Origin of the sequence: uncultured Shewanella sp. (assembly GCF_947497935.1) — a bacterium.
Classification (GTDB): Bacteria; Pseudomonadota; Gammaproteobacteria; order Enterobacterales; family Shewanellaceae; genus Shewanella.
On the sequence record NZ_CANMIO010000021.1, the window covers coordinates 1 to 81458 of the forward strand.

General features: G+C 44.2%; 76 protein-coding genes. 45 read left to right on the top strand and 31 right to left on the bottom strand.

What is annotated here, in order from left to right:
- The first annotated feature begins 206 nt into the window (after window positions 1-206).
- On the top strand, window positions 207-764 hold the full coding sequence (locus tag Q1A86_RS18085) for a gamma carbonic anhydrase family protein (protein ID WP_299809750.1): 558 nt from the start codon (window positions 207-209) through the stop codon (window positions 762-764).
- 35 nt (window positions 765-799) lie between these two features.
- On the opposite strand, the gene Q1A86_RS18090 is transcribed toward Q1A86_RS18085, so the two are convergent.
- Together Q1A86_RS18090 and aroE are read right to left on the bottom strand one after the other, a co-directional pair.
- The gene (locus tag Q1A86_RS18090) at window positions 800-1078 is read right to left on the bottom strand and encodes a DUF1488 domain-containing protein (protein WP_299809752.1); all 279 of its coding nucleotides are present in this window, start codon (window positions 1076-1078) and stop codon (window positions 800-802) included.
- Window positions 1079-1090: 12 nt separating this feature from the next.
- The gene (aroE, locus tag Q1A86_RS18095) at window positions 1091-1906 is read right to left on the bottom strand and encodes a shikimate dehydrogenase (RefSeq protein ID WP_299809754.1); all 816 of its coding nucleotides are present in this window, start codon (window positions 1904-1906) and stop codon (window positions 1091-1093) included.
- A gap of 184 nt (window positions 1907-2090) precedes the next feature.
- Between aroE and Q1A86_RS18100 the strand changes: the two genes are divergently transcribed.
- Window positions 2091-2525, top strand: a complete 435-nt coding sequence (locus Q1A86_RS18100) for a group II truncated hemoglobin (RefSeq protein ID WP_299809756.1) — start codon at window positions 2091-2093, stop codon at window positions 2523-2525.
- Between the two features lie 53 nt (window positions 2526-2578).
- On the opposite strand, the gene hemF is transcribed toward Q1A86_RS18100, so the two are convergent.
- From hemF to Q1A86_RS18115, 3 genes are all read right to left on the bottom strand, one after another.
- Window positions 2579-3493 (bottom strand): oxygen-dependent coproporphyrinogen oxidase, encoded by a 915-nt coding sequence (gene hemF, locus Q1A86_RS18105; RefSeq protein ID WP_299809758.1) that lies wholly within the window; start codon window positions 3491-3493, stop codon window positions 2579-2581.
- 24 nt (window positions 3494-3517) lie between these two features.
- Entirely contained in the window at window positions 3518-4081 is a 564-nt protein-coding gene (locus Q1A86_RS18110; protein ID WP_299809760.1) for an L-threonylcarbamoyladenylate synthase, read from the bottom strand.
- An 85-nt stretch (window positions 4082-4166) separates the two neighbouring features.
- Window positions 4167-4730, bottom strand: coding sequence for a topoisomerase DNA-binding C4 zinc finger domain-containing protein (locus tag Q1A86_RS18115; RefSeq protein ID WP_299809762.1), 564 nt, complete (start codon window positions 4728-4730; stop codon window positions 4167-4169).
- A 136-nt stretch (window positions 4731-4866) separates the two neighbouring features.
- On the opposite strand from Q1A86_RS18115, the gene Q1A86_RS18120 reads away from it, so the two are divergent.
- The gene (locus tag Q1A86_RS18120) at window positions 4867-6639 is read left to right on the top strand and encodes a collagenase (protein ID WP_299809764.1); all 1773 of its coding nucleotides are present in this window, start codon (window positions 4867-4869) and stop codon (window positions 6637-6639) included.
- Window positions 6640-6794: 155 nt separating this feature from the next.
- Here the strand turns inward: Q1A86_RS18120 and Q1A86_RS18125 are convergent, their stop codons facing one another.
- The 3 genes from Q1A86_RS18125 to Q1A86_RS18135 form a co-directional block, all read right to left on the bottom strand.
- The gene (locus Q1A86_RS18125; RefSeq protein WP_299809767.1) at window positions 6795-7268 is read right to left on the bottom strand and encodes a DUF494 family protein; all 474 of its coding nucleotides are present in this window, start codon (window positions 7266-7268) and stop codon (window positions 6795-6797) included.
- 2 nt (window positions 7269-7270) lie between these two features.
- Complete coding sequence (gene dprA, locus Q1A86_RS18130) at window positions 7271-8290, bottom strand: DNA-processing protein DprA (protein ID WP_299809769.1); 1020 nt, start codon at window positions 8288-8290, stop codon at window positions 7271-7273.
- 154 nt (window positions 8291-8444) lie between these two features.
- Window positions 8445-9545 (bottom strand): LysM peptidoglycan-binding domain-containing protein, encoded by a 1101-nt coding sequence (locus tag Q1A86_RS18135; protein WP_299809771.1) that lies wholly within the window; start codon window positions 9543-9545, stop codon window positions 8445-8447.
- A gap of 136 nt (window positions 9546-9681) precedes the next feature.
- On the opposite strand from Q1A86_RS18135, the gene def reads away from it, so the two are divergent.
- Genes def through Q1A86_RS18160 form a run of 5 tightly spaced genes read left to right on the top strand, consistent with a single transcriptional unit; the run spans window position 9682 to window position 15331 of the window.
- Window positions 9682-10194, top strand: a complete 513-nt coding sequence (def, locus tag Q1A86_RS18140) for a peptide deformylase (protein WP_299809773.1) — start codon at window positions 9682-9684, stop codon at window positions 10192-10194.
- Window positions 10195-10198: 4 nt separating this feature from the next.
- Window positions 10199-11164: a methionyl-tRNA formyltransferase gene (fmt, locus tag Q1A86_RS18145; protein WP_299809775.1), complete on the top strand. Its 966-nt coding sequence runs from the start codon at window positions 10199-10201 to the stop codon at window positions 11162-11164.
- 6 nt (window positions 11165-11170) lie between these two features.
- The gene (gene rsmB / locus Q1A86_RS18150) at window positions 11171-12451 is read left to right on the top strand and encodes a 16S rRNA (cytosine(967)-C(5))-methyltransferase RsmB (RefSeq protein WP_299809777.1); all 1281 of its coding nucleotides are present in this window, start codon (window positions 11171-11173) and stop codon (window positions 12449-12451) included.
- A 7-nt stretch (window positions 12452-12458) separates the two neighbouring features.
- Window positions 12459-13868: a Trk system potassium transporter TrkA gene (trkA, locus tag Q1A86_RS18155; RefSeq protein ID WP_299809779.1), complete on the top strand. Its 1410-nt coding sequence runs from the start codon at window positions 12459-12461 to the stop codon at window positions 13866-13868.
- Window positions 13869-13888: 20 nt separating this feature from the next.
- Window positions 13889-15331 (top strand): TrkH family potassium uptake protein, encoded by a 1443-nt coding sequence (locus Q1A86_RS18160; RefSeq protein WP_299809782.1) that lies wholly within the window; start codon window positions 13889-13891, stop codon window positions 15329-15331.
- A gap of 54 nt (window positions 15332-15385) precedes the next feature.
- Here Q1A86_RS18160 and hemG (Q1A86_RS18165) read toward each other — a convergent pair whose 3' ends face one another.
- Window positions 15386-15925, bottom strand: coding sequence for a menaquinone-dependent protoporphyrinogen IX dehydrogenase (gene hemG / locus Q1A86_RS18165; RefSeq protein WP_299809785.1), 540 nt, complete (start codon window positions 15923-15925; stop codon window positions 15386-15388).
- 199 nt (window positions 15926-16124) lie between these two features.
- On the opposite strand from hemG (Q1A86_RS18165), the gene Q1A86_RS18170 reads away from it, so the two are divergent.
- Window positions 16125-16430 carry a metalloregulator ArsR/SmtB family transcription factor gene (locus Q1A86_RS18170; RefSeq protein WP_299809788.1) on the top strand — a complete coding sequence of 102 codons (306 nt, stop codon included), beginning with the start codon at window positions 16125-16127 and terminating at the stop codon, window positions 16428-16430.
- A 97-nt stretch (window positions 16431-16527) separates the two neighbouring features.
- Here the strand turns inward: Q1A86_RS18170 and hemG (Q1A86_RS18175) are convergent, their stop codons facing one another.
- From hemG (Q1A86_RS18175) to pepQ, 4 genes are all read right to left on the bottom strand, one after another.
- Complete coding sequence (gene hemG / locus Q1A86_RS18175; protein WP_299809790.1) at window positions 16528-17055, bottom strand: menaquinone-dependent protoporphyrinogen IX dehydrogenase; 528 nt, start codon at window positions 17053-17055, stop codon at window positions 16528-16530.
- Window positions 17056-17198: 143 nt separating this feature from the next.
- A complete protein-coding gene (locus Q1A86_RS18180; protein WP_299809793.1) occupies window positions 17199-18656 on the bottom strand; it encodes a TrkH family potassium uptake protein in 1458 nt (485 codons plus the stop codon).
- 134 nt (window positions 18657-18790) lie between these two features.
- Entirely contained in the window at window positions 18791-19405 is a 615-nt protein-coding gene (locus Q1A86_RS18185) for a YigZ family protein (RefSeq protein ID WP_299809796.1), read from the bottom strand.
- An 18-nt stretch (window positions 19406-19423) separates the two neighbouring features.
- Window positions 19424-20746 carry a Xaa-Pro dipeptidase gene (pepQ, locus tag Q1A86_RS18190; protein WP_299809799.1) on the bottom strand — a complete coding sequence of 441 codons (1323 nt, stop codon included), beginning with the start codon at window positions 20744-20746 and terminating at the stop codon, window positions 19424-19426.
- A 354-nt stretch (window positions 20747-21100) separates the two neighbouring features.
- On the opposite strand from pepQ, the gene fadB reads away from it, so the two are divergent.
- The 7 genes from fadB to Q1A86_RS18225 all read left to right on the top strand — a co-directional run bounded on the left by fadB (window position 21101) and on the right by Q1A86_RS18225 (window position 29971).
- Entirely contained in the window at window positions 21101-23254 is a 2154-nt protein-coding gene (gene fadB, locus Q1A86_RS18195; protein WP_299809802.1) for a fatty acid oxidation complex subunit alpha FadB, read from the top strand.
- 18 nt (window positions 23255-23272) lie between these two features.
- Window positions 23273-24436 carry an acetyl-CoA C-acyltransferase FadA gene (fadA, locus tag Q1A86_RS18200; protein WP_299809804.1) on the top strand — a complete coding sequence of 388 codons (1164 nt, stop codon included), beginning with the start codon at window positions 23273-23275 and terminating at the stop codon, window positions 24434-24436.
- A gap of 164 nt (window positions 24437-24600) precedes the next feature.
- Entirely contained in the window at window positions 24601-25062 is a 462-nt protein-coding gene (locus Q1A86_RS18205) for a GNAT family N-acetyltransferase (RefSeq protein WP_299809807.1), read from the top strand.
- A gap of 48 nt (window positions 25063-25110) precedes the next feature.
- Window positions 25111-25581, top strand: a complete 471-nt coding sequence (gene ybaK / locus Q1A86_RS18210) for a Cys-tRNA(Pro) deacylase (RefSeq protein ID WP_299809810.1) — start codon at window positions 25111-25113, stop codon at window positions 25579-25581.
- Between the two features lie 144 nt (window positions 25582-25725).
- Complete coding sequence (tusA, locus tag Q1A86_RS18215) at window positions 25726-25971, top strand: sulfurtransferase TusA (protein ID WP_239892955.1); 246 nt, start codon at window positions 25726-25728, stop codon at window positions 25969-25971.
- A gap of 34 nt (window positions 25972-26005) precedes the next feature.
- The gene (locus Q1A86_RS18220; RefSeq protein WP_299809828.1) at window positions 26006-26443 is read left to right on the top strand and encodes an MOSC domain-containing protein; all 438 of its coding nucleotides are present in this window, start codon (window positions 26006-26008) and stop codon (window positions 26441-26443) included.
- Window positions 26444-26767: 324 nt separating this feature from the next.
- The gene (locus Q1A86_RS18225) at window positions 26768-29971 is read left to right on the top strand and encodes an amidohydrolase family protein (RefSeq protein ID WP_299809831.1); all 3204 of its coding nucleotides are present in this window, start codon (window positions 26768-26770) and stop codon (window positions 29969-29971) included.
- A gap of 409 nt (window positions 29972-30380) precedes the next feature.
- Here Q1A86_RS18225 and Q1A86_RS18230 read toward each other — a convergent pair whose 3' ends face one another.
- A complete protein-coding gene (locus tag Q1A86_RS18230) occupies window positions 30381-30956 on the bottom strand; it encodes a DNA-3-methyladenine glycosylase I (RefSeq protein WP_299809834.1) in 576 nt (191 codons plus the stop codon).
- Between the two features lie 117 nt (window positions 30957-31073).
- Between Q1A86_RS18230 and glyQ the strand changes: the two genes are divergently transcribed.
- Window positions 31074-31979, top strand: a complete 906-nt coding sequence (gene glyQ / locus Q1A86_RS18235) for a glycine--tRNA ligase subunit alpha (RefSeq protein WP_220764157.1) — start codon at window positions 31074-31076, stop codon at window positions 31977-31979.
- Between the two features lie 12 nt (window positions 31980-31991).
- Window positions 31992-34061, top strand: coding sequence for a glycine--tRNA ligase subunit beta (gene glyS, locus Q1A86_RS18240; RefSeq protein WP_299809840.1), 2070 nt, complete (start codon window positions 31992-31994; stop codon window positions 34059-34061).
- Window positions 34062-34135: 74 nt separating this feature from the next.
- Here the strand turns inward: glyS and Q1A86_RS18245 are convergent, their stop codons facing one another.
- The 5 genes from Q1A86_RS18245 to dnaA all read right to left on the bottom strand — a co-directional run bounded on the left by Q1A86_RS18245 (window position 34136) and on the right by dnaA (window position 41421).
- The gene (locus Q1A86_RS18245) at window positions 34136-35107 is read right to left on the bottom strand and encodes an HDOD domain-containing protein (protein WP_299809843.1); all 972 of its coding nucleotides are present in this window, start codon (window positions 35105-35107) and stop codon (window positions 34136-34138) included.
- 173 nt (window positions 35108-35280) lie between these two features.
- A complete protein-coding gene (gene gyrB / locus Q1A86_RS18250; protein WP_299809845.1) occupies window positions 35281-37698 on the bottom strand; it encodes a DNA topoisomerase (ATP-hydrolyzing) subunit B in 2418 nt (805 codons plus the stop codon).
- 16 nt (window positions 37699-37714) lie between these two features.
- Window positions 37715-38797: a DNA replication/repair protein RecF gene (gene recF, locus Q1A86_RS18255; RefSeq protein WP_299809847.1), complete on the bottom strand. Its 1083-nt coding sequence runs from the start codon at window positions 38795-38797 to the stop codon at window positions 37715-37717.
- A 118-nt stretch (window positions 38798-38915) separates the two neighbouring features.
- Window positions 38916-40016 (bottom strand): DNA polymerase III subunit beta, encoded by a 1101-nt coding sequence (dnaN, locus tag Q1A86_RS18260; protein ID WP_202723630.1) that lies wholly within the window; start codon window positions 40014-40016, stop codon window positions 38916-38918.
- Window positions 40017-40035: 19 nt separating this feature from the next.
- Complete coding sequence (dnaA, locus tag Q1A86_RS18265) at window positions 40036-41421, bottom strand: chromosomal replication initiator protein DnaA (RefSeq protein ID WP_299809856.1); 1386 nt, start codon at window positions 41419-41421, stop codon at window positions 40036-40038.
- Between the two features lie 444 nt (window positions 41422-41865).
- On the opposite strand from dnaA, the gene rpmH reads away from it, so the two are divergent.
- The 5 genes from rpmH to mnmE all read left to right on the top strand — a co-directional run bounded on the left by rpmH (window position 41866) and on the right by mnmE (window position 45721).
- Window positions 41866-42003 carry a 50S ribosomal protein L34 gene (rpmH, locus tag Q1A86_RS18270; RefSeq protein ID WP_011867659.1) on the top strand — a complete coding sequence of 46 codons (138 nt, stop codon included), beginning with the start codon at window positions 41866-41868 and terminating at the stop codon, window positions 42001-42003.
- 14 nt (window positions 42004-42017) lie between these two features.
- Window positions 42018-42374 (top strand): ribonuclease P protein component, encoded by a 357-nt coding sequence (gene rnpA, locus Q1A86_RS18275; RefSeq protein WP_086020069.1) that lies wholly within the window; start codon window positions 42018-42020, stop codon window positions 42372-42374.
- A complete protein-coding gene (gene yidD, locus Q1A86_RS18280; RefSeq protein WP_249000586.1) occupies window positions 42341-42595 on the top strand; it encodes a membrane protein insertion efficiency factor YidD in 255 nt (84 codons plus the stop codon). Before rnpA ends, yidD begins: the two co-directional genes overlap by 34 nt.
- Before the next feature lie 3 nt (window positions 42596-42598).
- Window positions 42599-44236 carry a membrane protein insertase YidC gene (gene yidC / locus Q1A86_RS18285; RefSeq protein WP_299809869.1) on the top strand — a complete coding sequence of 546 codons (1638 nt, stop codon included), beginning with the start codon at window positions 42599-42601 and terminating at the stop codon, window positions 44234-44236.
- Between the two features lie 123 nt (window positions 44237-44359).
- Window positions 44360-45721, top strand: coding sequence for a tRNA uridine-5-carboxymethylaminomethyl(34) synthesis GTPase MnmE (mnmE, locus tag Q1A86_RS18290; RefSeq protein ID WP_299809872.1), 1362 nt, complete (start codon window positions 44360-44362; stop codon window positions 45719-45721).
- Window positions 45722-47292: 1571 nt separating this feature from the next.
- Here the strand turns inward: mnmE and Q1A86_RS18295 are convergent.
- Both Q1A86_RS18295 and Q1A86_RS18300 read right to left on the bottom strand, forming a co-directional pair.
- Window positions 47293-47622 (bottom strand): hypothetical protein, encoded by a 330-nt coding sequence (locus Q1A86_RS18295; protein WP_299809875.1) that lies wholly within the window; start codon window positions 47620-47622, stop codon window positions 47293-47295.
- Between the two features lie 65 nt (window positions 47623-47687).
- The gene (locus Q1A86_RS18300; RefSeq protein ID WP_299809878.1) at window positions 47688-48209 is read right to left on the bottom strand and encodes a type II secretion system protein; all 522 of its coding nucleotides are present in this window, start codon (window positions 48207-48209) and stop codon (window positions 47688-47690) included.
- A gap of 313 nt (window positions 48210-48522) precedes the next feature.
- Here Q1A86_RS18300 and Q1A86_RS18305 point away from each other — a divergent pair, with 313 nt between their 5' ends.
- The gene (locus Q1A86_RS18305; RefSeq protein WP_299809880.1) at window positions 48523-49167 is read left to right on the top strand and encodes a LysE family translocator; all 645 of its coding nucleotides are present in this window, start codon (window positions 48523-48525) and stop codon (window positions 49165-49167) included.
- Between the two features lie 48 nt (window positions 49168-49215).
- Here Q1A86_RS18305 and Q1A86_RS18310 read toward each other — a convergent pair whose 3' ends face one another.
- Window positions 49216-50184, bottom strand: coding sequence for a nucleoside hydrolase (locus tag Q1A86_RS18310; RefSeq protein ID WP_299809883.1), 969 nt, complete (start codon window positions 50182-50184; stop codon window positions 49216-49218).
- Between the two features lie 378 nt (window positions 50185-50562).
- Between Q1A86_RS18310 and mioC the strand changes: the two genes are divergently transcribed.
- From mioC to glmS, 19 genes are all read left to right on the top strand, one after another.
- Complete coding sequence (gene mioC, locus Q1A86_RS18315) at window positions 50563-51003, top strand: FMN-binding protein MioC (protein WP_299809886.1); 441 nt, start codon at window positions 50563-50565, stop codon at window positions 51001-51003.
- A gap of 457 nt (window positions 51004-51460) precedes the next feature.
- Window positions 51461-53350 carry a tRNA uridine-5-carboxymethylaminomethyl(34) synthesis enzyme MnmG gene (gene mnmG / locus Q1A86_RS18320; protein ID WP_299809889.1) on the top strand — a complete coding sequence of 630 codons (1890 nt, stop codon included), beginning with the start codon at window positions 51461-51463 and terminating at the stop codon, window positions 53348-53350.
- A 118-nt stretch (window positions 53351-53468) separates the two neighbouring features.
- Entirely contained in the window at window positions 53469-54092 is a 624-nt protein-coding gene (gene rsmG / locus Q1A86_RS18325) for a 16S rRNA (guanine(527)-N(7))-methyltransferase RsmG (RefSeq protein WP_299809892.1), read from the top strand.
- Between the two features lie 226 nt (window positions 54093-54318).
- A complete protein-coding gene (locus Q1A86_RS18330; protein ID WP_299809895.1) occupies window positions 54319-55107 on the top strand; it encodes a ParA family protein in 789 nt (262 codons plus the stop codon).
- Window positions 55108-55116: 9 nt separating this feature from the next.
- The gene (locus Q1A86_RS18335; RefSeq protein ID WP_299809897.1) at window positions 55117-56001 is read left to right on the top strand and encodes a ParB/RepB/Spo0J family partition protein; all 885 of its coding nucleotides are present in this window, start codon (window positions 55117-55119) and stop codon (window positions 55999-56001) included.
- Window positions 56002-56224: 223 nt separating this feature from the next.
- Window positions 56225-56608, top strand: coding sequence for an ATP synthase subunit I (locus tag Q1A86_RS18340; protein WP_299809900.1), 384 nt, complete (start codon window positions 56225-56227; stop codon window positions 56606-56608).
- Window positions 56609-56620: 12 nt separating this feature from the next.
- A complete protein-coding gene (atpB, locus tag Q1A86_RS18345) occupies window positions 56621-57451 on the top strand; it encodes a F0F1 ATP synthase subunit A (protein WP_220764198.1) in 831 nt (276 codons plus the stop codon).
- A gap of 33 nt (window positions 57452-57484) precedes the next feature.
- Window positions 57485-57742 carry a F0F1 ATP synthase subunit C gene (gene atpE, locus Q1A86_RS18350; protein WP_012157432.1) on the top strand — a complete coding sequence of 86 codons (258 nt, stop codon included), beginning with the start codon at window positions 57485-57487 and terminating at the stop codon, window positions 57740-57742.
- 27 nt (window positions 57743-57769) lie between these two features.
- A complete protein-coding gene (atpF, locus tag Q1A86_RS18355) occupies window positions 57770-58240 on the top strand; it encodes a F0F1 ATP synthase subunit B (RefSeq protein WP_012279342.1) in 471 nt (156 codons plus the stop codon).
- A gap of 16 nt (window positions 58241-58256) precedes the next feature.
- Entirely contained in the window at window positions 58257-58790 is a 534-nt protein-coding gene (gene atpH, locus Q1A86_RS18360) for a F0F1 ATP synthase subunit delta (protein WP_239891874.1), read from the top strand.
- A 14-nt stretch (window positions 58791-58804) separates the two neighbouring features.
- Window positions 58805-60346, top strand: coding sequence for a F0F1 ATP synthase subunit alpha (gene atpA / locus Q1A86_RS18365; protein WP_299809921.1), 1542 nt, complete (start codon window positions 58805-58807; stop codon window positions 60344-60346).
- A gap of 48 nt (window positions 60347-60394) precedes the next feature.
- Entirely contained in the window at window positions 60395-61255 is an 861-nt protein-coding gene (gene atpG / locus Q1A86_RS18370; RefSeq protein WP_220782132.1) for a F0F1 ATP synthase subunit gamma, read from the top strand.
- A 35-nt stretch (window positions 61256-61290) separates the two neighbouring features.
- Window positions 61291-62667 (top strand): F0F1 ATP synthase subunit beta, encoded by a 1377-nt coding sequence (gene atpD, locus Q1A86_RS18375; RefSeq protein ID WP_012157427.1) that lies wholly within the window; start codon window positions 61291-61293, stop codon window positions 62665-62667.
- Between the two features lie 45 nt (window positions 62668-62712).
- Complete coding sequence (locus Q1A86_RS18380) at window positions 62713-63141, top strand: F0F1 ATP synthase subunit epsilon (protein ID WP_299809930.1); 429 nt, start codon at window positions 62713-62715, stop codon at window positions 63139-63141.
- A 561-nt stretch (window positions 63142-63702) separates the two neighbouring features.
- Window positions 63703-64059 carry a DsrE/DsrF/TusD sulfur relay family protein gene (locus Q1A86_RS18385; RefSeq protein WP_299809933.1) on the top strand — a complete coding sequence of 119 codons (357 nt, stop codon included), beginning with the start codon at window positions 63703-63705 and terminating at the stop codon, window positions 64057-64059.
- A gap of 122 nt (window positions 64060-64181) precedes the next feature.
- The gene (gene glmU / locus Q1A86_RS18390; RefSeq protein ID WP_299809936.1) at window positions 64182-65546 is read left to right on the top strand and encodes a bifunctional UDP-N-acetylglucosamine diphosphorylase/glucosamine-1-phosphate N-acetyltransferase GlmU; all 1365 of its coding nucleotides are present in this window, start codon (window positions 64182-64184) and stop codon (window positions 65544-65546) included.
- Between the two features lie 275 nt (window positions 65547-65821).
- Window positions 65822-67954 (top strand): TonB-dependent receptor, encoded by a 2133-nt coding sequence (locus Q1A86_RS18395; RefSeq protein WP_299809939.1) that lies wholly within the window; start codon window positions 65822-65824, stop codon window positions 67952-67954.
- A gap of 158 nt (window positions 67955-68112) precedes the next feature.
- On the top strand, window positions 68113-68883 hold the full coding sequence (locus Q1A86_RS18400; RefSeq protein ID WP_299809943.1) for a DeoR/GlpR family DNA-binding transcription regulator: 771 nt from the start codon (window positions 68113-68115) through the stop codon (window positions 68881-68883).
- A gap of 93 nt (window positions 68884-68976) precedes the next feature.
- Window positions 68977-70806 carry a glutamine--fructose-6-phosphate transaminase (isomerizing) gene (gene glmS / locus Q1A86_RS18405; RefSeq protein WP_299809946.1) on the top strand — a complete coding sequence of 610 codons (1830 nt, stop codon included), beginning with the start codon at window positions 68977-68979 and terminating at the stop codon, window positions 70804-70806.
- Window positions 70807-70978: 172 nt separating this feature from the next.
- Here glmS and Q1A86_RS18410 read toward each other — a convergent pair whose 3' ends face one another.
- From Q1A86_RS18410 to Q1A86_RS18435, 6 genes are all read right to left on the bottom strand, one after another.
- A complete protein-coding gene (locus tag Q1A86_RS18410) occupies window positions 70979-72022 on the bottom strand; it encodes a GMP reductase (protein WP_299809949.1) in 1044 nt (347 codons plus the stop codon).
- A 327-nt stretch (window positions 72023-72349) separates the two neighbouring features.
- Window positions 72350-72625 (bottom strand): hypothetical protein, encoded by a 276-nt coding sequence (locus tag Q1A86_RS18415; protein WP_299809952.1) that lies wholly within the window; start codon window positions 72623-72625, stop codon window positions 72350-72352.
- 179 nt (window positions 72626-72804) lie between these two features.
- Window positions 72805-73554, bottom strand: a complete 750-nt coding sequence (gene pstB / locus Q1A86_RS18420; RefSeq protein ID WP_299809955.1) for a phosphate ABC transporter ATP-binding protein PstB — start codon at window positions 73552-73554, stop codon at window positions 72805-72807.
- A 10-nt stretch (window positions 73555-73564) separates the two neighbouring features.
- A complete protein-coding gene (gene pstA / locus Q1A86_RS18425; protein ID WP_299809958.1) occupies window positions 73565-74416 on the bottom strand; it encodes a phosphate ABC transporter permease PstA in 852 nt (283 codons plus the stop codon).
- Complete coding sequence (gene pstC / locus Q1A86_RS18430) at window positions 74416-75321, bottom strand: phosphate ABC transporter permease subunit PstC (RefSeq protein ID WP_299809961.1); 906 nt, start codon at window positions 75319-75321, stop codon at window positions 74416-74418. The genes pstA and pstC overlap by 1 nt, the downstream gene beginning before the upstream one ends.
- A 77-nt stretch (window positions 75322-75398) precedes the next feature.
- Entirely contained in the window at window positions 75399-76214 is an 816-nt protein-coding gene (locus tag Q1A86_RS18435) for a phosphate ABC transporter substrate-binding protein (protein WP_299809964.1), read from the bottom strand.
- Between the two features lie 542 nt (window positions 76215-76756).
- Between Q1A86_RS18435 and Q1A86_RS18440 the strand changes: the two genes are divergently transcribed.
- A complete protein-coding gene (locus tag Q1A86_RS18440; RefSeq protein ID WP_299809967.1) occupies window positions 76757-77953 on the top strand; it encodes a potassium/proton antiporter in 1197 nt (398 codons plus the stop codon).
- An 8-nt stretch (window positions 77954-77961) separates the two neighbouring features.
- Here Q1A86_RS18440 and Q1A86_RS18445 read toward each other — a convergent pair whose 3' ends face one another.
- The 3 genes from Q1A86_RS18445 to Q1A86_RS18455 all read right to left on the bottom strand — a co-directional run bounded on the left by Q1A86_RS18445 (window position 77962) and on the right by Q1A86_RS18455 (window position 79744).
- Window positions 77962-78159, bottom strand: a complete 198-nt coding sequence (locus Q1A86_RS18445) for a DUF2061 domain-containing protein (protein ID WP_299809970.1) — start codon at window positions 78157-78159, stop codon at window positions 77962-77964.
- Between the two features lie 176 nt (window positions 78160-78335).
- A complete protein-coding gene (locus Q1A86_RS18450; RefSeq protein WP_299809973.1) occupies window positions 78336-79238 on the bottom strand; it encodes a 1,4-dihydroxy-2-naphthoyl-CoA synthase in 903 nt (300 codons plus the stop codon).
- A 152-nt stretch (window positions 79239-79390) separates the two neighbouring features.
- The gene (locus Q1A86_RS18455) at window positions 79391-79744 is read right to left on the bottom strand and encodes a hypothetical protein (RefSeq protein WP_299809976.1); all 354 of its coding nucleotides are present in this window, start codon (window positions 79742-79744) and stop codon (window positions 79391-79393) included.
- An 88-nt stretch (window positions 79745-79832) separates the two neighbouring features.
- On the opposite strand from Q1A86_RS18455, the gene ccoG reads away from it, so the two are divergent.
- Entirely contained in the window at window positions 79833-81254 is a 1422-nt protein-coding gene (ccoG, locus tag Q1A86_RS18460) for a cytochrome c oxidase accessory protein CcoG (protein WP_299809979.1), read from the top strand.
- Window positions 81255-81458 lie beyond the last annotated feature (204 nt).

An 81458-nucleotide genomic window follows, 5' to 3' on the forward strand; every position in this document is an offset into this window, starting at 1 on the left:
GTTTACGACTATTTCTAATCTCAAACATTAGTCTAGTTGGCCTGCTGTGCCGTGTCAGTGGATGCGCATTATAGGGATGTAAGACTAAAGCGCAAGGGCAAGTAGTAATAAAACGTTAGTTTTATTACTACTTGCCTACAAAACCCACTGACGAGCTACTTTTTAGGCTTTATAATGCAAAAAAATGCCATTTTAAGGACTTTTACATGACTAGCTCGAGAAACAATAAGTCACTGCGCTCATATAAGGGCATAGTTCCAGCGCTTAAGAACGATGTTTATGTCGATCAGGACTGTGTACTTGTTGGCGACATAACCTTAGATGATGACTCTAGTGTTTGGCCTTTAGTTGCCGCACGTGGTGATGTAAATCATATCTATATAGGTAAGCGTTCCAATATCCAAGACGGTACAGTTTTACATGTCACCCGAAAATCGCCGTCGTTGCCCGAAGGCCATCCTTTGATCATTGGTGATGATGTGACCATTGGACACAAGGCGATGCTACATGGGTGCAAAGTCGGTAATCGTATTTTAGTCGGTATGGGCGCAATCATTCTTGATGGAGCCATATTAGAAGATGATGTGATCTTGGGGGCGGGCTCATTAGTGCCACCAGGAAAAATCTTAAAGAGTGGCTACCTTTATGTAGGCAGCCCTGCTAAACAAGCGCGTCCGTTAACGGAAGCAGAACTTGCTTTCCTGCCTCAATCAGCTGATAACTATGTCAGACTTAAGAACGAGTATTTGCAAGAAGGACAATAGAAGCTCTTAGCAATATAGCTTTCTACCAGTAAAGCTTATAGAAGCACGACTCTTCCTTGCTCATCGAATTTCTCTTGTTCGATGAGCGCTTCTACCTCTTCTTCTATATCAAATCGATATTCATCAAATAAGGCGAGTGCTTTAATCCCGATACCTTGTTCGCCTGGATTGATTGTCGTCGATGATAAAGATGCTAGCTTTGACAAACTGATACAACATTCGATATTGGCACCTTGTACCTGAACAGGAAAAACCACTCTTTGTGTTTGTGAGTCCCAATCTTGTAGATCGGGAAATAAAATACTTTGATTCATTTCTATCTCAATTTAGAGTTCGGCCCGAAGCTGAATTAATACAGACTCAACACTTGGCTTTACCTTACGCCATATATTAAAGCTTTCTGCCGCTTGTCCCACCAGCATACCTAAACCATCTACGGTCTGGTTAGCCCCCTGCGCTTTGGCCCACACATTAAATGCCGTTGGCTGTTTGCCATACATCATATCGTAGCAAACAGTCTTACCATTAATAGTATCGCTGTTTATATTTGGGACTTCACCGCTTAGGCTAGAAGAGGTGGAGTTTATAATCATGTCGTAGCTTTTGCCCGAATGGCTTATCGCTAAAGAGTCTACATCACCGTAGCCAGCAAAGAGTTCAGCTAGAGCCTCAGCCTTAGCCTGCGTTCGGTTAACGATTGTCAGCTTAGCAATTCCTGCCTGCAATAATGGCAGTATACAGCCTCTTGCAGCGCCACCGGCTCCGACAAGGAGAACATTGAGCCCAGCAAGACACCCGAAGTTTCGCTGCAGATCGGCAACTAAACCTAAACCATCTGTGTTATCACCTCTAATCTTACCGTCAACCTGCACCGATAAGGTATTCACCGCCCCAGCAAGCTGCGCCAGCTCGCTAAGTTCGTCACACAGAGCAAATGCTTGTTCTTTAAAGGGCACGGTAACATTGGCTCCATAACCCTTATTAGCCACAAACTCTTTGAATGTCGCTTCAAATGCATCAATCGGCGCTAAGATAGCCTCATAACTTAAAGATTGAGCCGTTTCTTTGGCAAACATGGTATGTATCTTAGGGGATTTACTGTGTGCGATGGGGTTACCGAATACTGCGTATCGTTCAGTCATGTTTGCAACTCTATGCGGGTTAAAACCTTAGTGTAACGCGGATTAACTCTCAGGCAATCTATTCTACCCGAGTTATTTTCAGCTCCGTTTTCTATTGTGACTTACTCAAATTGCTAGATAAATTTACTCATAGGCTTGCTACACTGTTTGCCAAGTCATGATGAGAAGTCGTAGAAGAAGCGAAATGAACTGGTTAAACAAGCTTGTTGGCAAGGTCCAACCTAAGAAAGACAGAGATCCAAACCAATCCAATGCCTATGATCGTATCGGTGGAGAGAAGGTCATTCGCGCAATTGCCCATCAGTTTTATTTGCAAATGCAGAGCAATGAAGCGACACAAGCGTTATTGTCGATTCATAAAGCGCCAATTGAGGAATCTGAACAAAAGTTATTTGAATTTCTAAGTGGTTGGCTTGGTGGGCCGCAGTTATATCAACAAAAACATGGCCACCCGGCACTGCGGGCCAGACACATGCCATTTAAAGTCGATGAAACGATGCGTGATCAATGGTTGTTATGTATGAAGGCAGCGATAGAGATAGAAGTATCAGAGCCACAGCATCAACAAGCTATATATAGTGCAATCGCTTCGCTAGCGGATCATATGCGAAACCAATAACGTTTAAACACATTATTGGTCCCCTTATATGACTATGCTTGTAATGAAGAGCGTTAAAGGTTTAGCCAGTCTCTTGGCTTTAGAAAATCACTATAAAGCTGTGCCTCTGGGCTACCAGCTTCTGGTGTATAGGCATATTCCCAACGTACTAATGGTGGCATAGACATCAATATCGATTCTGTGCGGCCACCAGTTTGTAGGCCAAACAGTGTGCCACGGTCGTAAACCAAATTAAATTCAACATAGCGACCACGACGATACAACTGGAACTGGCGTTCATGTTCACTATATTCAGTCTCTTTACGACGCTCAACGATCGGTGCGTACGCCGTTAAGAAGCCATTAGCCACTGCTTGCATAAAGGCAAAACTCTGATCGAAGCCCTGCTTATTGAGATCATCGAAGAACAGCCCACCAACACCTCGCGTCTCATTACGATGCGGTAACCAGAAGTATTCATCACACCACTGCTTATACTTAGGGTAAACCTCTTCACCAAATGGCTCACATAAAGACTTAGCACTCTGGTGCCACTCAACTACATCTTCTAAATACGGATAGTATGGCGTTAAGTCAAAACCACCACCAAACCACCATACTGGATTGGCCCCCTCTTTATGAGCAATAAAGAAGCGTACATTGGCGTGTGTCGTTGGAACATGGGGGTTTTTAGGGTGAATCACTAAAGACACTCCCATGGCCTCGAAACTGCGGCCAGCAAGCTCTGGACGATGCGCCGTCGCCGATGCGGGCATTGAAGCGCCCATCACGTGGGAAAAATTTACTCCAGCTTGTTCAAATACAGCACCGCCCGTCAACACACGGCTTTGGCCACCGCCGCCTTCTTCGCGCTTCCAAGCATCTTCCGCAAATTGTGCAGCGCCATCCAATGCTTCGAGACCATTACAAATTCGATTTTGAAGATCGAGTAAAAAAGCTTTTACTAGTGTTGAATCTGGTGTGCTCATATTATTCCTTTTGATGTAGGCTGATTAACCTTCTCTTATAATTTTTCCACTTCTGGCATCGATAATCGTAGACGGTGATGCCTGACTACCCAGCTCCCCCGTCACCAATCCAGAAATAATACCTTCAAATTGCTGCTTCACTGCCAATGACGTCAAGGCAGGATCTTGTCCTGATAAATTTGCGCTAGTTGAAACTATGGGTTTATTGATTGCGGCACATAGTGCCTTTACGCCTTCATGAGCAGTGACTCGCACCGCTATCGAATCAAAGGTGCCACAGAGTAACTTAGACAGCCCTGGCTTAATCGGCATGATAAAGGTAAAGGGGCCCGGCCATTTACTCTGAGCAAATGCCAACTGCTCTGCGCTTAATTGGGACTCGTCGATATAAGGTAATAGTTGCTGATAATCACCCGCAACCAGAATGAGTCCTTTCTGCCAAGGGCGCTGCTTTATCTGCAGTAACTGATTAATGGCTTCATCGTTATCTGGATCGCAACCTAAACCATAAACCGCTTCGGTTGGGTAGGCTATCACTCCGCCTTGCTCGACTAACTCGGCCACATCAGCTGGCAATACTTGTAACATCTGTCTCTCTTCACCTTATATAAACAGCACAATGTCTGCCGCTATCATTACTTAAAAGCGACATTAGTTAAAGTTAATATGATTTTTAAACTGGGCGTTTATATTTACACGCTTTCTCAGGGCACTCTAAGCGTATTCCCGCGGCTCCCTTACGTTCAACCAAGATGCCAAAACCACAATCAGGGCAAGCTTCAGCCCTTGGTGGGTAGTTGACTAAGAACTTACACTTTGGGTATGCACTACAGGCATAGAAAGACTTACCAAAACGGCTGGTTCTATGCTCTATATGGCCCGTTTTGCACTTAGGGCAAGCGATCTCATCTTTACTATCGCTCTGATCATGCTTCTCTATATGGCTGCATGCAGGGTAGTTAGTACAACCGATGAAAATACCAAACCGGCCCGACTTAACTGCCAGCTCATTGCCACAGTCAGGGCAAACGGACCCCTCAATAACTTGAGTCTCTATCGACTCGTGCTGAACCAACGGTCGCGTGTAATCGCAACTTGGATAGTTATTACACCCAATAAAACCACCGTGCTTACTGTGCTTTACCGACAACTCGCAGCCACACTTTGGGCAAAGCTCAAACTCTTTCTCAAGAGCGTGCTCGTGCGTAGTAAACAGTTGCTGATCTATTTTGGCCATGATTGTCTCAGTTCATCTATATCGCGCTATTCTACCAAGGAATAGCCTAAGTTTTATATTCCAATGTTAGAATTTAGTAAAAAGCAATGATATATTGTATTCAATAAATCAAAGGAATAAAAATAAAGGGATAAAAATGAATACACCCTCAAAGTTCGCTACAACTATTATAGCGGGTATGCTCGCCTCTCTCTCGGGCTGTGCCAGTGTGGAGCAACAAGCTATCAACCCACAAACCATTCAACAGATCAGTGCAGCATCAGAGACTGAGCTGTTTGATGCCAAAAGCCCACTACTAACAACAGAGACTTTTTTACAAGCTAGTCTCGCGCTTGGCACGACTCAGAATGTCGAAGCGGCTAATCAGCTGCTCTATTATTTCCGCGCCTTTAGCTATTACGGCCCAGTGGATGAGCTTACCGATGCAGATACCTCCGCGTTAGCAGTAGCACTTGAGGAACTTAGTGACTCAGGCCTACTCAATAATCAAGCACGCATGCAAGAGCAGTTCGCAGTCACCCTATACCGTTACTTTGCAGATAACGATGTAGCTCAAGCCCTAGCTCCGTTATTGCCTCAGTTAGATGTACAACTAAAGCAACTAGCAACATCAACTCCCAACACTAGCAATGACTATGCGCTACTAGAAACACTTAAAGCCTATGGCTTCCTACTAAATAAGAGCCGTAAAGACGTTGATGGCGAGCTTAACAAGGTCTTACTAGACGCTGAAATCAACACCCCACTACTCGAGTTTGCAGCAAATCCTGCAAGTATTCGTGCTGAAAATGATTGGCCACGTACCAATGCATATTGGGCATTAGCGCTTTACCGCTTAGCCCTTCCGTCATCAGAAGATGGCGAAGAAACCGAGCAAGAGCTTGCCGTTGATGAGGCCGTAGCTGCAATAGCTAAAGCCGACGTAGCTCTCCGTGGCGATACCGCGAAAGATGCTTATACCGCAGGCTTTCATGTAAACGTATTTGGTGGTCAGGAGCTGTGTGAAGAAAATAGTGAGATATGCCGTATTCCAGAGCTAAAAGCAGCCCTACCGATTGAACATCATTGTTCTGACAGCCTATTCATATTGACGCAAGATCTAAACGAACAAGAATTGGCAGAGAGCTGCACCAAGCTAACCTCTCAAGAGTCTAACTTCCATAACGTGTTAGAGACAGAACTCAAGCCAGCGCCGAATGACTTTAATACCGCCCTTAGGGTCGTCGCCTTTAAGAACTGGAGTCAATACCACTTAAACGGCCAGCTTATCTTCGACATCAACACCGATAACGGTGGCATGTATATCGAAGGAACGCCTTCCAAGCCAGGCAACCAAGCAACTTTCTTTGCCTATCGCCAATGGTGGATTGAGCCCGAGTTTAGAGTTTGGAATTTGAATCATGAATATGTGCACTACCTTGACGGTCACTTCGTGAAATACGCTGGCTTTGGTCACTTCCCATCAAAAATGGTGTGGTGGTCTGAAGGTCTAGCCGAGTACATCTCTAAGGGTGATAACAACCCATCGGCACTTCGCGTTATTAAGCGTGATATAGAAGAGGCTCCGACACTAGAGGAGATCTTTGCCACCGAGTATAAGGATGGCCAAGATAGAACTTACAAGTGGAGCTACATGGCTATTCGTTTCCTTGCTGAAAACCATCATGCCGACTTTGTACAGTTGAGCAAATACCTTAAGACTGACTACTTCGAAGGCTATGAGCAACTGATGGCATCATTGACAGAGCATCAACCAGAGTTTGCCAATTGGTTAAATACTCAGATTGATGGCTTTAATGATAGCGAAGAAGAAGCTAAGCCGAGACTGCACAAGCAAGGTCGTTATGACTACCGAGACTACCTGCAGCCACAGCATTTAGCACACGGTGAGAACCACTTGAAGTTCTAGTTTCTAGGTACAACGCCTATTTGTCTCCATCCATGGCAAATAGGCATAAGTGTTCTGACCTCTATGGATAGAGGAAATGCGAAGAAATGTATGGAACATTTATCGCCAGACAAAAAAGGAGGCCTATGCCTCCTTTCTTTTTATCATAGAGCTCATTATGAGTGTAAGCGACCATCGGGCTGCTCAAAGATAAGATCTTCCATCTGCTCATAGGCTGATTCATGACCCGGAGCATTAAATAGCACCATCAAGATAACCCACTTTAGGTCATCGAGGTTCAAGGTCGGCTCATCAATTTCCATCACTCGGTCGATGACCATTTCACGGGTCTCGACATTGAGCACTTTAATCTGCTCTAGAAACAGTAAAAAACCACGACTCTCGACGTCAATTTTTTCCATCTCGGCTTTAGTGTAAATACGGAATGATTGCTGATCGTGATTGCAGAGATAAGGCGTGCCCGCTTCCTGAAGGTCAGCTAAACGCTCTAACCAAGAGAGTGCCTTAATGATTTCACTTTGATGAAATCCAGCGCGTGTCAGTTCTTTAGTGAGTTCGTCTTCATCTACTAATAATTCGACTTCACTATGAACATAGTTTTCAAATAAATACATGAGGATATCAAACATGGCTAGCTCCTCTTTAGTCTTATGTAACCACCAGGGACTGCAGAAATCCAACCCTGCAGCTCGAGTTCAAGCAATTGCTCCAATACTAGCTCTATGGTTTTTCCACTATGCTCGACCACATCATCAATTGTTGTGGTCTCATAGCCAACACTAGCTAACAGCGAGGAAAATGGCAAATCAGAGGCGCTTTCCCCCCCTATATGGTGACTCGCTTTAACTTCTTCAAGGTGAAAGCGCGATAAAGAACTCACTTCTTCTAAAATATCAGTCAAAGTTTCGACCAACTTAGCACCTTCACGCAATAGTTGATGGCAACCTTCGCTCTGAGCGCTTAGCACGCTTCCAGGAACGGCAAAAACCTCTCGTCCCTGTTCATTAGCAAGTCGCGCGGTGATCAATGAACCACTTTTCAGGCTGGCTTCAACCACTAGTGTTCCTATAGTTAGACCGCTAATAATGCGGTTTCGTTTCGGAAAATTTCCAGAGAAAGGCTTCACCTCAGGCCAAAACGCTGAAATAACACAGCCATCCTCTTGAATACCATTATAAATATCACAATGCCGCTTGGGATAGATAACATCAATCCCTGTACCTAACACGGCGATACTAGGTTTACTAACCTCTATTGCTGCTCGATGAGCCACCCCATCAATCCCTAAGGCCATGCCACTCGAAATAGCCATGCCATTTAGCGCTAATTCCGTTGCTAACTCATGCGCCATCTTCTTGCCGCCAGGAGTCGCTTGACGGCTTCCTACGACAGCTATGGCAGGAAACAATAAAGTATCAACATTACCTTTTAAAAATAGTATCGGAGGTGGATCGTTAATCTGTTTCAACAATGGAGGATAATTAGCATCACCAAGGCAGATAAGGTGATGATGTGCTTCGGCTTGCTGCCAGGCTAAGGCCGCATCAACCAAAGCATGATCGGGAGATAGATGAGATTGTAGTAACGACTCTGGTAAAGGCAACGCTTGTGGCTCATGCGTTATTCTTTGCCTCAGTTCGGCTACATCCATGTAATTTGTTAATTGTTTAATCCGAGCCGGTCCTAGCCCTGATACAGCTGAAACAACTAGCCAATCGACCAGTGTATCGTTAATAGCTTGTCCCTATAAAAAGTTGATGCAACCATTAAGGTTGCATCAAAAGAAAACTATAACTAACTCTAGTCTACTCGCTACGGATCAGCGAATCAGGTATCGCCAACTTGTCAGCCACTCGTACTGGCCGCTCGTTAACTAAGATTATGCCCATGCTGGTTTTATCAAAGACTTTAAACACCATTAATTTACCACGATAAAGATCCGGCATCTTAACTGCGCTGTCAGAAGAGATATTGGCGAGCATCTTCTCGTAGCGATTACGATCATGAGGCTGCACAGGTACACCATCACCGTCAATCACTACAACTTCGCCATCTTTAAAGATTGAGAACACCTGCCCAGTTTCGAGTCCGTCTACTGCACCACGATCTAAGTAAACCACATCCAGCTTACCCATCTCACGAATGTCTTTACCTGAAGCCAGTACGGTAGCAGGCTCAGTTAACGATGCCGCACGAGGCATAAAATACGCCGACATTAATAAATCGTCTTCGATAGGTAACACACGATAACCAGCCGCAGTCTCTCTTATGCTACTCAACAGCTCCACTTTAGAGATGGGGCCAGATTCAACCACTCGCCCTGAAGCCGATAAAATCACTTCTAAGCCTAAGTTATCACCGTCACTATTTTTAAATGAGCGGCCTTCCAAGTAGACGCCAAACTTATCACCTACTGTTAGCTCACCTTGCACATAAATAATGTCATTAACGACGTGGTAATTTGATGGGCTCTCGCCGCCCATCACTTTAGGCTGCTGTTCGAACCATTCGGCATCGACCACGCGATGCTGTAACAAATAAGGCTGGATAAGAGAAAGATCTATCGCCGGAATCGCACCATCCTTAGCCGAAATACGCCCCTGAGGACTCTTTCTAACATGTGGCTTAACAACTAAGCGAGGCTCTCCATCGATAAAGACTAAGGTCAGCCTATCTCCGGGGTAAATCAAATGGGGATTAGCGACCTGAGGGTTTGCGCCCCACAGCTTAGGCCAACGCCAAGGATCTTTAAGAAAAGATGCAGATATATCCCAAAGCGTATCGCCTTTTTGAACCACATAAGAATCAGGATGACCCGACTTTAGCGTTAAAGTATCAGCGAAAACAGAGGTGCAACCAACTATTAGTGAAGCAAGTAATATTAACCGTTTCATCAGGGTATCCATGCTATTTGCTCTTTTATTAGAGTATAAGTAGAGCTTTTGCTGTTATTGAATGCCGCTAACGACTAAAATTGAGCCATTAGCCAAAGTCAGTATAACTAACTGGCTCAAATTTGACAGACTTGTTAAGAGTTTAGGTATGAGTTTATTAAAAGTTTTACGCTTTCCTGACGAAAGATTACGTACAGTTGCAAAGCCGATCACAGAGTTTAACCCTGCTCTTCAAACGCAAATCGATGATATGTTCGAAACTATGTATGAAGAGAAGGGAATTGGCCTAGCAGCAACACAGGTTGATTATCATCATCAACTTATCGTTATGGACCTTCAAGATGAGGTTGAGCGCCCTAAAGTGTTCATAAATCTTGAAATTACCGCCAAGAGTGGCGACTTCTGTAATGAAGAGGGGTGCCTATCAGTCCCTGGCGTTTACGCAAAAGTCGACCGCGCCGAGTTCGTCACCATCAAGGCGTTAGATCGTGATGGTAAAGAGTTCACCTTGGAAGCCGATGGCTTATTCGCTATCTGTTTACAACATGAATTAGACCATCTATCTGGCAAGCTGTTTGTTGACTATCTATCACCTCTAAAGCGTCAACGTATCAAGCAAAAACTCGAAAAAGCGGCTCGTTTAGAAGCGAAACAAGGATAAATTTTTGAAACCATTAAATGTCATTTTTGCAGGAACACCAGATTTTGCTGCACGCCATCTTCAAGCGCTAATCGACTCAGAGCACAATGTGATTGCAGTTTACACCCAGCCAGACAGACCTGCTGGCCGTGGTAAAAAACTGCAAGCGAGTCCAGTCAAAGCATTAGCGCTTGAAAATGACATTGCAGTTTTTCAGCCTAAATCCCTGCGTGACGAAGACGCCCAAGCAGAACTTGCGGCATTAAACGCCGATATCATGGTTGTGGTGGCTTATGGACTTATCTTGCCTAAAGTCGTGCTAGATACTCCACGCTTAGGTTGTATCAACGTGCACGGTTCTATCTTGCCACGCTGGCGTGGTGCAGCCCCAATCCAACGCGCATTGTGGGCCGGCGACAGTGAAACTGGCGTGACCATCATGCAGATGGATATTGGTCTAGATACTGGTGACATGCTGCTTAAGACTCAGCTTCCGATTGAAGACTCTGACACCTCTGCAACCCTCTATGAAAAACTAGCAGAGCAAGGTCCAAGCGCACTTGTTGAAGCACTAGCAGGCATTGCTGAAGGCAGTCTTCCAGCAGAGAAGCAAGATGAGAGCCTAGCTAACTACGCCGAGAAACTATCAAAAGAGGAAGCGCGTCTAGACTGGTCTAAACCCGCTTCAGCTTTATGGCGTGAAATTCGTGCATTTAATCCTTGGCCTGTTAGCCACTACGAACATGAAGGCAATACCATCAAGGTATGGCAAAGTTCTGTTAGTGATGAAACCAGCTCACAGCAACCGGGCACCATTTTGTCGACAGATAAAACCGGTATCAGCATTGCTACAGGTGAAGGCGTATTAACCATCACCCAGATGCAACTACCAGGTAAGAAACCATTAAGTGTTGCCGACATCCTAAACTCGAGAGCGGACTGGTTTACCCCAGGAACTGTACTCGCTAGCACCGACAATCAAGAGGCTTAATCGCTAATGAACTTAAGAGCTTTGGCCGCTAAGGTCGTTTTTCAGGTGCTAGAAAAAGGTATCTCACTTTCTGTGGCGCTACCGGATCAGCAAAGACATCTCGACAGCGGTAAAGACAAGGCGCTACTCGCCGAGCTTTGCTATGGCGTGATGCGTCATTTGCCACAACTAGACAAGCAAGTCAGTGATTGTATGAGCAAGCAAATGAAAGGCAAGCAGCGCATTGTGCACCAACTGCTGCTGATTGGTTGCTATCAACTGTACTTCACGCGTATTCCTAGCCACGCGGCAATATCTGAAACGGCCGAAGCCTGTCGTCAGCTAAAGTTTGAAGGCTTAGTGAAGGTCGTTAATGGTGTTTTGCGTAATATTCAACGCCAAGAAAAACCATTATCGACCGACAACGACACCCTAACCTATAACACACCAGCCTGGATCATTAAGCGCTTAAAAGAGGCTTACCCTGAAAACTGGCAAAGTGTTATTGAGCAGAGTCACGAACGCCCACCTATGTGGCTGCGTAACAATCAGCAATCGCAAACTAGAGAGACTTACCTACAAGCGCTTGCTGGATTAGATATCGAAGCGCAAGCAGGTAACAGCAAAGACTCGATTTTATTATCTAGCCCACGCGATGTGATGCAATTACCAGGATTCGAATCTGGCGCGGCTTCCGTGCAAGATGGCGCCGCTCAATGGGCGGCAACGCTATTGGCACCACAAGGCGACGAATTAGTACTTGATGCCTGTGCGGCACCTGGCGGTAAAAGCTGTCACCTACTGGAACTTGCGCCCAACATCAAGCTGGTCGCTGTCGATTTCGACGCCAAACGTCTTGAACGTGTGCAGCAAAACCTTGATAGATTGTCACTCAAAGCTGAGTTAGTGCATGGCGATGCTGCCAATATTGACTCATGGTGGCAAGGCGGCAAATTTGACCGGATTTTACTTGATGCTCCTTGCTCGGCAACTGGTGTTATTCGTCGTCATCCAGATATTAAGTGGCTAAGAAAGAACAATGACATCGAAGAGTTGGCACAATTACAGTCACAAATTTTCGATCATTGCTGGAAGTGGTTAAAGCCCGGTGGCACACTCTTATACGCAACATGTTCGATTTTGCCTCAGGAAAACAAAGATCAAGTCAGTGCCTTCTTAGCCAGAACACCCGATGCGACCTTAGTGCCGATAGAAGAGCAAGCTAACCCAGACGATATCGGTTGGCAGATTGTTCCGGGGCAAGACAACATGGACGGCTTTTATTACGCTCGCCTAGTGAAGGATTAGTACGGCAATGAAAATTATCATTTTGGGTGCAGGACAAGTTGGCGGCACATTAGCCGAAAACTTAGTTGGCGAAAACAATGACATCACCATTGTCGATAACGACAAAAACCGCCTGCGCACCTTGCAAGATAAGTACGATTTAAGGGTGGTTGTGGGTCATGGTGCACACCCAAGTGTATTAAAAGAGGCGGGAGCCGAAGACGCAGACATGCTGATCGCGGTCACCAATAGTGACGAATGTAATATGGCTGCCTGCCAGATTGCCTACTCACTTTATGGTACCCCCACTAAGATTGCCCGTATCCGTTCAGAGCAGTATTTAGGCCTGCGCGATAAACTGTTTATCGACAGCGAAACCAAGCATGCGGAAAATCGCCCTCGTGGTGGCTTTATCATCGACGAATTAATTGCGCCAGAACAGCTAGTCACCGCCTATATCGGCCGCCTAGTAGAATATCCTGGCGCACTGCAGGTGCTGGAGTTTGCCGAAGGTAGACTCAGTCTAGTCGCCGTGCGCGCATACTATGGTGGCCCACTGGTGGGTAACGCCTTAGCAGCGCTACGTGAGCACATGCCAAATATTGATACCCGGGTAGCGGCTATCTTTAGGCAAGGCCGCCCTATCATGCCGCGCGGTACCACCATTATCGAAGCCGATGACGAAGTCTTCTTCGTGGCCGACAGTCGCCATGTGCGCGCTGTAATGAGTGAGATGCAAAAGCTAGATAACTCCTACCGCAACATCATGATCGCCGGTGGTGGTAATATCGGTTTAGGCTTAGCCAAGCAGTTGCAACGCAATCACTCGGTGAAGCTGATTGAGCGTAAGCAAGAACGTGCCGAAGAGCTATCTGAAAAGCTGGAAAACACCACGGTATTTTGTGGTGATGCATCGGATCAAGAGTTGTTACTCGAAGAGCATATCGACCAAACTGATGTGTTTATTGCGGTGACTAACGACGATGAAGCCAACATCATGGCCGCCCTGCTCGCCAAGCGTATGGGCGCGAAGAAAGTCATGGTACTGATCCAGCGTGAAGCTTATGTTGATATTGTGCAAGAGGCCAATATCGATATTGCGATTTCACCTCAGCAAGCAACAATATCGGCACTGCTGACCCATATTCGCCAAGGTGATATTTGTAACGTTTACTCACTGCGTCGCGGCGCTGCGGAGGCCATCGAAGCAATTGCTCACGGTGACTCCAATACATCTAAAGTTGTTGGCAAGCAGGTCAGCGAAATCAAACTGCCACCAGGTACTACCATTGGTGCCATTGTGCGTGATGAAGAAGTGCTGATGGCTCACGATAAAACAGTTATCGAGCAAGGCGATCACGTCATTCTCTTCTTAGTAAACAAGAAGTTTATTGGTGAAGTCGAGAAACTGTTCCAACCGAGCGCTTTCTTCTTTTAAAAACCTTCAGGAGCGGAATAGTGCTGAACTATCGTCCTCTACTGTTTATTCTGGGAATTTTCCTATCGACGCTGACCGCGTTTATGTTAATTCCCGGAGCCTTCGCCCTCTATTATGGCGAAGAGACTGTTGGTGCATTCATGATTTCATCGCTAGTTACGGCTAGCGCTGCCAGCTTTTGTATGCATCAAGGCCAGAGCCGTAAACTCCATCTCAACATTCGAGATATGTTTCTGCTGACCTGCCTCACATGGCTTATCGTCAGCCTGTTTGCCGCCATGCCCTTCACTCTGTATCACGGTATCAACTATACCGACGCCTTCTTCGAAACCATGTCGGGGATCACCACCACCGGCTCGACTGTGCTATCAGGGCTCGACGGCATGGATCACAGCATTCTGATCTGGCGTTCACTGCTACAATGGCTAGGCGGGATAGGCTTTATCGTGATGGCTGTAGCCGTGCTGCCCTTTTTAAACGTCGGTGGTATGCGGCTATTTAGAACCGAATCTTCTGACTGGAGCGACAAAACAACCCCGCGCACCCAGCACATGGCAAAGAACCTATTTATCGTTTATTGCCTACTCACCTTCCTGTGCTTTTTGGCATATCACGGTAGCGGCATGAACTGGTTCCAAGCTATAAACCATGCCATGACAACTCTATCAACGGGCGGCTACTCCACCTCAGATCAATCCATGGCGGCTTTTTCCAATGAGGCTCACTGGGTAGGTACTATCTTTATGCTCGCAGGTGGATTGCCCTTGCTGATGTTCGTCTACATGGTGCAGCAACGCTCAGTAAAAGTGTGGAACGACGCTCAGGTAAAAGGCTTTCTCAAGTTTGTAGTTTTCGTTTCTTGTGCACTCGCCTTATGGCTTTGGAGCAGCAGAGAGATAGCAGCTTTAGATGCGCTACGCTTGGCCAGCTTTAATGTTGTTTCAGTAGTAACAACCACGGGCTACGGTCTTACCGATTACTCAGCTTGGGGCGCACTGGCGAATATTGCGTTTCTATTTCTGATGTTTGTTGGTAGCTGCTCAGGGTCAACCTCTGGCGGTATCAAAATCTTCCGCTTTCAAATTGCTGGCGTGATTATGCGCGAGCAGCTTAAGCAGCAATTCCACCCTAATGGCGTGTTCAAAGAACGCTATAACAACCACATTATTCGCGGCGATATCGTCCGTTCACTCGTCACCTTTATCCTGCTATTTGTACTAGTGATTGTGCTGCTATCCATCATCTTGGTGCTAACAGGATTAGATCCTGTAACCAGCTTTACTGGCGCCATTACCGCTGTCACCAATGTTGGCCCAGGATTAGGCGATACCATAGGTCCTGCCGGTAACTTCTCAACTCTACCCGATGTGGCCAAATGGGCATTAGCGATAGGCATGTTACTAGGCCGATTAGAGATCTTAACAGTCGCGGTGTTGTTCCATCCAAGCTTCTGGAAGTACTAGGCCTAATTTAGATACAAAAAAGCCGCATCAAGTGCGGCTTTTTGATTTGGGTACTTATTTAGCTAAACTCACTAGGTGATCAGCATAGACCTTCACATCTTCCCAATCGGTGTAATCAATAACTGATTTAGGATCGGTTGGGCCATTGGTGATCTTCATAATTAGCTGGATCATCATTCTGTCGTACCAACGCCAAGCAGGGTAATCCACCTTACCAGCAATCACTTTAACATCGGTCGGTTTCCATGCCGCTAGCTCAATAAATTTCTGTAGATATTTATTGTTTTCCGGCACACGCTTCTCAGGATTACGAGCCACAACATTCACACTAAAGAAACTAGACGGTTTAGCGCTTAATTCTGCTTGGTGCTGCTCGACAAATTCAAAGACTGACTTATGGTAACTGCCGTAAAGTACACACGCACCTAACGCGACCACATCATATTGAGCCCAGTCGATCCCCTCAGCCTTAGCTTCATTAATATGCATCATATCGCATCGATAACCTTGGCTCACAAGGTGGTCTGCAACGGCACGGCTAATTCTGGCTGTATGCCCACCGCGAGAATAATAAAGTACCAGAACTGATTTCATCTTTATCCCAATTGAGAATGTGTTATTAAATCCATTGTTGCAGCAAATTACAGTTTTTAAAGGAGAATAGATCACAAATTAGGTATAGCTCATATTATCGACATCAAAAATTGAGATAACAGTCTTCCACAAGTATATTGTCTTATAAGCTTAACTCAATTAGAATAAACTAATTAAAGGCGATGGAGTAAGTAACCGTATGCAAAAAGACATCGATATTAGTGCCATGGTCACTAATGCCGAAAGCGCAGCTAAATGGCTTAAGGCTATCGCTAATCCATATAGACTGATGATTCTGTGCTTATTATTGGATAAAGAACTAAGCGTGACCGAATTAAATGAAACGGTTCCTCTCAGTCAGTCTGCACTATCGCAACATTTAGCAGTATTACGCTCAGAAGACTTAGTGGCGACCCGCAAGAGCTCACAAATAGTGTATTACACACTAAAGAATGAGCAGGTCACCGAAGTGATCTCTATCTTGCATCGTAAATACTGCGCCTAGTACACTCTTTAGAGCCGATAGTATTCTAGAAACAATAAAGCCTGCATTTAGCAGGCTTTATTGTTTCTGATTTAGTTTTTAAAATCGAGCATCAAGATTAACGCTCAGCAAAAGCCCGAGCAAACTCATCAACCTTGTTCCAATCGGTAAATTCAAAGGTACCACTAGTATCGGTCGGTCCTTTAGTCATCCACATGATAAAGCGGATCATCACTTTATCGAACAGCCGATATTTAGGGTAATCAATCTTACCGGCAAATACAGCTAACTGTTGCGGTTGCCATAGTGAAAGCTGCAAAAACTTTTTCATATATGGATTGGTTTCAGGGGTGTTTTTCTCAGGTTTTCGAGCAACCACATTCACCGTAAAGAAGGCATTTTTCTTAGCATCTAGTACCGCGTGCTGACGGTTAATGAACTGGTAAAGTGCAGGCCTATGTTTACCATAACGAATACTAGCTGCTACCAAGATCTTATCAAATTGCGCTAAACCTAAAGTTTCTGCTTCCTCTAGAGAAGCCAGTGTGACCTTGGCGTTTTGCTCTTGGTTGATCTTCTTTATCTGCTCACAAATCGCTTTGGTTTGGCCATCGACTGTCGAATAAATAATTAGTGTATTGTTCATTAACTTCCTACTATTTTCCGATTCAAACTAGATTCAAAAACTCAACTTAAGCTAGGACCAAAGGCCTACCTTGAGTCCAATATACTCACTAATAATTAACCCTAACTTAGCGGCTGATGTCAGCGAGTCGTCTTTATATTAATTTAGTTCTTCCAGAATGTTGGTGTAAACAAGATCAGTAGAGTGAATACTTCTAAACGGCCGAATAACATGGCGAACAGCAGAACCCATTTTTCACCATCACCAATACTGGCATAGTTACTCGCGACCTCACCTAAACCTGGGCCAAGGTTATTCAAACAGGCGGCAGTTGCGCTAAAGGCGGTAATCGCATCCATACCTAACGCCATCAAAATAAGCATGCAAATAACGAAGACCAAAGCATAAGCCGAGAAGAACCCCCACACTGCATCGATAACCCTATCAGGCAGTGCGTTACCACTGATCCGTATCGAGAACATGCCACGAGGATGAACTAATCGTTTAAGTTCACGCGAACCTTGTAGCAACAGTAGAATCACTCTAATGACCTTAATGCCACCTGCAGTAGAACCTCCGCTACCACCGATAAAGCTTGAGAAAATCAGTAAAATAGGTAAGAACAAGGGCCAAGCATGGAAGCTTTCGGTACCAAAACCAGCGGTAGTTGAAATGGATACCGCCTGAAACAGAGCATAATCGAAGGTTTCTTCGGCCGAATCATAGATCCCAGAGCCATAGAGGGTGACAAAACAGATAGCGGTTAATACCAATTGAATAGCAATCAATACCTTAAATTCTGCGTCGCGAAAATAGACACGTAAGTTAATACCACGGCGAGAAAATGCCGCAAAGTGCAGGCTAAAGTTAAGCGCAGCAATCAATAGGAATACCACGCAGATCATATTAATCGTCGGGCTATTAAAGTAGCCCATGCTGGCATCGTGGGTAGAGAAACCACCAATCGCAATAGTTGAGAATGAGTGACAGATAGCATCGAAGGCGTCCATTCCCGCCAACCAATAAGCAAAGGCGCAAGCGACGGTTAGCGCTAAATAGATATACCAGAGGGCCTTGGCGGTCTCGGCAATCCTCGGCGTCATTTTACTGTCTTTCACCGGCCCCGGCATCTCGGCTCTATACAGTTGCATCCCCCCGACACCCAGTACCGGTAGAATCGCCACCGCTAGAACGATGATCCCCATACCACCCAGCCACTGCAGCAGATGTCGATAGAATAGAATTGCTTTTGGCAGACTATCTAGACCCACGATTACCGTGGCCCCTGTGGTAGTCAGTGCCGAGAAAGACTCGAAGAAACTGTCGGTTAAGCTGAGGGAGGGTTGGCCGGAAAAGATAAACGGCACAGCACCGATGGAGCCCAGTACCACCCAGAACAGTACTACCAAGAGGAAGCCTTCTCGAGTACGCAAGTCCTTACGGTGTGCACGGTTAGGGTACCAGAGTCCAAACCCCAAGATCAGGCACAACACAAACGCCTGAATAAAGGCCATGCCACCGCCATCTTTATAGATAACAGCGACAAGAGCTGGAGGAAGTAAAGATAAAGAAAACAGCCCCATTAATAAGCCTGTAATTCTTATAATTGTTCGATATTGCATTGATTCCCATCACTAGCGCTTATGCTATAGCGCATTCTCGCACACTTAATAATGAATGTTCATAACCGATTATCAAGCTTGAAAAAACTTGTTAATCAATAAAAATCATCGTCGCTTTAAAACGAATATGACGCTTACTCTTCAAACTCTGCTTTTAGCTGGCCCTTGCTCAGGGTGGCTAAATCAAGGTTCAGCTGATGTTTAGCAGCCTTAGGGATGGCAAACTGAATGACAATTTTGTCGCTAAACTGTTTATCTTCAATCAACACCTCAAATTGAGCGAATAGATGCTCAACATCTTTTAATTGATGATATTCACACACCAATTTCCCAGGGTAACGGATCTGCTTCAGTTGGGTTTCAAGTTGTGGAATCCCCTGTTTAATACCAGAACTATAGGCTCTAACTAGGCCACCTACCCCCAGCTTGGTTCCACCAAAGTAGCGAATAACTATCGCACCAAGCTCACCTATGTTCGCTCCCTGTAAGGCGGACAACATGGGGCGCCCAGCGCTACCGGAAGGTTCCCCATCATCGCTTGACCCCATATTAATGCTGTCATTTGGCGCGCCACCGACAAACGCATAGCAGTAATGGTTAGCTCCTGGGTACTCGCCCCTTAGGTTAGTAAGTACACACTTAAGCTCTTCTGCCGACTGACAGTGGAATAGAAAAGAGATAAAGCGACTATGCTTTATCTCTTCTTCTATCAATAATTCAGCTGCAGGGATGAGATAACTCTCACTCAAAACGCTTCTCTCACTAGATTAACGATTCAGACCCAGATTACGGGTCATATTTTCGATACGATCGCCATGAACAATCACATTATCTTCGATGCGAATACCACCAAATGGCCTTAAGGCATCAACCGTATTCCAGTTGATTTGTGACTGCCGCTGATCTTGTTTTAATTCTGCCAGTAGCGAATCAATAATATAAACGCCAGGCTCTATCGTCAGTACCTGGTTGATATCAAGCTCTCGAGTACAGCGTAAGAATGGATGGGCCTTTGGCGCTGCGACGTGAGTGCCCTTTTCATCGCAGAGGAAGCCTCCCATATCATGCACTTGTATGCCTAACATGTGGCCTAACCCATGGGGGAAAAAGACTCGAGTAATCCCCTGCTCAACGAGGCCCTGAACATCGCCGCTGACAATATCAAAATCCAACAAGATCTGCGCTAGCTTATAATGAGTTTGTATGTGTAATTCAGCATAGCTCACACCTGGCTTCATCATGCTTATGATCTGTAGCTGCATATTATCCATTGCGGTGATCAGATCATCGAAAATATTCTTCTCAAATGAATAGCTGCGGGTGATATCGGAAGCATAACCATTATAGCTAGCGCCCGCGTCGATCAAAAATGAACGGCGCTGCGCCGGGCTCGCATGTTCAAGCGCGGTGTAATGTAAGATGGCGGAGTTTTCATTAAGCGCTACAATGCTGCTATAGGGGACTTGGTTTTCCCCTTGTGAGATTGCCGACAGATAGACCTGTAAGATCTCAAATTCACTAGCACCATTATAGAAGGCGGTTTTGGCCGCTTGATGGCCGATCACCGCGATTTCGTTAGCTTTACGCATACAGGCTAACTCATAATCCGTTTTCGTTGCGCGATGATAATTAAGGTAACTCAATACAGAATCAGGGTTACGCCTGCTAAATCCCAGCACATCGGCAACATCTAAATGCTCACCAATATAGGCCCAATTATCGATATCGGCAGGTAGGAACTCGGCCACTTTGTCGGCCTTACTAAGAAACTTAATATCGACATGCTCGGCCCAAAAGTCGCTCGGCTCATCGGCAACCTTATGCCAGAAATCCACCGGGCGATAAAAAATCAATAGGGGTTTATCACTGCCGTTTACCACCAACCAAGAATTTGGATTTTCGGTGACCGGTAACCAAGCTTTAAAGTGGGGGTTTACCTTAAATGGGTAATCCATATCATCTAAAAACTGTCTATGTGGCTGGCCTGAATGTATGACTAGTCCCGATAAGTTTTCACGAGAGATTATTTCGCTTACACGCTGATTGAGTACTTGAATATGGTCATGATAGAGGCGCGCTAACTGTTCCATGAGGGTTACCCTATTGTTATTATTTAGCCAAATTTTCTGCACAGGCTCAGTCTATCACATCGCTAAATAATTTTTTCTTCAAAGCTATTCTTGGCTAAACCATCTGCTGTAAACTCAAATTAAACCATTGCAACAATACCAACTAAAGCACTGATCTTTAAGCTTCATTATTTTACAAACCAAAGAAACTAAACGACCGTTTAAATTGGGTGTTGTAATTTTTTGTGATTCGTCGCACACTGAGCAGTAACTGGTCAAATGATGGCCTAGGCTGCTGTGACAAAGAAAGTTACATTCGGATAATAAAATCATTAATGATCTGGATAGTGAACTTAAGCTATAAGGAAGCAAGCAATGATCTACCAAAGCCCTACAATTGAGGTTGAGTTACTCGAGGATAACATCGCTCACCTGTGCTTCAAGGCACAAGGTTCGGTTAATAAGTTCGACAGAGAAACCATCGATTCGCTAAATGCTGCACTCGACAGCATTAAACAAGATTCTAGCATCAAAGCACTAATGTTAAGTTCGGCCAAAGACGCCTTCGTCGTTGGCGCCGATATCACAGAGTTTTTAGGATTATTTGCTGAAGAGGACGCGGTCTTACAGACTTGGTTAGAGCAAGCCAATGTTGTTTTCAACAAGCTAGAAGACTTACCTTTCCCAACGATTTCAGCAATTAATGGATTTGCACTTGGCGCAGGCTGCGAAACTATTCTTGCTACCGACTTCCGTATAGCAGACACCACAGCCCGCATCGGCCTACCAGAGACTAAGCTAGGAATTATCCCTGGCTTTGGTGGTACGGTACGTCTACCGCGTGTGATTGGTGCCGACAACGCCCTTGAATGGATCACCTCAGGTAAAGATCAACGCCCTGAAGCAGCACTTAAAGTTGGCGCTATTGACGCCGTTGTTGCTCCTGAGCAATTAAAACCTGCTGCGTTAAAAATGCTCAAGGATGCCCTAGCTGAGAAGCTAGACTGGCAATCTCGCCGCGCTAAGAAACAAGCGCCACTGACCCTACCTAAACTTGAAGCCATGATGTCTTTTGCCACGGCTAAAGGTATGGTGTTTAAAGTCGCGGGTAAACACTACCCTGCACCTATGGCAGTAATTAGTGTCATCGAGCAAGCGGCACTATGTGATCGTACCGCAGCACTTCAAATTGAACATCAAGCATTCATCAAGCTAGCAAAAACAGAAGTTGCCCAATCACTAATTGGTATCTTCCTCAATGATCAGCTAGTAAAGGGTAAGGCCAAAAAAGCTGGCAAGCTAGCTAAGAAAGTTAATACAGCTGCAGTACTTGGTGCTGGCATCATGGGTGGTGGTATCGCTTACCAGAGTGCTAGCAAGGGTACACCAATTGTGATGAAAGACATTGCTCAACCAGCACTGGATTTAGGTTTAGGTGAAGCCGCGAAGCTACTTACGGCACAAGTTAAGCGTGGCCGTTCAACCCCAGCTAAAATGGCAGCGGTACTGAATAACATCACCCCTGCACTCGATTATGCTCCAGTGAAAGATGCCGATGTCATAGTAGAGGCCGTGGTTGAGCATCCAAAAGTTAAAGCTATGGTGCTTGCCGAAGTTGAAGAACATGTCAGTGAAGATGCCATCATCACCTCAAACACCTCAACAATCTCAATCAACCTGTTGGCTAAGAGCCTTAAAAAGCCTGAGCGTTTCTGTGGTATGCACTTCTTTAACCCTGTGCACAAGATGCCGCTAGTCGAAGTTATTCGTGGTGAAAACAGCTCGGATGAAACCGTCGCCTCTGTAGTGGCTTACGCCAGCAAGATGGGTAAGACACCTATTGTAGTTAATGACTGCCCAGGCTTCTTTGTAAACCGTGTACTCTTCCCGTACTTTGCGGGCTTTAGTGGCCTGCTTGCCGATGGCGCAGACTTTGCGGCTATCGACAGAGTGATGGAAAAGCAGTTTGGTTGGCCAATGGGGCCAGCATACCTGCTTGACGTAGTTGGTCTAGATACGGGTCATCACGCACAAGCGGTTATGGCTGAAGGTTTCCCTGACCGCATGGGTAAATCAGGTAAAGATGCCATTGATGTAATGTTTGAAGCTGAACGCTTTGGCCAGAAGAACAGTAAAGGTTTCTACCAATACTCAGTTGACCGTCGCGGCAAGCCAAAGAAAGATTTAGACCCAACTAGCTATGAGTTACTACAAGCTGAGTTTGGTGAGCAAAAAGCATTTGAATCAGATGAGATCATCGCTCGCACCATGATCCCAATGATTATCGAGACTGTGCGCTGTCTTGAAGAAGGAATTATCGCTTCGCCTGCTGAAGCGGATATGGGCCTAGTTTACGGCCTTGGTTTCCCACCATTTAGAGGCGGTGTATTCCGTTACCTAGATACTATGGGTGTGGCTAACTTTGTCGCGCTAGCCGACAAATATGCACACCTTGGTGGTCTATACCAAGTGACCGATACTATGCGCGAACTTGCCGCCAACAATGGCAGCTACTACCAGCAGGCTTAAGCAGAAAGGATTTGAACAATGAAAAACGCCGTTATCGTAGATTGCATTCGTACTCCAATGGGCCGCTCAAAGGCTGGAGTATTTAGAAATGTACGCGCAGAAACTCTATCTGCAGAATTAATGAAGTCGCTACTTGAGCGTAACCCTAAGCTAGATCCAAACACTATCGAAGATGTGATGTGGGGTTGTGTGCAGCAGACGCTTGAGCAAGGCTTTAATATTGCACGTAACGCTGCCCTATTGGCTGGCATTCCAAAGCAAGTTGGCGCGGTTACCGTAAACCGTTTATGTGGTTCATCAATGGATGCATTACACCAAGCGGCTCGCGCAATTATGACAGGCCAAGGCGATACCTTTATCGTAGGTGGTGTTGAACATATGGGTCATGTACCAATGAACCATGGCGTCGACTTCCACCCAAGTCTTGCTAACAATGTTGCTAAAGCCTCAGGCATGATGGGCCTTACAGCAGAAATGCTCGGCAAGATGCACGGCATTACTCGTGAGCAACAAGATGCCTTTGCAGTACGTTCACATCAGCGCGCTCATGCTGCCACAGTTGAAGGCCGCTTCGCCAATGAAATCGTAGCGATTGAAGGTCATGACGCCGACGGCGCCTTGATTAAAGTTGAGCACGATGAAGTGATCCGCCCAGAAACATCAATGGAATCCCTTTCAGGTCTACGCCCTGCTTTTGACCCAGCTAACGGTACTGTTACCGCGGGTACCTCTTCTGCATTATCAGATGGCGCTTCAGCCATGCTAGTGATGGAAGAAGAGAAAGCAAAAGCATTAGGCTTACCTATTCGTGCACGTATTCGCTCAATGGCGATTGCTGGTTGCGATGCGGCTATTATGGGTTATGGCCCAGTACCAGCAACTCAAAAAGCACTTAAGCGTGCAGGTCTAACCGTTGACGACTTAGATGTTATCGAGCTTAACGAAGCCTTTGCCGCGCAGTCTCTACCTTGTGTAAAAGACTTAGGTTTGATGGATGTGGTTGATGAGAAGATTAACCTCAACGGTGGCGCCATTGCACTCGGTCATCCATTAGGTTGTTCAGGTACGCGTATCTCAACCACCCTGATCAATCTGATGGAAGCCAAAGATGCTAAGTATGGTCTAGCGACTATGTGTATTGGTCTAGGCCAAGGTATCGCGACTATCTTCGAGCGCCCATAAGCTTAGCTTGAGTCAATAACTAACAAAGCCAGCATTAGCTGGCTTTGTTGTTTTATGAGTAGAGCGTTTTCCTAAGCGACCAATCATAAGTAATACCAAATCACCTAGCCTATTGCCGCCAACTGCATTAACCTGAAGTCATCAGTTCCCCCTTAGGATGCGTGATGAAATTTGTATTACTTGCCGACAATGACTCAGCCATACCTCAAATAGCAAAATGGTATAGCGATGAATGGGGCTATATTGGCGAGGGGCGCAGCACTAAAGAACTAGAACTAAAACTCAGAGATTATCTTAATCACGACAAACCGCCATTGATCATCTTGGCTCTAGACAACAATAAGCTGATGGCCGCAGCCCAACTTCGTTACCATGAGATGGATATCTATCCCGAGCGTGTGCATTGGCTCGGTGGTGTTTACGTTGCCTCTGAATATAGAGGTAAAGGCATAGCCAGAGCATTAGTGAGTGCCATTATAGATAAGGCGAAGAAACTTGGGATTAACAGCATCAATTTACAGACCGAAGATTTTACTGGCGGTCTATATACTCCCCTCGGCTGGCAACCTGTAGAACAGGTCACTTATCACGGTATTAAAGTGCAGGTTATGGAAAAATCACTTTAATTCCTGGCTCGCACCAACAATGCCTGCACTACATATATAGGTAACACAATGACTCCCGCTATCGACCTGCTCGTTAAACACAAGATTGCCCATCGAGTACATGAGTATCAACATGACCCGTCTTGCCAAGCATACGGCTTAGAAGCTGCAGAGAAAATCGGTGTCGCGCCAGAGCTCGTATTCAAAACCTTAGTGGTTAAGTTAGACGGTAAGCAACTCGCAGTTGCTATTATTCCAGTAGCAGAAAAGCTCAGTATGAAGTTAATAGCAAAAGCAGCCAAAGCTAAAAAGGCTGTGATGGCCGAAGCAATGGAAGTACAGCGTAGTTCAGGCTATGTACTCGGAGGTGTCAGTCCCTTAGGACAAAAAAGACAATTGCCAACTGTAATAGATCAATCTGCTGCGACTCTTGCAAAAATGTTTGTGAGCGGCGGACGCCGCGGACTGGATATTGAGCTCGCGCCAGAAGATATAAAGTTATTACTTAAAGCCCAGTTTGCCCCTATCACAGCAGAATAGATGCTATTCATCTAGAGTGTTCCACGTGGAACACTCTAGATATCTAAACGACCCTAAGCTCACAAATTATGCCTAGCGGCTTGGATAAACTAAAACGCTGGAGTAATATTAGCCACTTCTGTTTAATCGTTCTGCCGAGGAAATATGAACGACCAATTTAACGCAGCACAACATCAACTCGACGCTTTAGGCCTACGCTGCCCAGAGCCAGTAATGATGGTGCGTAAGTCAGTAAGACGCATGAACGAAGGTGAAACACTGCTTATTATTGCAGATGATCCAGCAACGACCCGCGACATCCCAAGCTTTTGTGAGTTTATGGATCATACCTTAATCGCTAGTCAAACAGAGTCAACGCCTTACCAGTACCTTATAAAGAAAGGTCTTTAGTCATTCACCATCAAATTAGATAAAAGGAATTATCATGGCCAAATTAATCGGAATCGCATTTAAAACCGAAAAACGTGGTCAAATGATTACGGTTGAACAAGCTCAAGTGACCCAAGCTAAAGGTGTTGAAAACGACATCTTTGGCCGTCCAGGTAAGCGCCAAGTTACAGTGATCTCTATCCAGCAATGGCAGCTTGCCTGTAATGATGTCGGTAAAACCTTACCTTGGTTTACCCGCAGGGCAAACTTACTCGTCGATGGAATCAGTTTCTCTTCTGAAGATCTAGGTAAGCAACTTGTCATAGGCGACCTCATTTTAGAGATTACTGGTGAGACAGATCCTTGTAAGAAAATGGAAATGGCTTATCCGGGGCTCAAACAAGCATTATTGTCTGACTGGCGCGGTGGCGTAACCTGTCGAGTGATTACAGGTTCAAATATTAAAATGAATGACAATGTCACTTTAATTTAATCCTTTTATTCTTGCCAAAGACTGAGTAGTAGCTCACTGCTCAGTACAGTCATTCCCTGCTTACTTGTCAGCATTTAACTCAAGCAACTCACTGGTAAGTTTCGTTGAAACCTAATGTTTCTAGTAAGCTAATCCTTAGTAAATCCTCACTCGTATCAAGCCAATATTAACTTAACTAATTGAAACAGATTTTTTGTTTTACTGTTAAGCAATTTGTGCGATAACTGTTGCACAAATTAATTTCCAATTAAGCACTACCACTAACAATCTATAAACGAGATCCAAAACGACTCCTTTAAAACGATAACAATAATTAGGATTATCATGCTAAAGAATAAGCTCACCCCCCTATATGTCGCTATTGCATTGAGCTTTAGTATTCCCAGTATTGCTGAAGAAGATAAAAATGCATGGCAAGTTAACTCGCCAGCAAACGCCCCATTAGAACAAATTAAAATTGAAGTCGATGAAGGTACCTGGATGAACGTCAGTGTTAGCCCAAATGGCAAACATGTGGTGTTCGATCTACTTGGTGATATCTATCAAATGCCAATGGATGGTGGTGAAGCTAAGCCATTAGCCAAAGGCATCGCGTGGCAAATGCAGCCCGTTTATAGCCCTGACGGTAAATACATTGCCTTCACCTCTGATGAAGATGGTGGCGACAATATCTGGATAATGGAAGCTGATGGTAGTAACCCTCGTCCAGTCACTAAAGAAACATTCCGCTTATTGAATAGTCCTGCATGGAGCCCTGATGGCCAATACCTAGTAGCACGCAAACACTTTACTGGTAGCCGAAGCCTAGGTGCTGGTGAAGTATGGATGTATCACGTTGCTGGCGGCGATGGTGTGAAGTTAACTGAACGCCCAAATGAACAAAAGGATTTAGGTGAGCCAGCCTACTCACCAGATGGCCGTTATATTTACTTTAGCCAAGATGCGACGCCGGGTAAGACCTTCCACTACTCAAAAGATTCAGTAAAAGGCATCTATAAGATCAAGCGCTACGATACGCAAACTGGCGACATCGAAGTGTTAATCCAAGGGACTGGTGGCGCAATTAGACCAACGCCAAGCCCTGATGGAAACAAGCTTGCCTATATTAAGCGTGATGGTTTCCAGTCATCACTCTATTTGCTCGATCTTAAGTCGGGTGAAACCGAAAAGCTGTACGGCGAGCTAGACCGAGACATGCAAGAGACTTGGGCGATTCATGGTGTATACCCAACCATGAGTTGGACAGCCGATAATGATGAAATCGTATTCTGGGCTAATGGTAAGATTAATAAGCTCGATGTTGAATCTAAGTCGGTAGAGCAAATTCCATTTTCGGTTAAGACTGAGCGCGCAGTTCAACCTGCAGTTCGCTTTACACAAAATCTCGATAAAGATGTGTTCGACGTGAAGATGCTGCGTATGGCGCAGGTTTCACCTGATGGTAAAAAAGTCGCCTTTGAAGCTCTAGGTAAGATTTGGGTTAAGAGTTTACCCGACGGCAAGATGTCTCGACTCACCAAGCTAGATAGTGATCTACGTGAGCTATTCCCACAGTGGTCACGCGATGGAAAGAAAGTCGTATTCACCACTTGGGATGACCAAGAACAAGGTACTGTTAGTTTAGCTACCGTGCGCAATAAACGTGTAAAAGTATTAACTGAAGAGCCTGGAAAATACGTAGAACCCACCTTCTCACCAGACGGTGAGACAGTGGTTTATCGTAAAGCTAAAGGCGGTTACATCACTCCACGCACTTGGTCACAAGAAACAGGTCTTTACCAAGTCGATATCGATGGCGATAACAATACTAAGATCACTTCAACGGGGTACCAACCACAGTTTGGCGCCGATAACGACCGCGTCTACTTTATGGAAAGTGGTGAAACACCGCAGCTCGCTTCTATTGGAGTCAATGGTTTTGAAAAGCGCGTACATTACACCAGTAAACACGCCACCGAATTCAGAGTATCACCAGATGGTAAACAACTTGCCTTTGCCGAACGTTTCAAAGTGTTTGTTACCCCATTTGCTAAGCATGGTGAAACGATTCAAATCGGGCCTAAGGCCAGTAATCTTCCAGTTGAACAATTAAGCGTACGCGCCGGTGAAAGCATTAGCTGGAACACTGATAGCAACCAGCTGTACTGGACACTAGGGCCTGAACTTTACCAAGTTAACGTTGATACTCATTATCAACAACAAGCAGAAGATGCTGAAGTATCTAAAGCTGAGCCAACCATTACCGATCTTGGCTTCACCCAACAAGCTGATGTTCCACGTGGAACAATTGCCTTTGTTGGTGGCAATATCATTACCATGGAAAATGATGAAGTCATCGAAAACGGCACTGTAATCGTTAAAGACAACCACATCGTTAGCGTTGGCCCAGCCTCGGTTATTGATATTCCAAGCGATGCTAAGATCATCGATATCAAGGGCAAAACTCTGATGCCAGGCTTATTTGATGCCCATGCTCATGGTGCTCAGGGTGAGAATGAAATCATTCCGCAGCAGAACTGGGAGCTCTACTCTAATCTGTCTCTAGGTGTTACAGCTATTCACGACCCATCAAATGATACCACTGAAATATTTGCAGCTTCAGAGCAACAGAAAGCCGGTAACATTGCTGGCCCACGTATCTTCTCAACCGGTACAATTTTATATGGCGCGAACCTACCAGGTTATACCTCTCATATAGATTCACTCGATGATGCAAAATTCCATTTAGAGCGACTAAAGAAAGTCGGTGCTTTCAGTGTTAAGAGTTACAACCAGCCACGTCGTAACCAACGTCAGCAAGTTATCGCAGCAGCTCGTGAACTTGAGATGATGGTAGTGCCAGAAGGTGGAAGCTTGCTTCAGCATAACCTGACGATGATCGCGGATGGCCACACAGGTATAGAACACTCACTACCTGCAGCAAATATCTATGACGATATTAAGCAGTTCTGGGGCCAAACCGAAGTTGGCTACACCCCAACGTTAGTTGTTGCCTATGGTGGTATCTCTGGTGAAAACTACTGGTACGACAAAACAGATGTTTGGGCCCACCCTCGTCTGTCGATGTACGTACCATCAGATATTCTAGATGCTCGCTCAATGCGTCGCCCAACGGCACCCGATGAACATTACAACCACTTCAACGTAGCTCGGGTAGCCAATGAGCTAAATGAAGTCGGTATTAAAGCTAACATTGGTGCTCACGGTCAGCGTGAAGGTTTGGCTGCTCACTGGGAAATGTGGATGTTTGCTCAAGGTGGCATGAGTAATATGGAAGTGCTAAAAACCGCAACCATCAACCCAGCTAAGCACTTTGCAATGGATCATCAAATTGGTTCAATCAAGCAAGGCAAGCTTGCCGACTTAATTGTTATCGATGGTAATCCTCTGGAAGATATTCGCGTAACCGATCGCGTAACTTATACCATGGTTAACGGTAAACTGTTTAATGCTGAGACTATGGAACAGCTAAATGGTGGTTCTAAAAACAAGGGTAAGCAGAGAGAGACTTTCTTTTTTGAGAAATAAGTTTGCTTTTAAAATTTAAAATCTGGCTAACTTAGCTGCGATTTTTTAATTTTAGGAAAATTATTTTTTGATCCAAAAATCAGCACTTTTAGCCTAAAAATGACAAAAGGATGTTCCATGTGGAACATCCTTTTTTATTTTAAGAATGTGTCAGTGCTGTGGACTATGACTCTTTCCTGATTTCCTGAGAAAATTTATATATCACTTAATTGACGGGCTAAAACCCGACCTGCAAAAATCAAATTATTACGCCTTTGCCGTGAGTGAGCTTGCGAACATTCTGTCATCAGTGAGCCTAGGTGACGTAGTCACGTTCCCTAGGCCGCAGGCCGTTCGTCTTTGCCTTTCCTAGTCCCTAGGACCTATCTCAGCATTTCCTCATAGCGAAGCGCCCTATTCTTTGCTTTACCTAAGATCTAGTACCTTCTTCACCATAACAAAAACAATCTGTGGTGTGGTCATTAACCATGCCTACAGCCTGCATAAAGGCATAGCAAATAGTGGGGCCGACAAAGTTAAAACCCATCTTCTTTAAAGCCTTAGACATAGCTTCTGACTCTGGGGTCTGTGTCGGTAGTTCGGCCATGGAGTTAAAGTGATTAGTCTTAGGGCATCCGCCAACAAAACTCCACAAAAACTCTGAAAAATCATAACCCTGCTCAACATACGTCATGTAGCCTTTGGCATTTTTTATGATGGAATTAACCTTAAGCCTATTACGAACAATACCTGGGTTAAGCATTAGTTCTTCAACTTTAGCATCATCAAAAGTTGCGATAACTTTAGGATCAAAATTAGCAAATGCAGCCTCGTAATTTTGTTGTTTCTTGAGGATAGTAATCCAAGATAATCCGGCCTGTTGACCATCGAGACAAAGCTTGGCAAATAGCTCTTGGCTATCAAAAACAGGCCTTCCCCACACCTTGTCATGGTATTCCAGATAGATGGGATCACTACCAACCCAACCGCAACGCGTTACTTCCATAGTCCAATTCCTAATTTTTTAACCAACCAGATAAAAAATAACCTACATAAGCGTAATTCTACAAGGTATAATCGACACCATTTTCTATTAAGGCTTCCAGGCAGTAGACAAGCGGATATGACGACGAAACACGACGTGAAAACATTCCAGGGCTTCATTATGACCCTGCAGGAATACTGGGCGCAGCAAGGTTGCGCAATCGTTCAACCATTGGACATGGAAGTAGGCGCTGGTACATTCCACCCTATGACATTCTTACGTTCATTAGGCCCAGAGCCAATGAGCAGTGCCTATGTTCAACCATGTCGTCGCCCAACTGACGGCCGTTACGGTGAAAACCCTAACCGCTTGCAGCACTACTACCAGTTCCAAGTAGTACTTAAGCCATCACCAAGCAACATTCAAGAACTCTACCTAGGCTCACTAGAAGCCGTTGGTGTTGACATGAATGTGCATGACGTTCGCTTTGTTGAAGACAACTGGGAATCACCAACACTAGGTGCTTGGGGTCTAGGTTGGGAAATTTGGCTTAACGGTATGGAAGTCTCTCAGTTTACTTACTTCCAGCAAGTAGGTGGATTAGAGTGTAAGCCTGTTACCGGTGAGATCACTTATGGTCTTGAGCGTCTTGCTATGTACATTCAAGAAGTAGACAGTGTTTACGATCTTGTATGGACTGACGGCCCTATGGGTAAAGTCATGTACGGCGATATCTTCCATCAGAATGAAGTTGAGCAATCAACTTACAACTTCGAACATGCCAATGTTGAAGTACTTTTCAAGATGTTTGAAGACTGCGAACAAGCTTGCGAGCGTTTACTGACACTAGAAAAGCCACTTCCACTACCTGCCTATGAGCAAGTAATGAAAGCCTCTCATGCATTTAACCTGCTTGATGCTCGCCACGCTATTTCTGTTACTGAGCGCCAGCGTTATATCTTACGCGTTCGTACCATGGCTAAAGGCGTAGCTGAATCTTACTATCAGGCCCGTGAAGCACTTGGCTTCCCAATGTGTAAGTAGAAGGAATAACAGATGAATTTTGAAAACTTACTCATTGAAGTAGGCACTGAAGAGCTACCACCAAAGTCACTACGTAAACTAGCTGAGTCTTTCTTAGCTAATTTTACTGAAGAGCTAACTAAAGCAGAACTGAGCTTTGAGTCTGCAGTATGGCACGCAGCGCCACGTCGCTTAGCGATTTGCATCAACCAACTTGCGCTAGCACAAGCTGATAAAGTGGTTGAAAAGCGCGGTCCAGCGGTTGCTCAAGCTTTTGATGCCGATGGCAACCCAACTAAAGCCGCTATGGGCTGGGCTCGTGGTAACGGGATTACAGTTGAACAAGCTGAGCGTCTAAAGACTGATAAAGGCGAATGGTTACTACACCAAGCGCGTGTTGTTGGTGTTGAAACTAAGAGCCTTATCGCCGATATGGCACAACGCTCATTAGACAAGCTTCCTATTCCAAAGCCAATGCGTTGGGGTAGCAATACCACGCAATTTATCCGCCCTGTTCACACTGTAACTATGCTACTGGGTAGCGAAGTGGTTGATGGCGAATTACTAGGTATTAAGTCTGATCGCGTTATTCGTGGCCACCGCTTTATGGGTGAATCTAGCTTTGAGCTAGATCATGCAGACAACTACCTTGTTGCACTAAAAGAAAAAGGTATGGTTCTAGCGGATTACGAAGCACGTAAAGCGATCATCAAGACTGACTCTGAAGCAGCTGCGGCTAAAATTGGTGGCGTTGCAGATCTTGAAGACGACTTATTAGAAGAAGTGACTTCACTCGTTGAGTGGCCTGTTGTGCTTACAGCAAGCTTCGAAGAAAAGTTCTTAGACGTACCAGCAGAAGCCTTGGTTTACACCATGAAAGGTGACCAAAAGTACTTCCCTGTATTTGATAAGGCCGGCCAACTGCTACCTAACTTTATCTTCGTGACAAATATCGAATCTAAAGATCCACAGCAGATTATTGCAGGTAACGAGAAAGTGGTTCGCCCGCGTCTTGCCGATGCTGAATTCTTCTTTGAAACCGATAAGAAAGACACACTAGAAGCTCGCCTTGCTAGCCTAGAAACAGTTATTTTCCAAAAGCAACTTGGCACAATTAAGCAACGCGTTGAGCGTATCTCAGCTATGGCAGGTTACATTGCTACTAGCATTGATGCTAACAGCGAAGAAGCAGCTCGTGCGGGTCTATTATCTAAGTCAGATTTGATGACTAACATGGTAATGGAGTTTACAGACCTTCAAGGCACTATGGGTATGCATTACGCACGCCTAAACGGTGAAACTGAAGCGGTAGCCGTTGCACTGTCTGAGCAGTATAAGCCTAAGTTTTCTGGCGATACCGTACCAACAGCGCCTATCTCTATCTGTGTGGCATTGGCTGAAAAGCTAGACACACTAGTAGGTATCTTTGGTATTGGCCAAGCACCTAAAGGCGCTGCAGACCCATTCGCACTTCGTCGTGCTGCAATTGGTGTGCTACGTATCTGTTTAGAGAACAATTTACCGCTAGATCTTGTTGACCTAATTGCTAAGGCACAAGAACTACACGGTGAGAGCCTCACTAACGCTGATGTTGCTGATCAAGTGCTTGAGTTCTTTATGGCTCGCTTCCGTGCTTGGTACCAAGATCAAGGTGTGAGTGTAGACGTGATTTTAGCCGTATTGGCTCGTCGCCCTACAGCTCCAGCTGACTTTGAGAGCCGCATTAAAGCCGTTGCTCACTTTAGAACGCTTGAGCAAGCGTCTGCTCTAGCTGCTGCTAATAAGCGTGTCTCTAACATTTTAGCTAAAGTCGAAGGCGCGCTACCCGCAGCTATCGACGATAAGCTACTTGTTGAAACCGCTGAAAAAGCACTTGCCGCTAAACTTGCTGAACTGCAACCACAATTAGCACCGCTATTTGCTGCCGCAAACTACCAAGAAGCATTAGCATTACTTGCTAACCTTCGTGAAAGTGTTGATACCTTCTTCGAAGATGTAATGGTAATGGCTGATGATGAAGCCCTTAAGAATAACCGCCTAGCGCTACTTTCTAGCCTACGTGAGCAGTTCTTACATGCTGCAGATATCTCGTTACTTCAGTAAGTAACTAGCAGATATAAAAAAACGCGCCTTTCGGCGCGTTTTTTTGTTTGTGAAACTCGATCATTCAAACTTACTTAAAACTGCACAAGTTTGTGATGCATTTGCTCAAAGGTTTCACTGTCTATAGCAGCATCAAATAGCAACTTATCTAACTGCTCAGGCTTTAACTTACCTGCTTCAAATAGCATAGAGCATTCACTGATAAGGTTCGCTCGCCAAACAACTTCAGCAAGGCCACCAGCAGGCTTAGAATCAACGATAGCTAAACGACTCAGTTCTGCTTCAAATAATGAAGGTAACTCCCAATAGCGAGCCAGTAACGCGCTTAAACTCAATGATTTTGCCGTCATCACCTGTCTAAACAGGCTTGAACATGGCTGCTCACCTGGTTCGGCTTGTTTAAAGGCTTCTAACAATAGTTTGAAAATCGCTATCTTACCCACATCGTGTAGCAGTCCAAGCAGAAAAGCAGTATCAGGATCATCTTGAGAGAGCTCACTGGATAGATAGGCAACCTGCATAGAATGGCGCCACACTTGGCTACCGAAACGGCGAAAGTAGATAGGTTGGATATCGATGACTTTACGCATCATGGCGGTGGTAACAAAACGCCTCATCTGCTCTCGCCCTAACTGCACTAGCGCCAATTGTAAGCTGGTGATCTCTTTGTCACTGCGCTTAAACAGTGGAGAGTTACACAGCTTTAGCACCTCAACACTCAATACCGGATCCCTCTCGATTAAAGATAATAGCGCTTTGGTATCGCTATTCTCATCCGCGAGTTGTTGATCTAATGCCGCTACTTGAGTCGGTAATTTTAAAACCCTTTCAGCAATTGCTTTTGGGGATGACAATGCCGCTTCAACCCGCCTAAATACATTCTTCTCCAACTCGTTTGCCGTACCACTCAGCTGAGTACTTGGAAATAATAGGCTATAAAACAAAGCAGAAAGATCAATTGCCACTTCTGGTGGGCAACTTTGTTGCTGCATAACACGATTAGTGTTCGATGCGATGGGTGTTTGCCTAGGATGAAACTGCTCCATTGAACCACTGAAGCTCTTCGGCTTTTCTATGACAACTTGCTCTCTGATATTAAACAGTTTTTTTAAGGCTTTACTAATCAATTTATTATGACCGGAGACGATTTAATAACAAAAAAATCGGTGCATATAGCACCGATTTTACTCAATCATTAAGTTTAGCTATAAAAACAAACTTAAACGTCGAGGTTAGCCACATTCAGAGCATTGGCTTCGATAAAGTCACGACGTGGCTCAACCTGATCACCCATTAAGCAGGTAAATAGTTGGTCAGCTGCAATAGCATCTTCAATGGTAACTTGCAGCATACGGCGTGACTCTGGATCCATTGTAGTTTCCCACAACTGCTCAGGGTTCATCTCGCCCAATCCTTTATAACGCTGTATGTATAGGCCACGCTTAGATTCGTTCATTAACCAATCTAATGCTTCAACAAAACTTACAACGTCTTTAGTGCGCTCACCACGTTGTACATAGCCACCATCTTCAACTAGACCGTTGATTTCAGAGCCCATCTTAACGATACGCTGGTAATCAGTAGACTGGAAAAAGTCATATGAGAACATGTAGTGAGTATCGATACCGTGCTTACGAATAGTAATCTTAGGTAGATAAACTTGACGTTCTGGATCAAGAACTGGCTCAGCACTGTATAAAATGCCGCCTGTTTCTTTATCAATTAAGTCAGCTACAAATACATCAGCCCAAGCTTTAACCTGTGCTTCGTCGCTCAGCATCTCATTAGTGATTGCTGGGTGATATAGCATTAAATCAGTAATGTTAGTTGGGTAACGTTGCTCTAAACGAGCAATGATAGCTTCCACTTCACGATACTGATTAACCAAACGCTCTAGCGGCTGACCAGACATACCTGGTGCGCCTTGCGAAGGATAGATATTGGCATTATCTAGCGCCTGAGTCGTTAGGTACTCAGTTAATGCTGGATCATCTTTCAGATACTGTTCTTGCTTACCTTTCTTAACCTTGTATAGCGGAGGCTGTGCAATATACACATAGCCACGCTCGATAAGCTCAGGCATTTGACGGAAGAAGAAGGTCAACAGCAAGGTACGAATATGCGAGCCGTCGACGTCGGCATCGGTCATGATAACGATGTTGTGATAACGGGTCTTATCAGGGTTATATTCGTCACGGCCAATACCACAACCTAGTGCAGTGATCAGCGTTGCCACTTCTTGCGAAGATAACATCTTATCGAAACGTGCTTTTTCTACGTTTAGGATCTTACCCTTTAGTGGAAGAATAGCTTGGTTCTTACGGTTACGACCCTGCTTGGCGCTGCCACCAGCTGAGTCACCCTCCACTATGTAAATTTCAGAAAGACCAGGGTCCTTCTCTTGGCAGTCTGCAAGTTTACCAGGCAAACCACCTAAATCTAATGCGCCCTTACGACGAGTCATTTCGCGCGCTTTACGAGCCGCTTCACGAGCACGAGCAGCGTCGATAATCTTACCAACAATTAACTTAGCTTCGTTTGGATGCTCCATTAGGTAATCACCTAATTGTTCACCCATGGTCTGCTCAACAGCAGACTTCACTTCACTGGAAACTAACTTATCTTTAGTCTGAGAACTGAACTTAGGATCAGGAACCTTAACAGAGATAACTGCAGTTAGACCTTCGCGAGCATCATCACCCGTTGCAGCAGTCTTACCTTTCTTATTAAAGCCTTCACGTTCCATATAGTTGTTCAAGTTACGTGTTAGTGCACCACGGAAGCCCGCTAAGTGAGTACCACCATCGCGCTGTGGAATGTTGTTGGTAAAACAGAAAATGTTTTCCTGGAAGCCATCATTCCATTGCATAGCAACTTCAACGGTAATACCGTCTTCACGCTCTTGAATAAAGTGGAATACTTCTTTGTTTACCGGTGTTTTGTTAACGTTCAAGTAGTCAACAAATGCACTGATACCGCCTTCATACTTGAAGAACTCATCACGGTTATCACGCTCGTCAACCAGACGGATACCCACACCAGAGTTTAGGAATGATAATTCACGAACACGCTTGGCTAGAATATCGAAGTGGAACAGGACATCAGAGAAGGTCTCTGCACTTGGCCAAAAACGGATTTCAGTACCCGTCTTAGTCGCTTCACCAATTGCGGTAATTGGCGCATCTGGTACACCGTGAGTGTAAAACTGCTCATATACCTTGCCGTCACGACGAATAGTCATCTGCAGCTTAGAAGATAGTGCGTTTACAACCGATACACCTACACCGTGCAAACCACCCGATACTTTATAAGAGTTATCATCGAATTTACCGCCGGCGTGAAGTACAGTCATAATAACTTCAGCAGCAGAGATACCTTCCTCTTCGTGGATAGATACCGGAATACCACGGCCGTCATCTCGAACCGATACTGAACCATCGGCATGAATGGTAATAATGACGTCGTTACAATGGCCCGCTAACGCTTCATCGATAGAGTTATCGACTACTTCGAATACCATGTGATGTAGACCTGTACCATCATCGGTATCACCGATGTACATGCCTGGTCTTTTACGTACCGCATCAAGGCCCTTTAGAACCTTAATACTCGAAGAATCATAACTATTCTCTGACATATTATTCTCTCGTCGGTTATTCAATTACCGTTACACGACCCTGTTCCACATGGAACATCTTAGTTGGCGGCGTGATTAACGAATCCACTATTGCTGCAGGCTCAATAGCCGTGACAAAAACTTGTGCCCCTGTATCCGCTAATTGCTGTAACAATAGTTTTCTATGCTGTGCATCCAATTCCGATGGAAGATCGTCCACCAGATAAATACTTTTTTTATCTATTTGTTGTTTGAGCAACTTTCCCTGTGCAATGCGTAATGCACAGACTAACAATTTCAGCTGACCACGAGATAAAGCATCTTGCGCAGGTAGTGTCCCTACCCGCAAACGTAAATCAGCTTTATGCGGTCCACTGACGGTATAGCCCGTGGCTAAATCTCTAGGATATTGCGTCTCGAGTAGCTGAGCATACTCGGTTTTTGCATCCCATCCTCGAGTAAAAGAAACCTTAACATCTACCAGAGGTAAAAACTCTCCGATTATACCCTTAAGTAGCTCATTTAACGAGTCTACATATTGCTTTCTTATGTCGGTTACCAGTTCAGCATAACGAATAAATTCTTTATCCCAAAATTGAATCGAACTATAGGGCGAACCATCTCTGAGTAACTGATTTCGCTGCTTTAAAATTCGACGTACATTCACCCATGCAGCATAAAAACGTGGGTCAGAATGAAATGCCCCCCAGTCGATGAACTGACGCCTAGACTTTGGCCCTTCAAACAACAGCGAAAAACTCTCTGGAGTGATCACCTGGATCGGTAATGTTTCGGCTAACGTCGATAAACGCTTTACTTTATCACCATTGATTTTAACTTCAATATCACCGCTTCTAAAACGACGCAAACCTATCTTACTCTGCTCGTCAGCGCTTTCCATATTGGCAAACAGAGTCAATGCGTCATCGTCATTCTTAATAACACGTTGGGAAAGATGGCTTCGAAAGGAGCGCCCCATGCCGAGGAAGTAAATTGCCTCTAAGATACTGGTTTTGCCACTACCGTTTTGACCATAGATTAAGTTCAGCCCCTCACCCGGCTGCAGTTGTGCAGAAGATATATTACGAAAAGATTCGATATGGAGACGACTAAGACTCATTGATGACCTTTATTACAACGGGGGGAGTGTTTTACTGAGTCACTTAGGTTAACTAGATAAAGTGTATTTAACGCCTTTATCTAGTTAACCTTAAGTCAAGATAGAAAAGAGTCGGAGACTACAAACGCATTGGCATAACAACATACATAGAGTCTTGTTCTATGTGGTTGTCAATAAGCGCACTTGAGTTACCGTCTATCAAGGTAATGCGTACATCATCTGAAGGTAGGTTGTTGAGTACGTCGAGTAAATAACTGACGTTAAAACCTATCTCTAATGGCGCATTTTCATATTCTACATCTAAGATCTCTTCCGCTTCTTCCTGTTCAGGATTATTAGCGGTGATCTTAATTAAATTGTTTTCCAGCTGCACACGTACGCCACGGAACTTCTCGTTCGACAGAATAGAAGCACGCAGTAACGCTTGCTTTAACTGCTGACGGCTAGCAATAACTATCTTGTCGCCACCTTTTGGCAGCACTCGACGATAATCAGGGAAACGACCATCTACCAATTTACTGGTAAATACCGCAGTCGCCGTCGTCGCTCGAATGGCATTATCACCAATTGCAATCGTCACGTCGAGATCATCAGCCTCGAATGAGCGCATCAATTCCAATACGCCTTTACGCGGAACAATCACTTGCTTTTCAGGCAGTGATGCCTCGATCATACGATGGCTCAATGCCAAACGGTGGCCGTCAGTCGCAATCGCGCGCAGTACATTGCCTTCGGTTTCCAATAACAGGCCATTAAGGTAATAACGTACGTCTTGGTTAGCCATTGAGAACTGTGTCGCATCTATCAGCGACTTCATGGTACCTTGCTTCAGGGTAAACTCTATCTCAGCTTCAAAAGCATCAACATTTGGATACTCTTCAGCTGGCAAAGTCGCCAAAGTAAAGCGACTACGACCCGAACGTAACAACAGACGGTTTTCTTGCTGTTCTATTTTAAGCTCTACCTGATCCGGCAGTGACTTAACAATATCTAAAAACTTCTTCGCTGGAACCGTTGTACGGCCCTCAAGGATCTCACCTTCTAGCTGAACTTCGCCGACTAATTCGACCTCTAAATCGGTTCCAGTCAACTTAAGTGAGTGATTACTCACTTCAACTAAAAGGTTTGCCAGTATAGGCAAGTTATGCCGCCTTTCTACCGCACCGCTGACTAATTGCAGCGGTTTGAGTAAGGCGTCCCTATCAATTGAGAATTTCATTGATTCAATATCCCTGCTCTTAAGAAGATAAAGTTCTTATCAAGTTAGCATAATCTTCTTTAATGTCATGACTTTCTTCACGTAACTGTGCAATTTTACGGCATGCATGTAAAACAGTTGTGTGATCACGACCACCAAAGGCATCCCCAATCTCAGGCAAGCTCTGGTTAGTTAACTCTTTCGATAACGCCATTGCCATCTGTCTTGGGCGCGCCACACTACGTGAACGACGCTTAGATAACATGTCAGCCATCTTTATCTTGTAGTATTCCGCTACCGTTTTCTGAATATTATCGATAGTGACCAACTTCTCTTGTAGAGCAAGTAAGTCTCGTAGCGCTTCACGCACAAAGTCGATAGTAATCGGACGGCCGGTAAAGTTAGCGTTAGCAATTACACGGTTCAGTGCACCTTCAAGCTCACGTACGTTCGAACGTAAACGCTTCGCAATAAAGAATGCGACTTCATCGGGTAAGTTAATGCCGCTCTCTTGTGCCTTGCGCATCAAGATCGCCACACGGGTTTCTAATTCTGGCGGCTCAATAGCAACCGTCAGACCCCAACCAAAACGAGATTTAAGGCGATCTTCAACACCATCGATCTCTTTCGGGTATTTATCCGATGTCAGAATGATCTGATGATTACCTTCTAATAAGGCATTAAAGGTATGGAAAAACTCTTCTTGAGATCTATCTTTATTCGCGAAGAATTGGATGTCATCGATAAACAATGCATCAACGCTACGGTAGTAACGCTTAAATTCTTCGATAGCGTTATTTTGTAACGCCTTAACCATGTCTTGCACGAAACGCTCAGAATGCATGTAAACCACTTTTGCATCTGGCTTATTCTTAATAATGCCATTACCAACAGCGTGCAATAGGTGAGTCTTACCTAAACCCGTGCCACCATAAAGGAACAATGGGTTATACGCACCACCAGGATTTTCAGCCACCTGCAAAGCAGCCGCTTTACCTAATTGGTTTGATTTACCTTCTACGAAGTTATCAAACTGGTAAGTCGGATTAATATTACTGCGGTGATTAGCATTCGCCATAGGCTCTGCATGCGGAGTATTAAAAGAAGGCTTAGTGACTTCTCTACTCGCAGGTCTGCTAGTTCTTATTGCCGCTGTGGCCTGAACAACAGGTTTAGCCGAAGGGCGGCTACCTATATCGAAACGCAAACTTGGCGCATCGCTACCCATTTGTTCAGTAAAAAATTGGTTGATGATATTTAGGTATTTGTCCCTAACCCAATCCAACACAAAACGATTAGGCGCATAGATGACGAGTGTGTCGCCTTCCATTTCTGCTTGTAACGGTCTTATCCACATACTGAATTGCTGAGCTGATAGCTCATCTTGCAGCCTTGCGATACATTGTTGCCAAAGTGAAACCGCCACTGTAGTTATCCCCAAAAGATCATACAAAAGAGGCCTATTCTATAGTGAGATCACGCTGATCGCTATCCTTTAAATATATTTATCCCCAGATAGATCAACTAATCATTAAGATCTCGATCCAAAAAGATCCCTTGCGATCAAAAAATATTGATGAAGCGACAAATCCAGCTTTATAAAGCGATCCAGATCGATCTATAATACAAACCCTTCGATCTGTTTTTTGATCGACCAAACCACAAGATGTAGTGGTAACTCACAGAGTTATCCACACATTATGGTAGAGTTGAATCTTCGAAGTATATTCAGAGATGGCAATATTTAATCACTTGCGCTGATTGATAGTTGACGCGCATAACTAAAGTGATTACAATTCGGCCTCTTTTTTGCCCTTAGCTCTTTTTTGGAGTTTAAGGATTATTAACCTAACAAAGACGGATTGCCATAATGAGTAAACGTACTTTTCAACCTAGCAACCTGAAGCGCAAGCGTTCTCACGGCTTCCGCGCTCGTATGGCTACAGTAGGTGGCCGTAAGGTCATCGCACGTCGCCGTGCTAAAGGTCGCGCTCGTCTTTCTGCGTAATCGTAGAAATGCAAGTGACTAGCTATACCTTTACGCGGGAGTTACGTTTGTTAACTCCCGCGCAATTTAAATCTGTATTTACCAAACCTATCAAAGCGTCCTCCGCTGAAATAACCTTACTTGCAATTCCTAATTCTGAACAACATCCTCGTTTAGGACTAACTGTTGCCAAGCGTTATGTCAAAAAAGCAAACCAACGTAACCGTATTAAACGCATAATTAGAGATAATTTCCGTTTACACCAGCATGATCTACCCGCTGTGGATATCGTTGTGCTTGTAAGAAATGGCGTGCTTGATATGGAAAACGCAGAACTTAAAAACTTAGTAGAAAAGCTATGGCGAAAACTCTCTCGCCGTTACAATGGCTAGCAACTACGATTATTCGTGGTTACCAACTACTCATAAGCCCCATGCTGGGGCCTCGTTGTCGCTTCAATCCAACGTGTTCACATTACGCAATCGAAGCAATTCGTTTGCATGGAGTAGTGAAAGGGTGTTGGTTCGCAGCAAAACGCATATTAAGATGTCACCCTTTACATCCGGGCGGTGAAGACCCCGTCCCTAACAAAAAACATAGGTGCGATAAATAGGTTATGGAATCTCAACGCAATATATTGCTGATCGGTTTGCTGTTTGTCAGCTTTCTACTGTGGCAACAGTGGCAAGCAGATAAAGCGCCTCAACCGGTGGCAGCAGCTCAAACACAATCTTCTATCCCAGCTTCTACTGTAGCTGACGCCCATAGTTCAGACGTACCTGACGCTGATTCAGCAGTGCCTGAAGCGACTCCAGCATCTAAAGAACTAATCACCGTATTTACTGACCAGCTAGAAATCAAAATTGATCCAGTTGGCGGTGATATTGTTTACTCTGCTCTACTTGCTCATAAACTTGAGGAAAACGGTGACGATCCATTCGTACTGTTAGAACAAACAAACGATATCTATTACATCGCGCAAAGTGGCCTAATTGGTCGTGACGGTATCGACAGCAGTGTAAAAGGTCGAGCTCACTTTGACAGCGCTTCACGTGAGTACAAATTGGCTGATGGCCAGGACACGCTTAACGTGCCACTAACTTATGTTAGTGATAAAGGCGTGACTTATACCAAAGTCTTCGTTTTCACTCGTGGAAAATACAACATCGCTGTTGATTACAAAATCAACAACACTTCAGATGCTCAGCTTCAAGTTCAAATGTACGGACAGATCAAGCACAGCATTAAGAAGAGCGAAAGCAGCATGATGATGCCTACTTACCGTGGTGGTGCATTCTCTACAGCGGATACTCGCTACGAGAAGTACAGCTTCGATGATATGGCAGATAAGAACCTAGACAAGTCTACACTTGGCGGCTGGGTTGCGATGCTACAGCATTACTTCGTATCAGCATGGATACCACCTGCAGATGATAAAAACATTATCTTCTCAAGCATCAGTGCTGGCGGCCTTGCTAATATCGGTTTCCGCGGTGCACTTTACGATATCGCACCAGGTTCAGTACAGAACATTAAAGCTGAATTCTATGTTGGTCCTAAAGATCAGAAAGCCCTTTCAGCGCTATCTGATTCATTAAACCTAGTAGTTGACTATGGCTTCCTATGGTGGCTAGCAGTACCTATCTACAAACTATTGATGTTCTTCCAATCAATCGTTGGTAACTGGGGTCTTGCGATTATCCTAATCACACTAACAGTTCGCGGTATGCTATACCCGCTAACGAAAGCGCAATACACCTCTATGGCGAAAATGCGTAATCTACAGCCTAAGCTTGCTGAACTGAAAGAACGTTTTGGTGATGACCGTCAGAAGATGGGTCAAGCTATGATGGAACTGTACAAGAAAGAAAAAGTTAACCCTATGGGTGGCTGTCTTCCAATCTTGCTACAGATGCCTATCTTCATCGCACTATACTGGGTACTACTAGAAAGTGTTGAATTGCGTCATGCGCCATTCATGCTTTGGATCACTGACTTATCAGTACAAGATCCTTACTACGTACTACCAATCCTAATGGGTATCTCGATGTTCATTATGCAGAAGATGCAGCCAATGGCACCGACTATGGACCCAATGCAAGTTAAGATGATGCAGTGGATGCCAGTAATCTTTACCGTATTCTTCCTATGGTTCCCAGCTGGTCTGGTTCTATACTGGTTGGTAGGTAACTTAGTTGCGATTACCCAGCAGAAAATTATCTATGCTGGTCTAGAGAAAAAAGGGTTAAAATAACCTTTAGCTCTGACTAACAAAAAGCGGTCAATACTGAGTATTGACCGCTTTTTTGCTTTCTATGTAGAGACAATATTTTTAACTTCACTCGAAACACCTGCAATCAAATTAGGAAACACAGTAATGACTACAGATACTATCGTGGCACAAGCGACCGCTCCAGGACGTGGTGGCGTAGGTATTATTCGCGTATCTGGCGACTTAGCGAGTAATGTTGCTATGGCCGTTTTAGGACACATCCCTAAAACCCGTTACGCCGATTACTGTGACTTTAAAGATGATGTTGGTGAGGTCATCGACCAAGGTATCGCGTTATTCTTTAAAGGCCCAAACTCCTTTACTGGTGAAGACGTACTAGAACTGCAAGGCCACGGCGGTCAAATCGTTCTCGATATGCTGATCAAGCGTGTGATGGAAGTCGATGGACTTCGTATAGCGAAGCCAGGTGAATTCAGTGAGCAGGCTTTCATGAATGACAAGCTAGATTTGACTCAGGCAGAAGCGATTGCTGACCTAATTGATGCCACCAGTGAACAGGCCGCCAAAAGCGCTCTAAACTCACTTCAGGGTGAATTCTCTACTCAGGTACATGATCTGGTAGAAAAGGTCACAAATCTTCGCTTATACGTCGAAGCAGCAATTGATTTCCCTGATGAAGAAGTCGATTTCTTGTCAGACGGTAAAATTGCCGCCTCCTTGAATGGTATTATTGGCCAACTCGATGGCGTTCAAGCCAGTGCCAAACAGGGCTCAATTATCCGCGAAGGCATGAAAGTGGTGATTGCTGGCCGCCCAAATGCGGGTAAGTCGAGCCTACTTAACGCCTTAGCTGGCAAAGAATCAGCGATTGTGACCGAAATAGCCGGAACTACTCGCGATGTATTACGTGAACATATCCATTTAGACGGTATGCCACTGCATATTATCGATACAGCAGGCTTACGCGATACTGCCGATACAGTCGAGAAAATTGGTATCGAGCGGGCTTGGGATGAGATTAAAACCGCTGATCGTGTACTGTTTATGGTCGATGGCACCACAACTGCAGCCGTTGATCCTCATGAAATCTGGCCTGACTTTATCGATCGCCTACCAAATAACTTAGGTGTTACCGTAGTACGTAACAAAGCCGATCTTACCGGCGAAGATCTCGCTATAACGCAAGAGGTGGGACATAGCATTTATCGCATCTCGGCCAAAACCGGCTTAGGCGTTGAAGATCTAAAGCAGCACCTAAAATCATTGATGGGTTACCAGAGTAACCTTGAAGGTGGGTTTATTGCCCGTCGTCGCCACTTAGAGGCGCTCGACTTAGCTAGTAGCCACTTAATGCTAGGTAAAGAGCAGTTAGAAGTGTATCAAGCGGGTGAACTACTGGCCGAAGAGTTACGCATGTGCCAAATGGCACTGTCTGAGATCACAGGTAAGTTTACTTCAGATGATCTTCTCGGCAAGATCTTTAGCTCCTTCTGTATAGGCAAGTAAAACAGCTTAAATTAAGAACAATCTCATCGAATAAAAAGCCACAGCAGCCTTAACTACTGTGGCTTTTTATTTATCAAAATAACTAACATATTGCGGATACGATCCGTAATGATCAAAATGAGAAAAATAATGATCGAGATCACCAAATCCGTTACAAGTATCAACAGAGATATCAACAAGCTACACGCTTCTGTGGATAGATCAGAAACACACAAACCTCAAACTATAAGCTATTGATTATTAACAGGTAAAACCGATATCAATTTGTGATCTAAAATTATTTTTTTTTAAATCATTCGATCTTTATTGATAAGTTATACTCAGAAAAACTTATAAATGATCTCGTTTTAATTCAAAGCCGATTTTAAACTAAAAATATGTCGTCTAAATCAAGCAAAACCAAACCTGTTTCCTATTGATTTTCCTTCCTCTCGACAACTCAACGAGCCCCTCTATATTCCCCTGCAGCCAACATGGGAAATCTCAACTCTTTAGACCTAACTTTTCACCTTTTGAACCTCTCGTAGTGCTTGCTTATCAGTAATCACCAAATCTACTGTTAATTTATATCAATGTAACGGCATCACAATACAGAGGCTTCCATTCTCATAGCGATTCGCTATCATATTCCGTAGTTGGCTTTTGACTTAAGCGCTATTGGTAGATACGGCTGCTAGGCAGAACATCAAACTAACCAATACCTCCCAGTACAATCAGTAATGTTTCCGCCACATTTGTGGTAAAAATAATTCTCTGATGATCGGCCTTAGTAAGTCCCTTCTAACTTTTAAATCCAGCGATAAGAACAACTAGCTGTAATTCAGCTGTAATTCAGCTGTAGACAGAGCAAGTAAGCAGGTAGACATGTTTATACCTCTCGTTTGCTAGGTAGAAATTCACAAATACCAGCGTAATGTTTAGGCCTGTAAGGTCGAAACAACTGTTTTGACCTTTTGCTCTAAACTATTTACCTCAAGTAGCTGGTGACTATTATCTACCAGATAGATTAGTTCCACGTGAAACCTCTTACCTTTCGTAAGCCCGATTCTTATATAAAAATCATAATAATCATAAGCATAAAAACCATAGACCTTTCGCTGACTAAAATCGTACCAGTCGATTTTGTCCACGCTTCATCATAGATATATCCAAGACAAGCAAGCCAGTGCTTGCTATCGACTCAAAACGAATGGAATGACCTACAATTAACGAATAATCACCATTATGGCTTTTAGTAACAGCGTGACTAGTATCGACATCAATGCCCGCTGGCGTTTACAACTCTAATCAGGCTCTGCACACCACAATGGTAGACGAGCCCAATTACCCGAGCCAATGTTAGACTCAAGAATTAAGGGGGAATATTTTATGCCTGATAAAATACCGCGACATCGAATCGATAGGAGATACTAGAAGGTCTGTACATATTTACAGTGAGATAAGTAAATTGCTAAAAGTTAGATTTATACCAGTAATAACCCGTTAGCAGACTTTTTACACGTAAGAGAATTGGCTGACACACCTCAATAAACAGGATAACCTAATTAAATCATCCCATTAGTGAACAACCACTACAATTCTAATTCTAAAAGGTAGGCATAAAGATCAGCTGAATCTTCAGCAGTAAAGAGGGTGAAACTATGCTCATCGTGATAAATTTCAGGCTCACTCTCTGAACCTAGATTACTCGCGGTCACGACAGCATATCGCGCAGCCGAACTATTCTTTCTTTCATCTTTACTTAGATAATCGACCCACAAAACAGCATAACCTTCGTGAGTCTTAAACATAAAACTTGGACATGAGTCTTGATGCCAACTTTTATCGACGAGAAAGGGAAAGTCATCAACACAAAAACCTAGTTCAAAAGCAGGCCCAAACTCCTGCATATATTGATTCATAATCAGGTAGCAATGATAAATTCGATAACTTAAGTATAGATTGCTTGGTCAACGACAGATTAAAACTAACAACCCGAATCGACAATCTCAAACACAGGAGGTGTAGTTGGACTCGTTGCCTCTGTGTATTTTAGGTAGCAAAGATCACCACTATACTTTTTAGTCTGAGTCATAAACCGAATGAAATTATCACCTCCGTTATTATGAAAATACCAATCACCGGGCTCATCAGCATTAAAAACGGAGTCGGTAAAGGTAGCCATAATTAATAGACTCCAGGCTTTCTTCGAGTCAGCCGCTGGGTAACCATAGGCTAAATGTATTTTTTGGCCATCGATAATAATGACATTCTCATCATCGGTAGCGTCATCCTTATCTTCTGCAGGTTTATTCTGTAACCCCTGTAACACTGATTTAGAATAGAGCACATTCATTATAGCGTGCATCTCGCCCTTAAGACCTTGCAAAGAAGAGATTCTGGCATCAGATTGAAGTTCAATAAAACGAGGAACAGCGATAACACTGAGTATGGCTAGAATAATAATAACCACAACTAACTCAATTAGAGTAAAACCATTTTTCTGCATTAAATTAATCGTTTTATTTAACAGAACAAGAACACTATTATATTGAATTAACACGTAGTTTTAAATAAATACTACTTACTTTTATAAGACTAAAGCTTACATAATTACTCGCGAGTATTCAGCCCTGCAAAGTTAAGTAGCACGGCGTAGAGCAGTCCATACGCGCTAACAATAACAACTTATGTAATATGCAGCGTAAACAAAGCCTGCCAATCAAGTGAGCGCTTTTACAAGCTGTATCACTTTCATTCCGATTCGATCGCTGTAAAATCCGCGCCTTGTTTTAATACCGAATACCTACACAGCGTAATTTATGATGATCGATCTAGCTTTACTTCCACTATATCTAACCACAGTCGTCGCCCTACTACTGATCCCAGGGCCAGACATGCTACTGATAGCTAGCTCAAGCTTAAGCTATGGCCGTAAAGTTGGCGTATATGCCAGCTTCGGTAATGCAACTTCAGGACTGATTTTGACGCTATTAGCAGCGATGGGAGTATCAGCGATTATCGCCATGAACCCGATGGCACTTGAAGTATTGAGAGTATTAGGGGGTGCCTACCTATTAAAGATGGGCTGGGACTGTATGCGCAGCTCGGCAGCAGAAGCACCAGAAATCGAACAGCAGAACAACCTAGCCAAACTATTATATCGCCGAGCAGTAGTTAGCAATCTACTAAACCCTAAGGCATTGATATTTTTTGTGCTGTTTTTACCTCAGTTTGTTTCTACCCAATTAACTGCGAGCTCAGGTGAGCAGATGCTAGCGCTAGGCTTAGTACTTAACGTGATGGGATTGGTCTTTAACCTATTGCTGGTGGCCTTAGTTGGTTCAGTTGGTAAACCACTGCTTAAAAATGAGAAATTCAGAACTTATCAAAACAAGTTTATGGGTGTGATCTTCTTCGTTCTGGCTATTTGGTTACTCGCTTCTCAAGTTCAAAACATTAGCTAAATATTTATGATAAAAAGCGGGGATATTCCCCGCTTTATTTAGCAAAGTTTAACGATTACCGTATTCAATAATCGTTTCACGATAAAGCTTTAATAGCGCTTCATCTCTTACTCCGACCCCTACCTTTTGAGCCGGTTTCGATCCCCAGTCATCATGTTGGTACTTACGCTCATCAAACTTCTGAATTGTTAATCCTTCTGCCGGACCATCTGTTACCACACGAATAGGACCTTCGCGCAGGGTAAACAGAGAAGGATCAATAACATAAGCTATTGCAGATGGATCATGCACATGACAGCCTTCTAAGCCTACCTTTTCAGAGTAAAACTTAAGGTAATAACGACTAATGTTCCAGATAAACTGCCCAACTTCAGCGGCGTCATCTCTCAGCTGATCAAGGTAATTCTTACTAAAGAAGCTTTCTTCTGTCACGTCTAAGCCAATAACAACTACAGGCCATGGCGCAGTGAAGACGATGTCTGCAGCGTGCGGATCATCATGGATATTAGCCTCTGCATAAGGAGTCACGTTACCACGATGATTGTTCATGCCAAACGCGCCCCCCATTACGACCACTTCTTTCACTAAGCCAGCGATCTCTGGTGCAGCTTCTAATGCTAAAGCCAAGTTAGTTAAAGGACCGACTGCAACTAATGTAATCTCACCAGGCTCAGACTTAACCGAGTCGATAATATACTGATAAGCAGGTCGAGGATCCGCAGACAGAGCCAGGTCCTTAGGCGCATGAACATCACCGAAGCCAGTTTCTCCATGTACCACAACCGTAGGTCCAACAGGATCGCGTACAATAGGTTTGTCAGCGCCCTTAGCTACATCAGCGCTAAATCCATACTTCTGCTTTAAAAACAGCGCATTATTAGTGCCGTTCTCGATAGTAGCGTTGCCGTAAACGGTTGTAATAGCTTTAAGCTCAATAGCAGGGTGCGCCTCAGCAAACAGAATAGCCATCGCATCGTCGATCCCCGGATCAGAATCGAGAATTATTTTATTTATCATTTTATTTGAATCCTAAATTATTACAGTCTATCTAGTGTAGGTGGACAGTAAGATACCTTTATAAGCCATTGATTAACGTGATATAGATTTTAAGCCAAATAAACTGTCCCAAAACGAAGCCTAATTTCAGTGAAAAATCAGTCTTGTTTAAACATATCGGTCTATTTTTAGGTTAATTGACTAGAACAATTCATGTGTCGTACCACTACAGGTCGCTGTCCGCTAATAGATATTAACGCTAAATTCACAGCCAAATAGCTGCTAATTTAGAGATCATAAATAGGTTTTCACTTATGATGCATACAGGTTCTTGGCTGTAAATAATGCGCTATCTTCAGACCAACAACCCCAATTCGATAGTAATTATTAGGACAGATCATGGCAAAAGTAGACATTTTAGTAGGCACTACACTTGGCAGTGCTGAGTATGTAGCGGATGAAATATCCGATCAATTAGGCGATTTAGGTCATGAAACGATTGTGCATCTTAGCGCAAATCTAGCCGATCTGGACCAAAAAGCTCTCTGGTTAATCGTTTCTTCGACTCATGGAGCTGGCGATCTTCCCGATAATATTGTGCCATTTTTTGATGAGATCCAAGCTAAAACACCCGATTTAAGTCAGGTCAAATTCGCATTGTGTGCCATTGGCGACTCAAGCTATGACACTTTTTGTCAGGGCCCTGAAAAACTAGTTGATCTGCTTACTCAGTGCGGTGCACAAGTCTATGTGGATAAGATCCAGATCGATGTTCAATATGATCCAATCCCAGAAGAACCCGCTCTAGCTTGGCTTAGCGACTGGCAAGATCAACTTTAAGATCTTATTTTCGATCATAAAAACGGTTTAACTTTTCAATAACTCACAGATTAGATCTCACTTATCCACATACAAGTTAATAATTTAATAAATATGTGGATAAGCTATTATTTTGATCTGATCAACGCCTGTATTAATTCACACCCGATCTGCTCAATGATCCACCTTGTGGATAAGTAGGCGATCTATCCCCAAGCTTAAGTCAGTTAGATCGCGATCAGATCACAAGATCGTTTCAGGCTTACCCCTTGAATATAAAGAAGAAATAGAGTTATCCACCGAAAAGTGCGATCCTAATAGTAAACATAATAAGAGATCTATATAAAGATCTTAAGATCTATTAAGGCGATCCCCCTTGATCAAAACAAGCAAAATAGATCGTTCACCTTAAGCAAAGCAAATGCTAAAATGATCTGCTCAGAAACAATTTATCCTTTTACGAATCGAAGGCTGTCGAATGCAATTTCATGAACGGTTTGATGTAATTGTTGTTGGTGGTGGTCATGCTGGTACTGAAGCGGCTTTAGCTTCAGCTAGAATGGGCTCTAAAACACTTTTGCTGACCCATAACATAGATACTTTGGGACAAATGTCCTGTAACCCTGCTATCGGCGGCATAGGTAAAGGACACTTAGTCAAAGAAATTGATGCCCTTGGCGGAGCAATGGCTGTAGCAACCGATTTTGCAGGTATTCAATTTCGTACATTGAACTCAAGCAAAGGCCCTGCTGTTCGAGCTACTCGTGCACAAGCCGATAGAGCACTTTATCGCCATAAGATCCAAGAGATCTTACAACACCAAGCTAACCTACGTATTTTTCAACAAGCCGTCGACGATCTTGTTGTTGAAAACGGTAAAGTCGTTGGTGTGGTAACTCAAATGGGCTTAGCCTTTGAAGCGCCAGCTGTTGTATTGACAGCTGGTACTTTCCTAGGTGGCAAGATCCATATTGGACTTGAAAACTACAGCGGTGGTCGAGCTGGTGATCCACCCGCAATCGCTTTAGCTCATCGACTAAGAGAATTACCCATTCGTGTTGGCCGTTTAAAGACAGGTACACCACCTCGCATCGACGCCAATACGATTGATTTTTCATTGATGACAGAGCAAAAAGGCGATGATCCATTGCCAGTTATGTCTTTCATCGGTGATGTTAACGATCATCCTGAACAAGTATCTTGTCATATTACGCACACCAATGAGCGTACTCACGATATTATTCGTGGCGGATTAGACAGAAGCCCTATGTACTCTGGCGTTATCGAAGGTATTGGTCCTCGTTACTGCCCTTCTATCGAAGACAAAGTTAACCGCTTTGCAGATAAAACATCGCATCAGATCTTTATCGAGCCTGAAGGGTTAAATACCACTGAAATTTATCCAAATGGTATTTCAACCAGCCTACCGTTTGATGTGCAGTTGAACTTAGTTCGCTCAATCAAAGGTATGGAGCATGCTGAGATCATGCGTCCTGGCTATGCGATTGAGTATGATTATTTCGATCCTCGCGATCTTAAGAATTCACTAGAAACGAAAACCATTGCAGGTTTATTCTTTGCTGGACAGATCAACGGCACGACAGGCTACGAAGAAGCAGGCGCGCAAGGTTTGTTAGCGGGTATGAACGCTTCGCTACAAGTGCAAGGCAAAGAAGCTTGGTGCCCACGTCGCGATCAAGCATACCTAGGTGTGTTGGTTGATGATCTATCGACTCTGGGTACTAAAGAACCGTACCGCATGTTTACTAGCCGTGCTGAATATCGCTTGTTGCTACGTGAAGATAATGCCGATCTACGATTAACAGAGAAAGGCCGTGAATTAGGTTTGGTTGATGACAAGCGCTGGGCAATGTTCAGTGAAAAAATGGAGTCAATTGAAACTGAATTACAGCGTCTTCGCAGTCAGTGGGTCCACCCAAATTCACCTTTGGTAGAAGCGTTGAATCCTCATTTAAATACGCCTATCACTCGTGAAGCGACATTTGAAGATTTGTTGCGCCGTCCAGAAATGGACTATCCGAAACTGATGTCTATTGATGGTTTTGGTCCGTCACTTGAAGATCAGCGTGCTGCAGAGCAAGTTCAGATCCAAGTGAAGTACTCTGGTTACATTCAGCGTCAGCAAGGCGAAATTGATAAAGCTATTCGCCATGAAACCACCCTGCTACCGTTAGATCTTGATTACCAAGAAGTACCGGGTTTATCTAACGAAGTAATCGCCAAGATGAACGAACATAAACCTGAAACGATTGGTCAAGCCTCACGTATTTCAGGTATGACTCCAGCTGCTATTTCAATTTTGCTGGTTCATCTTAAAAAACGTGGTTTATTACGTAAAAGCGCTTAGTTCGCCACATATTCGGTAATTCTGCATGATAAAGGGAAGCTTTGATGCTTCCTTTCATCTTTTCAGCACTTCATAATACCGATTGATTTTTGATTCGCTTTATTTGAGGACACAAATTGTGTTATCTGCCCAATTAAATGATTATTTGGCCGAAGTTGGCCTGACTGCTACCGAGCAGCAAAAACAGCAGCTTGTAGACTTTGTTGGCATGCTCAATAAGTGGAACAAGGCATTTAACTTAACCTCTGTTCGTGATCCTGAGCAGATGTTAATTCGCCATATTATGGACAGTTTAGTGGTTTCGCCACATTTGAAAGGATCGCGCTTTATCGATGTGGGTACCGGACCTGGATTGCCAGGGATCCCGCTAGCGATCCTAAATCCAGATAAAGAATTTGTACTGCTCGATAGCTTAGGTAAGCGTATTCGCTTTCAGAAGCAGGTACAGTTTGAACTCGGAATCAAGAATATTTCTTCGATTGAGAGCCGTGTAGAAGCTTACCAACCGGAAGACTTGTTCGATGGTGTGTTGAGTCGCGCATTTGCATCGATTCAAGACATGCTGCATTGGTGTCAGCATCTACCTAAGGCGGATGGCTGTTTCTATGCCCTTAAGGGACAATTGAGTGAAGAAGAGATGTCACAGATGCCAGTAGGCTTTGTGGTGACAGATATCATCGAACTTAAAGTACCTAAACTTGATGAGCAGCGTCATCTGCTGCGAGTTATTAAGCAAGACTAAAGATTTTATGTGAGTGCAACTCTGTTGCATTCACTAGCTCATTTCGTCTAGATGTCGATAGATATATACGGAGTTGAAGTGAGCTGCTGCTGATTAAGCGTACTGAACAGTTGCAATCTTTCAGCGCTTCAAGCAATTTGTGACTAATAACGATTAGATTTGTGCGCTAATTCCTGCTGCGAGTATCGCTTGGGAATAGAATAAAAGTGACTGACAGGGTGATATTGTGGGTAAAGTGATTGCCGTGGCCAACCAGAAAGGTGGCGTCGGAAAAACAACAACTTGTGTGAATTTGGCGGCCTCTTTAGCGGCGACAAAACGTCGTGTTCTGTTGATCGATCTCGATCCACAAGGCAATGCAACCATGGGTAGTGGTATCGACAAATATACAGTTGAAAACACCGCTTATGAATTACTGGTTGAAGAAAAGCCATTCGAAGAAGTTGTTTGTCGAGATACTAACGGCAAATACGATCTTATCGCCGGAAATGGCGACGTAACGGCAGCAGAAATTAAACTTATGGAGTTTTTTGCTCGAGAGATCCGTTTACGCAATGCCCTCGCCCCCATTAAAGATGATTACGATTTTATTTTCATCGACTGTCCACCATCACTGAATATGTTAACTGTGAACGCTATGTCTGCAGCCGACTCCGTACTTGTCCCTATGCAGTGTGAGTATTACGCACTGGAAGGACTAACAGCATTGATGGACACCATTAGTAAGCTTGGCGCCATGGTTAACCCAGGTCTACATATCGAAGGGATCTTGCGTACCATGTACGATCCGCGTAATCGACTCTCTAATGATGTCTCTGATCAGTTGAAACAACACTTTGGTGAAAAAGTATATCGTACAGTGATCCCACGGAATGTTCGTTTAGCTGAGGCGCCAAGTTTTGGTGCACCCGCTATGTATTATGATAAATCGAGCGCAGGGGCCAAAGCCTATCTCGCATTAGCAGGCGAAATCATTCGTCGTGCAGAGCAATTAACCCAGGCTGAGCAAGTTTAAGGATAAGAGATGACACTGAAAAAAAGAGGCTTGGGTAAAGGCCTAGACGCACTACTAAGTACCAGCCAAGCGGCTAGCCAGCGCGTCACACCTGCTGCTGAAGTTGAACAAGACATTAAGAACGATGACTTAATCACGTTAGATATTGATAGATTACAACCGGGTAAATATCAGCCACGTAAAGATATGTCTTCAGAAGCCCTAGAAGAGCTTGCAGAGTCTATTCGTGCACAAGGTATTATCCAGCCTATTGTGGTTCGAAAAGTTTCTCCTGAAAGCTATGAGATCATCGCTGGTGAACGTCGCTGGCGTGCATCACAATTAGCCGGACTCGGTGCTATTCCTTGTATCGTAAAACAAGTACCGGATGAAGCGGCTGTGGCTATCGCGCTAATCGAAAACATTCAGCGTGAAGATCTAAATGCAATGGAAGAAGCTATTGCATTAAATCGCCTAATTGAAGAATTCGAGTTAACTCACCAGCAGATTGCCGATGCCGTGGGTAAGTCACGCGCTACCGTATCTAATTTATTACGCTTAAACGGTCTTAACGAACCTGTGAAGCGTATGCTTGAGTATGGTGATATCGATATGGGACATGGTCGTGCGCTGTTGGCAATCAGTGGCGATGAGCAAACAAATCTCGCTCGATTGGTAGTCGCTAAAGAATTAACTGTTCGTGAAACTGAACGATTGGTTAATAAAACCTTAAACCAAACTGAAATCGTCGAAAAACCAGCTAAAGATCATGATGTAGTCCGTCTAGAGAGTCAATTAATTGAAAGATTAGGTGCCAAGGTTACGTTAACCCATAACAAGAAGGGGAAAGGTAAAATGGTAATTAATTATCAAAATCTGGCTGAATTAGAGGGAATTATCAGCAAAATCCACTAAAAAATTAAAGTTAACACTATATTATGTAACTTTGTGACATTCGTTAATCTTCCTCTTTTAGACTTTTGGCGTAGATCACGCTAAAAGTCCCCTTTTTCTAGTTGTTGAACTTGCTTTGAAAGCCTGAAACGGTATACTTTCGCAAGCTTTTTGAACCTCGAGTTTACTCGGATATTTGTAATCCGGTCATCGAATCAAGAAGTTATTATGCGGAGAAGATAAATTGAGCAAGGTTTTAGCACGTCGTGGCCGGTGGTCAGCCTATAAATTAGTTTTACTGCAGGCAGCGATGACTGGATGTGTTTCACTTTTCTTTTTCGCTATGTGGGGGGGACCGTATGGCTTATCTGCCTTGGCAGGTGGTGCTATTGCTGTACTCCCTAATTTTGTGTTCGCAACCCTAGCTTTTTCCCATGCGGGAGCACAAGCATCAGGAAAAGTCGTACGGTCTTTTTTCCTGGGGGAAGCGGTAAAGTTGCTGTTAACCATAGTGTTGTTTTCGCTTGCATTTGGTTTGATGAAATCGTCATTCATGCCGTTATTCATCAGCTACTTACTTGTGTTAATCGTACCTTGGACAGCCCCTTTATACTTCAAACAAAATTAAGTGAGATTAATCATGGCGACAACTGGGGATGACACGTTAACCATAACGGCTTCCGACTATATCCAGCATCACCTGACTAATGCGAAAATGTGTTCCGCTGATGGCGGGATTGCTTTTAACTATGCATGTCAAGATGCGGGATTTTGGACTTGGCACATTGACTCACTTTTGTTTTCAGTTGGTCTAGGGGTTCTATTTTTGTGGTTATTCTACAAAGTAGGACAGAAGGCAACAATTGGCGTTCCAGGCAAGCTTCAATGTTTCGTTGAAATGTGCGTGGAAGGTGTAGATAAAATTGTAAAAGACTCATTCCATGGGAAAAATGCAGTTATCGCACCATTAGGTCTAACTATTTTCGTCTGGGTTTTCCTGATGAACTTAATGGACTTGATCCCTGTTGACTTTGTACCTGAGGCCGCAAACAGATTATTAGGCGTACCTTACCTAAAGATTGTACCTACAACTGACTTGAACGTTACTTTGGGCTTAGCTTTAAGTGTGTTTGCGTTAATTGTTTTCTACAGTATCAAGGTTAAAGGTGTAGGTGGGTTCACTAAAGAACTGACTATGCAGCCTTTCAATCATTGGGCACTAATTCCAATTAACTTTGTTTTGGAAACAGTGACTTTGGTTGCGAAGCCGATTTCATTATCGCTTCGTCTGTTTGGTAACCTGTATGCAGGTGAGTTGATCTTTATTCTGATAGCACTGATGCCTTGGTGGGCGCAGTTTGCATTATCAGTGCCTTGGGCCATTTTCCATATTTTGGTAATTGTGCTGCAGGCGTTTATCTTCATGATGCTTACGATTGTATATCTAAGTATGGCACATGAAGACCATTAATTTATTAAAAATTAGATACTTATCGGAGATAAAATGGAAACTGTAATTAGCTTTACAGCAATAGCTGTTGCAATTATGATCGGCTTAGCAGCGCTAGGTACTGGTATTGGCTTTGCTATTCTAGGTGGTAAATTCCTAGAAGCTTCTGCTCGTCAACCAGAACTTGCTCCTGCACTTCAAACTAAAATGTTCATTGTAGCTGGTCTACTTGATGCGATCTCAATGATTGCAGTTGGTGTTGCATTATTCTTCGTATTCGCTAACCCGTTCTTAGGTCAATTAGCAGGCTAATCGTCCCCCTTAGAAGGAGTTGTCGTTATGAGTATTAACGCTACCCTGCTAGGCCAAGCGATTTCTTTTCTTCTCTTTGTGTGGTTTTGCATGAAGTTTGTATGGCCGCCATTGATGAACGCTATCGAAGAACGCCAGAAGAAAATTGCTGATGGGCTAGCTGATGCAGGACGTGCTGCAAAAGATTTAGAGCTAGCTCAGGTGAAAGCCACAGAGCAGCTAAAAGACGCTAAAGCAACAGCAAACGAAATCATTGAGCAAGCGAATAAACGCAAAGCTCAAATCGTTGATGAAGCAAAAGTTGAAGCCGATACTGAGCGTGCGAAAATTATCGCTCAGGGACACGCTGAAATTGAAAACGAACGTAATCGCGTGAAAGAAGATCTACGTAAGCAAGTAGCTGCTTTAGCTATTGCTGGCGCAGAGAAGATTCTTGAACGTTCGATTGATGAAGCCGCACACAGTGACATAGTTAATAAACTTGTTGCTGAACTTTAAATAAGGAGCTTGAGTTATGGCTGAAATAACCACCATCGCTCGTCCTTACGCAAAGGCAGCTTTTGACTTCGCTCTTGAACAGAAAGCAGTAGAGAGTTGGGCAGAGATGCTTAACTTCGCGGCATTAGTTAGTGAAAACGAAGCTATGCAGCCTTTACTGTCTGGCGCTATGGCCAGCAATAAGCTTGCAGAACTCTTTATTGGAGTTTGTGGTGAGCAAATCAACGAGCAAGCTCAGAACCTGTTAAAGGTAATGGCTGAAAACGGTCGTTTAGTTGCGCTACCTGCTGTTGCTCAACAATTTGTTGAGATGCAACGTGAGTATGCGAAAGAAGTTGAAGCGCAAATCGTTTCAGCGACTGAGCTAACCTCAGAGCAACTACAAGAGCTGAGCGCTTCTTTAGAGAAACGTCTAGCACGCAAAGTTAAGCTGAATTGCAGCATAGATACCAGCCTTATTGCTGGTGTAATTATCACGGCAGGAGACTTAGTCATTGATGGCTCGGTCCGCGGAAAAATTTCGCGTCTGTCTGATACGCTGCAGTCGTAATTGGGAGTTTGAGCATGCAACTGAATTCCACTGAAATCAGCGATCTGATTAAACAGCGGATCGAGCAGTTCGAAGTCGTTAGTGAAGCTCGCAACGAAGGTACTATCGTTGCAGTAAGTGACGGCATCATCCGCATCCACGGCCTAGCCGACGTGATGCAGGGTGAAATGATCGAGCTGCCTGGCAACCGTTTTGCAATCGCGTTGAACTTAGAACGTGATTCTGTCGGTGCCGTAGTAATGGGCCCTTATGCCTCTTTGGCAGAAGGCGACAAAGTTAAAACAACAGGCCGTATTTTGGAAGTACCTGTTGGCCGTGGTCTATTAGGCCGTGTAGTCAACACTCTAGGTGAACCAATTGACGGTAAAGGACCTATCGATAGCGATGGTTTCTCTCCTGTTGAAGTAATTGCACCTGGTGTAATTGAGCGTAAATCAGTAGATCAGCCAGTGCAAACTGGTTATAAAGCTGTTGACTCTATGATCCCAATCGGTCGTGGACAACGTGAATTGATCATTGGTGACCGTCAGATCGGTAAAACCGCTCTAGCGATCGACGCGATTATCAACCAAAAAGATTCTGGCATTAAGTGTGTGTACGTAGCTGTAGGCCAAAAGGCTTCTACAATCGCTAACGTAGTACGCAAGCTAGAAGAGCACGGCGCTTTGGCGAACACCATTGTTGTTGTTGCTACAGCTTCTGAAGCTGCTGCACTGCAATACTTGGCTCCATACTCTGGTTGTACAATGGGTGAATACTTCCGCGACCGCGGTGAAGACTCACTAATCGTATATGATGATTTGTCTAAGCAAGCAGTTGCTTACCGTCAAATCTCATTGCTTCTTAAGCGTCCACCAGGACGTGAAGCATACCCAGGTGATGTATTCTATCTTCACTCTCGTCTGTTGGAACGTGCTTCACGTGTTAACGCCGAGTATGTTGAGAAGTTCACTAAAGGTGAAGTTAAAGGCCAAACTGGTTCTTTGACTGCTCTACCAATTATTGAAACTCAAGCTGGTGACGTTTCTGCATTCGTACCGACTAACGTAATTTCGATTACCGATGGTCAGATCTTCCTTGAAACAGACCTATTTAACTCTGGCTTACGTCCAGCTGTTAACCCAGGTATCTCTGTTTCTCGTGTTGGTGGTGCAGCGCAGACTAAGATCATCAAGAAACTGTCTGGTGGTATCCGTACCGCGCTAGCACAGTATCGAGAGCTTGCAGCGTTCTCACAGTTTGCATCTGACTTAGATGATGCAACTCGTGCTCAGCTTGAGCATGGTGAGCGTGTTACCGAACTAATGAAGCAAAAGCAATATGCTCCAATGAGTATCGCTGATCAGTCTGTGTCTATTTTCGCAGCTGAAAAAGGTTACTTGAAGAGTGTTGAGCTGAACAAAGTCGGTGATTTCGAAGCGTCTCTGCTCTCTTTCATGAACAGTGAACATGCTGACCTAATGAAGACTATCAACGATACTGGCGATTATAACGCTGATATCGAAGGTGAGTTGAAGGCTAGCCTGGACAAGTTCGTAGAAACCCAAACCTGGTAAATTTTAGAGGTGCCTTTGGCGCCTCAGGTCCAGAATTGGAGAGTAAAGATGGCCAACGCTAAAGAGATTAAAACCAAGATCGCGAGTGTTCAAAACACTCAGAAGATCACGTCTGCAATGGAAATGGTTGCCGCGAGTAAAATGCGTAAAGCACAAGATCGCATGGCAGCTAGTCGTCCATATGCAGAAAATATGCGTAAGGTGATCGGTCACGTGGCGCAAGGTTCTCTCGAATATAAGCATCCATATTTGGAAGTGCGAGAAGCTAAGCGTGTTGGTTACATTGTAGTGTCAACCGACCGTGGTCTTTGTGGTGGTCTGAACGTCAACCTTTTTAAGAAGGTTGTCGCAGACGTGAAGAAGCAACGTGAAGCTGGTGCAGAAGTTGAATTCTGTACAATCGGCGCACGCAGTGCACAATTCTTCAATAGCTTTGGCGGACAGGTTTCTGCTTCTGCTTCAGGTTTAGGCGATGCTCCAAAGCTAGCCGACTTGATCGGAACAGTACGTGTGATGCTAGAAGCATACAACGAAGGCAAGCTGGACCGTTTGTACGTAGTATTCAACAAGTTTGTGAATACTATGACTCAAACGCCGGTGATCGAGCAGCTGCTACCTTTGCCTAAGTCAGAAGAAGATGAGTTTACTCATCAGTGGGATTACATTTACGAGCCAGATCCAAAGTTATTGTTAGATACTTTGTTGGTTCGCTTTGTGGAATCTCAAGTTTACCAAGGTGTTGTCGAGAATATCGCATCTGAGCAAGCGGCCCGTATGGTTGCTATGAAAGCTGCGACAGACAATGCTGGTGAACTTATCGGTGACTTGCAGTTGGTCTATAACAAAGCCCGTCAGGCTGCGATTACGCAAGAATTGTCGGAAATTGTTTCAGGTGCTGCCGCCGTTTAGGCTAGGTAACGAATACAAGTTTTAGAGGATTAATCATGAGCACAGGTACTGTTGTCCAAGTAATTGGCGCGGTTGTGGACGTAGAGTTTCCACATGATGCCGTACCTCAGGTATATGACGCTCTAGAGATCAAAAGTGAAGGCTTGGTGCTGGAAGTTCAGCAGCAACTTGGTGGTGGTGTAGTTCGTACCATCGCTATGGGTTCTTCAGATGGTCTGCGTCGTGGCCTAGAGGTTGTAAACTCTGGTTCACCAATTACTGTTCCGGTTGGGTCTGCGACCCTAGGCCGTATTATGAACGTATTGGGTGAGCCTGTTGATGAAGCGGGCCCTATCGGTGAAGAAGATCGCTATGTGATCCACCGTGAAGCTCCTTCATACGAAGATCAGTCAAACACAACTGAACTTTTAGAGACTGGTATCAAGGTTATCGACCTTGTATGTCCATTCGCTAAGGGTGGTAAAGTTGGTCTGTTTGGTGGTGCTGGTGTTGGTAAGACCGTTAACATGATGGAACTTATTAACAACATCGCTAAAGCACACTCTGGTTTATCAGTTTTCGCTGGTGTAGGTGAGCGTACTCGTGAGGGTAACGACTTCTACTACGAGATGGAAGATTCTGGCGTTCTAGATAAAGTGGCCATGGTATATGGTCAGATGAACGAGCCTCCAGGAAACCGTCTACGTGTGGCACTGACTGGTCTAACTATGGCTGAGAAGTTCCGTGACGAAGGTAAAGACGTTCTTTTCTTCGTAGATAACATCTATCGTTACACCTTGGCGGGTACTGAAGTATCTGCACTGCTAGGCCGTATGCCATCAGCAGTAGGTTACCAGCCAACTTTGGCTGAAGAGATGGGTGTACTTCAGGAGCGTATTACATCGACTAAGACAGGGTCTATTACCTCTGTTCAAGCCGTATACGTACCTGCGGATGACTTAACGGATCCATCACCAGCAACAACCTTCGCTCACTTAGATGCGACTGTTGTATTGTCTCGTAACATTGCTTCGCTAGGTATTTACCCAGCGGTTGACCCATTGGATTCGACTTCACGTCAGCTAGATCCACAGGTTGTTGGCCAAGAGCATTACGATGTTGCTAACGGTGTTCAAACCGTACTTCAGCGCTACAAAGAGCTAAAAGATATTATTGCGATCCTAGGTATGGATGAATTATCTGATGAAGATAAGACAACTGTATTCCGTGCTCGTAAGATTGAAAAATATCTTTCACAGCCATTCTTCGTAGCAGAAGTATTCACCGGTTCTCCAGGTAAGTACGTTTCTCTTAAAGACACTATCCGTGGCTTCAAGGGCATCCTAGAAGGTGAGTTCGATCACCTTCCAGAGCAAGCGTTCTACATGGTTGGTTCAATCGACGAAGCTGTTGAGAAAGCTAACAAAAAATAACTAAGAATTCTGCTAATATTCAGAATACTAGTTTAAGGAGAACGGATGGCAGCCATGACAGTACAGCTTGATATGGTAAGTGCAGAGAGTCATATCTTTTCTGGTCGCGTAGCTCAGCTACAAGTATCAGGAACAGAAGGTGAGTTAGGTGTTATGCCTGGTCACGCAGCTCTGCTTACAAGTATCAAGCCTGGCATGGCGCGCATCGTCAAGCAAGATGGAAGCGAAGAAGTGTTTTATCTTTCGGGTGGTATCCTGGAAGTGCAACCTTCTTCTATTTCAGTATTGGCTGACGTCGTATTGCGTGCCGATGAGATTGACGAGCAAGCAGCTGCTGAAGCTAAGCTCCGTGCAGAATCCGCTATGGCGGGAGCTGGCGCAGACTTCAACTATGCAGCTGCAGCGGTTGAGCTAGCTCAGGCTATCGCTCAATTGCGCGTAGTCGAGACCATCAAGAAGAACATTGCCAGATAAGGTTATTGTTTGATGAAAAAAAGCGCCCTAGGGCGCTTTTTTTGTGTCTGGAACACTTATGCCAAAAACCATGGATGGTTAGTTTTGGTATTTGTGTCTAAAAGAAGGTCCTAGGTGCTAGGAAAAACAAAGACGAACGGCCTGCGGCCTAGGGATTACGGATAACGGATAACGGAACGTTCGCAAGTTCATTGACGGAAAACACGCAAGAATTTGATTTTGTAGGTCGGGCTTTAGCCCGTCAATTAAAGTGATTTAACGTTTGTTGGAAAAGTAGCGAAATATAAATATGAGTAATAATATCAATCAGTATAAGAGCAAGAGTCTAGAATTAGATAGATAAAATTCGACTCTGGTCCATCAAAAATGACGGCATAAATGCCGACCTACAATTTATGAGGCTTCTGCTTTTCCGTCTTAGTTCTAATTCGGCTTCATCCGTCTCTGTCCATTCCGTCTATGCTTGAACCTATATTTATCTTTGAACGTGATCTGAGTAAGACTGTTCAGCTAATTTGAGTGCTACCCTCTGCCATTAATCTAATGCCTGAGAACATCTCTATGCAACACGTACTAATTATCGTTAATGACGCACCTTATGGTTCTGAAAAGTTGTTCAATGCACTTCGCTTAGCTATACAGCTTAATGAGCAAGATTACTCACCTGTAAGAGTTAGTCTATTTTTATTATCTGATGCGGTAACAGCTGTATTACCTAATCAAAATCCAACTGAGGGTTATAACATTCAGCAGATGTTAGAGATTGTTCTTGCGCAAAAAACACAGGTTAAGTTTTGTGGATCGTGTATGTATGCTCGCGGACTCTCAGAGCTTAAGGTTATTGAAGGCTGTGAAGTTGCCACTATGGATGATTTAGCGCAATGGGTGCTGGTGGCAGATAAAACTATTACCTTTTAATCACTAATACTGTTGAGTCGCTTTTCATCCTGCGATGGCTTAAAATCGACTGCAAATAATGACCTCATTTTCTAACTTTGGCTTCAATACAAGCTTAAGCATTAGCTCAAGGATATAAACGAATGGCACTGAATGTAGTGATTTTGGCCGCAGGCAAGGGAACCCGCATGCGCTCAGATCTTCCAAAAGTTCTTCACCCTATCGCACACAAGAGTATGGTTCAGCATGTTATCGATACCGCACATCAAGTCGGTAGCGATGCCATTCAGTTAGTTTATGGCTATGGTGCCGATAAGCTACAAGCCAAACTGGGTGAGCAACAACTTAATTGGGTACTACAAGCCGAGCAGTTGGGTACAGGTCATGCTGTTGCACAAGCAAATAGCCATATTGGCGATGATGACACGGTATTAATCCTTTATGGCGATGTGCCACTAATCCAAGCCTCTACCCTTGAATCTTTATTAGCTGCCCGTGAAGAGAATGGCCTAGCAATCTTAACCGTTAACTTACCTAATCCGACGGGTTATGGCCGCATCGTTAGAGAAGACGGAAATGTAGTTGGTATCATCGAGCAGAAAGATGCCAATACCGAGCAACTTGCCATTAATGAGATCAATACAGGCATTATGGCTGCGCCGGGTAAGCAATTAAAGGCCTGGCTTAGTCAGTTGTCATCAGACAATGCTCAAGGCGAATACTACCTTACCGATATCGTGGCTATGGCACATAATGATGGTGTGGCTATCACGACTGCACAGCCTGAATCTGCAGTAGAAGTAGAAGGTGCCAATAATCGTGTGCAGTTGGCTCAGCTAGAACGTGCTTACCAAGCTCGCGCGGCTGAAAAGCTAATGCTTGAAGGGGCTAACCTACGTGATCCTGCCCGTATCGATATTCGTGGTGAAGTCACCGTGGGTATGGATGTGATGATCGACGTTAACGTAGTTATCGAAGGTAGAGTGACTATCGGTAACAACGTGACGATTGGCGCTGGTGTGATCCTTATCGATTGTGAGATTGCCGACAATGCGGTGATCAAACCTTATTCTATTATTGAAAGTGCTAAAGTCGGTATCGACGCAAGTGCCGGTCCTTTCGCACGTTTGCGCCCAGGTGCAGAGCTTAAAGAAGATGCGCATATCGGTAACTTCGTCGAGATGAAGAAAGCGGTATTGGGTAAAGGCTCTAAAGCAGGACATTTGGCCTATATTGGCGATGCTACTATCGGTAGTGGGGTAAACATTGGTGCGGGGACGATTACCTGTAACTACGATGGTGCTAATAAGTTCCAGACGATTATCGAAGATAATGTGTTTGTTGGCAGCGATACTCAACTGGTTGCGCCTGTAACTATTGGTAAAGGCGCGACTCTAGGAGCAGGCTCGACGATCACTAAAGATGTAGCGGCAGACGAGTTAGTTATTACTCGTGTTAAACAGCGTCATTTAACGGGGTGGCCGAGACCCGTTAAGCTGAAAAAGTAATTTTAATGACTTCAAAAAAAAGCGGCTCTTGAGCCGTTTTTTTGTTTTTTATTTAGCCCGTTATGTCTATGTTCAGCATATTGTCTTTAAACTGAATAAAGCTAATTACTGGGATACTTGTTGATACATTTGTGGCTACAAATGTTTATTCCCAATGGTAATTTTGAAGTGCGTCACCCGCTTTTGTAAAGGAGTGTAAAGAAGCTTAAATAAAAATAGTTCTCATTTATATTGCGACTCAATTAATACATTCATGTGTCATTTTGGGGTTGGATATGTCTGTTGGGACGTCATTTAAGTTTTCAAGTTTAGGGCTGGCAATCGTTGCTGCATTGGCTTCATCTTCAGTTTTGGCTGAGGATGCAAGTGTTGAATCGACTATTGTGGCTGAGCCGAATATCGAGCGTATCAGCGTTATGGGTCGCAGCTTTAACGACTACAACCCTGGTTCATCTTCAGGTGCGATGCGTGGTGATATCGACATCTTAGACACGCCTCAATCTGTCACAGTCATTCCTGACTTTGTTACAGACGAGCAGTTAGCGACTAATCTTTCAGAGGTCTTGGTTAACGACTCGAGTGTGACTGGTGGTTCAGAGAAGTGGAACCGTCAAGTATTCAACATCCGTGGTTTCGAGCTATCTTCAGGTTCTGGCTTCTTAATTAATGGCCAGCAGCAGTGGTCTCACTATGTACAGCCGATTGAAACACTACAGCAAGTTGAAGTGTTAAAAGGCCCGTCTAGCATGCTCTACGGCCAGTCAGGTCCTGGTGGACTGATCAACATGGTGACCAAGAAGCCTACCTACGAGACTATGCTTGATATCGGCTTCGATACAGATGAACACGGCTCGACACGTTTCCAGCTCGATGCGGGAGGCAGCTTAAACGAAGCAGAGACGATTCGTTACCGCACTGTGCTAGTTAAGCAAGACACGACATATTGGCGTGAATACCAAGATGGTACTAATCAAGAGCGTGATCGCTGGTTGGGCTATCTAAACTTAGAATTTGATATAACTGATGACTTAATGTTGTCACTTAAATATGACCATACTCAAGACAAGACGGGTATCGACCGTGGTGGTTGGTTAGATAGCAGCGGTGACTTAATTGGTGGTCGTGAGATAATCTGGGATCAGCCATGGGCATTTACCGATAACACTATCTCTAATCTCGGCGCCGAGCTAACTTATCACTTAGCAGATGACTGGAAAGTAAAGGCCGGTTATAACGATCAGCAGTTTGATCGCCAGCGTCTAGATTCTTCGCCATCGTTAATTAGTGGTTCAGAAGATCCATTCACCGATGGTTATTACGTGAGTCCATTTGACCGTTATGACGATTGGCAGCATAAGACGGGTTATGTCGACTTCACTGGTAATTTCTACACGGGTGATATCGAGCATCAACTGCTTATCGGCGCGAACATGCTGGACTACTACTATGGTCAGCTAAAAGACTCTGGCGAAAAGAATCAAATTGTGATGCCTGGTCAACCAATGCCTAAGCCTGATTTAGACTATAACCGTGACGAAACTTTGTATGAAAGTGAATACAAGCATTACGGCTTCTATGTTCAAGACCTAGTTTCTATCACTGATGAATGGCAAGTGTTAGCTGGTGTACGTTACGACGAGCAGAAGAAAGAAGGTGCGGGTAATAACAGTTACGCGGTATCGCCTAAGTTTGGTGTGATCTACTCTCCTGCGGATAACGGTAGTATCTACGTTAACTACTCTAAGAGCTTCACCCCTCAAGGAATAGTGAACAACATCGATGATGTTAATGATGGTAAGAACCTAGATCCTGAATACGGCGAGCAATATGAAATCGGTACTAAGTGGGAGCTATTTGACGGTAGTTTGCTATTAACTGGTGCGGTATTCGATATCACAGTATCAAATGTCACCGTAACAGAAGAGATTGAAGGTAGCAGCCAAACTATTACGACTCAGTCTGGTGAGCAACGTCATAAAGGTTTCGAGATGGGGGCCCAAGGTCAAGTTAGCGATAGCTGGTTTATGACAGGCTCTATGATGTACTTAGATGCTGAGTATCTTCGCCCTGAAACTGATAGCCTAAACGGTAAGACACCTGTTGATGCGCCTGAGTGGTCGGCAAACATATGGACTCGTTACGAGATGACTGATGATTTGGCACTTAACCTTGGTGCCATCTACGTGGGTGAGCGTTTCGCTAATACCAGTAACAGCATTAGCAAAGATGGTTATGTTAGATTCGATATGGGGGCCGCCTATACGATGGATGTCATGGGTAGCGATGTGAGCGTACGTCTAAACGTGAAGAACCTATTCGATACTGATTATCTAGCGGGTGGCACTAATACTGACGTTACCGTTGGCGAAGGACGTCACTTCAGCCTAGCATTAGAAGCTAAATTCTAACGGCCAAGTTTAAGAAAAGTATTAAAGCCTCAACTTTAGGGTTGGGGCTTTTTTGTGTCTCACCGCGGGCTTTTTTCCTCAAAATAGAATCAAAACTGGCAATTAAGTTTCGTTTTACTATAATGCTTCTTTCGAAACGAAACTTAACGAAAGGTTCTATGAACAAACGAAACACTCAACAGCGACGCCACAGCATTATTAGCCTGCTTAATCAGCAAGGCGAGGTGAGTGTTGAGGAGTTATCCTTACGTTTCGAAACCTCTGAAGTCACTATTCGTAAAGACTTAGCCACTTTAGAAAAAACTGGCTTATTACTGCGCCGCTACGGCGGTGCTGTTGCCGTGCCAGATGAGGTCACGCAGCAGTTCTCTGCCAAGATAGCACCCAACAAGTTGTCTATCGCCAAAGCCGCCGCCGAACTGATTAAAGATCATAATCGCATCATCATCGACAGTGGTAGCACCACCTCAGGCTTAATCGGCGAACTTAATAATAAGCGTGGTCTATTAGTGATGACCAACTCATTAGCCTTAGCTAACGCGATTCATGATCTTGAGAATGAGCCAACCTTATTGATGACCGGTGGCACCTGGGATCCTCACTCTGAGTCTTTCCAAGGGCAAATTGCCGAGCAAGTGCTACGCTCTTACAACTTCGATCAGCTGTTTATTGGTGCTGATGGTATCGATCTTGAACGTGGAACCACTACTTTCAATGAGCTTACTGGCTTAAGTAAAGTGATGGCTGAAGTGTCACGTGAAGTGGTGGTGATGCTCGAGTCTGAGAAGTTGGGTCGCCGAATTCCTAACCTTGAATTGCCATGGAGCAATATTAGCGTATTGGTAACAGACGATAAGTTGCCAAGCGAAGCGCTAGAGGCAATTTCTAACCATGGGGTGCGAGTCATTCTTGCGCCTTATGCAGGGTAACTATTACAAGCAGGCTGCTTGATTAAGTTATCCACTTTCAAATTCAATTTTTAACTTTAAATTTTACTCTCATAGAGAGTCTAGGTAATTAATATGTGTGGAATCGTTGGCGCCGTAGCGCAAAGAGATGTAGCTGAAATTCTTGTTGAAGGCTTAAGACGCCTCGAATACCGTGGCTATGATTCAGCGGGGGTCGCGGTATTAAATAATGGTGAGTTAAACAGAACTCGCCGCGTGGGTAAGGTACAAGAGTTATCTGCTGCACTGGATGCGGCTCCTTTAGCTGGTGGCACGGGTATCGCTCATACGCGTTGGGCTACTCACGGTGAGCCAAGTGAACGTAATGCTCACCCGCACCAGTCTGAAGGCAATATTGCGGTAGTGCATAACGGTATTATCGAAAACCACAATAAACTACGTGAGATGCTCAAAGGCTTAGGCTATAGCTTTGCGTCAGACACTGACACAGAAGTGATTTGTCACTTAGTACACCATGAATTAAAAACTCACGACAGCCTACTTGCTGCAGTTCAAGCAACGGTAAAACAACTTGAAGGTGCTTACGGCACAGTGGTTATCGACCGTACTGACAGTGAACGCATGATCGTGGCTCGCTCTGGTAGCCCGCTGGTTATTGGTTATGGCCTAGGCGAAAACTTTGTTGCCTCTGATCAGCTAGCACTTTTACCTGTTACACGCTCTTTTGCTTTCCTAGAGGAAGGTGATGTTGCCGAAGTGACCCGTCGTGAAGTCAATATTTATGATGTTGATGGTAATGCGGTTGAGCGTGAAGTAAAAGAGTCTGAAGTGACTCATGACGCGGGTGATAAAGGTGAATACCGTCACTATATGCTAAAAGAGATCTACGAGCAGCCAACCGCTATCGCACGTACTCTTGAAGGCCGTATTGCGGGTGGTAAGGTGCTTGATACTGCATTTGGTGATAATGCTGCTGAGTTCTTAAAAGACATTAAGCACGTACAGATTATTGCTTGTGGTACCAGCTACCATGCCGGTATGGCTGCGCGTTACTGGCTAGAAGATTGGGCGGGTGTGTCTTGTAACGTTGAAATCGCGTCAGAGTTCCGTTACCGCAAGTCGCACCTATTCCCTAATAGCTTGTTAGTGACTATTTCACAGTCTGGTGAAACGGCTGACACCTTAGCAGCGATGCGTTTAGCCAAAGAGATGGGCTACAAAGCAACGCTGACGATTTGTAATGCTCCTGGCTCATCACTAGTACGTGAATCAGATATGGCTTACATGATGAAAGCCGGCGCTGAAATTGGTGTTGCTTCGACTAAAGCCTTTACGGTGCAGTTAGCGGGTCTATTAATGCTAACATCGGCTATCGGTCGTTATAACGGTATGTCTGATGAAATGCAGGCTGAGATCAGCCAAAGCTTACTTTCAATGCCTGCTAAAGTTGAGCAAGCATTAGGCCTAGATGATGCTATCGCTGAGCTTGCAGAAGACTTTGCCGATAAGCACCATGCATTATTCTTAGGTCGTGGTGATCAGTACCCTATCGCGATGGAAGGTGCGCTTAAGCTTAAAGAGATCTCATATATCCACGCAGAAGCCTACGCTTCAGGTGAACTTAAGCATGGTCCACTAGCGCTTATCGATGCCGATATGCCAGTTATTGTGGTTGCACCTAATAACGAATTGCTAGAGAAGCTAAAGTCTAACGTAGAAGAAGTGCGTGCACGTGGTGGCTTGATGTATGTGTTTGCTGATAAGGACGCAGAGTTTGAATCGGATGACACTATGAAGGTGATCCCAGTTCCTCATTGTGATGAGTTTATGGCACCGCTAATTTATACCATCCCACTACAATTGCTTTCTTATCATGTAGCCTTGATTAAAGGTACTGATGTTGACCAACCACGTAACTTGGCTAAGTCAGTTACGGTTGAATAAGCAATAGTTTAGCAATGCGTTAAATAATAAACGGCTACCTAGGTAGCCGTTTTTATATTTAATCACTTAAGCTGATATTTGTTTAAAGTTTATTAAACAGAACGGCTAACTATAAAATGTAATAAATATAAGCGCTAATCACTTAATACAGTTATTCGCGCTTTGTAATGACTTACTCTTTACCGTAAACGTTATTTTCTTGCTCTTGAACACGGATAAAGGTGGTGCGTTTAGTTAGCTCTTTTAATGATGCAGCGCCAACGTAAGTACAAGTTGAACGTACGCCACCCATAATGTCGTTAATGGTATTATCGACACTGCCTTTAAATGGTAATAATACTGTCTTGCCTTCAGCTGCACGGTACTTAGCTACACCACCAGAATGTTTGTCCATTGCAGATTGTGACGACATACCGTAGAACTTAACCATGGTTTTGCCATCTTGTTCAATCACTTCTCCGCCGCTCTGTTCATGCCCTGCTAACATACCGCCAAGCATAACGAAGTCAGCGCCGCCACCGAAGGCTTTTGCTACGTCACCGGCACAGCTACAACCGCCGTCACCAATGATTTGGCCACCTAAGCCGTGTGCTGCATCGGCACATTCGATAATGGCTGAAAGCTGTGGGTAGCCGACACCCGTCTTAACGCGAGTGGTACACACGGAACCAGGACCAATACCGACTTTAACGATATCGGCACCAGCAATAATAAGCTCTTCAACCATATCACCGGTAACCACGTTGCCAGCGCTAATCACCTTCATTGGGTGGGCTTCTCGTACTTTTCGTACGTAATCAACTAGGTGCTCTGAGTAACCGTTAGCAATGTCGATACAGATGAAGTTTAGATCTTCAGACATCGCCAGAATTTCACTTAGCTTAACGAAATCTGCGTCAGAAGTGCCGCTTGAAACCATAACATGCTGCAGTACATCAGCACTCTGGTTAGCAACAAATTCACCCCATTGCTCGACACTGTAGTGCTTATGCACTGCGGTCATGACATTGTGCTGGGCTAGGCTAGCAGCCATTTCGAAGCTAGCAACAGAATCCATGTTGGCGGCAATAATTGGCACACCCGACCAGGTCTTGCCACTATGCTTAAAAGTAAATTGACGATTTAAGTCTACTTGAGAACGGCTCTTTAACGTTGAACGCTTAGGTCGGATAAGAACATCTTTGAAACCTAACTTTAAATCTTGTTCAATACGCATAGTTTATTCCTCACATGGATTTTGCGCGCAGCAAAACCGCCGATAAAAATTAAATTCCATCGGATATTAAGTTAATTCCTGAGTTTATTTCAGGCACAAAAAAACCGGAACGTTTGTGGACGCTCCGGTTTTAGGCATTATAGGAACAGATTTTTTATTAGCAAGTTCTCAAATTAAAACAATCATTTCTTAAAAAAAGATGGTTAATATATTGTTGCACTACGTTTTGGTTTTGTTTTATTTTAAATCTGCATTGTTAATTCGGGTGGTTTTACGAATATGAGCTTTTTATGCTTATATTCTTACTATTAGTTATGCTGCTGAAAGTTACTTTTCTTTCGCGCCTTGCTCCTTAAATACTTTCATATCGAAATTATCTAGTAATAACAAGGTATCAGCTATGGCTGATTTGAGTTTGGCAGCCGGTGGGTAGTTTGGTTTTTTTGTTTGTTTTAAAGATTCTCTGCGAGTGACAAACTCTAACATTGTCTCAAGGTTGTCTGGACAGTTAATATCGAGTGCGGGGAGTTTTTTGCTGGATGCGTTGTTATAGATCTCAAACTCTTGCAGCAGGTATTCTTGAGCTTCTCTTATTCTTTCCATGTTCGAGCGCCTCTTTAATCAATAAACCTATATACCCGAAGCTATCTTAATAATGCGTCTTAAACAAGTTAGTGGCGCAAAGTCAGTATTTTAGATGGGGAGTGCGATCGATAATCTTGTTCTTATGTACTATACGTAGATTGAGAAACGCCCACTTTTTACAGCGGGCGTCATCTTGATTAACCAAACTCTCCACTAACATAGCCTTGAGTTCGCTGATCTAGCGGGCGACTAAATATCTGTGTGGTTTCGCCATGCTCAACCAGTTCTCCCATCCAGAAGAAGGCGGTCTTATCAGAGATCCGTTTGGCTTGGTTCATCGAGTGAGTCACGATAACAATAGTGAATTGTTTGCGCAGTTCATCCATTAACTCTTCAATTTTGTGAGTGGCTATCGGATCGAGTGCGCTGGTAGGTTCATCCATTAAAATAACCTCTGGCTTCATCGCGATAGTGCGAGCAATACAAAGGCGTTGCTGCTGCCCGCCTGATAAGCCAAATGCTGGGGTGTTTAACCTATCTTTTACTTCATCCCACAGTGCTGCGCTACGCAATGACTCTTCGACAGTGTCATCGAGTACTTGTTTGTCTTTAATGCCTTGAGCTCTAAGTCCAAAAGCCACATTCTCATAGATGCTCATAGGAAAAGGGTTAGGCTTTTGGAACACCATACCCACTCGCATTCTCAGGTGTTTTACATCGACATCCTGATAGATATTGCTGCCATCAAACATCACATCGCCATTGATCTTCACTCCGGCGACTAAATCATTCATACGGTTTAGTGTGCGCAGTAGAGTTGATTTACCGCAGCCTGATGGACCAATCAATGCGGTTACTTGGCGAGCGGGTATGGCTAATGAGATATTCTTTAGCGCATGGTTGTCGCCGTAAAATAGGTTTAAGTTGTTCACTTCTAGCTTATTCATGGGGATAACCTTACTTAGATGATTTATTTAAACGTGAGGCAATCACTTTGGTTGCCATGTTTAATAACAGTACTAATACAATGAGTACGGTAGCGGTAGCATAAGCTTGATCCCACTCGTGCTGGGTAAACAGCTCTTGGGTTAGTTTATAAAGGTGAACCGTTAAGGTGCGGCCAGATTCCAAGACCGACTCAGGGATTTGAGTCACCATACCGGCAGTTAAAAACACCGGAGCAGATTCACCGATCACCCGGCCAGTACTTAAAATAATCGAGGTCACTATGCCTGGCAGAGCGCTTGGTAATACTAGGCGGCAGATGGTGTAGATTTTAGAACTGCCCAGTGCATAACCGCCTTCGCGGTAGCTCATAGGTACGGATAGTAACGCTTCCTCTGTGGTGCGGATGATCACCGGTAAAATCAACATAGCGAGTGTTAACGCACCGGAAAGGATAGAAAACCCTAGCCCTAAGGTAGTGACAAAGAACGTCATACCAAATAGGCCGTAAACAATAGACGGAATACCCGCTAATGATTCGGTGCAGAAACGTATGACTTGTACCACTTTACTACCCGGCGCAGCATATTCGGTTAAGTAAATGGCCGTCATTATGCCAATTGGTGCGGCAAAGGCGAGTGATAGGCCAACCATATACACGGTCGAGACTATCATAGCCCAAATACCAGAGGCTTCGCCGATACGAGTATAGGCGCCAGTAATAAACTCCCAGCTGACATGGTCAAGTCCGTTGCTTAGAATGTGCCAAACCACCCAGAGTAAAAATAGCAGCGTGGTTGCTGCTGCGGCCCAAATGGCACCCAGCATCAATCTATCTTGAGTCTCTCGTGAAATTTGTACCATTAGTGAGCTCGCTTTCGGTTGAGATAAAGCAGTGAACCATTTAGTAATACGATAAAGGCCAGTAGCACTATGCCTGTCGAGTATAGGGCGTTGGCATGGATCCCCGTGGCATACGACATCTCCATGGCGATATTGGCAGTCAGGGTTCGAGCTGGCTCTAATATTGAACCTGGCATAGCAGGTGCATTTCCCATCACCATAATGATTGCCATGGTTTCGCCAATTGCACGGGCCACACCCAAAGCGATACCGGTATAAATACCGCTGCGCGCCGCAGGGATAAGTACTTTGAAGATACTGAAGATATGCGATGCGCCTAAAGCCAGTGCACCTTCTTTGTATGTTGGTGGCAACGCTCTAAGTGAGGTTTCTGAAATCGTAATCACCGTCGGCAGGATCATGATGGCGAGTACGATGACACCAGCGAGTATGGTGTTACCTGCTGGAATATTAAAAATGCTCTCGATGGCCGGTACGATAATGACTAAGCCGAAGAAGCCGTAGACCACAGACGGAATGCCAGCTAGTAGCTCCACTGCGGGGCGGATAATGTTGGCTAACCAGTTTGGGGCAAGTTCTGCAAGAAATACCGCCGTAAGTAACGCGATAGGTACACCAATGATGACTGCACCAGCGGTTGATATTAATGATGCCACTATCATAGGCAGCAAACCGAATAACGCCGGTGGCAACCAGTCTTTACCTAATAACATCGCTGACACGCCAGCTTCTTTAAAAGCGGGTAGGCCTTCACTAAAAACAAACCATCCAATGGTCGCAACTGAAAGCACGCCTACCATGGCGCAGCTTAAGAAAAGTAGATGGAAGCCCATCTCTTTCCAGTCATAGGACTTAGCGGGGGCAAGCTGCAATCCTTGGGGTTGTGCTTTACTGGCTGTAGTCATGATTTAACCTATACATCTATGTAAAACTGAATCAATTGATACAGAGGAACAGCTGTTCCTCTGTATTTAGGATGACGTTACTGAACGCGAATGTAGCCTTCTTCAGCCACAATGTTCTGTCCATCTTCAGAGAGGATATATTCAATGAAGTTGTTGGCGTTATCGGGGGCATTTTTATCAATTAATACGATAAAAGGGCGGGCGATTTGGTAGTCACCAGTGACAATGTTGTCATCAGTCGCTGCCACGCCGTCAACATCGATAGCACGCAGGCTGCTATCAACGCTGCCTAATGAGATATAGCCAATCGCGTAAGGGTTGTTGGCAACTATCGTCTTAATCATACCGTTGCCATTACCTACCTGAGCCGTTGGTGAGATAGCTGTTACTTTGTGGCCGTTAATGGTGCGTTGTAGTTTCATAATTTCTTCAAACGCGCCACGAGTACCCGAGCCGTTTTCACGAGTAACCACTACGATAGGGCGAGATTCGCCACCCACTTGGCTCCAGTTTTTAATTTCACCACGGTAAATCTTAGAGATTTGTTCTTGAGTTAGATTTTTTACTGGGTTGGCATTATTTACAGCGGCTGCAATACCGTCGCGGGCAATGACAACTTCTTTGGTATCACTGTTAAGTTCGTTGTCTTTCACGTTGCGTGAAGACATGCCAATCATGCTAGTGCCGTCTTTGGCGGCTCTGATCCCAGCTGACGAGCCAGTGCTTTGTACTTCCACACTGGTGTTGGTGTTGGTGTTGTTTTGATAATTCTCTGCTAGCACTTCCATTACATGAGCTACAGATGTTGAACCTGATACTGTTACTGTGCTTGCCTGAGCAAGTGGTGCTGTCATTAGACCTACTGCGGTTAACAAGCCAAATACTTTTTTCATTACGATTTCCACTCTATTGTTTGGTCGCTTAGATACGAGTTATTTACAAAACCAAGTTAATGCCTCACTGAAGGCAAGCGCATTAAGACAGAGATATATGACAGTTAGGTGACAGTTTTGTGGGGTTAAGCCTAAGAGGTGTCATAAGGGAGAAATAAAAGGCCATTAAGATGGGAGGAAATTACGGGCTAATTGTTAAATAAACAAAAATTAAGGCTAGTATTCTTAAATATTTATTTTGAGGCACAGCTCAGTGATTTGAAGCGGTTGTACAAGCTAAGGCAAGTATTACTTTGCCGTTTACGGCTTGCTGTTAACCTAGTATTAAGCTTGTTTTAACAAATGGGGTTGGGTTTTGTGCTATGTTTCGCTTGTTCGTGTGAGTGATAAATTTATTATTAAACTTTTATGACAAGGCCTTATCCGACTTAAGTCGGTAGAGCTAGTGGGTCAAATATCAGCCACTCTTCATCGTAAAGTATCCACCATGGATGCTCGCTAACTAATCTTAATTACACAATTCACGTAAAAGGTGCTCTCTAATGACGACTGAAATGATCATGATTGGTATGTCTATTTTGATCTTAGTCGGAATTTTGCTGCATCACCCTTCTAGAACTCTAGGTATACCGTCGCTGCTGATCTTCATGGGCGTAGGGCTTATGCTAGGTAATGGTGAATTCAACTTTGTTTATGATGATTTAGATAAAACGGCTTGGATAGGCGGTTTAGCGCTAAACATGATTGTGTTTGTTGGCGGCATTAATACTTCAACCGACAAGATTAAAGTAGCCTATAAAGAGGGGGGAGTGCTGGCCTCATTTGGAGTACTGTTTACCACACTGATTTTTGCCGTCATCTTGTATGGTCTGCTGGACTTCGATTTTATTACCTGTCTTCTTTTTGCCGCAATTGTTTCCTCCACAGATGCCGCCGCAGTATTTTCAATTCTGGAGTCAAAAAAGCTCAAACTAAAAGAGCAAACCGATACCGTATTGGAGTTTGAGTCAGCCACCAATGACCCGGTAGCCATGTTGTTGGTGATCTTTTTAACCGATATGGCGCTTTCAAGCAGCAAGAGTGTGATCGCATCTGCAATTGCCATCGAGCTGGTCACTCAAATTGGTGTGGCAATGGTTGTTGGTTGGCTGGTGGCTAAGGTCGCGGTATCGCTACTTAATCGCATTCACCTATCTGAGTTTGGTCTTATTCCTGTGTTCGTGCTGGCAAGCTTTGTGGTGGCAACCTATGGCGCCGAGATGTTAGGGGGCAACATCTTACTGGCTTCTTATATTGCTGGTGTAGTGATAGGTAATGGTATTAAGCGCGGACAGTTAGTTAATCAACATTTCTTCAATAGCTTATCTTGGCTGGCTCAGGCCTTGATGTTTATTGTATTGGGCTTACAGATCTTCCCACAGTCATTAGCTGCGGTATTTGTGAGTTCGTTATTACCTGCAATACTGTTAATTCTTGTTGCGAGACCATTGGCAGTACAGCTTTGTTACCTGCCATTTGTTAAAGCGAGTTGGAAAAAACGATTGTTTATCTCTTCAATTGGCTTAAAGGGGGCTACGCCCATTGTATTTGCCTTGATCCCTGCCGCAGCTGGGGTGCCTGGGGCGCTCGAGATTGTCCATATGGTGTTCTTTATCGTACTATTTTCTGTTTTTATTCAGGGAGGAGCGATAGCGCCCTTGGCGAACAAGCTCGGCTTGAATCGTTCAGATAAAGAGTGATAGCTCCTTTAGGCAGAGGCAGTTGTTAAGGTATTTTTAGATTCGATACCTTTCCAAACTTTTTCGTGGAAATAGAACACTACTGTGTTGACTGCAGGTTCGATTAACGCCACTGCACCACCTATGACTACGCTTCCAGTTAATAGGTAGGTGATAGTAAAAGCTACACCAAAGTGAAGTATCGCAAAAGTCATGGTTTTAATCATAATGAGTGCCTCTATTTAATTTGTTTAAATGATAATGGTTATCATTTGCAATTAAAAGGGGTTTACATAGATTAGTTTGATAGGGTTTGTCGATTGAAAAGATGCTTTGGTTATAAACCCATCAATATATTGATGGGTTTATAAGTTCTACTATTTAGCAGCCTAACGCGACACTATTAATAGTGCCAAGGGAATGAAGAGAAATCTTGATCGCGTTTTTCTAAGAACGCATCACGCCCCTCGCGAGCTTCTTCAGTGCCGTAAGCTAAACGAGTTGCTTCGCCTGCGAACAACTGCTGACCGACTAGGCCATCATCTGGTAAGTTAAAACCATACTTCAACATACGCATTGCGGTTGGCGACTTAGAGTTAATCTCTTTAGCCCACTTCAGTGCTTCAACTTCTAACTCTTGATGCGGTATTGCGCGGTTAACCATACCCATATCAAATGCTTCTTCGGCTGTGTAGTTAAAGCCCAAGAAGAAGATTTCACGGGCACGTTTCTGACCAATCATCTTAGCCAGATAAGCGCTGCCGTAGCCAGAGTCAAAGCTACCTACATCGGGGTCGGTTTGCTTAAATACCGCGTGCTCTTTTGACGCAAGGGTTAAGTCACATACCACATGCAAGCTATGGCCACCGCCAACAGCCCAACCAGGGACTACAGCGATAACCACTTTAGGCATAAAGCGGATCAAGCGCTGTACTTCTAAAATGTGTAAGCGTCCCATACGAGCAACATCAGGCGTGCCTTCTTCAGCACCTTCATACTTGTAACCATCTTTACCGCGAATACGCTGATCGCCGCCAGCACTGAAAGACCATTGCCCTTTTGCTGATGGGCCATTACCTGTTAATAGCACGCAACCTACATCAGACCACTGACGAGCATGGTCTAAAGCGATATAGAGTTCATCAACAGTCTTAGGGCGAAATGAATTTAAACAATCAGGACGATTAATGGCGATACGTACAGTGCCCTGATCTTTGGCTCTGTGGTAGGTAACATCTTCGAAATCAAATCCTGGAACCACATCCCACAATTCTGGGTCAAAAATGTCAGATACTTGTTGTGTCATGAGCCTATAGCCTCTTATGTCGCTGAAATACAATATTAGCTAAAGGCTAGGCTTAATCAGATCTCAGGTCAATCTAGTTTATGTGGTAACTGAGATCTGTTTCATTATCTATTTCAGTCACTATATCTATTTAAGCTTAAGCAACTGTGTGGCTAGTTAAGTTTATCGCAGATGTAGGTTTGATTCTCTTTGCTAAATGCTGAGTGGCTGTTTGCTCCACTGCCACAGAACTCATCTTTAAAGCCGTCGAGTTTAGCCTGCGACTGAGTTATGAGCTTCAGTGCTTGCTGCTCCGTTGTTGAAAGGCGGTCGGCAATATCCGTTTTTAATAAATCAACCTTATCGTCAATACGTTGGATTTTCGTGCCTGTCATGCTGTCTAGCTTATCTTCAGCTTGCTGGTAGATCCCTTGAACTTCTGCTATCGGCTCATCTAAGGTATCTGTTTCGGTATAAAGGTAGTAGAGAGTGCCAGCAATTATTGCCAATATGATCCAGCCCTTCATATTTTAGTCCTATGTAGGTGAATAACTTGTAGTATAAGCGTTATAATAAGCTAGTTTTCTTGCAATATTAAAGCTGTAAGGCTGCAAAATGAGCGCAGAACAAAATAAAAAAGACTTCTCTAAAACAGAAAGAATCAAAATTCACCAACCCGATGCGACTAAAGCTGACCGCTTTAATCCGCGTAATCGTATCTATGTGAGAGCTGTAGAAGGGCTATGGACCACGCTGCGTCGCCGTTTAGGTTGGGTGGCAATGCTGTTCTTTTTAATCTTACCTTGGATCCCTTGGGGTGACCGTCAAGCCGTTTGGTTTAATCTTGCAGAGCAAAAATTTCATGTCTTTGGCTTAACGATATGGCCACAGGATTTTACTTTGTTAGCTGCATTATTAATGATAGCGGCGTTTGGGTTGTTTTTCATAACCACATATTTAGGCAGAGTATGGTGCGGCTATACCTGTCCGCAAACAGTTTGGACTTTTATCTTTATTTGGTTTGAAGAAAAGTTAGAAGGTTCGCGCAATAAACGGATTAAGCTTGATCAAATGCCATGGAGCTTCAACAAACTATGGCGAAAAACGGCTAAACACGCATCCTGGTTGCTAATCTCTTTGCTTACTGCAATGACATTTGTTTCCTACTTTGTACCAACGAGTGAAGTATATATAGAGGTATTCACCTTAAATGCGAGTGGATCGATTTACTTCTGGGTTATCTTCTTCACTTTTGCAACCTATGGTAATGCTGGTTGGATGCGCGAGATCATGTGTCTGCATATGTGTCCTTATGCTCGTTTCCAGTCTGCGATGTTTGATAAGAACACCTATATCGTTGGTTATGATGCCAAGCGTGGTGAAGCGCGTGGGCCAAGGTCGAGAAAGGCTGATCCTAAAGCAATGGGGCTCGGTGACTGTATCGATTGTGATCTCTGTGTGCAGGTGTGCCCAACAGGGATCGATATTCGTAACGGTTTACAGTACGAATGTATTAACTGTGGTGCTTGTATTGATGCCTGCGATACCACAATGGAACGGATGGGCTATGAAAAAGGCCTCATTAGTTATACTACAGAGAATAAGTTGGAAGGTATAAAAGAGAAAGTGCTTAGACCTAAGCTAGTTGGCTACGGCGTAGTGCTCTCGGTAATGATTCTAGTTTTTATCTATGCAACGGCAACGATTGCGCCAATTCGTATAGATGTTATTCGAGATAGAAACCAACTGTTCAGAGAAACTGATGACGGTTTGATTGAGAATACCTTTACTCTGAAGATCCTCAATAAGACTGAGAGTCGCCACCTTTATAAGATGAGTGTCGAGGGGTTAGCTAATTATGATTGGATTGGACCTCAAGAAGTGAATATAGAAGGTGGAGAGGTATTAACTCTGCCAATCAGTGTCGCTGTTGACCCTGTTGACCTATCAAGGGCGATGACTCATATCAACTTTATAGTGGTTACGGATGACGGTGAGATAGAAGCAAAGCAAGAATCACGCTTCTTCGGTAACTAACATAAAGGGATAAAACATATAAAAACGGGGCTTATAGCCCCTTTTTTGTACGTATCGTTTGATAAGTACACGCTTGATTCGATTTTTACATTTTTATTAAGAAAGCCCCTTGCGCTTGCCCAATAACTCCCTATAATGCGCATCCACTGACACGGCACAGCAGGCCAACTAGACTAATGTTTGAGATTAGAAATAGTCGTAAAC

What these genes read in the sequence shown, in the direction of transcription:
- Q1A86_RS18085 (WP_299809750.1), top strand. Translation starts at nt 207, where the DNA reads ATGACTAGCTCGAGAAACAATAAGTCACTGCGCTCATATAAGGGCATA.
- Q1A86_RS18090 (WP_299809752.1), bottom strand. Translation starts at nt 1,078, where the DNA reads ATGAATCAAAGTATTTTATTTCCCGATCTACAAGATTGGGACTCACAA.
- aroE (WP_299809754.1), bottom strand. Translation starts at nt 1,906, where the DNA reads ATGACTGAACGATACGCAGTATTCGGTAACCCCATCGCACACAGTAAA.
- Q1A86_RS18100 (WP_299809756.1), top strand. Translation starts at nt 2,091, where the DNA reads ATGAACTGGTTAAACAAGCTTGTTGGCAAGGTCCAACCTAAGAAAGAC.
- hemF (WP_299809758.1), bottom strand. Translation starts at nt 3,493, where the DNA reads ATGAGCACACCAGATTCAACACTAGTAAAAGCTTTTTTACTCGATCTT.
- Q1A86_RS18110 (WP_299809760.1), bottom strand. Translation starts at nt 4,081, where the DNA reads ATGTTACAAGTATTGCCAGCTGATGTGGCCGAGTTAGTCGAGCAAGGC.
- Q1A86_RS18115 (WP_299809762.1), bottom strand. Translation starts at nt 4,730, where the DNA reads ATGGCCAAAATAGATCAGCAACTGTTTACTACGCACGAGCACGCTCTT.
- Q1A86_RS18120 (WP_299809764.1), top strand. Translation starts at nt 4,867, where the DNA reads ATGAATACACCCTCAAAGTTCGCTACAACTATTATAGCGGGTATGCTC.
- Q1A86_RS18125 (WP_299809767.1), bottom strand. Translation starts at nt 7,268, where the DNA reads ATGTTTGATATCCTCATGTATTTATTTGAAAACTATGTTCATAGTGAA.
- dprA (WP_299809769.1), bottom strand. Translation starts at nt 8,290, where the DNA reads ATGGATGTAGCCGAACTGAGGCAAAGAATAACGCATGAGCCACAAGCG.
- Q1A86_RS18135 (WP_299809771.1), bottom strand. Translation starts at nt 9,545, where the DNA reads ATGGATACCCTGATGAAACGGTTAATATTACTTGCTTCACTAATAGTT.
- def (WP_299809773.1), top strand. Translation starts at nt 9,682, where the DNA reads ATGAGTTTATTAAAAGTTTTACGCTTTCCTGACGAAAGATTACGTACA.
- rsmB (WP_299809777.1), top strand. Translation starts at nt 11,171, where the DNA reads ATGAACTTAAGAGCTTTGGCCGCTAAGGTCGTTTTTCAGGTGCTAGAA.
- trkA (WP_299809779.1), top strand. Translation starts at nt 12,459, where the DNA reads ATGAAAATTATCATTTTGGGTGCAGGACAAGTTGGCGGCACATTAGCC.
- hemG (WP_299809785.1), bottom strand. Translation starts at nt 15,925, where the DNA reads ATGAAATCAGTTCTGGTACTTTATTATTCTCGCGGTGGGCATACAGCC.
- Q1A86_RS18170 (WP_299809788.1), top strand. Translation starts at nt 16,125, where the DNA reads ATGCAAAAAGACATCGATATTAGTGCCATGGTCACTAATGCCGAAAGC.
- hemG (WP_299809790.1), bottom strand. Translation starts at nt 17,055, where the DNA reads ATGAACAATACACTAATTATTTATTCGACAGTCGATGGCCAAACCAAA.
- Q1A86_RS18180 (WP_299809793.1), bottom strand. Translation starts at nt 18,656, where the DNA reads ATGCAATATCGAACAATTATAAGAATTACAGGCTTATTAATGGGGCTG.
- pepQ (WP_299809799.1), bottom strand. Translation starts at nt 20,746, where the DNA reads ATGGAACAGTTAGCGCGCCTCTATCATGACCATATTCAAGTACTCAAT.
- fadB (WP_299809802.1), top strand. Translation starts at nt 21,101, where the DNA reads ATGATCTACCAAAGCCCTACAATTGAGGTTGAGTTACTCGAGGATAAC.
- fadA (WP_299809804.1), top strand. Translation starts at nt 23,273, where the DNA reads ATGAAAAACGCCGTTATCGTAGATTGCATTCGTACTCCAATGGGCCGC.
- Q1A86_RS18205 (WP_299809807.1), top strand. Translation starts at nt 24,601, where the DNA reads ATGAAATTTGTATTACTTGCCGACAATGACTCAGCCATACCTCAAATA.
- ybaK (WP_299809810.1), top strand. Translation starts at nt 25,111, where the DNA reads ATGACTCCCGCTATCGACCTGCTCGTTAAACACAAGATTGCCCATCGA.
- tusA (WP_239892955.1), top strand. Translation starts at nt 25,726, where the DNA reads ATGAACGACCAATTTAACGCAGCACAACATCAACTCGACGCTTTAGGC.
- Q1A86_RS18220 (WP_299809828.1), top strand. Translation starts at nt 26,006, where the DNA reads ATGGCCAAATTAATCGGAATCGCATTTAAAACCGAAAAACGTGGTCAA.
- Q1A86_RS18225 (WP_299809831.1), top strand. Translation starts at nt 26,768, where the DNA reads ATGCTAAAGAATAAGCTCACCCCCCTATATGTCGCTATTGCATTGAGC.
- Q1A86_RS18230 (WP_299809834.1), bottom strand. Translation starts at nt 30,956, where the DNA reads ATGGAAGTAACGCGTTGCGGTTGGGTTGGTAGTGATCCCATCTATCTG.
- glyQ (WP_220764157.1), top strand. Translation starts at nt 31,074, where the DNA reads ATGACGACGAAACACGACGTGAAAACATTCCAGGGCTTCATTATGACC.
- glyS (WP_299809840.1), top strand. Translation starts at nt 31,992, where the DNA reads ATGAATTTTGAAAACTTACTCATTGAAGTAGGCACTGAAGAGCTACCA.
- Q1A86_RS18245 (WP_299809843.1), bottom strand. Translation starts at nt 35,107, where the DNA reads ATGGAGCAGTTTCATCCTAGGCAAACACCCATCGCATCGAACACTAAT.
- gyrB (WP_299809845.1), bottom strand. Translation starts at nt 37,698, where the DNA reads ATGTCAGAGAATAGTTATGATTCTTCGAGTATTAAGGTTCTAAAGGGC.
- recF (WP_299809847.1), bottom strand. Translation starts at nt 38,797, where the DNA reads ATGAGTCTTAGTCGTCTCCATATCGAATCTTTTCGTAATATATCTTCT.
- dnaN (WP_202723630.1), bottom strand. Translation starts at nt 40,016, where the DNA reads ATGAAATTCTCAATTGATAGGGACGCCTTACTCAAACCGCTGCAATTA.
- rpmH (WP_011867659.1), top strand. Translation starts at nt 41,866, where the DNA reads ATGAGTAAACGTACTTTTCAACCTAGCAACCTGAAGCGCAAGCGTTCT.
- yidD (WP_249000586.1), top strand. Translation starts at nt 42,341, where the DNA reads ATGGCGAAAACTCTCTCGCCGTTACAATGGCTAGCAACTACGATTATT.
- yidC (WP_299809869.1), top strand. Translation starts at nt 42,599, where the DNA reads ATGGAATCTCAACGCAATATATTGCTGATCGGTTTGCTGTTTGTCAGC.
- mnmE (WP_299809872.1), top strand. Translation starts at nt 44,360, where the DNA reads ATGACTACAGATACTATCGTGGCACAAGCGACCGCTCCAGGACGTGGT.
- Q1A86_RS18295 (WP_299809875.1), bottom strand. Translation starts at nt 47,622, where the DNA reads ATGAATCAATATATGCAGGAGTTTGGGCCTGCTTTTGAACTAGGTTTT.
- Q1A86_RS18300 (WP_299809878.1), bottom strand. Translation starts at nt 48,209, where the DNA reads ATGCAGAAAAATGGTTTTACTCTAATTGAGTTAGTTGTGGTTATTATT.
- Q1A86_RS18305 (WP_299809880.1), top strand. Translation starts at nt 48,523, where the DNA reads ATGATGATCGATCTAGCTTTACTTCCACTATATCTAACCACAGTCGTC.
- Q1A86_RS18310 (WP_299809883.1), bottom strand. Translation starts at nt 50,184, where the DNA reads ATGATAAATAAAATAATTCTCGATTCTGATCCGGGGATCGACGATGCG.
- mioC (WP_299809886.1), top strand. Translation starts at nt 50,563, where the DNA reads ATGGCAAAAGTAGACATTTTAGTAGGCACTACACTTGGCAGTGCTGAG.
- mnmG (WP_299809889.1), top strand. Translation starts at nt 51,461, where the DNA reads ATGCAATTTCATGAACGGTTTGATGTAATTGTTGTTGGTGGTGGTCAT.
- Q1A86_RS18335 (WP_299809897.1), top strand. Translation starts at nt 55,117, where the DNA reads ATGACACTGAAAAAAAGAGGCTTGGGTAAAGGCCTAGACGCACTACTA.
- atpB (WP_220764198.1), top strand. Translation starts at nt 56,621, where the DNA reads ATGGCGACAACTGGGGATGACACGTTAACCATAACGGCTTCCGACTAT.
- atpE (WP_012157432.1), top strand. Translation starts at nt 57,485, where the DNA reads ATGGAAACTGTAATTAGCTTTACAGCAATAGCTGTTGCAATTATGATC.
- atpF (WP_012279342.1), top strand. Translation starts at nt 57,770, where the DNA reads ATGAGTATTAACGCTACCCTGCTAGGCCAAGCGATTTCTTTTCTTCTC.
- atpH (WP_239891874.1), top strand. Translation starts at nt 58,257, where the DNA reads ATGGCTGAAATAACCACCATCGCTCGTCCTTACGCAAAGGCAGCTTTT.
- atpA (WP_299809921.1), top strand. Translation starts at nt 58,805, where the DNA reads ATGCAACTGAATTCCACTGAAATCAGCGATCTGATTAAACAGCGGATC.
- atpG (WP_220782132.1), top strand. Translation starts at nt 60,395, where the DNA reads ATGGCCAACGCTAAAGAGATTAAAACCAAGATCGCGAGTGTTCAAAAC.
- atpD (WP_012157427.1), top strand. Translation starts at nt 61,291, where the DNA reads ATGAGCACAGGTACTGTTGTCCAAGTAATTGGCGCGGTTGTGGACGTA.
- Q1A86_RS18380 (WP_299809930.1), top strand. Translation starts at nt 62,713, where the DNA reads ATGGCAGCCATGACAGTACAGCTTGATATGGTAAGTGCAGAGAGTCAT.
- Q1A86_RS18385 (WP_299809933.1), top strand. Translation starts at nt 63,703, where the DNA reads ATGCAACACGTACTAATTATCGTTAATGACGCACCTTATGGTTCTGAA.
- glmU (WP_299809936.1), top strand. Translation starts at nt 64,182, where the DNA reads ATGGCACTGAATGTAGTGATTTTGGCCGCAGGCAAGGGAACCCGCATG.
- Q1A86_RS18395 (WP_299809939.1), top strand. Translation starts at nt 65,822, where the DNA reads ATGTCTGTTGGGACGTCATTTAAGTTTTCAAGTTTAGGGCTGGCAATC.
- Q1A86_RS18400 (WP_299809943.1), top strand. Translation starts at nt 68,113, where the DNA reads ATGAACAAACGAAACACTCAACAGCGACGCCACAGCATTATTAGCCTG.
- glmS (WP_299809946.1), top strand. Translation starts at nt 68,977, where the DNA reads ATGTGTGGAATCGTTGGCGCCGTAGCGCAAAGAGATGTAGCTGAAATT.
- Q1A86_RS18410 (WP_299809949.1), bottom strand. Translation starts at nt 72,022, where the DNA reads ATGCGTATTGAACAAGATTTAAAGTTAGGTTTCAAAGATGTTCTTATC.
- Q1A86_RS18415 (WP_299809952.1), bottom strand. Translation starts at nt 72,625, where the DNA reads ATGGAAAGAATAAGAGAAGCTCAAGAATACCTGCTGCAAGAGTTTGAG.
- pstB (WP_299809955.1), bottom strand. Translation starts at nt 73,554, where the DNA reads ATGAATAAGCTAGAAGTGAACAACTTAAACCTATTTTACGGCGACAAC.
- pstA (WP_299809958.1), bottom strand. Translation starts at nt 74,416, where the DNA reads ATGGTACAAATTTCACGAGAGACTCAAGATAGATTGATGCTGGGTGCC.
- pstC (WP_299809961.1), bottom strand. Translation starts at nt 75,321, where the DNA reads ATGACTACAGCCAGTAAAGCACAACCCCAAGGATTGCAGCTTGCCCCC.
- Q1A86_RS18435 (WP_299809964.1), bottom strand. Translation starts at nt 76,214, where the DNA reads ATGAAAAAAGTATTTGGCTTGTTAACCGCAGTAGGTCTAATGACAGCA.
- Q1A86_RS18440 (WP_299809967.1), top strand. Translation starts at nt 76,757, where the DNA reads ATGACGACTGAAATGATCATGATTGGTATGTCTATTTTGATCTTAGTC.
- Q1A86_RS18445 (WP_299809970.1), bottom strand. Translation starts at nt 78,159, where the DNA reads ATGATTAAAACCATGACTTTTGCGATACTTCACTTTGGTGTAGCTTTT.
- Q1A86_RS18450 (WP_299809973.1), bottom strand. Translation starts at nt 79,238, where the DNA reads ATGACACAACAAGTATCTGACATTTTTGACCCAGAATTGTGGGATGTG.
- Q1A86_RS18455 (WP_299809976.1), bottom strand. Translation starts at nt 79,744, where the DNA reads ATGAAGGGCTGGATCATATTGGCAATAATTGCTGGCACTCTCTACTAC.
- ccoG (WP_299809979.1), top strand. Translation starts at nt 79,833, where the DNA reads ATGAGCGCAGAACAAAATAAAAAAGACTTCTCTAAAACAGAAAGAATC.